At 56.4% G+C, this 115,343-nt stretch carries 94 protein-coding genes (1 of these 94 cut by a window edge); 71 read left to right on the top strand and 23 right to left on the bottom strand.

The genetic code is table 11. The features are described 5' to 3' along the window. The 9 genes from L6439_RS17370 to L6439_RS17330 all read left to right on the top strand — a co-directional run. Positions 1 to 543: the 3' portion of an SDR family NAD(P)-dependent oxidoreductase gene (locus tag L6439_RS17370; protein ID WP_168179467.1), read on the top strand. The gene continues 252 nt to the left of window position 1, outside the view; the window shows 543 of its 795 coding nt (coding positions 253-795); its start codon lies beyond the left edge, outside the window; the stop codon is at positions 541 to 543. Between the two features lie 9 nt (positions 544 to 552). After that, complete coding sequence (locus L6439_RS17365; RefSeq protein ID WP_213468144.1) at positions 553 to 1,224, top strand: cyclase family protein; 672 nt, start codon at positions 553 to 555, stop codon at positions 1,222 to 1,224. Then, entirely contained in the window at positions 1,221 to 1,445 is a 225-nt protein-coding gene (locus L6439_RS17360) for a hypothetical protein (protein ID WP_168179465.1), read from the top strand. Before L6439_RS17365 ends, L6439_RS17360 begins: the two co-directional genes overlap by 4 nt. Continuing rightward, positions 1,442 to 1,828: a D-ribose pyranase gene (gene rbsD / locus L6439_RS17355; RefSeq protein WP_213468145.1), complete on the top strand. Its 387-nt coding sequence runs from the start codon at positions 1,442 to 1,444 to the stop codon at positions 1,826 to 1,828. The genes L6439_RS17360 and rbsD overlap by 4 nt, the downstream gene beginning before the upstream one ends. 214 nt (positions 1,829 to 2,042) lie before the next feature. Next, complete coding sequence (locus tag L6439_RS17350) at positions 2,043 to 2,816, top strand: SDR family NAD(P)-dependent oxidoreductase (protein ID WP_213468146.1); 774 nt, start codon at positions 2,043 to 2,045, stop codon at positions 2,814 to 2,816. Positions 2,817 to 2,896: 80 nt separating this feature from the next. Further along, positions 2,897 to 3,748, top strand: a complete 852-nt coding sequence (locus L6439_RS17345) for a fumarylacetoacetate hydrolase family protein (RefSeq protein WP_213468147.1) — start codon at positions 2,897 to 2,899, stop codon at positions 3,746 to 3,748. A 101-nt stretch (positions 3,749 to 3,849) separates the two neighbouring features. Continuing rightward, positions 3,850 to 4,581: a (Fe-S)-binding protein gene (locus tag L6439_RS17340; protein ID WP_168179461.1), complete on the top strand. Its 732-nt coding sequence runs from the start codon at positions 3,850 to 3,852 to the stop codon at positions 4,579 to 4,581. Beyond that, on the top strand, positions 4,578 to 6,050 hold the full coding sequence (locus L6439_RS17335) for a LutB/LldF family L-lactate oxidation iron-sulfur protein (protein ID WP_237096515.1): 1,473 nt from the start codon (positions 4,578 to 4,580) through the stop codon (positions 6,048 to 6,050). Before L6439_RS17340 ends, L6439_RS17335 begins: the two co-directional genes overlap by 4 nt. Next, positions 6,050 to 6,847: a LutC/YkgG family protein gene (locus L6439_RS17330; RefSeq protein WP_168179460.1), complete on the top strand. Its 798-nt coding sequence runs from the start codon at positions 6,050 to 6,052 to the stop codon at positions 6,845 to 6,847. Before L6439_RS17335 ends, L6439_RS17330 begins: the two co-directional genes overlap by 1 nt. A gap of 24 nt (positions 6,848 to 6,871) precedes the next feature. Here the strand turns inward: L6439_RS17330 and L6439_RS17325 are convergent, their stop codons facing one another. Together L6439_RS17325 and L6439_RS17320 are read right to left on the bottom strand one after the other, a co-directional pair. Next, positions 6,872 to 8,008 carry a GNAT family N-acetyltransferase gene (locus L6439_RS17325; protein ID WP_237096514.1) on the bottom strand — a complete coding sequence of 379 codons (1,137 nt, stop codon included), beginning with the start codon at positions 8,006 to 8,008 and terminating at the stop codon, positions 6,872 to 6,874. A 364-nt stretch (positions 8,009 to 8,372) separates the two neighbouring features. Continuing rightward, positions 8,373 to 9,656, bottom strand: a complete 1,284-nt coding sequence (locus L6439_RS17320) for a CapA family protein (RefSeq protein WP_213468148.1) — start codon at positions 9,654 to 9,656, stop codon at positions 8,373 to 8,375. 196 nt (positions 9,657 to 9,852) lie between these two features. Between L6439_RS17320 and L6439_RS17315 the strand changes: the two genes are divergently transcribed. The 4 genes from L6439_RS17315 (at position 9,853) to ric (ending at position 12,776) form a co-directional block, all read left to right on the top strand. Next, the gene (locus L6439_RS17315) at positions 9,853 to 10,227 is read left to right on the top strand and encodes a winged helix-turn-helix transcriptional regulator (protein WP_168179458.1); all 375 of its coding nucleotides are present in this window, start codon (positions 9,853 to 9,855) and stop codon (positions 10,225 to 10,227) included. A gap of 142 nt (positions 10,228 to 10,369) precedes the next feature. Further along, a complete protein-coding gene (locus L6439_RS17310; protein ID WP_168179457.1) occupies positions 10,370 to 10,885 on the top strand; it encodes a cob(I)yrinic acid a,c-diamide adenosyltransferase in 516 nt (171 codons plus the stop codon). A 214-nt stretch (positions 10,886 to 11,099) separates the two neighbouring features. Further along, positions 11,100 to 11,960: a DegV family protein gene (locus L6439_RS17305; RefSeq protein ID WP_213468149.1), complete on the top strand. Its 861-nt coding sequence runs from the start codon at positions 11,100 to 11,102 to the stop codon at positions 11,958 to 11,960. Positions 11,961 to 12,089: 129 nt separating this feature from the next. Continuing rightward, positions 12,090 to 12,776, top strand: coding sequence for an iron-sulfur cluster repair di-iron protein (ric, locus tag L6439_RS17300; protein ID WP_168179455.1), 687 nt, complete (start codon positions 12,090 to 12,092; stop codon positions 12,774 to 12,776). A 93-nt stretch (positions 12,777 to 12,869) separates the two neighbouring features. Here the strand turns inward: ric and L6439_RS17295 are convergent, their stop codons facing one another. Next, entirely contained in the window at positions 12,870 to 14,402 is a 1,533-nt protein-coding gene (locus L6439_RS17295; protein WP_213468150.1) for a solute symporter family protein, read from the bottom strand. Beyond that, positions 14,399 to 14,713, bottom strand: a complete 315-nt coding sequence (locus tag L6439_RS17290; protein ID WP_168179453.1) for a DUF485 domain-containing protein — start codon at positions 14,711 to 14,713, stop codon at positions 14,399 to 14,401. Before L6439_RS17290 ends, L6439_RS17295 begins: the two co-directional genes overlap by 4 nt. A gap of 279 nt (positions 14,714 to 14,992) precedes the next feature. Between L6439_RS17290 and L6439_RS17285 the strand changes: the two genes are divergently transcribed. The 5 genes from L6439_RS17285 to L6439_RS17265 all read left to right on the top strand — a co-directional run bounded on the left by L6439_RS17285 (position 14,993) and on the right by L6439_RS17265 (position 20,592). Next, positions 14,993 to 15,703: a response regulator transcription factor gene (locus tag L6439_RS17285; protein WP_168179474.1), complete on the top strand. Its 711-nt coding sequence runs from the start codon at positions 14,993 to 14,995 to the stop codon at positions 15,701 to 15,703. Beyond that, a complete protein-coding gene (locus tag L6439_RS17280) occupies positions 15,700 to 16,755 on the top strand; it encodes a sensor histidine kinase (protein ID WP_168179452.1) in 1,056 nt (351 codons plus the stop codon). Before L6439_RS17285 ends, L6439_RS17280 begins: the two co-directional genes overlap by 4 nt. A gap of 249 nt (positions 16,756 to 17,004) precedes the next feature. After that, positions 17,005 to 17,784: an ABC transporter ATP-binding protein gene (locus L6439_RS17275; protein WP_168179451.1), complete on the top strand. Its 780-nt coding sequence runs from the start codon at positions 17,005 to 17,007 to the stop codon at positions 17,782 to 17,784. Continuing rightward, positions 17,756 to 19,696: an ABC transporter permease gene (locus tag L6439_RS17270; RefSeq protein ID WP_213468151.1), complete on the top strand. Its 1,941-nt coding sequence runs from the start codon at positions 17,756 to 17,758 to the stop codon at positions 19,694 to 19,696. The genes L6439_RS17275 and L6439_RS17270 overlap by 29 nt, the downstream gene beginning before the upstream one ends. A gap of 155 nt (positions 19,697 to 19,851) precedes the next feature. Next, positions 19,852 to 20,592: a hypothetical protein gene (locus tag L6439_RS17265; protein ID WP_168179449.1), complete on the top strand. Its 741-nt coding sequence runs from the start codon at positions 19,852 to 19,854 to the stop codon at positions 20,590 to 20,592. A gap of 107 nt (positions 20,593 to 20,699) precedes the next feature. Here the strand turns inward: L6439_RS17265 and L6439_RS17260 are convergent, their stop codons facing one another. Next, positions 20,700 to 23,855, bottom strand: a complete 3,156-nt coding sequence (locus L6439_RS17260) for an alpha-amylase family protein (protein ID WP_213468152.1) — start codon at positions 23,853 to 23,855, stop codon at positions 20,700 to 20,702. A gap of 367 nt (positions 23,856 to 24,222) precedes the next feature. Here L6439_RS17260 and nirB point away from each other — a divergent pair, with 367 nt between their 5' ends. The 3 genes from nirB to L6439_RS17245 are packed head-to-tail and all read left to right on the top strand — an operon-like array spanning position 24,223 to position 27,851. Next, entirely contained in the window at positions 24,223 to 26,646 is a 2,424-nt protein-coding gene (nirB, locus tag L6439_RS17255; RefSeq protein ID WP_213468153.1) for a nitrite reductase large subunit NirB, read from the top strand. 19 nt (positions 26,647 to 26,665) lie between these two features. Continuing rightward, a complete protein-coding gene (gene nirD / locus L6439_RS17250) occupies positions 26,666 to 27,016 on the top strand; it encodes a nitrite reductase small subunit NirD (protein ID WP_213468154.1) in 351 nt (116 codons plus the stop codon). Between the two features lie 52 nt (positions 27,017 to 27,068). Continuing rightward, positions 27,069 to 27,851, top strand: a complete 783-nt coding sequence (locus L6439_RS17245; protein WP_213468155.1) for a formate/nitrite transporter family protein — start codon at positions 27,069 to 27,071, stop codon at positions 27,849 to 27,851. Between the two features lie 609 nt (positions 27,852 to 28,460). Here L6439_RS17245 and L6439_RS17240 read toward each other — a convergent pair. Further along, on the bottom strand, positions 28,461 to 29,171 hold the full coding sequence (locus L6439_RS17240; protein ID WP_040730586.1) for a Crp/Fnr family transcriptional regulator: 711 nt from the start codon (positions 29,169 to 29,171) through the stop codon (positions 28,461 to 28,463). A gap of 434 nt (positions 29,172 to 29,605) precedes the next feature. On the opposite strand from L6439_RS17240, the gene adhE reads away from it, so the two are divergent. The 17 genes from adhE to L6439_RS17155 all read left to right on the top strand — a co-directional run bounded on the left by adhE (position 29,606) and on the right by L6439_RS17155 (position 55,747). After that, positions 29,606 to 32,200 (top strand): bifunctional acetaldehyde-CoA/alcohol dehydrogenase, encoded by a 2,595-nt coding sequence (gene adhE / locus L6439_RS17235; protein WP_374043212.1) that lies wholly within the window; start codon positions 29,606 to 29,608, stop codon positions 32,198 to 32,200. 446 nt (positions 32,201 to 32,646) lie between these two features. Beyond that, positions 32,647 to 34,905 carry a formate C-acetyltransferase gene (gene pflB, locus L6439_RS17230; protein WP_168179443.1) on the top strand — a complete coding sequence of 753 codons (2,259 nt, stop codon included), beginning with the start codon at positions 32,647 to 32,649 and terminating at the stop codon, positions 34,903 to 34,905. 39 nt (positions 34,906 to 34,944) lie between these two features. Beyond that, positions 34,945 to 35,682, top strand: a complete 738-nt coding sequence (gene pflA, locus L6439_RS17225; RefSeq protein WP_213468416.1) for a pyruvate formate-lyase-activating protein — start codon at positions 34,945 to 34,947, stop codon at positions 35,680 to 35,682. Positions 35,683 to 35,918: 236 nt separating this feature from the next. Then, on the top strand, positions 35,919 to 36,836 hold the full coding sequence (locus L6439_RS17220; protein ID WP_213468157.1) for an alpha/beta hydrolase: 918 nt from the start codon (positions 35,919 to 35,921) through the stop codon (positions 36,834 to 36,836). A 251-nt stretch (positions 36,837 to 37,087) separates the two neighbouring features. Then, on the top strand, positions 37,088 to 39,511 hold the full coding sequence (locus L6439_RS17215) for an AraC family transcriptional regulator (RefSeq protein WP_213468158.1): 2,424 nt from the start codon (positions 37,088 to 37,090) through the stop codon (positions 39,509 to 39,511). 178 nt (positions 39,512 to 39,689) lie between these two features. Further along, positions 39,690 to 40,667 (top strand): ABC transporter permease, encoded by a 978-nt coding sequence (locus L6439_RS17210; protein ID WP_237096513.1) that lies wholly within the window; start codon positions 39,690 to 39,692, stop codon positions 40,665 to 40,667. Between the two features lie 17 nt (positions 40,668 to 40,684). Next, positions 40,685 to 41,575 (top strand): carbohydrate ABC transporter permease, encoded by an 891-nt coding sequence (locus L6439_RS17205; RefSeq protein ID WP_168179433.1) that lies wholly within the window; start codon positions 40,685 to 40,687, stop codon positions 41,573 to 41,575. Between the two features lie 115 nt (positions 41,576 to 41,690). Then, on the top strand, positions 41,691 to 43,373 hold the full coding sequence (locus L6439_RS17200; protein WP_168179432.1) for an ABC transporter substrate-binding protein: 1,683 nt from the start codon (positions 41,691 to 41,693) through the stop codon (positions 43,371 to 43,373). A 1,390-nt stretch (positions 43,374 to 44,763) separates the two neighbouring features. Beyond that, positions 44,764 to 46,107, top strand: a complete 1,344-nt coding sequence (locus L6439_RS17195) for an ABC transporter substrate-binding protein (protein ID WP_168179431.1) — start codon at positions 44,764 to 44,766, stop codon at positions 46,105 to 46,107. Positions 46,108 to 46,158: 51 nt separating this feature from the next. Continuing rightward, on the top strand, positions 46,159 to 47,994 hold the full coding sequence (locus tag L6439_RS17190; RefSeq protein ID WP_168179471.1) for a cache domain-containing sensor histidine kinase: 1,836 nt from the start codon (positions 46,159 to 46,161) through the stop codon (positions 47,992 to 47,994). Continuing rightward, complete coding sequence (locus tag L6439_RS17185; RefSeq protein WP_213468159.1) at positions 47,991 to 49,589, top strand: response regulator transcription factor; 1,599 nt, start codon at positions 47,991 to 47,993, stop codon at positions 49,587 to 49,589. Before L6439_RS17190 ends, L6439_RS17185 begins: the two co-directional genes overlap by 4 nt. A 55-nt stretch (positions 49,590 to 49,644) precedes the next feature. After that, the gene (gene nagZ, locus L6439_RS17180; protein ID WP_213468160.1) at positions 49,645 to 51,267 is read left to right on the top strand and encodes a beta-N-acetylhexosaminidase; all 1,623 of its coding nucleotides are present in this window, start codon (positions 49,645 to 49,647) and stop codon (positions 51,265 to 51,267) included. Between the two features lie 197 nt (positions 51,268 to 51,464). Then, a complete protein-coding gene (locus L6439_RS17175; RefSeq protein WP_213468161.1) occupies positions 51,465 to 51,965 on the top strand; it encodes a hypothetical protein in 501 nt (166 codons plus the stop codon). 80 nt (positions 51,966 to 52,045) lie between these two features. Further along, positions 52,046 to 52,870: an EcsC family protein gene (locus L6439_RS17170; RefSeq protein WP_213468162.1), complete on the top strand. Its 825-nt coding sequence runs from the start codon at positions 52,046 to 52,048 to the stop codon at positions 52,868 to 52,870. 324 nt (positions 52,871 to 53,194) lie between these two features. After that, the gene (locus tag L6439_RS17165; protein WP_168179426.1) at positions 53,195 to 53,452 is read left to right on the top strand and encodes an SgrR family transcriptional regulator; all 258 of its coding nucleotides are present in this window, start codon (positions 53,195 to 53,197) and stop codon (positions 53,450 to 53,452) included. After that, a complete protein-coding gene (locus L6439_RS29895; protein ID WP_237096512.1) occupies positions 53,445 to 54,308 on the top strand; it encodes a hypothetical protein in 864 nt (287 codons plus the stop codon). The genes L6439_RS17165 and L6439_RS29895 overlap by 8 nt, the downstream gene beginning before the upstream one ends. 44 nt (positions 54,309 to 54,352) lie before the next feature. Then, complete coding sequence (locus tag L6439_RS17155) at positions 54,353 to 55,747, top strand: tryptophanase (protein ID WP_168179424.1); 1,395 nt, start codon at positions 54,353 to 54,355, stop codon at positions 55,745 to 55,747. A 172-nt stretch (positions 55,748 to 55,919) separates the two neighbouring features. On the opposite strand, the gene L6439_RS17150 is transcribed toward L6439_RS17155, so the two are convergent. From L6439_RS17150 to L6439_RS17140, 3 genes are read right to left on the bottom strand one after another with little or no spacing between them, the layout of a single operon-like run. Beyond that, positions 55,920 to 57,659, bottom strand: coding sequence for a hypothetical protein (locus tag L6439_RS17150; RefSeq protein ID WP_213468163.1), 1,740 nt, complete (start codon positions 57,657 to 57,659; stop codon positions 55,920 to 55,922). After that, complete coding sequence (locus tag L6439_RS17145; RefSeq protein WP_213468164.1) at positions 57,659 to 58,600, bottom strand: hypothetical protein; 942 nt, start codon at positions 58,598 to 58,600, stop codon at positions 57,659 to 57,661. The genes L6439_RS17150 and L6439_RS17145 overlap by 1 nt, the downstream gene beginning before the upstream one ends. Beyond that, complete coding sequence (locus L6439_RS17140) at positions 58,597 to 58,749, bottom strand: hypothetical protein (protein ID WP_213468165.1); 153 nt, start codon at positions 58,747 to 58,749, stop codon at positions 58,597 to 58,599. The genes L6439_RS17145 and L6439_RS17140 overlap by 4 nt, the downstream gene beginning before the upstream one ends. 398 nt (positions 58,750 to 59,147) lie before the next feature. On the opposite strand from L6439_RS17140, the gene L6439_RS17135 reads away from it, so the two are divergent. From L6439_RS17135 to L6439_RS17060, 16 genes are all read left to right on the top strand, one after another. Further along, complete coding sequence (locus tag L6439_RS17135; RefSeq protein ID WP_168179421.1) at positions 59,148 to 60,929, top strand: VWA domain-containing protein; 1,782 nt, start codon at positions 59,148 to 59,150, stop codon at positions 60,927 to 60,929. Between the two features lie 55 nt (positions 60,930 to 60,984). Next, positions 60,985 to 64,374, top strand: coding sequence for a tubulin-like doman-containing protein (locus tag L6439_RS17130; protein WP_213468166.1), 3,390 nt, complete (start codon positions 60,985 to 60,987; stop codon positions 64,372 to 64,374). 1 nt (position 64,375) lies between these two features. Further along, a complete protein-coding gene (locus tag L6439_RS17125) occupies positions 64,376 to 66,820 on the top strand; it encodes a transcription initiation factor TFIID (protein ID WP_213468167.1) in 2,445 nt (814 codons plus the stop codon). A 310-nt stretch (positions 66,821 to 67,130) separates the two neighbouring features. After that, positions 67,131 to 68,411, top strand: a complete 1,281-nt coding sequence (locus L6439_RS17120) for a vWA domain-containing protein (RefSeq protein ID WP_213468168.1) — start codon at positions 67,131 to 67,133, stop codon at positions 68,409 to 68,411. 19 nt (positions 68,412 to 68,430) lie between these two features. Then, positions 68,431 to 69,069, top strand: coding sequence for a beta-mannanase (locus L6439_RS17115; RefSeq protein WP_213468169.1), 639 nt, complete (start codon positions 68,431 to 68,433; stop codon positions 69,067 to 69,069). A gap of 13 nt (positions 69,070 to 69,082) precedes the next feature. Continuing rightward, complete coding sequence (locus L6439_RS17110) at positions 69,083 to 70,345, top strand: TRAFAC clade GTPase domain-containing protein (protein WP_168179416.1); 1,263 nt, start codon at positions 69,083 to 69,085, stop codon at positions 70,343 to 70,345. Beyond that, positions 70,342 to 73,413, top strand: coding sequence for a GAP1-N2 domain-containing protein (locus L6439_RS17105; RefSeq protein WP_237096511.1), 3,072 nt, complete (start codon positions 70,342 to 70,344; stop codon positions 73,411 to 73,413). The genes L6439_RS17110 and L6439_RS17105 overlap by 4 nt, the downstream gene beginning before the upstream one ends. 63 nt (positions 73,414 to 73,476) lie before the next feature. Continuing rightward, positions 73,477 to 73,881, top strand: coding sequence for a hypothetical protein (locus tag L6439_RS17100; RefSeq protein ID WP_213468170.1), 405 nt, complete (start codon positions 73,477 to 73,479; stop codon positions 73,879 to 73,881). Positions 73,882 to 74,030: 149 nt separating this feature from the next. Further along, entirely contained in the window at positions 74,031 to 74,879 is an 849-nt protein-coding gene (locus L6439_RS17095) for a decaprenyl-phosphate phosphoribosyltransferase (protein ID WP_237096933.1), read from the top strand. Positions 74,880 to 74,903: 24 nt separating this feature from the next. Continuing rightward, positions 74,904 to 75,542 carry an HAD family hydrolase gene (locus L6439_RS17090; protein WP_213468171.1) on the top strand — a complete coding sequence of 213 codons (639 nt, stop codon included), beginning with the start codon at positions 74,904 to 74,906 and terminating at the stop codon, positions 75,540 to 75,542. After that, positions 75,530 to 75,859, top strand: coding sequence for an EamA family transporter (locus L6439_RS17085; protein ID WP_168179411.1), 330 nt, complete (start codon positions 75,530 to 75,532; stop codon positions 75,857 to 75,859). Before L6439_RS17090 ends, L6439_RS17085 begins: the two co-directional genes overlap by 13 nt. Beyond that, positions 75,849 to 76,166 carry an EamA family transporter gene (locus L6439_RS17080; RefSeq protein WP_237096510.1) on the top strand — a complete coding sequence of 106 codons (318 nt, stop codon included), beginning with the start codon at positions 75,849 to 75,851 and terminating at the stop codon, positions 76,164 to 76,166. Before L6439_RS17085 ends, L6439_RS17080 begins: the two co-directional genes overlap by 11 nt. A 40-nt stretch (positions 76,167 to 76,206) precedes the next feature. Then, positions 76,207 to 77,499 (top strand): DUF6080 domain-containing protein, encoded by a 1,293-nt coding sequence (locus L6439_RS17075; RefSeq protein WP_213468173.1) that lies wholly within the window; start codon positions 76,207 to 76,209, stop codon positions 77,497 to 77,499. Between the two features lie 60 nt (positions 77,500 to 77,559). Continuing rightward, positions 77,560 to 79,485, top strand: a complete 1,926-nt coding sequence (locus L6439_RS17070; RefSeq protein WP_237096509.1) for an LTA synthase family protein — start codon at positions 77,560 to 77,562, stop codon at positions 79,483 to 79,485. Between the two features lie 297 nt (positions 79,486 to 79,782). Continuing rightward, on the top strand, positions 79,783 to 80,037 hold the full coding sequence (locus tag L6439_RS17065) for a YciI family protein (protein WP_168179408.1): 255 nt from the start codon (positions 79,783 to 79,785) through the stop codon (positions 80,035 to 80,037). 52 nt (positions 80,038 to 80,089) lie between these two features. Further along, the gene (locus tag L6439_RS17060; RefSeq protein ID WP_213468174.1) at positions 80,090 to 80,995 is read left to right on the top strand and encodes a lipoate--protein ligase family protein; all 906 of its coding nucleotides are present in this window, start codon (positions 80,090 to 80,092) and stop codon (positions 80,993 to 80,995) included. A gap of 242 nt (positions 80,996 to 81,237) precedes the next feature. Here L6439_RS17060 and L6439_RS17055 read toward each other — a convergent pair whose 3' ends face one another. The 3 genes from L6439_RS17055 to L6439_RS17045 all read right to left on the bottom strand — a co-directional run bounded on the left by L6439_RS17055 (position 81,238) and on the right by L6439_RS17045 (position 83,360). Beyond that, a complete protein-coding gene (locus L6439_RS17055; RefSeq protein ID WP_213468175.1) occupies positions 81,238 to 81,969 on the bottom strand; it encodes a polymer-forming cytoskeletal protein in 732 nt (243 codons plus the stop codon). A 77-nt stretch (positions 81,970 to 82,046) separates the two neighbouring features. Then, positions 82,047 to 82,721: a polymer-forming cytoskeletal protein gene (locus L6439_RS17050; protein WP_213468176.1), complete on the bottom strand. Its 675-nt coding sequence runs from the start codon at positions 82,719 to 82,721 to the stop codon at positions 82,047 to 82,049. Positions 82,722 to 82,736: 15 nt separating this feature from the next. Continuing rightward, complete coding sequence (locus tag L6439_RS17045; RefSeq protein WP_168179405.1) at positions 82,737 to 83,360, bottom strand: YhbD family protein; 624 nt, start codon at positions 83,358 to 83,360, stop codon at positions 82,737 to 82,739. A 318-nt stretch (positions 83,361 to 83,678) separates the two neighbouring features. Between L6439_RS17045 and L6439_RS17040 the strand changes: the two genes are divergently transcribed. Then, positions 83,679 to 85,817, top strand: coding sequence for a stalk domain-containing protein (locus L6439_RS17040; RefSeq protein WP_213468177.1), 2,139 nt, complete (start codon positions 83,679 to 83,681; stop codon positions 85,815 to 85,817). Positions 85,818 to 86,933: 1,116 nt separating this feature from the next. Here L6439_RS17040 and L6439_RS17035 read toward each other — a convergent pair. Then, positions 86,934 to 87,986, bottom strand: coding sequence for a FecCD family ABC transporter permease (locus tag L6439_RS17035; RefSeq protein ID WP_213468178.1), 1,053 nt, complete (start codon positions 87,984 to 87,986; stop codon positions 86,934 to 86,936). Next, a complete protein-coding gene (locus L6439_RS17030) occupies positions 87,983 to 89,002 on the bottom strand; it encodes a FecCD family ABC transporter permease (RefSeq protein WP_213468179.1) in 1,020 nt (339 codons plus the stop codon). Before L6439_RS17030 ends, L6439_RS17035 begins: the two co-directional genes overlap by 4 nt. Positions 89,003 to 89,231: 229 nt before the next feature. Here L6439_RS17030 and L6439_RS17025 point away from each other — a divergent pair, with 229 nt between their 5' ends. Beyond that, positions 89,232 to 90,212, top strand: coding sequence for an ABC transporter substrate-binding protein (locus L6439_RS17025; protein ID WP_213468180.1), 981 nt, complete (start codon positions 89,232 to 89,234; stop codon positions 90,210 to 90,212). A gap of 187 nt (positions 90,213 to 90,399) precedes the next feature. On the opposite strand, the gene L6439_RS17020 is transcribed toward L6439_RS17025, so the two are convergent. Beyond that, positions 90,400 to 90,813, bottom strand: coding sequence for a GNAT family N-acetyltransferase (locus L6439_RS17020; RefSeq protein ID WP_237096508.1), 414 nt, complete (start codon positions 90,811 to 90,813; stop codon positions 90,400 to 90,402). A gap of 258 nt (positions 90,814 to 91,071) precedes the next feature. Between L6439_RS17020 and L6439_RS17015 the strand changes: the two genes are divergently transcribed. From L6439_RS17015 to L6439_RS17000, 4 genes are all read left to right on the top strand, one after another. Next, positions 91,072 to 91,536, top strand: a complete 465-nt coding sequence (locus L6439_RS17015; RefSeq protein ID WP_168181723.1) for a Fur family transcriptional regulator — start codon at positions 91,072 to 91,074, stop codon at positions 91,534 to 91,536. Further along, positions 91,533 to 91,805 carry a membrane protein insertion efficiency factor YidD gene (yidD, locus tag L6439_RS17010; protein WP_213468181.1) on the top strand — a complete coding sequence of 91 codons (273 nt, stop codon included), beginning with the start codon at positions 91,533 to 91,535 and terminating at the stop codon, positions 91,803 to 91,805. Before L6439_RS17015 ends, yidD begins: the two co-directional genes overlap by 4 nt. 419 nt (positions 91,806 to 92,224) lie before the next feature. Next, complete coding sequence (gene metG, locus L6439_RS17005; RefSeq protein WP_213468420.1) at positions 92,225 to 94,225, top strand: methionine--tRNA ligase; 2,001 nt, start codon at positions 92,225 to 92,227, stop codon at positions 94,223 to 94,225. A gap of 134 nt (positions 94,226 to 94,359) precedes the next feature. Further along, positions 94,360 to 94,851, top strand: coding sequence for an 8-oxo-dGTP diphosphatase (locus tag L6439_RS17000; protein WP_213468182.1), 492 nt, complete (start codon positions 94,360 to 94,362; stop codon positions 94,849 to 94,851). A 76-nt stretch (positions 94,852 to 94,927) separates the two neighbouring features. Here the strand turns inward: L6439_RS17000 and L6439_RS16995 are convergent, their stop codons facing one another. Further along, positions 94,928 to 95,740 carry an undecaprenyl-diphosphate phosphatase gene (locus L6439_RS16995; protein ID WP_210429577.1) on the bottom strand — a complete coding sequence of 271 codons (813 nt, stop codon included), beginning with the start codon at positions 95,738 to 95,740 and terminating at the stop codon, positions 94,928 to 94,930. A 209-nt stretch (positions 95,741 to 95,949) separates the two neighbouring features. Here L6439_RS16995 and L6439_RS16990 point away from each other — a divergent pair, with 209 nt between their 5' ends. The 11 genes from L6439_RS16990 to L6439_RS16940 all read left to right on the top strand — a co-directional run bounded on the left by L6439_RS16990 (position 95,950) and on the right by L6439_RS16940 (position 106,988). Beyond that, the gene (locus L6439_RS16990) at positions 95,950 to 96,951 is read left to right on the top strand and encodes a metal ABC transporter substrate-binding protein (protein ID WP_213468183.1); all 1,002 of its coding nucleotides are present in this window, start codon (positions 95,950 to 95,952) and stop codon (positions 96,949 to 96,951) included. A gap of 54 nt (positions 96,952 to 97,005) precedes the next feature. After that, positions 97,006 to 97,764 (top strand): metal ABC transporter ATP-binding protein, encoded by a 759-nt coding sequence (locus L6439_RS16985; protein WP_237096507.1) that lies wholly within the window; start codon positions 97,006 to 97,008, stop codon positions 97,762 to 97,764. Positions 97,765 to 97,814: 50 nt separating this feature from the next. Beyond that, a complete protein-coding gene (locus L6439_RS16980) occupies positions 97,815 to 98,618 on the top strand; it encodes a metal ABC transporter permease (protein WP_168181727.1) in 804 nt (267 codons plus the stop codon). 76 nt (positions 98,619 to 98,694) lie between these two features. Next, entirely contained in the window at positions 98,695 to 99,411 is a 717-nt protein-coding gene (locus L6439_RS16975; protein WP_213468184.1) for a cytochrome c biogenesis CcdA family protein, read from the top strand. Between the two features lie 502 nt (positions 99,412 to 99,913). Beyond that, entirely contained in the window at positions 99,914 to 100,474 is a 561-nt protein-coding gene (locus L6439_RS16970; RefSeq protein ID WP_168181729.1) for a hypothetical protein, read from the top strand. A 21-nt stretch (positions 100,475 to 100,495) separates the two neighbouring features. Next, positions 100,496 to 102,280, top strand: coding sequence for an ABC transporter ATP-binding protein (locus L6439_RS16965; protein ID WP_210429578.1), 1,785 nt, complete (start codon positions 100,496 to 100,498; stop codon positions 102,278 to 102,280). Further along, the gene (locus tag L6439_RS16960; RefSeq protein WP_237096506.1) at positions 102,252 to 102,878 is read left to right on the top strand and encodes a MauE/DoxX family redox-associated membrane protein; all 627 of its coding nucleotides are present in this window, start codon (positions 102,252 to 102,254) and stop codon (positions 102,876 to 102,878) included. Before L6439_RS16965 ends, L6439_RS16960 begins: the two co-directional genes overlap by 29 nt. A 25-nt stretch (positions 102,879 to 102,903) precedes the next feature. Continuing rightward, positions 102,904 to 103,500 carry a TlpA family protein disulfide reductase gene (locus L6439_RS16955; protein ID WP_168181731.1) on the top strand — a complete coding sequence of 199 codons (597 nt, stop codon included), beginning with the start codon at positions 102,904 to 102,906 and terminating at the stop codon, positions 103,498 to 103,500. Positions 103,501 to 103,743: 243 nt separating this feature from the next. Then, a complete protein-coding gene (mntR, locus tag L6439_RS16950) occupies positions 103,744 to 104,172 on the top strand; it encodes a transcriptional regulator MntR (RefSeq protein ID WP_168181732.1) in 429 nt (142 codons plus the stop codon). 109 nt (positions 104,173 to 104,281) lie between these two features. Beyond that, the gene (locus tag L6439_RS16945; RefSeq protein WP_213468185.1) at positions 104,282 to 105,913 is read left to right on the top strand and encodes a family 10 glycosylhydrolase; all 1,632 of its coding nucleotides are present in this window, start codon (positions 104,282 to 104,284) and stop codon (positions 105,911 to 105,913) included. A gap of 97 nt (positions 105,914 to 106,010) precedes the next feature. Next, entirely contained in the window at positions 106,011 to 106,988 is a 978-nt protein-coding gene (locus L6439_RS16940) for a patatin-like phospholipase family protein (protein WP_168181734.1), read from the top strand. Between the two features lie 106 nt (positions 106,989 to 107,094). Here L6439_RS16940 and L6439_RS16935 read toward each other — a convergent pair whose 3' ends face one another. The 7 genes from L6439_RS16935 to L6439_RS16905 all read right to left on the bottom strand — a co-directional run bounded on the left by L6439_RS16935 (position 107,095) and on the right by L6439_RS16905 (position 115,332). Continuing rightward, a complete protein-coding gene (locus tag L6439_RS16935) occupies positions 107,095 to 108,348 on the bottom strand; it encodes a polysaccharide deacetylase family protein (protein ID WP_213468186.1) in 1,254 nt (417 codons plus the stop codon). Between the two features lie 172 nt (positions 108,349 to 108,520). After that, the gene (locus L6439_RS16930; RefSeq protein ID WP_213468187.1) at positions 108,521 to 109,681 is read right to left on the bottom strand and encodes an acyltransferase; all 1,161 of its coding nucleotides are present in this window, start codon (positions 109,679 to 109,681) and stop codon (positions 108,521 to 108,523) included. A 159-nt stretch (positions 109,682 to 109,840) separates the two neighbouring features. Beyond that, positions 109,841 to 111,070, bottom strand: coding sequence for a sensor histidine kinase (locus tag L6439_RS16925; RefSeq protein WP_168181737.1), 1,230 nt, complete (start codon positions 111,068 to 111,070; stop codon positions 109,841 to 109,843). A gap of 26 nt (positions 111,071 to 111,096) precedes the next feature. After that, complete coding sequence (locus L6439_RS16920; protein WP_168181738.1) at positions 111,097 to 111,795, bottom strand: response regulator transcription factor; 699 nt, start codon at positions 111,793 to 111,795, stop codon at positions 111,097 to 111,099. 183 nt (positions 111,796 to 111,978) lie between these two features. After that, positions 111,979 to 113,727: a copper amine oxidase N-terminal domain-containing protein gene (locus tag L6439_RS16915; protein WP_168181739.1), complete on the bottom strand. Its 1,749-nt coding sequence runs from the start codon at positions 113,725 to 113,727 to the stop codon at positions 111,979 to 111,981. A gap of 286 nt (positions 113,728 to 114,013) precedes the next feature. Then, positions 114,014 to 114,331 carry a hypothetical protein gene (locus tag L6439_RS16910; RefSeq protein ID WP_168181740.1) on the bottom strand — a complete coding sequence of 106 codons (318 nt, stop codon included), beginning with the start codon at positions 114,329 to 114,331 and terminating at the stop codon, positions 114,014 to 114,016. 50 nt (positions 114,332 to 114,381) lie between these two features. Further along, positions 114,382 to 115,332, bottom strand: a complete 951-nt coding sequence (locus L6439_RS16905; RefSeq protein WP_168181741.1) for a DUF1385 domain-containing protein — start codon at positions 115,330 to 115,332, stop codon at positions 114,382 to 114,384. Positions 115,333 to 115,343 lie beyond the last annotated feature (11 nt).

The raw sequence follows: 115,343 nt of genomic DNA, 5'->3' as shown, positions 1-115,343 counted from the left end.
GGCTATGTCGATGTGCTGGTGAACAATGCGGGCATCGCCCCGTTCGAGCCGTTCATGAAGGTGACGGAAGAGACATGGGATCGCACTTATAATACGAACGTGAAATCCATCTTTATGTGTTCGCAGCGGGCGGCGAAGCATATGATCGACAATCGTTTCGGCAAAATCGTCAACGTGCTCTCGACAGCCAGCCTTGTGGTGACCAGTCCGGTCATCCCGCATTACCAGTCCTCCAAGGCGGCAGCGCATATGCTGACGAAGGGGATGGCGATCGAGCTCGGCAAATTCAATATCAACGTAAATGCGGTCGGCCCGAGCACGGTCGATACCGATATGTGCACGGAATTCCTGGCTGCGCCCGGCATGCGGGAGAAGGAAGAGCAGGCCAACCCGATGAAGCGGCTCGGCACCGCGCGCCAGATTGGCGATGCGGTCGTCTTCCTCGCTTCCGAGGAAGCGATGCAGGTCAACGGGCACTTGCTGATGGTGGACGGCGGCCTGACGGTGAAGGCGGCGCAGCCGGACGATCATATGGAACGGTAGGTGAGCGGGATGCTGAACATTACCCGGATGGTGGATCTCTCGCAGGAGCTTTACCATTTGTGCCCGGTGCTGCCGGATTTCGAACCGCCCAAAATGGATTATATCTGCGTCGGGCCGCGGGACGGCTGGAAGCTGGAGCAGGTGACGATGAACCTGCATACCGGCACTCATATGGATGCGCCGGCGCATTTGGGCGATTATAGCAAGACCCTGGATCAATTTCCGGTCGACGCTTTTCAGGGGCGGATGGTCTTCGTTCCGCTTCAGAATCGGGGCAACGGTTATCCGATTGGGCGATCGGATCTGGAGCCGTACGCCGAACAGATGAGCAGCGACGCGGTCGTGCTGCTATATACCGGCTGGGGCGAGAAGCGCGGCTGGACGAAGGAATGGATATATGAATCTCCGTATCTGTCCAATGAGGGCGCCCGTTACTTGGCCGAGTGCGGCGTGAAGGCGGTCGGCATCGATCATTTCAGCATCGGCGGAACGGGCGAAGAGAATGAGGAGACGCACCGTATCGTGCTCGGCGCGGATATGTGGGTCGCCGAAGGACTGCAGCTCGATGATCCCGCGCTTCGGGAGGGTGACTGGCATGTGATGGCGATGCCGCTGAAGATACGGGATTCGAGCGGAGCGCCTGCGCGGATTGTCGCCATCCAGTGGGAGGCTCGCTTATGAGTCTCGTCACGTGGGAGTATCGAATCGAGCATGATGCGGCCGCATTGAATGAACTGGGCCAATCCGGCTGGGAGCTCGTGGCGGTGACGGTGGTCGACGGCATCGAGCAGATGTACCTGAAGCGGCCGGGCCCGACGTTCCGGGAGCTGATTACGCTTGATCAACGCGAAGAAGTGGCCAGGATGGCGGAAGCCCGCGGCCGGGAGGGGGAGGAGTCATGAAAAAAGGCGGAGTGCTTCATCCCCAACTGAACCGGATCCTGGCCGAGATGGGTCATACCGATATGCTGACGATCTGCGATCGCGGCTTCCCGGTACCTGTCGGGGTGGAGCGGGTCGATCTGGCCTTGACCGACGACCTGCCGGCCGTCACGGACGCGCTGAAGGCCATCGCCGGCGAATTCGTAATCGATTGCATTATCATTACCGAGGAAATGCAAGCCTTCAGTCCGGAGCGGGTCGGCCTGCTGAAGGAATTGATCCCGGATGTGCGGTGGAAGGTGCTGCCGCACGTACAGTTCAAGCAGCTGTGCACGGAGTCGAGAGCGGTCATCCGGACAGGGGACACGACCCCGTATGCGAATCTGATTATCGTATCCGGATGATGGCGCGGCGAGGAGGCCGGTCCTGCACCGGCCTTAGCAGCTGCAGCGCGGGATGAGGGAGCGGGCCGTCACAAGCCTGTTCCCCTGTAAGTAAGCTTATCGCCGGCATTCGTTGTGAAGGCTTCCATCAGGAACGCTTCGTTGATGAACTTTTATGTACTTTTATGAAAAATGAAATATGTGAAAGCGGATATCGAGGGAAGGGGTCATCGGCATGCGTTTACAGGGAAAAGTATGCATCATTACAGGCGCGGGCTCCGGCATCGGCCGCAGCTCGGCGCTGCGCTTCGCGAGCGAGGGAGCGGTGGTCGTCGTAGCCGACATCCAGCCGGATGCGGGGCGGGAGACCGTTAAGCTAATCACGGAACAGGGCGGAGCCGCCTCGTTCGTGCAGGTGGACGTCACCGTTCCGGAGCAAGCTCAAGCCATGGCCGATACGGTGATGCGGCAGTATGGGCGCATTGACGTTCTGTTCAACAATGCGGGGGTCAGCGGCATCGGAAGACTGCATGAGATTGAACCCGAGGCATGGGATCGGGTGATTGCCATTAATATTCGCGGCGTCTTCCTGCCAAGCAAGTATGTCATTCCTTATATGATCGAGCAGCAGAGCGGCGCGATTATCAACATGTCCTCCTGCATCGCGGAGATGGGGCTGGCGAACCGCGCGTCCTACGCGGCAACGAAGGGCGCGGTGCTGTCCTTGACCAAATCGATGCAGGTGGACTACGCCCCGTACAATATTCGGGTGAATGCGCTGTTGCCGGGAACGATCTACACCCCGTTCGTCGAGCAGTATCTGCGCAATTCTTATGATGATCCGGAGCAGGCGATTGCTTCCATCAAGTCCCGGCAGCTGAGCGGCGAACTCGGCCTGCCTGAGGATGTGGCGGAAGCGGCGCTGTTCCTGGCTTCGGACGAAGCCAAATTCATTATGGGCTCCCCGTTGTACGTAGACGGCGGCGTCGTCTTCGGCAAAAATGCTTAAATCCGCGGCTGACGCGGACCCGGTACCGCCGGCCTCTGCCTGTCTAGTGCCCATTATATCCAGCAAGGGAGGAATTTACGGTGAAATTTATCACGTTCTATGATCACGATCAACAGCTGCGCGCGGGCGTCAAGACGGATCGAGGCATCGTCGACATCAGCGGCAAATATACAATTCATGAGGTGATCTCGGGAGGCCGGGATGTCCTGCGGGAGGTCGAAGCTTACGCCGCCGGCGCGGACGATGTGCTCGACGAGAAGGATTTGACCTACGGGCCATGCGTCACGGATCCGCAGAAGATCATTTGTGTCGGACTGAACTACCGGAAGCATGCGGAGGAGACGAATGCTCCAATTCCGGAAGTTCCGATTCTATTCAACAAATTCAACAATACGCTGACCGGCCACGGCCATGATATCGCGCTCCCGCGCGTCAGCCAAGCCGTAGACTACGAGGCCGAGCTGGTCATCGTCATCGGCAAGTCTGCCAAGGATGTAACGGAGGAGGAAGCGCTGGACTATGTGTTCGGCTACTGCAACGTGAACGACCTGTCGGCCCGCGATCTGCAGATGCGCACGCCTCAATGGATGCTCGGCAAAATCTGCGACGGCTTCAGTCCGCTCGGGCCGTATCTCGTGACGGCGGATGAGGTGGGCGATCCGAACCAGCTCGATATCCGTTGCATCGTCAATGGAGAGACGCGCCAGCATTCGAATACGGCGGACATGATCTTTACCTGCAAGGAGATTATCAGCTATATATCGCGTCATTTGACGCTGCTTCCGGGCGATCTCATTTTGACGGGCACGCCGGAAGGGGTCGTGTTGGGGTTGCCGGAAGCCGAACGCATCTACTTGAAGGACGGCGACCTGGTCACGATTGAAATCGAGAAGCTCGGCGCTTTGACGAACCGGATGGTGGCCGAACGGTAGATTCGACGGCGCTTGAAGGGGGCAGCTCCTTCAAGCGCTTTTTGGGCAGGCAAGAAGCGGCTATTTGTGTGATTCGATCCGAGAAGAAAGAAGGGACTTCGATGCGCGTATCTTTATTTGTCACTTGTCTGGCGGATACTTGCTTTCCCGGCGTGGCGGAGAGCGCGGTCCGGCTGCTCCACCGTCTCGGCTGCGACGTTGATTTCCCCCGGCTCCAGACGTGCTGCGGGCAGCCGGCGTTCAACAGCGGATATCATGACGACGCGCGGGAGGTCGCGCGGCAGTGGCTCCGGGCGTTCGAGCACAGCGACTGCATTGTGACGCCGTCCGGCTCCTGTGCCGGCATGGCTTGCCATTATTACGGGGATTTGTTCCGGGAGGAGCCGGAATGGCAGGCCCGGGCCGAGCGCGCGGCGGAGCGCACCTATGAGCTGTCCCAATTCATCGTGAAGGTGTTGGGACGCGCCGATCTCGGGGCCGTCTACGAAGGGACGGCCACCTACCATCCGTCCTGCCACGGCATGCGGCTGCTCGGCATCGGCGACGAACCGATGACGCTGCTGCGCCATGTGAAGGGGCTGAAGCTCGTCGATCTGCCGCATCGGGAGGACTGCTGCGGCTTCGGCGGAACATTCGCCGTGAAGATGCCGGAGATGTCCGGCGCGATGGTTACGGAGAAGGCAGAGCATGTCGTCTCGACGCAAGCGGACATTCTGATCGGGACGGATATGGGCTGCCTGATGAATATTGGCGGGCGGCTCAACCAGGCCGGCAAGCCGATCCGCGTCATGCATCTCGCCCAACTGCTGGAGGAAGGAGTGAAGGGGGCATGAGCACGGAGATATCCTCTGCTCAAGGCGGCATCGGCAGCGGCCTGAAGGAGCGCACGAAGGCGGTTCTTCAGGACGCCTTCCTGCGCCAAGCCGTGGCGTTCACGACGAACAAGCTCCGCACCGGCCGCTTGAGCGCTGCCGAAGAATTCGGCGATTGGGAGACGTGGCGCAGCCGCGGCCAGGCGATTCGGCAGCATACGATCGAGCATTTGGACTATTATTTGGGCCAATTCGCCGAGCAGGCGGAAGGGCGCGGCGCGCGGGTTCATTTCTGCGCGACGGGAGACGAAGCGGTGCAGGCCTTCCTGGCGATCGCGAAGGAAAAGCAGGCGACGCTGGTGGCCAAGGGCAAGTCGATGGTGTCGGAAGAGATGCATCTGAACGAGCGGCTGCGCGAACAGGGCATCGACGCGATCGAGACCGACTTGGGCGAATATATTTTGCAGTTGGCGAAGGAGACGCCGTCCCATCTGATCATCCCGGCCATCCATAAGAACAAGTCCCAGATTGCCGAGCTCTTCACGAAGGAGGCCGGCAAGCCGCTTCCGCCGGAGACGAGGGAGCTGGCCGCGTTCGCCAAGCGGAAGCTGCGCCAATTTTTCCTCGAAGCGGATATCGGACTGTCGGGCTGCAACTTCGGCATCGCCGAGTCCGGCACGGTGACGATCGTCTCGAACGAAGGCAATGGGCGCATGGTGACGACTTTGCCCAAGACGCATGTCGTCGTCATGGGGATGGAGCGGCTCGTCCCGACCTTCGACGATGTCGAGGTGATGCTGAACCTGCTGGCCCGGAGCGCGACCGGGCAGAAGCTGACGACCTATACGTCGTTCATCACCGGTCCCCGCCAGCCAGGCGATCTGGACGGCCCGGAGGAGCTGCACATTATTATTCTTGACAACGGGCGATCGGCGCAGCTTGGCGATCCGCAGTTCCAGCAGGTGCTGCACTGCATCCGGTGCGCCGCTTGCCTCAATGTATGCCCGGTCTACCGGCATGTGGGCGGCCATACGTACGGCTCGGTCTACAGCGGGCCGATCGGAGCGGTGCTGACACCGCTGCTGCAGCAGGATATGAAGGAGGCGGGAACGCTCGCCTACGCGTCATCGCTATGCGGGGCATGCTATGAAGCTTGCCCGGTCAAAATTCCGCTCCACGACATGCTCGTGCATCTGCGTGCCCGCAAAGTAAAAGAAGGTTATACGCCGCAGGCCGAGCGGCTCGGGTTCCGGCTGTTCGGCAAAGTGTTCAGCCATGTGAAATGGTACCGGATGGCGGGCAAAGCCGCTTATTACGGCCAGAAGCCGCTCTTGCGGGGCGGGGTAATCCGCAAAGGACCGGGCCCGCTCGGCGGCTGGACGGCCTCGCGGACGTTCCCGGCGATACCGAAGCAGTCGTTCCGCGACCGCTGGGAGGAGCTGAAGGCGGAGTTGGCCCGGGCGGACCGCGAGCAAGGGAGGGATTCGTAATGGAGCGTCATGCGTTTCTCGCCGCGATTGCGTCCCGGCTCGGCCGTTCCGGACCGTTGACGGAAGCGCCGGCCCATCTGTACCGGGGCGTGCCGGGGGAATATCGGGAACGGATGGGAAGACTGAACGCCGATGAGCGCCTGAAGCTGTTCGTCAGCAACTGGACGGCGCTCACCGGCGAAGCGGTCATCGTGCCGAGGGAGGAAGCGGCGGCGGGCATCGGGGAGATGCTGGCCCGCTTCCGGCAGCGGGGCCCGCTGGAGCGCGTGCTCTATGCGGACACGGAGGAGCTGCGCGGGTACGGCGTGCCGCGGGTGCTGCAGGAGCAGGGCTTGAGCGGGGTTCCTTGGACGGAAGATCAAGACAATGAAGCCGAGCTGGAGCAATTGGGCCTGCCCGGGCCCGGCGAAGCGGGAGCGCTCGCCGGCGCGAAGTGGCAGGCGCGAAGCCCGCTGCTGCGCGCCGCCGAGCGGTGCCAGCTCGGCATCGTCGCGCCCGCGGCCGCAATCGCCAACACCGGCACGCTGGCGGTATGGTCCGCCGGGCGGCAAGGCCGCTCGGTCAGCCTGCTGCCGGGCATGCTGCTCGCCATACTGCCGGCCGGGCGGATCGTGGCCCGGATGGGCGAGGCCTTCGAGCGGGTGAACGGGAAGGCGGCCCGGGAAGGCGGCCTGCCGGCCTCGCTGAATCTGATCACGGGGCCGAGCCGCAGCGCCGATATCGAGAATGATCTCACGATCGGCGTTCACGGCCCGGGTGTGGTGGGTGTCGTCATTGTGACATCGTCGGGCACGTAGCGGCGGCCGGCGGGGAGTGCGGATTCAGATATAATATAAGCCGGTCAGCGGCGGCAGCGGAACCGTTATGCGGAGATCGCGCGGCCATGATTCCGGCAGCGGAACGTCCGCCTTCGGCTCGAACAGCAGCCGTATTGTCTCTTCCTCGGACAATACGGCTGCTTCCGCATCCGGGTAGCGAAGGCGGACCTGGCCGTCTCCGAGATCATCCGCTTCGATGCGGGCGGCAGGCGATCCGGCCGACTGCCACCAGTCCCGAAGCTGACGGATGAGCCGCTCCATGGACGGAACATATACCGTGCCGTCATTGGGGCGGATCTGGGCCGGGCAGGGGGACAGCTCGCGGCGCATGGCATCGTCCTGCCATGGAACGATGACCTCCAGCCGCTCGAAGGCCGGCATAGCCTGCAGCAAACGCACGATCTGCGGAGCGTCGGATCCGCCGTATTCGAGCACGATCGGCAGCCGATCGGTCTGAGAAGGCTTGGGCTTCAGCACGTAAGCATACGCCGTAAGCGCCCCGCCGCGTTCCAGCCCGTAGAGCTTCGGCTTCATCTCCCGGCACGACGCGTAGGCGGCGGCATCCTTCAGGCCGGCCAGATCCCACACGCTCATATCGAAGGCCGCCGTATGCCGCAGCGTCAAGTCATGGAAGGCGAAGCAGTCGAAGCTGGAGATCTCGCGAAGGCAAGCATCGCCCGCCGCTTCTTTCGACTTCCGCATGGCGGCGTCCCGGTTCGCCCCGGCATTCAATGTATACGCAGTCAAGCGGCCGAACGAATAACAGCGGTTCCGGCGGTACAGGGAACGGCCGCCCGAGATGAAGAGCATCGCCGCCCCCATATCGTCGACATGGCGCATGACGCGATGCAGCAGCTCGGTCGCGACTCCGCTGCCCCGGGCTTCCGGCTCGGTGCAGACGGAACCGAGCGAGAAGACGGGCAGGCGGGCCGTGCCGATGCGCAGCTTGGCAGGCAGGAGCCCCATATGGGCGATAAGCTTATCGTCCCGGAATACGCCGTAGGAATGGGCATACACGGGCGAGAACAAGTATGGGAAGCCGTGTTCCATTGAGATTTGCCGGCTGTTGCGGAACACCTTGTCCGACAATTGCACCGCCTGCTCGTAATCGAGCGGCTGCAGCATTCGTATTTGTTCCATGGTACTCCTCCTTATCGGGTTGCGGGTTAGTCAATTCCGGAGGCGGGAATGGCATACGGGATGGATCCGTTTTTTGCCTCTGGCTCTTACTTTATTTCGATGGGGGAGGCAAGATACCTACTTGATGGCAAATTGGACATAAAAAAGACATAATTCCCCTCCGCTGCGCATGGCTGTGGAAGCTGTAAGCCTGGGCGCGGCCGGGAATGCCGGAGGATCTTGGCGAGGACGAGCGGACGGCCGCCCGGCTGGCGGGAGACCTCCGCCGGACTTCGCATGGGATGGCGCCGGCCTCGACGGCAAAAAGCGGAGCATGCCCCCGCGCCGCATGCTCCGCTCTTTTTTCCGAATACGGTATGACTGCTTAACGCTTGCCGGGAGCCGGAGGCTTCGCCTGTATCGCCTCGATCGCCCGGTCGCCGCCAATGGCCACGCCATAGGAGATAGACTCCAAATACTTCAACTGCCGCTTCACGTAGGCGTCATCCTTCTTGATGATCTGATCCTTATAGATTTGATACGGACTGAAGGACATTCGAATCTCGCCATTCTCAATCGTCAGCGTGAGCAGGCCCGTATCCGCATTTTTCCCCTTCACGTAGTCCGGGAAAAGAAAGTTGCCTATCGAGTAGGCAATCGGCTTGCCGTTGTACCATTCAAAGCCTTGCAGCACGTGCACATGGCTGCCGACGATGCCGTCGGCTCCGGCGTCTATCATCTCGCGGGCATACGTGCGCTGCCAAGGCTCGGGCTTGTTATTCTTCTCGACGCCCCAATGCATGTAGACGAATAAATAATCGCAATCCCGGCTCTCCCGGCGAATGACGGGCAGCACGCTCGATTTGTTGTACGCCTCCGCGATGCCCGGCCGTTCATCCGCGGCGAACCAGTACGTCTGGGGAATGAAGCGGGAGAAGGCGAGGAATTTGATGCGCTTCCCTTTGATCGTCACTTCATGGGCGCGATAGGCCTCCTCGCGGTTTTTGCCGCCGCCCATATAGGGCAGCTCGTAATGCTCCAGATTGGCGAGCGTATCGAGAAAGCCTTTCTGCTTGAAGTCGAGCGTATGATTGTTGGCGATCGAGACGAGATCGAAGCCGGCATTTTTCAATCCTTCCAGGGAGATCGGGTCCGATTTGAAATTGAACAGCTGGTTCGCATCTTTTTGGTCATGGAAGGTGACCGCGGTCTCCAGGTTGACGATGGCGAAGTCGGCTTCTTGAATCTCCTCGGCTACATGCACGAACGGATAGTCCGGGCCTTTCTTGCGAATCGTCTCCTTGACCGACCAGTCCATAAGCGCGTCGCCCGCGAACACGAGACGAATCGGCCCGTCTGACGCGTCAATGGGCGTCTCGCCGGGTCCGGAGACGTTAACCGGGGGCAGGGGCGCACCTTTACCGTACTCCCCCGTCTCCCCCGTCTTCCCGGTCTCGCCGGTCTTGCCTGTCGCGGGCGGGGGCCCGTACGGAGCGGCTGACGCCTGCTCTCCGCGATCCAGCCGCGCTCCATCCATCGCGTGGAGGAGGATGCCGGCGGAGACCAGCAGGGCGGCGGCGGCGCTCGCGAGCGCCGCTGTCCATTTTCGCCTGCGGCGCTGCTTCAGCCGCCGATGGCGCTCGCGGCGTGATTCCCGAAATGTGCTCAATGGGCACCTCCTATGTATAAAAAGTCATTTCACCGCTTTCATTATATTCGTTAACATCCGGAAATAAGTTTCAAAATATTTGCAATATACTATAAATTTTGTTATTTGACTTGAGTCTTCCCCATTTTCTTTTTGAAAACGCTATGGTAAAATAAACTTGCTTACATTTTGTAAGCTATGAAGGAGGGATGATGATATGGAATCCCATCATTTGGGGATGTGTCCCCGTTTTGAATCCGCATTCTGTGTATTAGGCAAGCGCTGGAACGGGCTTCTTATTCAGGTTCTGCTCAGCGGGCCGAAGCGGTTCAAAGATATTTCCGCGCTCATTCCTGCGATGAGCGACAAGATGCTAAGCGAGCGAATGAAGGATTTGGAGGCAGCCGGCATTGTCGTGCGCAATGTGTATCCGGAGACGCCGGTGCGCATTGAGTACGAGCTGACCGACAAGGGGCTGGCGCTGCAGCCGGTCATGGAAGCCATCCAACATTGGGCCGAGACATGGGTGAGCGAACCGTCAGACTGCGGGGCGCCGGATGAATCCGCGGAGTCCGATTCGGGCGATTCTTGACATGAATGAAGCGGCGCTTGCCGCTATGCCGGGAAGAGCGGGCCCTGACGGAGGCGCGTCAATCGCCATCATGCCCAAGGCATCGTATTACTAAGGAATGTAGCCACGACTAACGGTTTTATCACGCAAAGGAGAATGATGATTGGGTATTTACACAAGGACGGGAGACGGCGGCAAGACGAGTGTCATTCGCGGGCGGGTGGACAAGGATCATGCACGGGTGGAAGCTTACGGCACGGTCGACGAATTGAACACCTTCATAAGCTCGGCCATCCGCCAGGCGGAGAGCGTTGGAGAACCCGGGCTAGCGGCCGAATTGACGGGCATCCAGCAATATCTGTTCGATTGCAGCCATGATCTGGCCGTCGTCTCTCCCGAATTCCGGCCCTACCGGCTTGCGACGGAGGCGGTCGAACAATTGGAACGGCGCATGGAGGAGCATCCCCCGGCGCAGCCGCTTCAATCCGGCTACCCGGATAGCCCCCTGTCTGCCAAGCTGATGGTGTGCCGCGGCGTATGCCGGCGGGCAGAACGGCGAATCGTCACCTTGATGCGTGATGAGATCGCCTCGAAGGTCGTATTGCAATATATCAATCGGTTATCAACGTACTTATGGTGGCTTGCGGACCGCGTGAGCGGGAAGCAGGGCAAGCGGTAGGCGGCTTGCGGGCGAATGCCCTCGCCGGGCGGCACGGCGGGCGCGGCTCCGAAGGAGTTCTACCCGCTTTTTTTATGGAGGAGGGGCGCTGCGGGAAGGCGCCCCTTTTTACCGTTGTCAACCTTTCCTTGAGCCCTTATAATTAAGCGGAATGACAAGGGGTAAATTTAAGAGGCAATAACAACCACATTTCACTATGAGACAGGAGACTGACATGACCATTCACATCATCACGGACGGAAGCTCAGACCTGACGCCGGAGCTGGTGGAGCAGTACGGCATCCACGTCGTTCCGCTGTACGTTCGATTCGGGCAAGACGTATTGACATCCGATATGAATACGGATTCTTTCTATGAACGGATGCGGGAGGAGCACGAGCTGCCGAGTACAGCGAGTCCTTCGCCTGCCGACTTTTATCATATGTATCGGTCTCTTGGAACCGACAAGGACATTCTCGTGTTGTCGCTGACCTCTCAACTGAGCAGCACCTACCATCACGCGCTGATGGCCAAGACGATGTATGAAGAAGAAGGGCATCCGAACCGGATCGAGGTGCTGGATACGAAGACGGCGTCGATGGGGCTTGGACTGCTGGCCGTGCGGGCGGCCCAATTGGCCCGGGCGGGGGAAGAGCTGCAGGACCTGATGGCGAAGATGGTTCATTTTATTAAGCATACACGGACTTATTTTACATTGGATACGCTGGAAAATGTCATCCGCGGCGGCCGGTTGAGCCGGATTAAGGGGACGGTCGCTTCAATGCTGAATATTAAGCTGCTGATGGAGGCAAGCGAAGAAGGCTCGATTGAAGTGCTGGAAAAAATCCGCGGCACCCAGAAGACGCTGCGGCGGCTGATCGACAAGGTGGGCGACGCATGGCATCAGGTCGACAAAAACTGGATTGCGCTCGCTCATTCCAACTGCGAGGAGCGCGCCAAAGCGTTTCTCCGCGATTTAATGGACAAGTATCCGTTCGATCAGGTGCTGTTCGTCAATATGGGGCCGGTAATCGGAACCTATGCCGGTGAGGGCGGCGTCCTCATTTCTTATCAGGAGGCGCCTGCACTGTCGTAGATTTGTCTATTTTCCGGTGATCGCAATCACTCTCCTGTCCCGTGGCCGGGCGTATGATCGGGTTACGGCGCAAGCTTGGCGGCGATGAAGCCGTACCGAAGCGCTGGACGAGGAAGGGAGAGGTGTCACATGTTTACGGAGGAGATGACGGTACGCGATGCCGTGCTGCGTTATCCGGCGGCGAGCGATTTATTTAAACGGTTGAAAATCGATTTCTGCTGCGGGGGCAACCGGCCGATACGCGAAGCCGCCGCGGAACGGGGATATGCGGCAGAAGAGGTTATCAGCGAGTTGAACCGGATGCGCGAAGCGGCTCCTGCGACGGGAACGGGCGTCGACTGGCAGTTCATGTCTTCCCGTTCGCTGATTGAATATATCGTGAATAAGCATCATCGTTACTTGCGCGATCAGCTCCCGGCCATCACGGCGAATGTGGCGCGGGTGTATCATGTGCATGGGGGAGATCAACCCCATCTTGCCAAGGTGCATGAGACGTTCATGCAGTTGAAGATGGAGCTGGAGGCGCATATCGCGAAGGAAGAAGAGTCTCATTTCCCGCTTATCCTCCGGTATGAGGACGATGCGGAAGGAACTGCGGCGGAAGCGCGGGCCGTCGTAGCGGAGCTGGCCGGGGAGCATGACGGGGCCGGGGCCCTGCTCAAGCGGCTGCGGGAGGCGACCTCGGATTTCACGCCGCCGGAAGGCGCCTGCACGACCTACCGCGTCGCCTATGCGCGGCTGGAGGAGCTGGAGTCGATGACCTTCGAGCATGTTCATTTGGAAAATAATGTGCTGTTCCCGCGCATTGCCGGGTAACGGATATCGAGCAATCGACACAGGACGGAGGACAGCCCCCGCGTCAATCAAAGACGCCGGGGGCTGCTTCGCGTGGAAGGGCTGCGCGGCCGGTTACATATGAATGCCGGTATTGGCTTTGACCAGCACCTCATCGAACTTCGCGTCCGCATCCTTGCTGCGGGACGACACGATCGTACCGATCCAGGCGCCGATGAAGCCGAGCGGGATCGAGATGATGCCCGGGTTCGTGAGCGTGATAAGCGGCTCGCCGATGAAGATTGCTTTGCCGGACGGATCCCAGATGCTTGGGGAGACGGCGACCAGCGCAATCGCCGACAGCAATCCGGTGAGCATGCCGCTGATCGCCCCCGTCGTATTGAAGCGGCGCCAGAAGATCGTGAACAGAATGACCGGAAGGTTCGCGCTGGCCGCGACAGCGAAGGCAAGGCCGACCAGGAAGGCGACATTCAGCTTCGAGGCGAGGAGCGCCAGCGCGATTGACAGCGCCGATACGCCGATGGAGGCGAAGCGGGCGGCCTTCATCTGCTCGCGTTCATTGGCCTTGCCCTTGCGCAGGATATGGTTGTAGAAATCATGCGCGAACGCGGAGGCGGCCGAGAGGACGAGGCCGGTGACGACAGCGAGAATGGTCGCGAACGCGACAGCCGAGATCAGCGCGAAGAAGAAATCGCCGCCGAGCGCCTGGGCCAGAAGCGGCGCGGCCATGTTGCCGCCCTTGTCCGCCGCGAGTATCGCTTCGTTCCCGACGAAGGCGGCGGCGCCGAAGCCGAGGAAGATGGTCAGGATGTAGAACAGGCCGATCACCCAGGTGGCATAGACGACCGAGGAACGGGCCGTCGGCGCGTCCTTCACGGTGAAGAAGCGGATCAGAATATGCGGCAGCCCGGCGGTTCCGAGCACCAGTCCGAGATTGAGCGATAGCGTATCCAGCGGATTGGTATACTTGTTGCCCGGATTGAGAAAGGCTTCCCCTAGCGGCGTCGCCGTCTTCATCTGCTCGAACATGCCGGTCAGACTGAAGTTGAACTTGGAGAAGACGAGGATGGAGAGCAGGAAGGTCCCGCCCATGAGCAGGATCGCCTTGATGATCTGCACCCACGAGGTGGCATGCATTCCGCCGAAGACGACGTACAGCGTCATCAGGCAGCCGACGATGAGGACGGCCCATACATAATCGATGCCGAGGAGCAGCTTGATAAGCGCGCCGGCCCCGACGAGCTGGGCGATCATGTAGAAGGTGGAGATGGTGACTGTGTTCAGGGCGGCTACGCCCCGGATTTTCATATTATTGAAGCGGGCGGCAATCATGTCGGCCAAGGTGAACTTGCCGAGATTGCGCAGAGGCTCCGCGACAAGATACAGGACGACGAGATAGGCGACGAGGAAGCCGATCGAATAGAAGAAGCCGTCGAAGCCGACGAGAGCGATCGAACCGGCGATGCCGAGGAACGAGGCCGCGGACATATAATCTCCCGCGATGGCCAACCCGTTCTGCCAGCCCTTCAGGCCGCCGCCAGCCGTATAGAAATCCGATGCGCTGCGCGTCTTCTTCGCCGCGATATATGTAATGACCATGGTCAGCATCACGATGGCCAAGAACAAAATGAACGCCGTTGTGCTCATTCGCGTTCCCCACTCCATTCCTGATTGATTTCGGCCACCAGTTTATCGAATTTGGCCGCTCTGCGGGCGTAGAGGACACATAGGACCCATGTCATGATGAATTGGGCGAAGGCGAATAGCCAGGCCCAGGAGATCGCGCCAACCGCGGGCCGGTTCAAGATCGTGGTGTAGGAAGTCAGGATCGGCAGGGCGAAATAGAAGAGGAAAAAGAAGACGGTCAACGGGATAATAAATCGCTTCTTGCTCTGGATTAACGTGTGAAACCGGGACGACTTGGCCATCTGGCCGTAATTTACGCGTTCATGCTTCATAGGAAGCGTTACACCTCCGAACAAGGGTTCAGACTTGCATTGCCATTTCAGGATAACGAGTCTATAACAGGAAAAGTAAACGCTTACACCCCTTTCGAAATAACGGTTCGTTCGTATGGCCGCGATGACTGTTTTCTATTATATAATCCGTTCACCAAATCGTCAAACATTTCCCGGAATCAAGTAAAAAATCCGGCTGTTTGTCCGGCGGGCGGTTTGTGATATGATGAAAAATATGCTGCTTATCGGAATAGAGACAGAGTGGGGGGGATGAGAACCATGTATCGGATTATGATCGTTGAAGATGATGACAAGATTGCTTCCATTCTGCAATCGTCACTGGAGAAGTATGATTACAAAGTGACGCGGGCGACCGATTTCAAGGCGCTGAAGGAAGAACTGCTTGCGATAAATCCGGATTTGATTTTGCTCGATATTCATTTGCCGGCCTATGACGGATTCTATTGGTGCCGGCAGTTCCGGATGGTCACCAATGCCCCGATTATTTTCGTATCCGCGCGCACCGGAGAGATGGATCAGGTGATGGCCATCGAGAACGGGGGCGACGATTTCATTACGAAGCCGTTCCATCTTGATGTGCTGCTGGCGAAGGTGAAGGGCGTCCTGCGCCGGACCTACGGAGAGTACGCTTCCAACAGCGGCGGGGAGGAACTGGTCGTGCATGGCCTGAGCCTCCACCGTTCCCGGAATACGCTGGAATGGAAGGGGAACCGCGTCGATCTGACGAAGAACGAGGCGCTGCTGCTCGCCGTGCTCATGGAACGCGCCGGCCATATCGTATCCCGGGAGACGCTGCTGGAGACGCTGTGGGATGATGTCGACTTCGTGGACGATAACACGCTGACCGTGAATGTGACCCGCGTGCGCAAGAAGCTGGAGGAGATCGGCATTCATAAAGCGATCGAGACGATGCGCGGACAGGGATACCGCTTGCAAGCCTCGTGGACGGAAGACGGGGATTGGGCATGACCTTTTGGCGTTTCATGAAGGATCGGCTGCTCCTGGTGCTCGCCTGCTTCGCCGCTCTGTTCGTCGCCCTGCTTGTCGTATGGTTGGACCTCGGGATCGGGCAGCGATATGTCTACGGCGGGAGCCTGACCTATATATTCGTGCTGGGCGGAGCCGTTATCCTCCTTGGGTTAATCTACGACTATTCGCGGCAGCGGCGCTGGTTCCGCGAGATGAAGAACGCGGAGGAGAATGCGAGCAGCAATGATTTCACGCTCTGCCTGCAGCATCCGCAGACGCAGGAGCAGGAGCGGGTTCACGGCTTGATCAGCCGCCAGTACAGCGCCTATATGGACGAGCTGCTGACGATGCAGAAGAACCGCGAGCAGCATCTTCATTTTACGAATCAGTGGGTTCATCACATGAAGACGCCGGTATCGGTTCTTCATCTGATCTCGCAGCAGACGCCTCAGCCGCTGTCGCTGGAAGAGACGGAGCAGCTGCTTCGAAGCATCGCGGAAGAGACGGATCGGCTCGCGCGCGGGCTCGACATGATGCTGCATACGGCCCGCATGGAGAAGTTCGACCTCGATCTGCATGTGACGGGACTCTCGCTGCAGCATGTCATCCGGCAGGTCATCAACCAGAATAAGAAAGCACTCATTCGGCATCAGATCTATCCGAAGGTCACGCCCGGCGACACGATGGTCGAGAGCGATGAGAAGTGGCTGGCGTTCATTCTGACCCAACTGGTCACGAACGCGATCAAATATATGAAGGATAAGGAAGGGGCCAAGTCGCTTCAGTTCACGGTGCAGCAGACGGACGGCGCCGTGCAGCTCCGGGTGCAGGATGAGGGTGTCGGCATCGAGCCGCATGATATCCCGCGCATCTTCGATGCCTTCTTCACCGGGGAGAATGGACGAAGGGAAGGAGATGCCACCGGAATGGGGCTCTATCTGGTCAAGCAGGTGTGCGGCAGGCTCGGTCATACGATCAGCGTCGAGTCGGAGCCGCAGGCGGGCACGACCTTCACGTTGGGCTTCCATTCCGACGGCATCCACCGCATATGAGCCTGGAGGGACATGCACCCGCCTCGTTCCAATCAACGCTTGCAACGCGTGCATGGCAGCCGGCTGCCATGCATGCGTTGTTTGTGTTTGGCTGCGCTGCGGGCGCGGGCAGCGGTTCGGCTGCTTTAGATGACAAGTTTGTAAGCTGGCGAAAGGCTTTTCCATGTCGGGCCCGCCCGAAAACGGTTATACTGAAGAAAAGAAACGAACGGGATGATTCGCCGGCATGACGGGAAAGGGGATAGAAGTATGGAGGTTCTAAGAGCGGAGCAGCTGTCCAAAGTATACGGCACCAAAGGAAAAATGACGTACACGGCGCTGAAGGACATTCATCTGCATGTGGATGAGGGAGAATTCGTCGGCATTATGGGTCCGTCGGGGAGCGGGAAGACGACGCTGCTCAATATTCTCGCGACTATAGACAAACCGACTTCCGGCAAGCTCTGGATTAACGGAACGGATCCGACGAAGCTGAGCAACAAGAAGCTGGCCCATTTCCGCCGCCGGGAGCTCGGATTCGTGTTCCAGGATTTCAATCTGCTGGATACGCTCAGCATTAAGGAGAATATCATCCTGCCGCTGGCGCTGGATCAAATCTCGGCGCGCGATATCGAGCAGCGGCTGGCCGATACGATTCGCTGGCTTGGCATCGAACCGATTCTGGACAAACGGACGTACGAGGTATCGGGGGGACAGAAGCAGCGGACGGCCATTGCGCGTGCGGTGATTCATCAGCCGTCCCTGCTGCTGGCGGACGAACTGACCGGGAATCTCGATTCGAAGGCGGCGAAGGAAGTGATGAACGCGCTTCAAGATCTGAATGAGAACCAGAACCGCACCATTCTTATGGTGACGCATGATCCGTTCGCAGCCAGCTACTGCAAGCGGATTTTATTCATCAAGGACGGACAAATCTTTTCCGAGCTGCGCCGCGGCTCGAACCGGCAGACGTTCTTCCAGCACATTTTAGACTCGCTCAGTCTGTTAGGGGGCCAATTCGATGACGTACCGACAGCTCGCTATCAATAATATTAAAGGCAGTTGGCACCGGTACGGCGCGTATTTTCTGAGCTGCGTCTTCGCCGTCATGATCTTTTTCGTATACGCGTCGATGATTTACCATCCGGAGGTGGCGGACGGCAAGATCCAGGAAAGCGACTATGTGCGCCAGCTGATGATTGTATGCGAAGTTCTCATCATGATGTTCTCGTTTTTTTTCATTCTGTACTCAAGCTCAGCTTTTCTGAAATCCCGGCAAAAAGAGCTTGGCCTGCTGTCGCTGTTCGGCTCGACCAAAGGGCAGCTTCGGATGCTCGTATTTTATGAAAATATGGTGATCTCCATTATGGCGATCGTCGTAGGCATCGGAAGCGGCATGGTGCTGCTGAAGCTGTTCCTGATGGCGATGTCCCGGCTGCTGCGGGTGGACGAGCCGCTGAGCTTCTATATAAGTCCGTCCGCGATCGGGCTGACATCCATCGGCTATCTGCTGCTGTTCGCCTTCATTACGCTCTTCTCGTTGCGCCATGTAAGCCGGGTCGAGATTATCCATCTGATACGGGCGGACAAGGAGCCGAAGTCGCCTCCCAAGTTTTCCTGGTTCCTCGTGTTCCTGTCGGTGCTTACGCTCGGAAGCGGCTATGGACTCGCTTTTGTGACCGATCTGAGATTGTTCATTTTGTCGGCAATGCCGATTATCGGGCTGACTGTGCTGGGCACGTATTTTTTGTTCACGCAGCTCAGCGTGGCGATTATTCGAGGGCTTCAGAAGAATAAGCGGTTCTATTACCGGGGCACCCATCTCCTGAATGTCTCGCAAGCGGCCTTCAAAATGAAGGATAATGCCCGCGTGCTGTTCAACGTGTCGATCCTCTGCGCCGTCGTGCTTACCGCCACCGCCACCGTATATGCCTTCGATCAAGGGATGAGAATCTCGGTCAGACTCAATAATCCGTTCGTCTTGACGATGTCCGCCGGCAAGGCGGATCAACCGCCGGTCGCGCCGGAGCGCATTGAGCGTCTGGCGGAGCAAATGAAGCATCATGTCACCTTCTCCGGCAAGGCCCGCGTCGTCGATTCGAAGGTGAAGGATGCCCGGCTGGAGCGTTATAGCGCATTGGTCGGAGAATCGGACTTCAACCGGCTTGCCGGGGAGCTGGGGTATGATCCTGTCCGGATTCAGGAAGGCAAAGGGGTTCTGGTCGATCAGCGCGATATGCTGTTTAATGAGTATTTATCCTTGGACATGCAGGAAGGAGATCGCCTTTCCGTCCGGGTCGAAGGTCAAGCAAAGCCGTTTCAGCTTGAGATTCAGGAGGTGCGTTCGAGCCAGATCGTATTGACGAGGAGCGTCAGTTACACTTTGTTCGTCGTTCCCGATGCCCTGTTGGACCGGCTGTATCGGCAGGCGCCGGCGGATCAGGCGCAGACGCTGTATGCCATGAACTGGACCGACTGGGAGGATGCGATGCCGCTGATGGAACGGATACGGGAAATGCGGGATCCGGCTTCGGAATTCGGCATATACAGCCGGACCGAGGACTGGAACGAGACCCGGCAGTCTTCCTCGCTCGTCCTGTTCATCGGCTTGTTCATCAGTCTGCTGTTCTTCATCGCCAGCGGAAGCGTCATCTACTTCAAGCTGTTCACGGAGCTGCAGGATGATCAGGCGCATTTCCGGGCGCTGACCCGCATCGGTCTGTCGGTCGCGGAGATTCGCCGCGTCGTGACCTTCCAGGTGGGGCTCATCTTCTACGCCCCATGCATCGTCGGCAGCATCCATACGCTGTTCGCGATGAAGACCTTGACCAATCTGATGAGCATCAATGTGATGGGCTACGGCATCACCGTGGTCGGCCTGTTCCTTCTCATGCAGACGCTCTATTTTTTGATGGCGCGGCGCGCTTATATGGGCAAGATTTTGGAGGAGGCCGTCGTCTAGCTTGACGCGATCTTCCATCCGTGTCGAATCATGGATAACCCCGTTGTTATTGTTACTGGATTGATACTTTTTCTCGCCATCTTTCATGCATAATAGAGGCAGAGTGTCTCAGTGAATGCGGTTAACCTTGAAGGCGGGAAAGTGAGTGGACGGCAATGGGGAAACATCATGTCAGCTTCAGGAGGGGCAGCTGGCTCGGCTTGGAACTGCTTCTGCTGGGCGTTCTCTTTTTGGTGTCTTCAGCATGCGCATCAAGCGTCTCCCATCGGGGAGAGCAAGACGATCCGCAGCCTCCCGGGAAGGAAGTCACCGTCTCGATTGACGGAGGCACATTCGTTCCAACCTTGTCGGAGCGCATCGTTGTCAGCTATCAGCCATCGATGAAGCTCGTCGACGCGCTGAAGCAATCCGGAACCGTCAAAGTATCGGATGACAAGTCCACCATCGTCTCGGTCGGCGACGTGGCCCTCGATCCGAAGATGGAATGGGGCCTGCTGCTGAACGGGAAGGAATATGTGCTGCCATTCGCGATGGAGAAGCAGCTGAAGCCTGACGATGTGGTCGGGGTCTTCATCAAGAAGCTGGAGGTCCGCACGAACCATGTGGCGGCTCCCGGCGTTACGCTTCGCATCGATGGCGGTACGGTTGCGCCGAACATTACGAATTCCTATCTTGTCCGTTGGACGGAGGAATTGACGCTCCAGGAGCTGGTTCAGGACTTCGCCCAGATCCGTCTGGACGAGGATCAGAAGCATGTCCTTCGCATCGGCGAGAAGGAACCGGAGGCCACCGCGGTTCTCACCTTGAAGCTGAATGACAAGAAGCTGAACTACAGTCAGGATGCCAAGCGGAAGCTGAAGCCTGATGACGAGATCGAACTCAAGATTACACCATAAATAAATGGGGTACAGACGGGACAAGCCCTTGCGACGCAATGAACGATTGCGGCGCAAGGGCTTGTTGACGTTATTCGGACGTATGCGGTCTTGACTAGCCTAGCCGTTTACTTGATGACCTCGATCTCGACTTCCCGCGGCCGGTACACGGCGATCAGTTCGCCTTGGCGATCGGCAGCGAACATGACGGTGCGCTCGCTGGCCAGCTTGAACGCGTATGTGGTTCCGTTATCCGGCTGGACGATGCGTACGGTCTCGTCCTGCCCCGATTCGGACACGAACAGATAGAGCCGGCCTTCCGCGAAGGCGAGGCATCGTCCGTACACTCCCGGGCGGCTGCCGCCTTCCTCCCAGCGAAGATCAGGCTCGATGGAAGCGGTCTGGATGGCATGCGCGTACAGCTCGGCGACGGCGGAATGCCGATCGTTCCATTCGATCGGGAGGCCGATCCAGAGCAGCTTGCCGCGTCCGATCGGCCGCTCCACGAGCGCGGGCGGGCTGCCGTCGGCATTCGCTTCTTTGAACACCTGCTTGATCTTGCGGCCGCCGAATGAGAGCGGAATCTCCCGCCCTGCGAGGAGGAAGCGCTCTTCGCGCACGACGCTGACGAGGCGCCGCGGGCCGAGCAGGCCATCCATTCGCGCGGTCGCCTGCCAATATTCATTGCGTCCGAGCGGGCCGGTAATGAGCAAGGTCGCGCCGGAGCGCTCCGTGAAGGAGAGCAGGCGCCCGAGAGCCGCATCGGTCAAATGATGCGGAGACGGCACGATAATGAGCCGGGGCGGCATATCATCCAGCGCTTCAAGCTGGTATTCACCCATCGCCCGGAATGGAGCCTTCAAATGATAGGCGAGCACTCGCGCCGCCGTTGACGTCGCTTCGGCCGCCATCCGCCGGTTCGACAGATCGTTTGCTTCCGGGTAGACGACGACGATTGGCTCCAACTCGCGATCCCGGAAGAGCGGGGCTGCCGCCTGCATGAATGCGCCGAAGTCATAGGAGACATCGGCTTCCGGCTTCTCCGTGCCGTCCGCCCGCAGCGCGCCGATATTGGATTCATTCACATTGTTCATGTAGACATTCGTGTTCCAGATCCACTGCACCGCTCCGGCGCAGCCGGTCGCGAACGCATAGGCGTATTTCCGTTCCAAAATGTTGCGCAGCTGCTCCTCCGTCCGCAGGGCGAAGCCGTCGGGCGTCATGCCGTACATGATGCCCGTCTCCTGGATGAGATTCGGCTTGTACGGCGTTTTCGTGAACACGCCGTCCCAAATAAGCTGATCATACAGCCACCACGAATGGTTGGACGTATAGTCGACGGACGCTTCATAGAAGAACGGGCTTGGCCGCTGCGCCGCCAGCGCCTCATCCTGGCCGACGCATACGAGCTGCTCCGGCTGATGGAACGAAATCGTGCCGCGCATCGCCTCCACCCACCGGTTGAGCATCTCCATCGTGAATAGCGAATAATCGAGCCAGCGCGTGCCCTTTTTCTCCTTAATCATATCCTGGGCATCGAAGTTAATCTCCTGCGGCTCCGGCGGCATAATCGCATGGAACCCCGGCACCTCCTCCGGCGTCATGCCCCAGCGCTCCTGAAGCAGGCGGATATCGCCGGCGCAGCGTTCCTGCAGCCATTCCCGGAAGGCCGCGATCTCATACTTGTCCTTCGCGCTGCGCGGTCCGGCGAATACCCGCTTCGGGTCGAACAGGGACGGCTCGTTAATGAGATCCCAATGGACGAACGACGAGTGGCGGTGCCGCTCGACGACCGCCCCGATAAAGCGCTTCTGCGCCTCGATGCTGCGCGGATCGAGATAAGGATTCGATCCTTCCCACAGCTCCGGAGCGAAGGAGAAGAAGTTGAAGCATACTTCGATGCCGTGCTTCTTCGCGGTCAGGAAGAAGGCGTCCAGGGCGCACAGCACATCCTCCGACGGATGCCCGTCCACATACATGATGTGGCGGTAGGCGGTCCAGATGCCGGTGCGGATCAGATTGATTCCGGCCTTCTTCATCTGGGCCATGTCGCGATCCCATACCGCCGCGTTCGGCAGGAAGACGAACTTGCGCGCCACATCGCTCGACATATACGTCATGCCGACGATAGGAACGGGAACGCCGTCGCGCTCGAAGTAATCCCGGCCCGCCTTCAGGAAGGAGCCGCTGCGCAGCAGATCTTCGTCGCGGCACCAGAAGCCCTGCCGCAGCAGGCGGACCTCGCCAGTGCCGCTCACGAGCCGGGCATTCACCCGGTACATCCCCGGAGCGAGCACGGTGTCCGGCTTCAAGGTCAGCCGCTCCAGCTCCCGCCCGCAGCGCACGGCGAGTTCGCTGCGCCACAGCACCTCGCCGTCGTCCGCTGTCAGCTCGACGCTTGCCTGCCAGACGACTTCCGCGGCGTCGGCCGCGCTGCGCCGCGAAGCGGCCAGCGGTCCGCCGGCGCCGTAGCTGGCCCGGGCCGCGGGCAGGAGCTGCGTCTGCAGGGTCAGCTTCGGACGATCGCCCGGCTCATAGCAGGCCAGACCCGGCTTCAGCCACCAATCGCTGACGCCGTACGAGCAATAGCGGGCCCAGGACAGGAGCGCCTCCGCTCCCGCCTGCTCGAGGAACTCCGCCGTCAGCGGCTGGTTCACGAACAGCCAGCGGGTGCCGGCGAACTCGCCCTTCGTGTTCTCGAGGAGCACGACGGGCGCCCCGACTTCCCGGCCATCGCGATCCAGCGCGATCACGAGCGGAATGATATGCGCATCCATCGGGCCGGCGGAACCATGCTCCCCGGGACAGTCGTCGTGCCGGGTCACCCAGAGCACGAAGCTGCAGGTCGGCGAGGCCGGCCACAGCGGCGCCGCCTGCTCGAACAGTGGGCGCTCCGCGTTGGCGGCGAAGCGCTCGAACCGGCCCGCCTGCACCGGCATGCACTCGTGGATGCGAAGGCGCTGGTGATAGGCCGTCTGCTCCGGCTCCGGTGTCCAGCCGCTGCCGTCGCGGTAGACGGGAATGCGGAAGGGGGAGCCGCCGGCGCTGAGCAGATGTCCGCCCCGTTCGAGGAACGCGGCGATGGACGTCCACGCGCTCTTCGGGAAGTACGGGGCGTGCAGGTTGATAAATACGCCGCCTTGCTGGGCGTCAAGCGCCTCGGCAAGCTGATCCGCTTGCACGATATTCCATTCGGCGGCGAGGCGTTCTCTCATGCCGGAAGAGAGTGCGCCGCCGGCGGAGGGGAAGGTTGGATCATATAAGCATACATAAGAAGTAGTCATTGAAGCAGCTCCTTTAAGTGCGTGTTCAAAAGGCCGCAACAGGCTTTTCGAAGCAACTGTTCATTTGAAATTATTGAGTTGACGCTGTTCTCATTATAGGGGAAGTCGAAAGGACTGTCTTTATAAGAAATTCCCGTCTCGCGGTTGAGGCTGAGGTTCGATGGCCAGTGCAGCGGCAAAAACCCCGGAGCGCGAACGGAGCGGTTTGAGCCAAATGTGAACAAATCCGAGAGAAAATTGACACATTTGATGTGCGTAGAATCACTCGTCTTGCTTCCAGTTAGAGGTAAAATACAAATATAAATGTATGTGAAAAAAGTAACAATACATGAATGAGGATTTTGGATTGTGAGAAGGAGGGACCACCATGGAACGAAAATGGCGGCTGGTCGTCGTCGGCAACGGCATGGCAGGCATCAATACGGTGGAGCAGCTGTTGAAGCTGACCGACCGTTACGACATTACGGTGATTGGGGAGGAACCGCATCCGAACTATAACCGGATTCTGCTGTCTTACGTGCTGGAGGGCAGCAAGAGGCTGGATGATATCGTCTTGAACCCGTATTCGTGGTACGAAGCGGCCGGCATTACGCTGCTGGCGGGCGAAAAGGGAGAGCGGATCGACACCGAACGCCGCGTCGTCCTGACCGATAAGGGCCGCGAGGTGCCGTATGATCGGGTCATCATCGCGACCGGCTCGACGCCATTCCGGCTGCCTGTGCCCGGCGCGGACAAGGAAGGCGTCATCGGCTTCCGCAGCATCGAGGATTGCGATCGCATGATTGCCGCAGCGGGAACGCATAAGACGGCAGCCGTCATCGGCGGAGGTCTGCTCGGGCTCGAGGCGGCCAAGGGGCTGGTTCAGCTGGGCATGGACGTGACAGTGGTCCATCTGCCCGACTATGTGATGGAGCGCCAGCTCGATATGACCGCGGCGCGCCTGCTAGAACAGGAACTGGAGCGGCAAGGCATCCGGTTCGCGCTCGGCAAGCAGACGGTGGAGATTACGGGCGGCGAATGCGTGGAAGGCCTTCGCTTCAGCGACGGGACGGGATTGAAGGCGGAGTTCGTCGTCATGGCGGTCGGCATTCGTCCGAATGTCGGCATCGGCCAGGCGAGCGGCCTCAGCGTGAACCGGGGCATCGTGGTGGACGACTGGATGCGGACCTCCGCCGAAGACGTCTATGCCGTCGGGGAGTGCACGGAGCATCGCGGCGTCTGCTACGGGCTCGTCGCTCCGCTGTTCGAGCAGGGCGCGGTGCTTGCCAAGGCGCTCGCCGGCGTGGAGACGAAGCCGTATGAAGGCTCAGTCTGCTCGACCAAGCTCAAAGTGTCCGGCGTCGACGTCTTCTCGACAGGGATCTTCCTGGAGACGCCGGAATGCACCACCCTGACCTTCCATGACGGGTGGAAGCGCACGTACCGGAAAATCGTGCTCCGGGACAATATCATCGTCGGCGCCGTGCTGTTCGGCGACACGGATGATGCCGCCAAGCTGGAACGCCTCGTGAAGCAGGGGGCGGCCATGACCGACGAGCTGTACCAGGAGTTGACGGGTACGGGAGGCTGCTGCGGCTCGAAGACGAATGCGGCTGCCGATCTGGCGGATGACGATATCGTCTGCGGCTGCAATGGCGTAACCAAAAAGATGATTTTGGACGCCATCGCGGATAACGGCCTGACGACGCTGGACGAGGTCAAAGCTTGCACCGGCGCTTCGCGCTCCTGCGGCGGCTGCAAGCCGCTGGTGGAGCAACTGCTCCAGCATGCTCTCGGCGACGGCTTCGAGGCGGGCTCCGGCAAGCAAGGCATCTGCGGCTGCACCGAGCACCCGCGCGAGGAGATTGTCGCCGCGATTCGGGAGCAGGGGCTTCACACGGTTCTCGAAGTGATGGCTGCGCTGGAATGGAAGCAGCCGGAGGGCTGCTCGAAATGCCGTCCCGCGCTGAACTACTATCTCGGCATGATCTGGCCGGAGAGCTACCGGGACGACAAAGCGTCGCGCTTCGTGAACGAGCGGATGAACGCCAACATTCAAAAGGACGGCACCTACACGGTCGTGCCGCGCATGTACGGGGGCATGACATCGCCGGAGGAACTGAAAAAGATCGCGGACGTCTCGCTCCAATATAACGTCCAGCTCGTCAAAATGACAGGGGGACAACGGATTGATCTGATCGGCGTCAAAAAAGAAGATGTGCCGAAAGTGTGGGAGGCGCTCGATATGCCGTCTGGCTATGCATACGCCAAATCGCTGCGCACGGTCAAGACCTGCGTCGGCTCCCGATACTGCCGCTTCGGCACCCAGGATTCGCTGGCCATGGGCGCGCTGCTGGAGCGCAAGTTCGAGCGGATCGATTACCCGGCCAAGTTCAAAATGGCGGTGAACGGATGCCCGCGCAACTGCGCCGAATCCTGCACGAAGGATATCGGCATCGTCGGCAATGACGGCGGCTGGGAGATCTATATCGGCGGCAACGGCGGCATCAAGCCGCGGCTGGCGGATCTGCTGTGCAAGGTCAAGACGGATGAAGAGCTTGTCGAGATGACGGCGGCCGCCATTCAATATTACCGCGAGACGGCCAACTATTTGGAGCGGACGTCGGAATGGGTAGAACGAATTGGATTGGATGCGATCCGGCGTACCGTGGTGGAAGAGAGCGAAGAGCGCCAACGGCTCGTCGAACGGATCGACATTGCCCTGGCCCAGGCGGAAGACCCTTGGAAGCAAGTCTTGGATCAGCCGGATTTGCGGAGCAAGCTGTTCGAGGCCGTGACGTTGGAGCAATAGCGGAGAGGAGGAGACGAGGATGGCCAAATCAGTGGACGGAGCGTTTGTGCCCGTGGGGGAGATGGAGCAGTTTTTGCCCCGAGTGGGCCGCGTCGTGCGAATAAATGGCGAAGCGGTCGCGGTCTTCCGCACGGAAGACGGATGGTATGCGCTGGAGGATCGGAGCCCGCACCCGAAGGGCGGCCCGCTCAGCGAAGGAATCGTATCGGGACATTATTTGTACGATCCGTTGTATGACTGGAAGATCGATCTTCGCGACGGCCGCGTCCAGGCGCCTGACAGCGGGCAGGTACAGACCTATCCGATCAAGGCGGAGGGCGGCATCGTGAAGATTGCGCCAGGCGGGGCAGGCCGGGACGGCAGCATGTAGAGAAAAGATCCGGTTGGCGGGATAGAGAAGAGAAGAGAGGAGAGGAGACGCGATGTTCAAGGGATCCCTGGAAGCCGTCAATGAAGCGGTAGAGGCGAAGAAGAGGCTGATGCAATCGGGGCTGTCGCGGTATATCGTGTCGGCGATGCTGGCAGGCGCCTATGTCGGCTTCGGCATTATGCTTATTTTTACGGTCGGCGGAAGCTTCAAGGCGGCAGGCTCTCCTGCCGTGCCGCTGGTGATGGGCATGTCTTTCGGCATTGCCCTCACCCTGGTCATATTCGCCGGCTCCGAGCTGTTCACGGGGAATAATATGCTGTTCACCGTCAGCTCCCTGTCGGGAAGAACGCCTTGGCGGACGACATGGGCGAACTGGTGCATCGTCTTCCTCGGCAATCTGCTCGGGGCGGTTCTGTTCAGTCTGCTCATTCGAGGATCGGGCGTATTCGCCGCCGCGCCGGCCGATCATCTGTTGTTCACGGCAGCGGCCGCGAAGATGAAGCTGCCGATCGATCAGCTTTTCTTCCGCGGCATCCTGTGCAACTGGCTCGTCTGCCTCGCGATCTGGACGGCGATGCGGGCCAAGGAAGATATCGCCAAGCTGGTCTTGATCTGGTGGATGCTGTACGCGTTCATCGCCACCGGGTTCGAGCACAGCGTGGCCAATATGTCGCTGCTGACGACGGCTTTGCTGCTGCCTCAGCATCCGGAGACCGTGACGATCGCGGGATGGCTGCATAACATGATCCCCGTGACGGCGGGCAATATGGTCGGCGGCGCCATTTTCGTCGGCATGGCCTATTGGTTCATCAGCCCGGTCGGGAGGCGGCAATAACCGGGCACTCCGTCGTGCGGCACATTTTTGATGATCGCCAGTCCAGCAACATTACATTTACACACAAGCGCGTCATGCGATATGCAGGAACCAAGGAGAGCCTGAAGCGGGAGCAAGCATCCCGTTTTGGGCTTTTTCTATAACGGAATTTGATGCCCTGCTGTGCTTCTTTTAACGGCTTCATGCTCTTTTTTCGGCTCGACTTCCTCCAAAATGCTGCAAAAGTGCAGCGTTCGGAGAGCTGCTTCTTACCCGAATTGGAATTCCTGCAGAATTACATCAATTTAATGAGATCGCGAGAAATATGAGGTAAAATCAGCCAAAATAATGCTCTAGCGCAGGAATTTTTACAAAGTTAAGCTGAAGTGGCGAAAAATAATGTATTATTGCAGTATTGTGGTGAGACAGAGCACCTGCGGATGGAAACCGAGCACCTGTAGATGGAACAGAGCACCTGCGGATGGAACAGAGCACCTGTGAAGGCAACCGGGCAGAGGCGGAGGATTGCGACTGCGCATGCCAGAGCATGCAAAAAAAGCCAGCGGCATCAAGCGGCTGGCTTCGCTATGCGATTGGATGGGGAACGAAGGGGCCATCATAGTCGGATATTTAGATCCGGCAGATCTCCTTCGGACACATCTCGCACCGGCAGACGTCCCGCAGATGATCCAACTCGCGGATGACAATCATGCCGCTCTCGTATTCGAGCACGCCCTTCTTGCGGAGATCGCTCAGCATCCGGTTCACGCTCTCGCGGGTAGCGCCAATCATGTTGGACAGATCGGTGTGCGTAATCTTTTTGTTGATGAGCACGCCGCCGTCATCCAGTTCCTCTCCATACGTGTTGGACAGGCGGATCAACGTCGAGCACAGCGCGCCCGGCTTGCCGTACATCATCAGATCGCGGAATTTCGTCTGCGTCAGACGATGGTGGATTCCCATCCATTTCATGAAATCGATTGAAAAATCGCAGTATTGACAGATTAAAATCTCAATATCTTTCTGATCGATCAGGCCGAGCTCGGCTTCCTCGATCACTTCCGCCGTGAAGCTGTGCTTCGTGCTGTTGAACGGGTCGACCTGCCCGATCATGTCTCCGGCTTGATACATATAGAGAATCAATTCCTTGCCTTCATCCGTCGATTTCGTGATTTTGACGCGGCCGCTCTTCAGAATGAAGAGCTTGTCGGACACGTCGCCTTCCCAGAATAGATGCGAGTTCTCGGGGTAGGTCCGATCCTTCGCAATCTCCAACAGCCGCTGTCGGTTCTGCTCCGAAAAACACGATAAGTTGCAGTGTTCGCCGAGTTGTTCCATCATGTTGGCCACTCCATTCGCCTCCAATTGTCTATTTCCAAATGTTATTTATTGGGTTTTATGATATATCATGTGACATGTTTCACTAAATCCTTCGATACTACTATCATGGACGTTCCAGCGAGTCTTGTCAATTTAGAAATGTTTAAATTTTTTACAAATTAGCGACAGATTGTGACGAGTGTCACAAAGTCTGGACGGGCTGTAAAAGATAGACGAAAAAAAGAATCATCGCGTGACATAAATCACATACAGCTTAGCCGCAATAAGCTACACTAGGATTGTGAAAAGATTCACAAATAAAAAACCGAGGAACATCGGATGAAGTCCGCAGCATGATAAATAGAAAGCAAACCGACAGAGAAGCGGAACCCCGGGTTGACTTGGTCTACGGAGCGGAGGCGGAGAAGATGGCAGCACAACCGAAAGCAACGGCAATGGAAAAGAAAAATGTCCCGAATGCAGCAGAGCATATTGATCAATTGGTGGCGCGCGCCAAGAAGGCTCAAGCGGCTTTTATGGACATGACGCAGGAACAGATTGACACGATTGTGCAACAAATGGCGTTGGCCGGTCTCGACAAGCATATGCATTTGGCGAAAATGGCAGTGGAAGAAACGGGCCGCGGCGTGTATGAAGACAAGATCACGAAAAATATTTTTGCCACGGAATACATCTTCAACTCGATTAAATACGAGAAGACCGTCGGCGTCATCGAGGACAATCCGAATGGCGCGTATATGAAAATTGCGGAGCCGGTCGGCATCGTGATGGGGATTACCCCGGTGACGAACCCGACATCCACGACGATGTTCAAGGCGCTTATTTCCATTAAGACGCGCAACCCTATTATTTTCGGGTTCCATCCGTCGGCCCAGAAATGCAGCGCGGAAGCAGCTCGCATTTTGCACGACGCAGCGGTCAAATACGGCGCTCCCGAGCACTGCATCCAATGGATTGAATATCCGTCCATGGACGCGACCAATGCGTTGATGAATCATCCAGACGTGGCGCTCATCCTCGCGACAGGCGGGGCGGGCATGGTCCGGGCGGCGTACAGCTGCGGCAAGCCGGCGCTCGGCGTAGGCCCGGGCAACGTGCCGTGCTTCATTGACAAGACGGCGGATCTGGAGCAGGCGGTCACTGACCTGATTCTGTCCAAAACGTTCGACAACGGCATGATCTGCGCTTCCGAGCAGGCGGTCATTATCGAAGAACCGGTCTTCGCCGAAGTGAAAAAGCTGATGCAGGCCAAAGGCTGCCGCTTCCTGACGAAGGAAGAGACCGGCAAGCTGCAGGGCATGGCGATGAAGGCCGAATCCTGCGCCGTCAATCCGGCCATCGTCGGTCAATCGGCGAAGCAGATTGCGGAAATGGCCGGCATCTCGGTGCCGGACGATACCAAGATTCTGGTGGCCGAGCTGGACGGCGTCGGACCGAAATACCCGCTGTCCGCCGAGAAGCTGAGTCCGGTGCTCGCCTGCTACAAGGTGAAGAGTGCGCAGGAAGGCATCGATCGGGCGGCCGAGGTCGTCGCCTTCGGCGGCATGGGTCACTCCTCTGTCATTCATTCCCATGACGACGACGTGATTCGCCGCTTCGCGGACCGCCTGCAGACCGGACGGATTCTCGTCAACTCGCCGTCGACGCACGGCGCAATCGGGGATATATACAACACCAATCTCCCTTCGTTGACCTTGGGCTGCGGCTCGTACGGACGCAACTCGACATCTTCGAACGTAACGGCCGTCAATCTGCTCAATATTAAACGGGTGGCGAAGCGAACTGTGAATATGCAATGGTTTAAAGTGCCGAACAAGATTTATTTTGAAAAGGGCGCAACGCAATATTTGGCCAAAATGCCGGACATCCACCGGGTGATGATCGTTACCGACGCCATGATGGTGAAGCTAGGCTACGTCGAGAAGCTGGAATACTATCTGCGCCAGCGCCGGACGCCGGTCGCGATCGAAGTCTTCTCCGATGTCGAGCCGGATCCGTCCACGAAGACGGTAGAGCGCGGGGCGGAAATGATGCGGAGCTTCGAGCCCGACTGCATCATCGCCTTGGGCGGCGGCTCGCCGATGGACGCGGCGAAGGGCATGTGGCTGTTCTACGAATATCCGGACACCGACTTCGACAATCTGAAGCAGAAGTTCCTGGATATCCGCAAGCGCACATTTAAATATCCGCGCCTTGGCCAGAAGGCGAAATTCGTGGCCATTCCGACAACGTCCGGTACCGGATCCGAGGTCACCTCGTTCGCGGTCATCACGGACAAAGAGAAGGGCAACACGAAATACCCGCTGGCAGACTATGAGCTGACGCCGGACGTCGCTATCATCGACCCTGAGTTCGTCTACAGCTTGCCGAAGACGGCCGTGGCCGACACCGGCATGGACGTGCTGACGCATGCGATTGAAGCTTACGTCTCCGTCATGGCGAGCGATTATACGGACGGACTGGCGATTAAAGCTATCCAGCTCGTCTTCGAGAACCTGGTGAAGTCTTACCGGGAAGCATGCCCGAAAGCGCGTGAAAAAATGCATAACGCCTCGACCCTGGCGGGAATGGCGTTCGCCAATGCGTTCCTTGGCATCAATCACAGCTTGGCGCATAAGTGGGGAGCGCAGTATCATACGGCGCACGGACGCACGAATGCGATTTTGATGCCGCATGTCATCCGCTATAACGCGAAGAAGCCGACGAAGTTCGCTTCCTTCCCGAAATATGACCATTTCGTCGCCGATGTGCGCTATGCCGAGATCGCCCGTATTCTCGGGTTGCCGGCTCGCACGACGGAAGAAGGCGTGAAGAGCCTTATCGAAGCCATCCGCGGCCTGAACCGCGAGCTGGGCATTCCGGAGTCGTTCCAGGAGCTGGGCTTCGATGCGAAGGATTTCGAATCCCGCGTCGACTATCTGGCGGATCGCGCCTTCGAAGACCAATGCACGACCGCAAATCCGAAGCTGCCGCTCGTGACCGAACTGGCGGAAGTATACCGCGACGCTTTCTATGGCCGCTTCGAATAAGATATTGCATCAACTAGCACATCAATAAGCACTTCATTAGCACATCAACGAGCACATGAACAGGCAGCGGAGAGCAGCGGCTCTTCGCTGCTTTTCTATTTACGGGGAAGAGGCGGTGAAATAAACGGACTTTTATCTATTTAATGTGATTATTTTCACAAAAACTTGTCTCTTTGTGATGTAAATCACAACGAAACTACGTGAAAGGAGGTACAATTAAGGTGCAGCAAGGATAAAGGCTGCAGGGCGGCGGCGACGTTGCATTAGCCACTCAGGCAGGAAAAAAGCGGGCGGTTATCGAAGTAGAAGGCGGAACATAACGGCCGCATACCCTTAAACGTGAAATTCATCACAACTTGGTAAGGTTAGGGCTAGAGAGAACCATGTCGGGTGGCGCCTTCTGTTGCAAGCACATACGAAAAGTAAAACGGTATGGAGGGATTACGATGTCGGTGATGGAACGTAATAACACAGAAGCAAAAGGATGGCGTGGATTCAAAACGGGAAAATGGCAAAATCACGTGGATGTGCCGAACTTCCTGGAGAACAACATCCGGCCTTATCATGGTGATGAATCTTTCTTGGTCGGACCGACCCAGAACACGAAAGATCTATGGGATATCGTAAGCCAATTGTCGAAGGAAGAGCGCGAACGCGGCGGCGTATGGGATGTCGATGTCAATACGCCATCGACGATTACATCGCATAAGCCGGGCTATTTGGACAAAGATAAGGAGAAAGTGGTCGGCGTGCAAACCGACGCTCCATTCCGCCGTTCCATCCAGCCGTTCGGCGGCATCCGGATGATGATTGACGCCTGCAAAGCGTATGGCTTCGAAATGCCTGATGAAATCATCAAGATGTTCACGGATATTCGCAAGACGCATAACCAAGGCGTATTTGACGCATATACTTCCGAAATGCGCATGGCCCGCAAAGCCGGCATCATTACAGGCTTGCCGGACGCGTACGGGCGCGGGCGCATTATCGGCGACTACCGCCGCGTTGCATTGTACGGCGTTGATTTCCTCATTAAGATGAAGCAGAAAGATCTGAAGGACCTGGAAGTTGACGTGATGACCGATGACGTTATCCGCGACCGCGAGGAGCTGTCCGAGCAGATCCGGGCGCTGACGGAATTGAAGCAACTGGCCGAAATGCACGGCTTCGATATTTCCAAGCCGGCGCAAAACGCGAAGGAAGCTTTCCAATGGGTATACTTCGGTTATTTGGCGGCAATCAAGGAACAGAATGGTGCGGCGATGTCGCTCGGACGCGTGTCGTCCTTCCTCGATATTTATATCGAACGGGATCTGGAAGAGGGAGCGCTGACCGAAGAAGAAGCCCAGGAACTGGTCGACCACTTCGTCATGAAGCTGCGGATCGTCAAATTCCTGCGTACGCCGGACTACAATGAATTGTTCAGCGGCGACCCTACATGGGTAACCGAATCGATCGGCGGCATGGCCGTCGACGGCACGACCCGCGTCACGAAAAACAGCTTCCGCTTCCTCCACACCCTGTACAACCTCGGACCGGCTCCAGAGCCGAACCTGACGGTGCTGTGGTCGACGAAGCTTCCGGAAGCCTTCAAAAAATATTGCTCCAAAGTTTCGATCGAGACGAGCTCGATTCAGTACGAGAACGATGATCTGATGCGTCCGATCTATGGCGATGATTACGGTATCGCCTGCTGCGTATCCGCGATGCGCATCGGCAAGCAGATGCAGTTCTTTGGCGCCCGCGCCAACCTGGCGAAATGTCTGCTGTACGCTATCAATGGCGGCAAGGACGAAAAACTGGGCGTGCAGGTCGGACCGGAGCTGCCTCCGATTACGAGCGAAGTGCTTGATTACGATGAAGTCGTCAAGCGGTTCAAGCAGATGATGGAGTGGCTGGCGAAGCTGTACATGAACGCGCTGAATGTCATCCACTATATGCATGATAAATACAGCTACGAGCGGATTGAAATGGCGCTGCATGACCGTGAAATTTTGCGGACGATGGCATGCGGCATCGCGGGCCTGTCGGTCGCAGCCGACTCGCTCAGCGCCATCAAGTACGCGAAGGTCAGACCGATTCGCAACGAGCAAGGCATCGCGGTGGACTTCGAGACGGAAGGCGAATATCCTTGCTACGGCAACAATGATGACCGCGTAGACAGCATCGCGATCGACCTGGTTGAATCGTTCATGAATATGATTCGGAAGCATCATGCATACCGCAATGCGCTCCCAACTCAATCCGTATTGACGATTACGTCGAACGTCGTCTATGGTAAGAAGACCGGTACGACGCCGGATGGACGCAAAGCGGGCGAACCGTTCGCTCCCGGAGCGAACCCAATGCACGGCCGCGACCGCAAAGGAGCGCTCGCTTCGCTGAGCTCCGTCGCGAAGCTGCCTTATGAGCACAGCCTTGACGGCATCTCGAACACGTTCTCCATCGTGCCGAAGGCGCTCGGCAAGGAGCTCGAGTCGCGCAAGTCGAACTTGACGTCGATGCTGGACGGCTACTTCAGCAGCAAAGGGCATCACCTGAACGTCAACGTATTCGACCGCGAGCAGTTGCTTGACGCGATGGAACATCCGGAAAACTATCCGCAATTGACGATTCGCGTATCCGGATATGCGGTCAACTTCATCAAGCTGACGCGCGAGCAGCAGCTCGATGTTATCAACCGCACATTCCACGGCAGCATGTAATCAGACATGTTCGCCGGAAGAGAAGGGACCGTGAGCGACATGATTGGACGCATACACTCCGTAGAAACATTCGGCACGGTAGATGGGCCGGGTATCCGATTCATATTATTCATGCAGGGCTGCGCCCTGAAGTGCAAATATTGCCACAACCGGGATACCTGGGATCTGCACGGCGGCACCGAGATGTCCGTAGAAGAAGCGCTCTCGGAAATCGAGTCCTACCTTCCGTATTATCGCAGCTCCGGCGGCGGCTTGACCGTATCGGGCGGGGAGCCTACCCTGCAGGCTCCCTTCGTGAAGGAACTGTTCAAGCAGGTGAAGGAGCGCTGGAACTTGCCGACGGCGCTCGATACGAACGGCGTCAACGATGTCACGAAGCTGACCGAGCTGTATGACCTGACCGATTTGGTGCTGCTCGATATCAAGCATATCGACAATGAGAAGCATCTGGCCTTGACCGGGGTGCCGAATACGCGCACCCTGGAGACGGCCCGTTGGCTGTCAGACCACGGCAAGAAGATGTGGATCCGGCACGTGCTGGTCCCGACGATTAACGATGACGAGCAGGATTTGCTGAATCTAGGCCGCTTTCTGGGCACGCTACAGGGCGTCGAGAAGGTGGATGTGCTTCCATACCACCAGATGGGAGTCTATAAATGGGAGCAGCTCGGCGAGAAATACCCGCTGGAAGGCATTCCGTCGCCGACGGCGGAAGAAACGGAACGGGCGCAGCGGCTGATTGAACAGGGCCGGGCCGAAGCCGCGGCTCAAAAATAACCGCATATCGCTAATGAACGTGCAGTGTCGCCCGGCGAACGGGGATGCTGCACGTTTTGCGTTTGCCCACGGTTCTGTGAGCGCGGCTCCTGTATGCTCTGAATCAACCGTATTTTGTCACGGCTCTCCCGCAATACAAAGACAAAGTATGATAAAATGTTTTGCAGTAATAAAAACCTGAAAGCTGCGGTTATGCTGGATCATACTATTGTGAAATTTTGGAGAGTGAATGAAAAATGGCAGATATCAGCGGTCTTGAACCGGGTATTCGCAAATTGGCGTCCCAATTTATCGAGAGCGGGCGTCCGTCGGCAAGAAAGCAAAGTATCCGGGAGCGCAGGCAAGGATACCTGGATACGGTCCACTTGGCCGGAGAAGCGGTCCCGGTCCGTCATATATTTGAACAAACGATTGACGGCATCCGGCTTCGCATCTATAAGCCATCGGAACAGAGCAATCTTCCGGTGATGATTTATTATCATGGCGGCTGTTTTGTCAGCGGGGATTTCGACACCCACGATCGGCAAATGCGCCTGTTAGCGAATCTGGGCAACGCATTGGTGATCGCCGTCGAGTACCGCTTGGCTCCGGAGCATGTGTATCCGGCCGCGCATGATGATGCGTTGGCAGCCTCTCATCTCATTCGCCGGCATGCCTTCGCTTGGGGCGGCGACCCCGCAAACATCACGATTGCCGGGGATAGCGCAGGCGGACATCTCGCGCTGGTGACCTGTCTTCGTTTGAAAGAACAAGGGCAGTGGATGCCACGGCGGCAAGTTCTCATTTATCCGATGCTGGATGCCACGGGCGCAAGCGACAGCTATCAAAAATTCGGCGACGATTATGTCGTTACGCGGGACGCTTTGCTGAGCGGGTTTGAGGCTTATTTGTCCGAACTGCCTCCCCATCACCCGGAAGCGAGCCCGCTCCACCGCAATGATTTGGAAGGCCTCCCGCCAACTCATATCATAACTGCGGAATTCGACCCGCTAGTAGACGAGGGCGAGGCGTTCTACCGCCGTCTGTTGGAAGCCGGCGTTGAGGCGCAATGCAAGAGGTATCTTGGGGTGAATCACGGCTTCTTTCAGCTTGCCGGCATCAGCATGGCCGGCAGACAGGCGCTGCAGGATGTCGCCGCCATCCTGGCCAATTGAACAGATGAAATAGGATGAAAAGCTCCTGCACCGGAACGTGCCCGTTCTGACTGCAGGAGCTTTTTGCCGTCCCAGGGGATAATTTATCCATGGCCGCCCCCCGTGCCGCAAGCCATAATGCGGCTGTCCCCGAAGGCCGCAATCCCCCCCTGTGCCATTCCAACCGACAAAATCCGACAAACAGGATGTTCGAGCGCCTTATTTTCTGGTATGTTTAATATCACAAATTAGACAAAAAAGGGGGGGCTCGAATGAACAGTCCGGCGCCGAAGCCGAATCATTATGTAAGCGAATTCATAAAAGGGCGAATGGTTACCTTCTGGACCCGCAAATGGATGGGGAAGCTCTGGTTCCGGTTTCTGCTTCCTTATTTGTTGTTTCTGATCCTAACCTTAACGGCCGGCTGGATCGCGTATCAGGAGACGATCGCCGTGCTGGAGCGGGAAGTGCTGGAACGGAACGACAAGGCGCTGCATCAAGCCCAGACGCTGCTGGAGACCCGGATTGCGGAAGTGGAGTCCATCGTGCAGCAGGTAGCCGATCACCCGAAGGTCAGAGGCTTTCAGGTCGTGCAGAAGCCTTTTGCCGGCACGAACACGTACAAGGTCATGAACACGCAAAAGGCGCTTGATGATTACAGCATCAGCAACCGGTTTTTGAAGGATTATTTTGTCGTCTTCCGCAGCAGCTCGCTCGTCATCTCCCCGCATCGGGTAGAGGCGCTGAATGAATTCTACGGCGACGTTCTCCGCTATCGGGACTGGGATATGGCCGAATGGCGCGAGCAGACGCTGGAGACGTATCACTCCAAAGATTTCATCGGACTCCATCCCGTGAAATACGGATCAACCGAGGAGGAGATGATCACGTACATTCGCTCGCTCGGGTATCCCGGTTACTACCAGGGTGCGGTCGTGGCGCTCATCCCGCATACGGAAGTGGGCAAGCTGCTCAGCGGCATCAATGTGCAGACCGGGGGATGGGTTCGCGTGCTGGACAAGAACGGCCAGCTCCTTGGCCGGGCCGGGGATGAAGCCGGGAGCGGACAGCCGGGTGGAGGGGATGATCTCGCGGCCATCCTGGAACGGCCGAATACTCATTACCGGACCGAGCTGAACGGGAGGGACATGCTCGTCTCGAAGACGACGTCCCCGAAGACGGGCTGGACCTATGTCGCCGCGCAGCCGGCCGACGAAGTGCTGGAGAGCGTCCATGCGATGAAGCGGACGACCTTCACGCTGACAGGGCTGTCGCTCGTCGTCATCATCCTGCTGGCGCTCTGGCTCTCCCGCCGGAACAGCAGGCCCTTGGAAGGGCTGTACTCCTACGTGCATACGAACGCGAAGCCGGGAATGGGGCAGCGGAGCCGCAAATCCGACATCTTCGCCTATTTGCGCGATGCATTCACGGAACTGCTCGAGACGGCGAAGACGCTGGATCAAAAGCTGAGCGAGCGGCAGGAATATGCCCGCATAGCGGTGTTCGATCGCTGGCTGCGCGGGGGGTACGCCACCGAACAGCAGCTCGAGTCCTCGTTGGCGCATGCGGGATTGCAGCGGAGCGCCACCATGTATGCGGTCGCGGTGCTGCATCTCGGGTGGCATGGCGACGACTGGAGCGCCCCGGTCCTCGATGAGATGGGGCTGAAGATGCTGGTCGTGAAGGAGGAGGCGTCCGGCTTGGAACCGGTTCCCTTCGATCTTCACGAGGTAGGCCAGGATCAGGTCGCCTTGCTGTTCTACGGCACCGAGGCGGGGACGGAAGCGGGCGGCGATGCGGCCATACGCTTCGCGGCCTTGATTGAACAGACATTGATGGAGTTGAACGAGCGCCTGAAGAGCGTGCATATTTTGCCGATGTATACGATCGGCGGCATTGTCGCTGATCGGATGGATGTGCCGCGGTCGCTGGAACAGGCGCAGCAGCTCTACGGAATGTCCGACGGCAACCGGGATTTGATCTGGTGGAGCGAGGAGGACCATGCGGATGCGGGAATGTATCGGTTCAACGCCGAGATGGAGAACCGCCTTACGCATGCGGTCCGCGGCGGGGACGAGGAAGAGGTGGCGAGATTATGCCTGACCGTCTGGCAGGATAATTGGGAGAAGCGGCCGCTGACCTGTCCGATGGAGCGATGGCTGCTGATGGAAATGTATGCCGCGGCGATGAAGCTGGCGCAGTCGCTCGATCTGCCGCTGCAGACCGACAGCGCGGCCTTTCAGCAAAAGGTATTAAAGAAAGGATCGGAGCTGCACAAGCTGTTCCCGCTTGTCCGGAACGAATTCGTACAATTGAGCCGGACGGTGAATGAACGCAAGCGCAGCCGCAACGCGGCGCTGCTGGAGGATATGATGGCCTGCATTCGCGAGGGCTATGTAGATTCATCGCTGTCTCTTACCGTCATCTCCGATCGCCTGCAGGTGTCGGAAGCCTATGTGTCCGCGTTTTTCAAGGAGCAGACCGGCCGCAATTTCTCGGAGTATGTGGAGGAGCTAAGGCTGGAGCATGCCAAGCAGTTAATGCTGGAAGGGGACGCCTTGACCTCGATTGCCGAGCGGGTCGGCTACAATTCCTTGAACTCGTTCAGCCGCGCATTCAAGCGTGCGCACGGGATGAGCGCCACCGAATATCGAAAATGGTTAAACGAACAAAAAAGGAATAATGGCTCTTCATAAAAATCGCACAACCGTTAAAAACGGCTTCTTTTCCCGTTCCGGGATCCCGTTATACACTGTGAGCACACAGCGAACGGCTGGCAGGGCAAGCCCGCCAGCCATCGGCGAAGCGAGAGATGTAAGCGTCATCATCGCTGCGCCAATATAACGGTCACGACCGGGAACAGGAGGTGTGCTTTTGTCGGAACAATGGCAGCCAGAGGCAAGAACATCGATTCCGGCAGCGGCGGCGATACCGGGGCGCAAGCCCGCGTTCGGATCCTATTTGAAGCGATCATGGCAGCTGTACGCGCTGTTCGCCCTTCCGCTGCTCTATGTCATCTTATTTAAGTACGGTCCGATGGTCGGCGCTCAGATCGCCTTCAAGGACTACAACGTCATCAAGGGCATATGGGGGAGCGACTGGGCCGGATTCAAGCATTTTGCGCGCTTTTTCAATTCCTATGATTTCTGGCGCATTATGCAGAACACGCTCATTATCAGCCTGTATTCCCTTGCGGTCAGCACGCCGTTGCCTGTGCTGCTTGCATTGAGCTTGAATGCGGTGCGGATACGGTGGTTCAAAAATACGGTGCAAATGGTCAGCTACGCGCCCCATTTCATCTCTACCGTCGTCATGGTCGGCCTGCTTCTGCAGTTCCTCGATCCCCGCTCCGGCATGATTAACCAGTTTTTGGGGATTTTCGGAGTAGAGCCGATACATTTTATGGGGGAAATGCAGTTTTTCAAATCGATCTTCGTCTGGTCCGGCATCTGGCAGCATATCGGGTTCTCCTGCATTATCTATCTCGCGGCGCTCTCTGCCGTCGATCCCGCCCTGCATGAAGCCGCCGTCCTGGACGGAGCCGGGCGGATGAAGCGAATCTGGCATATCGATATGCCGGCCGTGCTCCCGATTGCCATGATTCTGCTCATCTTGAATACGGGCCAGCTGCTGGAGACCGGGTTCGAGAAAATTTATTTGATGCAGAATCCGCTGAACCTAAAGACATCGGAAGTGATTGACACCTACGTGTACAAAATCGGATTGCTGTCCCAAGCGATGAATTTCTCGTACGCGACGGCGATCGGCCTGTTCAAGTCGGTAATCTCGCTTTTGCTAATCGCGATGGTCAATTCTGCCGCCCGCAAGACCGGGCAGGAGAGCTTATGGTGACGGAGGGGAGGACATAGATGGATTCACTGGCTCATGATAAAAGCGATCGTATCTTCCATATCGTGAACAATGCGGCGCTTGGCGTATTTCTCCTTATCGTGCTGTATCCGCTGTTGTATGTCGTAAGCGCTTCCTTCAGCTCCGCGAGCGCCGTCATTTCCGGCAAAGTATGGCTGTGGCCGGTCGAGTTCTCGCTCGACGGCTACGAAGCCGTCTTCCGGCACCGGATGGTATGGACCGGCCTGCAGAACACGCTCCTCTATACGTTCGCCGGCACCTTGATCAGCGTGGCGGTCACCGTGCTGGCGGCGTATCCGTTGTCCCGGAACGATTTCAAGGGAAGACGAGGCTTCACGCTGCTGTTCGTCTTCACGATGATGTTCAACGGCGGGCTTATTCCGACTTATCTGCTCGTGAAGGAGCTCGGCATGCTGGATACCGCCTGGGCTATGATTGTTCCGGCGGCCCTGTCCGTCTGGAATGTCATGATCATGATGACGTATTTCCGCACCAGCATTCCGCTGGAGCTCCTGGAATCGGCGCAGATGGACGGCTGCAACGACTTCACCTTCCTGCTGCGAATCGTGCTTCCATTATCGGGGCCGATTATCGCCGTTGTCACCTTGTTCTACGCAGTGGATCAGTGGAATCAGTATTTCAATGCTTTGATTTTCCTCAAATCAGAGAAATTGTTCCCGCTTCAACTCGTTCTCCGGGATATCCTCGTCCAGAACCAGGTCAGCCAGGAGACGCTCGGGGACGCGAAGACGGCCGCTGCGCGGCAAGGATTGCGGGAGCTGTTGAAATACTCGCTCATCGTCGTCTCTTCCGTGCCGCTGCTGGCTATCTATCCGTTCGTGCAGAAATATTTCGTGAAGGGCATGATGATTGGCTCGATCAAAGGATAAGTCATAAAAAAGGTGCAAGGTTTTGCAAGGTTCGGGATCGGCTTTTTGGAGCGACTGCTTCATTAGGCATAGAAGGCAAGATGGCTGTGAACAGGACAAAAAGGGGGAATTCGTAATGAGATGGAAGCGTTGGAGTTCGGCATGTCTGGCGGCGGTGATGACGCTCTCGCTCCTTCTGACCGCCTGCTCGGGCAGCGGCGGCAATGCGAGCGGAACGAATGACGGCGGTCAGGCCAGCGAATCAATCGTGACGGCCAAGGGCACGTACCCGATCGTAGAAGAGAAGGTGACGCTGAAGGTCATGGTTCCATCGGAGGCGCTGGTCGAAAATTTCGAGACGAACGAGTTCACGAAATGGTATGAAGAGAAGACCAACGTGCATGTCGAATGGATCGTCGTCCCGCAGCAGAGCGCCAGCGAGAAGCTGAATCTGATGCTCGCTTCGGGCGATTATCCGGACGTCATCATGCGATTCGGCGTCACGCCGGCGCAGCAGATGATCTATGGCAAGCAGGGCGTGTTCCTGCCGCTCAATGACCTGATCGAGCAGTATGGCGACAACTTCAAGAAGGTATTGGACAGCAATGAGGGGCTCGCCACCGCGATTACGGCGCCGGACGGCAACATCTATGCGCTGCCGAGCATCAACGACTGCTACCATTGCTCGATGGCGCAGAAGATGTGGATTTACAAGCCGTGGCTCGACAAGCTGGGCCTGGATGTGCCGAAGACGACGGATGAGCTGTACACCGTCTTGAAGGCGTTCAAGGAAAAGGACCCGAACGGCAACGGCAAGGCCGATGAGGTGCCGCTGACGGGAGCTCCGCGCGGGAGCGGGTGGTATTCGTCTATCGACGCGTTCCTGATGAACTCCTTCGTGTTGAACCCGGTATTCAGCGAATCGCGCAGTCATATGTACGTGGAAGACGGGCGCATCCAAGTCGCCTTCGACAAGCCGGGCTGGCGCGACGGTCTCGCCTATATGAACAAGCTGTACAAGGAAGGCTTAATCGATCCGCAAATCTTCACGCAGGACAGCGATCAACTGCTGAAGCTGGGTGAGTCGTCCGGCGATCCGATCGTCGGAGCGGCCTTCGGCGGACACCAGGGCGTCTTCACCCAGATCGCAGGGGAGAGCGGCCGCTGGCTCGACTATGTGACCGTGCCGCCATTGAAGGGACCGAACGGCGTCCAGTATGCCGCCTATGACCCATTCGGGTACTCGGTCGGATCGTACCTCATTACGAAAAACGCGAAGCACCCGGATGTCGCCTTCCGTTGGGCGGACGGCTTCTATGATGAAGAAGTATCGCTGCGCACAACGATTGGACGTCCGGGCGAGGAGTGGCGCGAAGCGAAGGAAGGCGAAATCGGCATCAACGGCAAGCCGGCTAAGTGGGCGAAGCTGAAGGAATACGGGCAAATCCAGAATGTCCACTGGGAGCAGACGGCCCCGACGAACCGCTCGAACGAGCTTCGCTTGAGCTCGGCCGTTCCTAATAACGGCGAGCCGAGCCTCGAAGTGATTCTCTATAATGAAACGAAAAATAACTACGATCCATATAAGCCAAGCGCGGATATGGCCGTGCCGCAGCTGTTCTTCACCGATGAACAGGCCGCCGAGCTGTCCGACCTGTCGAAGACAATCAACGACTATGTCGACGAGATGATGGCCCGCTTCGTCATCGGCGATGCGGATCTGGATAAAGATTGGGATACCTATCTCCAGACCCTCGAAGGGATGAACCTGCCGCGCTTCCTGGAGATTTACCAGACCGCCTACGACAGCAAAAAATAAACCGCATGCATGGTCACGCCTTCATTTTCCTATCGCCAAAGCTTAGAAAAGAAACTATCCGGGTGCTATCCCGGATAGTTTTTTTGAACTGTCCTGGGCTTTCGTGGTTTGCGTCACTCAGAAAGGCCACTATGTATGTACGGTCTCTTAAGAGCAATCTCCCCGTCACTCAGGAAGGCCAATATGTATGCCTGGTCTCTTAAGAGCAACTCCCCGCCAATCAGGACGGCTATTATGTATGCCTGTCTCTTAAGAGCAACTCCCCGCCAATCAGGTAGGCCACAATATATGTGCGGTCTCTTATGAACAATCTCCCCGTCACTCAGGTAGGCCAATATGTGTCCGATCCTCTTTCGTTCAAACACCAAACCACCAACTATGTACTTTTGAAAATTGACTCATGCAGGAGCTGCCTATACTTTGATGCCATGTGAAGAATTTGTTCAGGAGTCTTTGATATGTTTGGATATGACAGGGGCTGATTGAGCGGCATGACCGCCAAATGAACTCGTGAGAGGTGCACCTGGCTCTACCTGTGTTATTGGGAGAATGGTGCAATGGGCAGAAAGTTGAGAGTGGAATGCCTGACGGAATGGGATATTGGTCAAAAGGGCACGCAAGGGTGCCCCTGGCTCTGCCTGACCCAATGGGAGAATGGTGCAATGGGCAGCAGGTTGGGAGAGGGAGTGCCTGACGGAATGGGATGTTGGTCAAAAGGGCACGCAAGGGGTGCGCCTGGCTCTGCCTGACTCAATGGGAGAACGGTGCAATGGGCAGCAGGTTGGGAGTGGAATGCCTGACGGAATGGGATGTTGGTCAAAAGGGCACGCAAGGTGCGCCTGGCTCTGCCTGTCTTATTGGGAGAATGGTGCAATGGGCAGAAAGTTGAGAGTGGAATGCCTGACGGAATGGGATGTTGGTCAAAAGGGCACGCAAGGGGTGCTCCTGGCTCTGCCTGACTCAATGGGAGAACGGTGCAATGGGCAGCAGGTTGGGAGTGGAATGCCTGACGGAATGGGATGTTGGTCAAAAGGGCACGCAAGGTGCGCCTGGCTCTGCCTGACCCAATGGGAGAATGGTGCATTGGGCAGCAGGTTGGGAGAGGGAGCGCCTGACGGAATGGGATATTGGCCTGAAGGACTTGCGACGGGGCGTATCCGAATTATGTACCGCAAAAGGCTGAGGTGCGACGGAGAGGTGGGACGATCGGATGTACCTTCTGAGGTTAGGCTTGTCCCCAAATTGTAAGGGATATAATCGTATAATCGGGAGTAGAGGATTTTATCCCCCGATCGTAGATTTTCGTCCTTAACGGATACGGACGATAGACCTATAATTGATTATGTATGGGAATGCATTACACTATTATTTTCCTTGGGGAGGTCTTGCCATGAGAAGAAAGGTTGTTGTTCTTCTCACGCTGATCGTGGCGGCGGCGACGGTGATTGGCGCCTGCGGCATGATTGGCGGCGCAGACGGTTCCAAGTCCGGTCAATCACAAAATAGTGAGCCGTTCGATCTGAAGCTGCGGCATATACAGCTCGGAGACGCGAATAAGAACCGCCTCGCTCGTCTCGAAGCGGTCGTGAAGAAGACGCAGGATCAGCATCCCGGTCTTACGATCCGGCTGGATGGGGTAGACAGCGAGGTGAACCGCAAGGACAAGCTGAGAAGCGAGATGGCGGCCGGCAATCCGCCGGATATTTTCGATACATTCGGCAGCCCGGACGTCGGTCTGTATGCCAAAGAAGGCCTTGTGCTGGATATCGCGCCGATTCTGGAGGAGCTCGGTTTGAAGGACAAGTTCCTCAACCTGGAGCCGTGGACGCATGACGGGAAAATTTATGGCTTGCCGAACGGCGGATCCATCGAAGGCTATTTTTATAATAAGCAGTATTTTACGGAAAAGGGGCTGGAGCTGCCGAAGACACTGGCCGATCTGGAAGCGATTGCGGACCAGATCAAAGCCGACGGCAAAATCCCGTTCGCCCGGGCCTCCAAGGATGCCTGGGTTCCGCTCATGACGATTAACAATCTGTGGTCTTACTATACCGGTCCTCATTTCACCGCAGGCTTCAAAACCGGGGAATCGAAGTGGACCGATCCGCGAATGGCGGAAGCGATATCGAAGCATCAGGAATGGGTGAATAAAGGTTACTTCAAGCGCGGCGAGCTCGGGTTGGAGTATGCGAACCAGCGCACACAGCTTCTGACTGGAGAAGCGATTATGATGTTCGACGGAACTTGGGGATCTTCCGGACTGACAGACGAGAAGACGGCTGACGGCAAGAGCAAATTCGGCTTCTTCCTGATGCCTCCGCTCAAGGAGGGGGACGGAATAAGCGCGATGGTGGACACGAACAACGGGTATGCGTTCTCCGCCAAGGTAGCGGAAGATCCGCGCAAGCTGGAGGCGGTCAAGTCGTTCATCCGCAATTTTTATAATGAAGAGATACAATTGCGGGGCCTGATGGAAGACGGCGTGCTGCCATCGCTCAAGATGGAGCAGTCGAAGATGGAGCAGGTGGTCGACAGCGGCCTTATTCTAGAGATTATTAAGCGCACCAATGAAGTGCGTTACCGATGGCCGGCGTTCGATGCGCTAATCCAGGCCGAGGTCGATACCGAGCTGCGCATCGGCATTCAGCGCGTCATGGAAGGCGATGTCAAGCCGGCCGAAATGCTGGCCGCCGTGCAGAAGGTCCAGGACGAAGCGAACATGGCCATGAGATAAGGGATGTTCCTTGCGTTGGCGCAATATATACGGACGGAGCTGGGAACGGGCATGAATTTGCGGTTTAAAATGTTGGCTGGATTCGTAACGTTAATCATCATCCCCCTCCTGTTGCTGGGGTCGCTGGTGTTCTATATTACCTTTCAATTGTTCGCCCAAAAGTACAGCGAGCAGGCGGAATTCTCGCTCAAAGCGATCGGGCAGAGCGTCAGTTATTTTTTCTCGGAAATGAACCGAGTGACGGACACCGGCATTAGCAGCTCCGTTTTCCAGAACGCGCTGACGGCCGGATCGAGCGAAAATTTGGCGAATGCGAATTATTTGCAGCTGAACGAGAATCAGCGTAACTTCCGCTTGCTGTTATACAGCCATCCGTCTATCGGATACGCATTTCTTTATAATTACCGGAGCACATTGCCGCAAAATCAAGTCATCTCGATTTTTAATAAAGAAGGCTTTATGGCGCTTCCGTTCGATCAGTTCAAAAAGCACCCGCTCTACGAGCAAGTCCTGAAGCTGAACGGCGCCCCGAAATGGGTCGGCCCGTATGAATACCCGGAGGTTACCGGCCAGGAACCGGTTTTTACCCAGATTCGGATGGTCAAGGAATTAAGCAGCCTGCGCAATATCGGGATTCTCGTCGTGCAGATCAAGAACTGGGAGATCGAATCGATATTTAATGATTTCCGCCGCAACCAAGGGGAGGAGGAGGATGACACCCGCTTCCTCCTCGTCAATGATGCGGGCATGATTCTGTATGACAGCGACAAGCTGGCGAACGGGGCTTCGCTGACCGGGATGATCGATTCCGCCAAGCTGTCGGATACCTCGCGGTATCAGAGCTTCAAGACATCGTTCAACGGGCAAGAGAGCATCGTCTCGATGTATAAACTGAAGGATTATGATTGGCATATCGTCTCGGTGACTTCCTGGAAAATGCTGACCAAAGAGATGATCAGCTTCGGCATGTGGGTCGCCGTTATTTTGCTTATTTGCGTGGCCGCCGCCGTGCTGTTCAATCTGCTGTTCGTGAACCGGATCACACATTCCATCAACCGAATCGTCCGTTTCATGCGCCGGGTGGAATCCGGCGAGATGAACGCGCGGGTCGACGAGAAGGATCGGGATGAACTGGGGGCGCTCGCTGTCGGCTTCAACCGCCTTATCGATCAGGTATGCGTGCTCCTGCAGCAGGTCAAGCGGGAACAGCAGCAGAAGAACAAGGCGGAGATGCGGGTGCTCGAAGCGCAGATCAAGCCGCATTTCCTGTTCAATACGCTGGAATCGATCAATGTGCTTGCCGTGCAGAACGAGGGGCGCAAAGTAAGCCAAATGGTGATCAGGCTAGGCAATATACTTCGCACGAGCATCCAGGACAAGGAAGAGATTACGATCCGCGAGGAACTGGAGTATACGCGAAGTTATTTGGAAATTCAGAAGTTCCGCTTCGAGGATGTGTTCAATTTCGAGATCAGCGTTCCGGATGACATCATGAACGCGAAAATATTGAAGCTCACCCTGCAGCCGCTTGTCGAGAACTGCATTCAGCACGGCTTCGACGGCATTATGCATCCCGGGGTTATCCGGATTACCGCCTCCGAGGATGCCGATTGCATTTATTTGCGGGTGAAGGATAACGGAGTCGGGATGTCGAACGAGCAGCTCGGCCGCTTCCAGTATATGCAGTCTGATGAGCGGCAGCCGCCGAACCCGGAGCTCCCCGACAGCTATAATACCGAGCGCCGGGGTCTCGGCGTGCGCAGCGTAGCCGACCGGGTCCGCATCCGCTACGGCCCGCGCTACGGCTTGTTCATCTGCTCCGCGCCGCAGGCGGGAACGGTGATCCAGATAACGATACCCAAATATGAACAGGGGGAAGCGAAATGAACGTGAAGGTGTTGCTCATCGATGATGAAGCGCCGATTGTGAATAATCTGAAGATCGTCATCCCCTGGAATGAGATGCAGATCGATATCGTCGGGACCGCGCGCAACGGGGCCGAAGGGCTCGATATGGTGCGCGCGCATGAACCCGATATTATTTTGTGCGATATCCGCATGCCTGTGATGGACGGTATGGAATTTTTGCGGGAAATCCGTAAAATGGGCGTCGAAGCGGAGGTGCTGATGCTGACGGGCTACCAGGAATTCGAATATGCCCGCATCGCCCTGCAGCACGGGGTGCGGGATTATATCGTGAAGCCGATTAATTATGAAGAGCTGCAGCGGACCGTAAGCAAGCTGGCGGACGAGGTCCGCACCCGCAAGCAGAAGAAAAAACAGGAGGAGCGGCGCTGGGGGAAGGTTATCCGACTTGCCTTCGAGAAAATGCTCTTCGATGTGCTGATGGGCTTCTCATCCGGTCCTTCCCCGCTGGTGATGCAGGAAGGGGACGTTCCGGCCGAGCGGTTGACCTATGCGGTCCTGCTCGTCGATCTGGACGGATATGCTCAGCGTACCGTATCATGGGAAGATAGCGAGCGCAAGCTGTGGAACTTCGCCGTTCGCAATGTGCTCCAGGATGCCATCCAGGAGGAGGGACTGACCTATGCCGTCCTGCAAATGCGGGAGGGGGAATGGGCGGTGCTCATTCAGTTCGGCCCGGATCGGGCGGAGGCGACGACTTCGGAGATGGTGTGCTGGGCACAAGATATTCAGCAGGCGGTGCGGGACCATGTCAAAATGACCGTTAGCCTCGCCTGGGATGAGGGACCGGTGCCGATGGCCGCGCTCTCCCACACTTACAAACGGCTGCAGCGCGTGCTCATATGGGCATCGGAAGACGAGCAGCTGCTCTCGGTCGATGAAGGCTCGATGGCCCGCCAAGTCGCGTCGGTCTCGGAATGGCATCTCGTCGAAGAGATCGTGTCCGGGATGAAGCAGAACGACAAGCGCTACGTCGAGCAGGGGCTTCATTCCTTGCAGACGAGCCTGTCCTGCATGTCGGAGCAGTCGATCATGCGGGTCGAGAAGTTCCTGCATTATGTCGTGATCCATCTGCTGCGTGAAATGCGGGAACTGGAATTCATTCAGGCGCAGCAGGAGGAGGAAGTGTGGAACAAGCTGCAGCACAGCTTGACCGTGAAGGACCTGATGAACGTCATCACGGACCTGGTCGGCAATACGAAGGAACACGCCATGAACAAGAAATCGGGCGAATTGCTCATGATTTCGGCGAAAGATTACATTCATCGGCATCTGGGCTCCGATATCGGCATCGAAGAGCTCGCCGATTACCTCGGCATCAGCTGCAGCTACTTCAGCATGCTGTTCAAAAATTATTTCGGGGAGACGTTCGTTGAATACGTCACAAGACAGCGCATGGAGCTCGCGATGTCGATGCTGCGCATGACGGACAAGAGCATCGCGCAGATCGGCATGCTCGTCGGCTATACCGAGCGCCGGTACTTCTCGAGAGTATTCCAGAAGTATACGGGCATGACTCCTTCCGAATACCGGGAGTCCCGGGTCACGGCCGAATAGAGAGCGCGGCGGTATCCGCGCTCAATTTTTACGACAGAGAGGATGGACGAGAGGCATGGGTAAACAGCAACTGACATTGGAACAGAAAATCGGCCAAATGGTCATGTGCGGCTTCCACGGCCCGGTTGTCAACGACAATATCCGCACGCTGATTGAGAAGCATCATGTCGGCGGCATTATTTATTTCCGCCGCAACGTGCAGAGCAAGGAGCAGGTATGCGGGCTGTCCCGGGAGCTGCAGCTCATTTCGCGCAAGCACACCGATATTCCGCTCTTTATCTGTATCGACCAGGAAGGGGGCATGGTCGCCCGCATCGATTGGGACGATATTACGCTCATTCCCGGCAATATGGCGATCGGGGCGGCGCGCAGCGCCGAAGACGCGTATGAGGCGGCCCGAATCTGCGGCGAAGAGCTGCTCCATATGGGCATCAACATGAATTTCGCGCCAAGCGTGGACGTGAACAACAATGCCATGAATCCGGTCATCGGGGTGCGTTCGTACGGCGAGCGCCCGGATCTCGTGGCCGAGCTTGGAGCGGCCCAGATCCGCGGGCTGCAGGAAGCGAACGTCGCGGCGACGGCGAAGCATTTCCCGGGTCATGGCGACACGGCGGTCGATTCCCACCACGGGCTCGCAGCGGTCAACCATGACGAGGAGCGGCTGCTCGCGATCGAGCTGGCGCCGTTCATTCGCGCCATTCGCGAAGGTGTGGATCTGATCATGACCGCACATGTCATGTTCCCGGCCTTCGAGCCGAATCCGATTCCGGCGACGCTGTCGCGCAACGTGCTGACGAATCTGCTGCGCAAGCGGCTCGGCTATAACGGCGTCATCGTCACCGATTGCCTGGAGATGCATGCGATTTCCAAAGAATTCGGCATCCCTGAAGGAGCCGTGCGCTCGGTGGAAGCCGGCGCCGATCTGGTGCTCGTGAGCCATACGTACGAAGAGCAGGTCGCGGCGATCGAGGCGCTGGTCGAGGCGGTGCGCAGCGGCCGGATTCCGGAGTCGCAGATCGACGAATCTGTCGATCGGCTGCTGGCGCTCAAGACGAAGCGCAGCATGGACGCCCTGCCGGAAGTGTCGCCTCAATTCGCGGCGCAGTTCGGTTCCGGCGCTTCCAAGGCCGTCGTCGACCGCATTTGCGAGAACAGCATTACGCTGGTCAAAAATGAAGGCGGGTCCATTCCGCTGCGCAAGGAGGAGCCGACGCTCGTCATCTGGCCGGAAGTGCGCCAGCGCACCGAGGTCGATGAGCCGATCGAACAGTCCTACACATTGGCGACCGCGCTGTCCCCTTACGTAGACCATGTGGAGGAATGGCGGATCGGCACGTATCCGGAAGGGGACGAAGTGAAGGCGACCTTGGAGAAGGCCGCATCCTTCAAGCAGATTGTCGTCCTGACCTATAATGCGGTATCCACGCTCCATCCCGGCCAGGTCGAGGTTGTACGGGGCCTGATTGGCCGCCCGGATGCGCAGGTTATCGTGGCCTCGTCGCGCAATCCGTATGATCTGAACCAGTTCCCGGATGCGCCGGTCTATCTGTGCTGCTACGAGAATCGTCCGGCGACGATGAAGGCGCTCGCGGCCGTGCTGGCAGGCAAGCAGGAAGCGCGCGGCAAGCTGCCGGTCACGATATCGCCGGAATATCCGTTCGGGCATCAGGCGTAGAATTCTATCGCATCGGCGGGGTATTCGGGCCGATGCTTGCATATGAAGGCTGTTCCCCGGCCGTCTATCATGACGAGGGGAACGGCCTTTTTACTTGATGCGCGCGGTTCCGCCGCAGTGAAAATATCCGATGGATTTATGAGGCGGATCCGGCTATATTGGAATAAGAATCGTTCCGATTAGGAGAGAGGCTGCTTATGAGAGAGAATGTGCCTTCGGCCCGTTACGGCAAGGTTATTACGGAAACGCTGTTCATGGCGGCCGGAATCGTCGCCGGCTTGTTCGGCTTGGTGATGATGGCTGGCTATCTGGCGTCAGAGAAGCAACAGTCCTCGGGAGAGAACGATTTTGCTCTGTTGGCGCTGCTCTCCCTTCTGCCGATTGCGGCGGGATGCTGGCTGTGCTATTTGTCCTGGAAAAGAAAGAGAAAGCGCAAGCTGGCGGAGCTGGAAAATGCGGCGTTGTCGATCGCTGCCCGGAAGGGCGGGCGCTTGACGGCAGCCGAACTGGCGATGGATGCCCGCATCGACGTGCAGAAGGCGCGCGCTTTACTGGAGCATTTCGTGAAAGAGAAGGCGGCTATTCTGAAAATCGCCGATAACGGCTCTTACGTCTATGAATTCGACGGTCTGCTCGACGAACGGGAGAAGGCGGACGCGCAGTCGTTGAAGGAACTGATCTACGGCAAGCCGCTATAGCTCCCGCGATGGCATGGCTGCCTTCGCATTCGGGGCAAGGACAGCATCACGGCGATACGGCAAATAAGGGAGGCGGGTGGATGAGGAATCAGGAACACGATGCCGAGCTGGAGCAGGCGCTGCAGGAAATCGAGAAGTGGGAGCGGGAGCAGAAGGATCTATCCCTCTTCGACAAAATCGGCCGCCTGCCCTTCACCCTGCTCGAGCGCTTCACGCCTGCGGGGCTCCAGCGCAAAATATCCGAGCTGCTGGATGAACTGGGAGCATATCTGCAAACAGGCGGCAAATATTTGGTTCAGAAAAAGCATGTGCTGAGCAAGCTCCAGGCGAAGCGGGCCGGACCGGATCCTGCGCTGGCCCAATCGCTGCCGCTTGCCGTCTGCGACGCTGTCGCGGCCGATGTTATGGAAGCGAACAAGAAGATGGCGTTCGCCCAAGGCGCGACGACGGGATTCGGCGGATTGTTCACGCTGGCGGCCGATATCCCGGCCGTGCTCGGCTTGGCCTTGAAGGTGTTGCAGGAGACCGCCATCTGCTACGGCTTCGATCCGGATGATCCGCGCGAGCGGGTCTTCATCGTCAAATGCATGCAGTTCACGACCTCGGATGTCGTGGGGAAGCAGGCGATCCTGAAGGATGTGTCCGATTATGACAATCCGGAGCGCGAACGGGCGGGACTGTCGGAGATGCAGGGCTGGCGGGAGACGATGGCTTCCCTCGCCGACAGCTTCGGCTGGAAGAAGCTGTTCCAGACGATTCCGGTCGTCGGCATGGTGTTCGGCTCCATCAGCAACCGCTCTTTGATCCAGGATATGGCGGAGACCGGACAATATTTGTACCGCAAACGGGCTATCCTCGCGCGCCTGCAGGCGGTGAAGGTGAAGAATCAGGCTGCCCCTGAGTAGCCCGTATTTTTTTCCGGAATGCTGCGATGCGGTAAATGAATATAGAATGTGTGCGGCTGGAGCTAAGCGGACGGAAGAGGCGGCGCTGGCGAGGCAGGCAGGCCAGGTCAGGAGCCGATGCTTCATCGGCTCTTGGCGGCGAAATTCCCTTAGTTTTTCCATAACATACCATTCGTGAATCGTCATCTGGCAACGCCCCTTGTATCTTCAACGTTTCTGGTAATACGAACGTATCATGTGTGAAAAAAGGGAAAAAGGGTACGGTTTTGGCGCCGGTTTCCTCTTTTATGGCCCTATGGGTATGGGTTCAACCGAGAAGGTTGCTTGGTTTTTGAGGTCCCGTCATATCAATATTTGCAGCAGCTCATTTACTATCATACGTTGTGCATGATGCTCCCGCAGGGCGGACAGCGGGACGGCATACCGGTAACGCTCGAGGAGTTGGCAGAACTGCTGCATTGCTCGGTTCGCAACGTACGGTTCATCATCAAGAAGATGGAGCAAGCGGGTTGGATCGCGTGGACGTCGGGGCAGACGCTCCAGCATTGCGCTGTTAGCCTCGGCAGACGAGCTGTTGATTAGCGGGCTGAAGGCAGCGCTCGGACGCGGCAACTGGAAGGGGGCGATGGAGCTGCTGCAGCTGCCGGGCGTGAGCGGCGGGACGAAGGCGTTCGTTGCCGAGTGGATGTCCGGCATGTTCGGCTATGAGGAGGTGCGCGATAACGGGACGAAGTGGGATGCGCTGAGATTCCCGGTTTTCCGCACGATTACGACGCTAGATCCGCTTGAGGCGCTGTACGCCATTGATGAACACCTTGTACGGCAAATTTTCGATACCCTCGTTCGCTATGACGCAAAGCAGGGATGTATCGTGCCGCATATCGCCCACCACTGGGTCGAGAATGATGATTATACCGAGCAGCCATGGTGCCGGAGAATCATTATGGCGGCGAGCACGGAGCGGGACTCTCGGTTCCGGTCGGAACCGGTCCGTACCGGGTGCGGCATGCCGATGAATATCACTGCCGTTTGGAAGCGTTCGACGATTATTTTCTCGGCCGGGCCCACCTGGACCGCATCGATATCCGGGTGCTGCATGAGGATATGTCCGCCATGCAGGAATACGGCGGGAGCGGCGGACATGTGCTCATCAGTCATCAGCAGCCAATCGAGGCGCCGTCCGCGGAGTGGCGGAAGGAATACCGCCTGGCTTAACTCGCTGGGCTGGATTGATTTTAATCAAGTATGGTCCAGCCGGCGCGGGAGCTTGACTGATCGGACGAAGCCGAATTTCCTGACCGGAGGTTCGGCTTTCTTTGCGGCAGGATTTTCCGCCGCGATTGCCCGCATCGTGCCGAACCCTTTATTGAAACCGTTATATTTTTCCAGTATAATGAAGTCGCCTTCAAAATATTGGATCTCCAAGGAATTACTTTAAAGGTTGGGGGTTGCAAACTTTTAACAAATAACGGGGGTGTTGGAATGGCGCGATTCGCAGAGCCTTTTAAAATCAAAATGGTGGAGCCGCTGCGCATAATCTCGCGGGAAGAACGGGAGAAGGCGCTTGAACGGGCGGGATATAATCCATTTCTGCTGCGCGGTGATGAAGTCTATATCGATCTGTTGACAGACAGCGGCACAAGCGCGATGAGCGACAACCAATGGGCGGGCATGATGCTGGGCGACGAGTCGTATGCGGGCAGCCTCAATTATTATCATCTGTGCGACACGGTGCAGCACATTACAGGTTATAAGCATGTCATTCCGATGCATCAGGGGCGGGGCGCCGAGAAGGTGCTGTTTCCGCTGCTTATTCAAAAAGGGCAGTATGTCCTGAGCAATTGGCATTTCGATACAACGCGCGCCCATGTCGATCTGGCGGAAGGGACAGCGGTTGATCTCGTGACCGAACAAGCCTATGACACGACGACGCCTTATCCGTTCAAAGGGAACTTCGATACGGATAAGCTGCGCCATGCGATCGCGGAAAAAGGAACGGAAAACATCGCATTTATCCTCATTACCGTGACGAACAACAGCGCCGGCGGCCAGCCCGTCTCCATGGAAAATATTCGCGAGGTGTCTTCCATTGCGAAGCGGCACGGGATTCGCGTTTTTTTCGATGCCGCGCGTTATGCCGAGAATGCGTACTTTATCAAGAAGCGCGAACCAGGCTATGAGAATAAAGAAATCATCGATATCGTCCGTGAGATGTTCTCTTATGGCGAAGGGTTCACGATGAGCGCCAAAAAGGACGGGCTAGTCAATATCGGCGGCTTGCTGGCCTTTAAAGAGGATGAAGCGTTATTTACGCAAGCGCGTTCGATGACGGTGCCGATGGAGGGCTTTCCGACTTACGGAGGCTTGACCGGCCGCGATATGGAAGCGCTTGCCCGCGGGCTGTTCGAGGGCATCGACGAGCAGTATCTTGCCTATCGCATCGGCCAGATCGAATATCTCGGCAGACGGCTCGAGGAGGGAGGAATCCCATTCCAGACGCCGACGGGCGGCCATGCCGTATTCGTCGACGCGAAGAAGATGCTGCCGCATATTCCCGCGGCCCAGTTCCCGGCTCAAGTGTTGGCCAATGAGTTGTATCTTGAAGCGGGGATACGAGGGGTTGAGATCGGTTCCTTTCTGCTGGGACGCGACGCTGCGACGGGCGAGCAGTTGGAGAGCAAGCTTGAATTGCTGCGCTTGACGATTCCGCGACGCGTCTATACGAACAACCATATGGATGTCATTGCGGATGCCCTGATTGCAATCAAGGACCGGGCAAGCACGTTGAAGGGATTGGAATTCACGTATGAACCGCCGATATTGCGGCATTTCACGGCGCGCCTTCGGCCAATCAAGGCAGAAGTCCCGTCCGGCTGACATATGCTGTCCAGCCTGAACAGGGACGAATTTGGTACCGTGTAATCGAACGGCATCGAACGGTAAGGAATGGCATGTACGTTGATGGGAGCGGGAAGGGGCGAGGAGCCCCCTCCTGCCCGGTTCCCAAGCAGGCGTAGGGAAGCGGGGAAAGGCCCCGGTCATGACCCCGCTATTCGACAGCTTCGACCATGAAGACCGGAGCGGTCTCGTCCTCGCTGCCGATATCTAAGTTCGTATAGTAATAATAGGCGCCAATGACCGTAACCGGGCCTTCCTCGAAGGAGAAATCGCCCTTCAGCAGAATATAGCGGTCTTCCATACGGGCGTAAGCTCCTATTTCGCTGACAGCGGTGATCTCGCAGGTGAAGCGGACCTTCTCGCGCGGATGCTCCGGCAGCTGCTCCACGCGGATATCGATATAATCCGAACCTGGAATAACTCCCGCAAATTGGTAGCTGTCGCCTTGACGCTCGTAGGTGGCCGCTCTGCCCTCGGCTCCCGCTACGGTCGGGTTACGTACGATCAAGGTCGCTCCGCCTCCGGCCTCGTAGCCGTCCGCCTCGAACGCGAACAACGGCTGGAGCTGGTTATTCGCGGCGGTATAGGCGATGTACAAGGCTGCGCGGGAATGTGAATCGGCTTCGACGAGCAGGACAGGCTGATCGCTGCTGCTCAACCGTTCCTCGACGGTCAGGCTCCGCACGGCGTTTCCGGTCGGAAGCGGCTGGCTGCGCAGCACCGTCGGTCGCGCATGGCCGTCCCAAGCCGCATAGTAGACGCGCCGCTTCGAATCGAGCGCGAGCGCGTACACTTTGGCGCCGAACCGGTCCCGGCCGCCGCTTACGAGCGGATAGTCCCCATCCGGCAGCAGGAGGGACGGATCCGCCGCAGCCCAGGCGAGGCGGACGGCCTCGACGTTCGCGGACGTGTCGCGGAAGCCGGACAGCGCCTCATAGAGGCCGATCGCCGCTTCGTACTCCCCGGCCGCCACATGGCGGTCCGCCTTCCGCACCCAGTTCTCCATCTCGCGCTCCAGGTAGCCGCTTAGCCGCGAAGGGATGCCGGAAGCGTCCACATAGGCCGCAATGGCGGAAGCGTGAAGGGCGAACGCCTTCGCATTGTTCTGCTCGACATCCTTCCGCAGCATCGCCTCGGCAAGCTCCTCCGACTTGCTCTGCAGCCATGCGGCCTCGATGCCAAGCTTCCGGTACGCTTCACGCATGGCCAGAACCTCGTCCAGCATTAGCCGGAACTCTCCCTGGCCGGCCAGGCGGGCCAGCTTGGCTTCGTCATAGGAGCGGAACAGGCGCGTCAAGTGCCCGGCTTTCTCGTCAGCCCCGCCGAAGAGCGAGGCCGGAATGGCGAGCAGATTCGCCTTGAACGATTCGTCTCCTCCGCCTTCCCGCTTGCCGTCCTCCAGCTCTGCCTCGAAACGAGCCTTGAACCGGCCGAAATGCTCCTTCATCCGGTCTGCGGCCCGCATGGCGGCCAGCATCTCCTTGAACTCAGCGGCATATGAGCCGCCCGCCTTCAAATAAGCCGAACGCAATTGCTGGTATCGGCTATGTATTTTCAGGAACGCCTCAAAGCGAAACGATGCCGCCGCGGCGTCCGCCTCCGACATCACCTCGTTCAGCTGGCGCTTCATCCCGGTAATCGGCGCCAACTCGCGCAGCCGCTCGGCAAGCTTGTCTTCTTCATACCGAATCGAGCGATTGTCTTGGGCTTGACGGTACGCTTCTTCCGCGGCGACGAGATCATGAGCGGCATACAGCCGGTCCGCTTCCTTGACGGCATCGATTTTTTCAATAATATGAATCCCCTTGAATCCAATCATTACCACCGCGACGGCGCATAACAAGATCATCAAATTCCGCGGGTTCAGGACGTCTCGGATCGTCATATCCATCAGCCTCTCCCGGCCGAGTCCTGAAAGTCAGGATCCCATTCGTAGGTCTCGCGCACAATCCGGTTCACCTCGTCGGCGACGCGGTCCCAATTCTCATGCGGGTGCTGCCGGATCATCCGGTGCAGCCGGAGCAAGCGCTCCTTCGGCAGACGGCGGGCATAGCGCCGGACCAATCCGGGATAGGCGAGCACGTACCGCTTCATGCGCACGGCCGCGCCGGCCACGCCGGCCAGTATGTCCTGGCCGTTCTCCAGGCCGAGTATTTCCGGCTCGTAATGAATGACGTACCGGAACGTGCGGTCCTTAATCAGATCGCGCTTGATTTTGGCGATCTCGCCGATGTAATCGGCCAGCAGCGGATCATATTGCTGCAGCAGAAGCGGCTCCAGCTCCAGCTCCATATCTTTGCGCAGCGCGAAGTAATGAAGGAGCGCCAACTGCTGCAGCCGAATCGTATCGTTGCGGATCAGCGGCCTCAGCTCGCGCAGCAGCTCGTAGGTGAGCTGCTTGTCTTCATCCCAATGGGAGAAGGCATGCTCCCAGTCGCGGTAGATGTCCTGGGCAAGCCGCTCCTCCTCGCGCTGCAGCAGCTGGCCCAGCTCGCGGCTGGCTTCGGCGGGCATCGCCTTCCGCTGAACGAACCAGAGGAGGCCGATCAAGAGGATGGACGCCGCGGCGCAGAGCGCCATCTGTCCGAAGGTGTCGCTGAGCAGGATGCCGACGAGCCCGAGCAGCAGGGCGAACAGCCGCTTCGTCTGCATCGATCGTCTCACCCGCGAGGCCGCGTGCCGTTCGATTGGGCGCAGCGAGGTCTTGCCGCAGACAGGGCAGACTTGTTCCTCCAGCACGGTGAAGGCCTGGCACGAAGCGCATCGATGCACGAGATGATACAGCTGCTTCGGCTTGCGGTACGGTCTGAAATAGACAGGTATTTTTTTCATGGCGTTCTCACGCTCTCGCCGTTCACTATCGAGACAAGCCGGGCGTCTAGATCCGCCGCCGAAGGCGTCGACTTCCGCCGAACCCAATAGAGGACGGCCTGGCTGGCGACAAACAGAAACAAAACTGCGATGCAACCGTATGCTAACATAGAGAGTCCCTTCCTTTAATTGCAAACTAAGTTACTAGAGCAACGGGATATGCTCCGCAACCCGGAGCAAGCAAGCTGCCAAGGCGGCATGAGCTTGTATCGCCTAGAGATTAGACAAGATTCGACAACGATATCCTTCATTCCGATGACTTTGTCCCTATTGCATTGTGTCGAATGAGGTTGAACTTTACAGTCACTGATTATATCATAATGACAGATTGGTGGTAGAATCAGTAAATAGATTGTCATTTTAGACAATATCGCGGCGGGGAGCAAAGGAAATTCAGAAAATTTTCATCTAATCTTAAGAACTATAAGGTATAACAATATAGTGCCGTCTTCTGTGGCGCTTGTGTGCCTGCCATTAACCTATCATTTTATGATAAAGGAGTACAACTATGCTTCGGAGAAAACTAGCTGCTTACATGATGTTGTTCACTCTGGCATTCGGCTTGCTGCCCTGGATCGGGGAGATGCCCGCGGCGCAGGCTGCCCAGGCGGCTTCGAAGATCGATGCCATGCTTGTCATCGATGTGAGCAATTCGATGGATACGAGCGATAAAGACAAGATCGGCAACGAAGCGATGAAGATGTTCGTCGATATGCTGTCTTCCTCGGGAGACAAAGTCGGCATTGTCGCTTATACCGATAGAATCGAACGCGAGAAAGCGCTGCTGGAGATCCGGTCCCAAACGGACAAGGAGGATCTGAAGCAGTTCATCGACCAATTGAACCGCGGGGCCTATACCGACATTGCGGTCGGGGTGAAGGAAGCCGTCAAGGTGCTGCAGCAGGGAGCCGACCCGGCGCATGAACCGATGATCGTGCTGCTGGCCGACGGCAACAACTATTTGAACAAGAACGGCGGCCGCACGCAGGAGGAGTCGGATCAAGAGCTGAACGCGGCGGTCGAAGAAGCGAAGCAAAAGGGCATCCCGATCTATACGATCGGGCTGAACGCCGACGGCCAGCTCAATAAAGAAGCCTTGGCGGAATTGTCGAAACAGACGAACGGCAAATCGTTCGTCACCTCATCCGCGGACGATCTGCCGCAAATATTGAGCGAAATTTTCGCCAGCCACCAAAAGCTCAAAATCGTTCCGATCCAGTCGATCACCGGGAACGGGAGCTATCAGGACGTGACGGTGAACGTGCCGAACGCGAACGTCATGGAGGCCAATATTTCCATCATGTCCTCGAAGCCGGTCGAATTAAAGCTGTATGACCCGTCCGGCAAGGAGGTCGCGATTCCTTCGGATGATATCCAGCTGTCCCGTTCGAAGAGCTATTCGCTCCTGAAGCTGCTTCAACCGGGCCAGGGGGACTGGAAGCTGCAGGTCAAGGGGGCGGACAAGGACAAGATCGATATTAACCTCGTCTTCAACTACGATCTGGAGCTGACGATGGACCCGATTCCGGCGAAAACATATAAAAAAGGCGACATAATCAAAATCGGCGCCTATTTGACCAGCAATGGCCAGCCGCTGCAGAACGATGCGCTGTACCGGAACATGAGCGCCGTGCTGAATGTCAAGGACCTCGACACCGGCGATACGGCCGAACTGCCCCTCCTTCAGGCGGGCGACCGCTTCGAAGGGGATTTCGAGGTGAAGGACAAGCATGATTACGAGATCAAAGTAAGAGCCGAGGAGAAGAGCTTCTACCGGGAGACGGAGCCGGTCAAGATAAGCGCCAAGCCGGCGGGTGCCGGAGCGTCCGCTCAGGCGGGGGCAGGCGAAGGCGATGCGGACAAGCCGTTCCCGATGTGGATCGTCTACGCGGCCATTGGGCTGATTGCCGCCGCTCTGGCCGCCGGATTCCTGCTCGCGGCATGGAAGAAGGCGAACCGCGGCTTCGTCGGGCAGATGGTTATCGAGATTCGCGACGAGAATACGGGAGAGAAGACCTACCCGCAATATAAAAAGCTGACTGCCTTCAGGGGCAAATTTACGCTCCATCAGCTGCTGCAGCTGGCGCCCGAGTTCAAGGAAACCGAGAAGATGGTCTTTATGCCGGGCAAGAACGACCGCATCCTGCTCAAGAACGGCTCGGCCGGAACGGTGGAGAAATCGGGCCGCGCCGTCGATGCGAGCCGAGGGCTGGAGCTGAAGAGCGGCGATCGGATTACGGTGCCGCTGCAGCAGGTTGATAAAACGGTCTGGATTGAATACATTGTATAGACCCGTTCCGCACGCCCGTTTTTGAACTCGAATTGATAGGGAGGAACATCCATTTATGAAACCAATCGTCAGAGAACATATTCAGCAATTGGACGTATCGCTGGGCGGAGGCATCGTCAGCGATAAGATCCGCGTCGACACAATCGACAATCCGATCCTGATTATCGGCTTGGGAGGGACCGGCATCGACGCGCTGCTGCGCTTGAAGTACCAGATCAACCGCCGCTTCAAGCTGCCGGAGGATCCGATCTCGAAGAAGAAGCGCGAGAAGCCGGACAATGTGGAGTTCCTGGCCTTCGAGACGAATGAACAGGATCGCAACAAAAAATACCGCGGCATCGGGCTCGATCCGCTCAATGAATTCGTGCTGCTGTCGAACGCCGAGATCGGCGGACTGCTGCAGAACCGCAGCATCCTGGAGCCATACATTACGGAGTGGCTGTCTCCCGAGCTGAGCATCACCGACGGGATGAACGGCGCCGCCGGCGTGCGCCAGGCGGGACGCCTGCTGCTGTTCACCAAGATCAATCAGGTCGTGCAGGCGATTGACAAGAAGATGAAGACGCTGTCCGTCGGCACGAACAAGAAGCTGATGGTATTTCTGCTGTCCGGCTTGTCCGGCGGAACCGGAAGCGGCTGCTTCCTGGACATCGCCTACATCGTGCGGGGCATTATCGAGCGGGATTACGGCTCGGCGGGCATCGACCGCGTCAATACGCTCGGCTATCTGTTCACGCCGGACGTGAACCTGTCGAACAAGAGCCTGAGCGAGCATACGCGCGAATATATCAAGAAGAACGGATACGCCGCGCTCAAGGAGCTCGATTACTGGATGAACGTCGACAGCCGCGGCGAGCGCTTCCGGCAGAAGTACGGCAATATTTTGGCGGTCAATTCACCCCTGCCGCCGTTCAATCTGTGTCATCTGATCTCGGCGACGAACACGGAAGGGAAGCTGCTGGAGAATGCCTACGACTACTGCATGAACGTGACGGCGGAGAACATCACGAACTTCATGGCGAGCGAGGAAAAGCAGTCGGGCGAGGAATTCGCGATTCACGATTACATCAGCAACATCCGCACGAATATCGCCCAGATGAACCGGGCCTATCCGGCCAATTACGAATACAACATCATCGGCGCTTCTTCGGCCGTCCTGCCGATCGAAGAGATGACGACCTATCTCGGATACCGCCTGTTCCAGAAGATGGAGAAGATGTTCCAGAAGGCGCCGAGCCAGGAGGAGGTCGAGAAGTTCGCCCGCAAGCTGGGGGTCGATCTCGACACGATGGTGAAGACGTTCGAATCGCGCGTGCCCGAGCCGCTGCCGGGCTACGAGAACAGTGAGCGACTGAGTTATAACAATGTCATCAAAATGCAAGTCGTCAATATGGATACGGAGCTGGAGCAGACGTTCCTGGCGCGGGCGCGCGAGGAATACATCAAGGCGAAGAAGCAGCTTCCCGGCGAGATCGTCGGCAGCTTCACCGATCAGATCCGGCGGATGTTCCTTCATCCGGAGCAGGGGCCGTTCTACGTGTCCCGTCTGATCTACACGGAGAAGGGCTTCTGCCTGCTGAAAATGCTGCTCTCCTACATCGAGACGCTGCGCGAGAACCTGCATCATATTCCGCGCGACATCGAAGCGGCGCAGGAGCAGGCGAACGAGCGTCTCGGCGATGCGAAGAGCGCCTTTATTTCCAAGGACAAAAAGAAAAATATGTACATCGAAGCCAAAATCCAGGAATATTGGCTGCATGCCGATGTGGAGCGCACCGAGCAGATGATCGAGTTCTACGAGGATCTGTATCAGCTGCTGAACCAGGAGAACAACCGAATTTATAGCGTATTTACGGAAATATTGAACGCGCTCAACTCGATCTTCGAGAAGAACGGCGACATTCTAATCAACGGCGAGGAGCAGGCCGACCATAAAGGGAACCGGACCTATTACTGGAATATTGTCAGCGTCCCGGACATCTCGAAAGTCATCAGCAACATCATGGATCAGAAGGAGGTCGACGACCTGATCCGCGACTTCTCGCTGGAGCTGCTGAATCACTCGAACCAGTGGATCAAGGAGCAGGAGCTCGATATCGTCAGCTCGATCTCGGATTTCCTGTCGGACAAGTTCGGCGATCTGATTACGCAATCGATGGAGGAATTCCTCGTCATGAAGTTCGGCAACGACGAGTCGATCGACAAGTTCGTCGAGCGCCAGATCGCGAGCAAGCTGGACGACGAGGCGGTTCCGGTGTTCCATCTGAGCAACAGCTCGGGCAATTTGCATTTTCCGCGCTGGGGCTTCGTCTCGGTGCCCGTCAAGGCGCCGAGCATTCTCAAAGGGATCCGCAATTATCAGAACAACGCCGTCGGCAAGTCGAACTTCACCGTCAAGGAGAGCGAGGTGAAGAACCGCATCTTCTGGCTGAATACGCATAACGGGGTGCCTCTGTTCGTCTATACGCCGCTCAAGGTCTACGAGGAGAGCTACGAGCGCACGATTCTCGACAAGGAGGGCATCGGCCGCCATCTCGTGCAGACCGACAAGGCGAACTGGACTTATCTTCCTTCCCCGATTCCGGAGCAAGCGTGGGGAGATACGTACCGGAACGAACGGGTGCGGAACTACAACGCCCGCGTCCGGGCCGAATTCGAGCGGGGCGCGCGTTACAAGACCGTCATCGAGAAGGGGATGGACGAGAATACGAGCAACCGCTATGCGGTGGTCTTCACGAAGCCGTTCAACCTCGACGACATGCTCAAAGGCTACGATCTGCAGCTGCAGGCCGCGAAGCCGAATCTGGGGGAAGTGAAGCGCGCTTACCTGGATCTGAAGCGGCTGCTGGAAGAAGGGCTCGAGCCGGTGGAGACCAAAGATATTTTCGGCAGCATCAACGAGGGTCTGGCGAAGGAGAATCTGATCCGTTCGCCTGAGCTGATCGCGCGTCTGCGCGAGGAGTTGGCCAAGTATGAAGCGATCGAGGCGAAGGTGGCGGAATTCGAGCAGATCCTCAATCAGCATCAGGATGAGGAGAAGTGGCAGGATCAATTCATTGAAGCGCTGTACACCGGAACGATCTGCAAAAAAGGCGCGCTTTACGTCTATGACCGCGATGAGGAAGAGGAAGCCTGGGAGCCGTTCGCCAATCTGATGAAGAGCCGGGATTATGTCGAATACGAGGTATATGAGCATTTCCGCGGCCTGGATGAGAAGCACCGCGGCACGCTGCTGCGCAAATCGGCCCGCCGCGCCGCCGAGATGACGGCGACAGAGGATGTCGCTCCGCTCCTGGCGAAGCTGGATGAGCTGTACGCCGCGTTCCTGGATGCGCGCGAGCGGCTGGAATACGAAAAAATCGAGCTGGCGAACGGCGAGGATGCGTACCAGTTCTACAAGCAGTTGACAACCAAGCTGAACGCCATTCGGAGAAAGTTGAAATAAGATGATGACGCACACCATGGTGGAAAGGTTCGCAACCGAGTATGCGCGCGGCGAGGATCGGCTCACCGGCCGGGACGACAACCAGAGCAGCATTCATTATCCGACGGTGTTTCTCTTTATCGGCGACAAGGCGGGGGAGGCCATCGGGCCGATGATCCGCATCAACGAGCGGAAATGGGATAACAGCGCCGGCGTCATGTACGTGCACGCGACGGCCCGGGGCGAAGGAGAAGGAGCGGAAGCTTCCGGCGCTGACGCGGGCGGTTCTGCCGGGGGCGGCGCCGCTTCCGCACGGAATGGCGGGGAACCCGGCGGCAGAGTCGCCCGGCTCGTGCTTCCTATCGGCGGCGTCGGCGGCAGCGACAGCCGCAAGACGATTCGCCGCGATGCGCACCGACGGTTCTACGAGGAGAAGCGCGGCCTGCTGGAGCTTAACCGCATCTTGCGGAAGGTGAGCAGCGATATCGCGGAGTACGGCCGCCTCTATGCCTCCTTCGACCGGATTCATCTGGCGGTCATTACGCGGGCCGATGATCCGCTCAACGTGCTGGTGCCGGAAATAACGCTGCTGGCGGAAGCGATTTTCCAGCAGTCGTTCAAGTCGGTGCAGACGGACTTGTATGCGCTAATCAGCGAGCGGGAGCAGGCCGAAGCGTTCGGCTATGCCAGCTCGGCGGGAGTCGCGTTCCTGCGCGAGCTTGATTATATGCAGAGTGCGGACTATTCGTTCTCGGCCCCGCTGCATGTGACGGAAGACGGGATTGCGATCGAGGTGACGCATCCCGCTTCGCCGTTATTCGATCTCGTCTATGTGCTGACGGACAAAAATGAACGCGGCATGTCGTCCTTCGATGAAGAAGATAATTACGAAATCATTTGCCATATGAATCTGTTGAAAAACCGGAAGCGGACCGACTCGGCCGGGGCGCATGGAATGGACAACTACAACAACACCTCCCTGCGCAACAATCTGATGACCGAATCCGGCCGGATCGGGTTCGTCTCGGCGGGATTCTCGAAGGTGAAGCGCCCGAATCATTCGATAGCGCTCGCCGTGCTGTACCATTTCTGCCGGGAGCTGACGGAGCGGATGAGGGGCGGACCCGAACGGACGGCGGCGGAGAAGCTGGCCTGGTTCGGGCTGAACCCGGAAGCGATCGAGGCCCGGGTCGATCAAGCGGTGCCGGACGAGGAGCGTCTCGGCGACATGAACGGCATTATGACGCATGGCGTCAGCTTCGGCCAATTGAAGCGCATGACGCTGCGCGAGGCCGAGGAAGCGCTGTTCGGCAGCGGCTGCATCGCTTTTTTCCGTGATAATTACGAGCGTGCCGCGGAGAGCGCGATCCGGCAGCTGCCGGACGACGAGCTGCAATATACGGTCCGGCAGCGTCTGGCCGCCCAGGCGGACGCCGGTTTCTATCAGGTGTACGCCTGGACGAACGAGGCGGAGGAAGCGGACAGTGTCTGGCCGCTTCTGCACGGCCGCATCCGCGAGGCGGGAAGAGCGCTCGAAGCGGCGCGGGCGGAGCTGGAGCGGAAGTACGGCGAGACGGTGGAGGAGCAATCGTTCCAGCGGCTGCCGCTGATGGACAAGCACAATGTGCGCAGCTTCATCCGCGCCTTCTTCGACACCGTCTACCGTCAGAAGCTGGAGGTGCTGCGGCTGGAGACGGAGCTGCGGCTGTACCGGAAATACGAAGCGGAGCTGGAGCGGCTGCATGCGATCTACAAGCAGTACGTGCAGCAGATGGAGTCCTTGGAGCGGACGCTCCGGGAAGCGGCGCTCGCCAGCATCCGCCAGGCCGATGACTATATCGGCCAAAATATTATGGAATATTACGAACGGGTGACGGCGGATGTCATGCGGGATATCGAGGCGAAGCGGGGGCCGGGCGCCTTCGGCGAAGAGCGGTATATGGGCAGCGTCTCCCGCCTGCTGGAGCAGGGCACGGAAGCGCTGGCCGCACGGCTGTGCGAGGTGTGCCGGGCTCATATTTTGACCGCGGCTCCGTTCAAGCAGACGTTCGAGGAAGAGCTGCTGCAGCGGGCGAACGTGACGATCGACTACAGCAACCGGGAGGTGCTGTCGCGGGACGAGCTGTTCAAGAAGCTGTACCGCACGCTGGAGGAGCATGCCGGCATTCATATCCGCCTGCTCGATTATACGCACAAGCACCGTTACGAGGAGAAATATTTCTTCGGCGACGCGACGAGCGAATTTATGCGGTATGCGCTGAACGAAGAGGAGACGTCCCGCATCTACAAGCTCGGCTGCGTGCACGAGAAGCGAAGCAGCGGGGTCGAGAAGCTGAACATTATGGGAGGCTTCCGCGTCGAGGATCTTATGTATTACCGGAACGGCAAAATGTACTATGAGAGCTATGTGGAGAACGGTTATTCATTCCATGGGATCGATCCCGAACGGCTTCCGCCTGTCCGTTAGACCGGCAAGACCGTTACGGTTGAATACGCGCCGGGAGAAAGACGGGATCGCGGCCGAATGCTACAGGGCTCTGTACGGATTACGGCCGTTCCCGGGCCTCCGTCGAGGAAGCGCACGGCGGCCGGCGGGCATTCCCGCGGCTTGGAAGCCCACGGCGCATGGCGGACATTCCGTAGGGGGCTGCTTTTCGAACGGCTTGCGGGAAGCGGCGGGCTTGCCTGCCGGCAGGACAACGGGTGGCCCGCCGCGTCGTTGGCGTCCGGCCGGATGATGCCGGGCCGCGTATATTATGTGAGAGGATGCTATATCTATGCAGCGAAAAGTGAATTGGCTCATGGTGCTGTTCAGCCTGATCGGAGGCGCCGTCGGGTGGGCCGCCGGGGAGTGGCTGTTGGGCAGCCTGTTCGGAGACTGGCCGGATGTCGTGGTGAGCGGGCTTTATTTCGGGGTTATCGCCCTTTTCATCGGCCTGGGCTGCCTGACGGCCGAAATGATCTCGCCCCGGCTGAATGGCCCGTCATGGCGGCAGCGGTATGCGGGCACATCCTGGCTGGTGCTCGTGCCGGCGACGCTCGTCATGCTGTTCATCGCGGGCCTGGCGCTTGAAGCGGTCTACCAGATCGAGGCGGGCGGCGCGAAGACGGTCAAAAATATCGTGCTCGTCATCGATAATTCGGGCAGCATGGAGCAGACGGATCCGAACCAGGATCGGTATGAAGCGGCCAAGCGGATGATCGAAGAGATGGATCGGGACAAGCGGGTAGCTGTGTTCGTATTCAACGACAGCGTGGACCTGCTTCAGCCTTTCGTGCAAGTGAAGGATCAGGCAGTCAAGGACGAGCTGTTCGCCAAGATCGATGCGCTCCAGCCGACAGAGGGCGGTACGGATATCGGCCTGTCTCTATCCGAAGCGATGAAGCATATCAAGGACAACCGGGATGACTCGCGCGGCACGATGGTCGTCCTGCTGTCGGACGGCTTCAGCGAGGTGAATACGAACGAAGCGCTTGCCGATTATAAAGCGCGGCATATCGCCGTTCACACGATTGGCCTTAGTCTGGTCGACGCGGAAGGCTCGGGCCTGCTGCGCCGGATCGCGGACGAGACCGGCGGCCAGTATTACGATGTGTCCAAGGCGAACGAGCTGTCGTTCGTCTTCGAAAAAATATACAGCAGCATCGGCGATCGGACATTGGTGACGGAGCGTTCCGGGCCGCTTCAAGACAGCGGCTACTATATGGCGCTGCATGTCATCGCCTTGGCGCTGATCGGTACGGCGCTCGGCTTGTCGCTCGGCCTCGTGTTCGACAATCGCTATCTCGCCAAGAGCTTCGCTATAGGCGGCGCGGCCGCGGGGCTGCTTGCCGGTCTTCTGCTGGAGGCCGGCTTGTCCGGACGTCCGCTGACGGACGGAGCCGTGCGCCTGGGCGCCGATCTGGTGTTGGCGGGCGTCATCGCGCTGTTCTCGCTGGTCGTCCCCGTGCAGGAGAACCAGCGGCCGCGGGAAGGCCGCCGGCGGAGAGGATCGGCGGAGAGCGAAGGCAGCAGCCTGTCCGGACGGCAGCCCGATCGGAGCAGCCGCGGATTCTAGTGTGGGGAGGCCATGACAGATGCATTATACGGAAGCGGGTCCGGAGACGCCGGTCATCCGCGGACTGACACATAGTATTGACGAGGAGCGGTGTACGCTGCGCTGGCTGTGGCCCGATACGATTCAGGCCGTCTATGTGCACAAGGCGGCTGCGGATCGGCCGGCGGCCGAGCGTCCGCCGGCCGCGGAGCTGAAGCTGTACACAAGAGACGAATACAAAGCCAACAACGGCTACCATGACTGGATTCAAGGGATCGGGCGGTTCGTCTATACCATCTACGCCTGTCTGCCGCGGGAGGACGGACAGCGGCAGCTCGTCATCCAGCCGGATGGCGGGAACCGGATCGCGCTGAGCACCGGCCGGGCGAGAATCTACTATTCGATCCGCTACAAAGGCGGCTGGTTCAAGAAATTCAAAACGGCGCAAATCCAGGTGACGGCAGAGGTGCCGCTGCCTGCGGAGGCGCTGTGCTATGTGAAGAAGCATGGCGGCTATCCCGCCAGCAAAGACGACGGCACGGTCTACCCGTTCGTCGAGCCGTTCGCCCCGGGCCGGAACATGCTGCCGGAGATCGAGATCGGGAAGGACGATTACATTCGGCTCTTCTTCACCGACGGCCGCCAATACGGCCAGCTGTACGAGCTGATACCGGAATGAGGAGGGGAAGACATTGGGGATTTTTGATTTTCTGAAGCGCAAGCCGCAGCCGGCGCAACGGCCGCTGTTCTATGATATCGTATGCCCTTACTGCTTCAGCAAATTCTCGCCCGAGGAGGTCGTGTTCCGCGCGGCGCATCACCGCGAGGATGACGAGAATTATGCGCTGCAGGAGGATGAGAAGCTGAATAAATACCGGGATCGCTTCGGCCTCGATACCGTCTATGATATGGAGGCGGTCATCGATCCGCGCGATATTCCCGAAGAGCATCATCTCTATTCGGATAACGTGCTTATCGGTCTCAATGACCGTTATGGCGTCGTCACGCGCAGAAGGCTGTGTCCGCACTGCCATAACGAGCTGCCCGTGACGGCGGGGAAGGTGCCGAGCAATATTATTTCCATTATCGGGGCTTCCCAGGTCGGCAAATCGGTCTACATGACCTCGCTGATCCATACGCTTCAGCATACGACGGCCGATCATTTCGACGCTGCCTGCATGCCGCTCAATGCGGAGATCAGCCGCAAGTTCCGCACGATGTACGAGGAGCCGCTGTTCGAACGCGGCGATCTGCTCGCGTCGACGCAGAAGGAGAAGATGCAGGAGCCGTTCATCTTTCAATTCGTCTTCAAGGATGAGACGAAGCCGCCGCTTACGCTGGTGTTTTTTGATGTCGCGGGAGAAGGAATGGTCGATCAGGATTATCTCGGCCTCCACGGACAGCATATCAAAAATTCGGCGGGCATTCTGTTCATGATCGATCCCCTGCAAATTCGCTCGATTCGTGAAAAAATCCGCATGCAATACGGAGGCGCTTCCGACGAGTGGGTGCCGCAATATGACGAGCCGCGCGATGTCGTGCTGACGCTGTTCGGGGACTTCATCGCTTACCAGGATAAGAACAAAACCGACATTCCGACGGCGGTCGTGCTGACGAAGAGCGACATGCTGCATGCGCTGAAGGATGAGGATGGCGACTATATCAAGCCGAACAGCAACATTTTTCATAATATGGTTCACCGTAAGTATCTGGATCTGACGGAGTTCCATAATATCGACGGCGAGATACGGCGCTTTATCGAGAAGGTGGACCGACCGTTCAAAGGAACGATGGATGTTTATTTCTCTAACACGGCCTACTTCGCCGTATCGGCATTGGGCAGCAACCCGGTGAATCAGAAGCTGCAGGGGGTTGTCAGTCCGATCCGGGTGGATGAGCCGTTCATCTGGCTGTTGTATCAATTGAATTATATCGAGGGGAGAGAGCAGCATTGACATCGAACAGTTCCTCTCGCATCCAGCAGCAAATGTATACGCGGGAGCGGCGCGGCATATTCCGCCCCAACGAAGGCTTCGACACGGTCGCGGCATCTGCCGGGCTGGATCACGGATTTATCAAAAAAGTGCTGCATCCGTTCTGCGTTTATGATTCCCCGGCAGAGCTGGCCTCGCGCGGGGAGAAGGACGAGGCCCGCTATCCGCAAGCGCTGCACCTGTTCCACGCCGATATGGGACAGCTCGTCCTCGGGCGCAGCATCTATCAGGCGGCGGATTTCACGGGCTTGCGCAGCGCCTTCTTCACCCACAACTATGTCGTGCCCGCCGACCGGGCGGCCGAAGCGGTGAAGGACTATCCGTCGCTGCTGAACGCGGACTTCGCCGTCAGCTATGATATCGAGCAGGGAACGGAACTGCCCGAGCTGGAGCGGATTCCGGCCGCGGCGGAAGCGCGCCGTCCGGCTTCGCCGATAGCCCTCCTCGACAGTCTCGGCATCGACGAGAAGATGTTCAAGCAGCTGCTGTTCGCCGTCATGTCGTCCATTGTCACGAGACGCAAAGTGTTCGTGGCGCTCGATGTCGCGGTGGAGGAGTTGTCGAAGAACGCCTTGCAGCTGGTCGGCGTGCTGTACGGATGCCTGCCGCATGCGTACCGCCGCGCGCTCGGCTTCCTGACCTTCTCGAAGGAGCCGTTGAACCGGAAGGGCATTCATCTGACGTTCGTCGAGCGAGGAAGCTTGCGCCCGAATGATCGGAACATCGACAAAGACTATACCTTCGATCTTGCGTCCAAGCGGGTGACGAATGTCGATATTGACCTGGGGAAGCAGCCCTACTTGAGCTTCGCCTGGAGCAATCTGGAGCAGCCGGAGCGAGCGGAAGCCTTCTTTGCTTTCGCGGAGCAGATGCTGGAAGGCATGGACACGCAGCGGCATACCGCGATCGCGAGCTGCCATGAGCTGGCTGTCTTGTTCCAGATCGAGGAAGGCAGGGAATCCCTCTATATGCAGAACCGGGTCGGGGCGCTGCGATCGATGCTCGATTACTTGGCTCCGGAAGGGGCTGTTCAGTCGAAGCGGCGGCTGGGAGAGCTGTTCCGCGGCTGCTTCCAGCGCGAGTATGAGCGGGTCCAGCAGGGTGAACTCCCCGATCCGGCTATCGTAAAATGTTTTATGGAATATGAAGCTCTTGCCGGAACGGCACTAGGCACTGATCTGATCGGGTATTTGATCCGGAGCTTGTACGAAGCCAATCTGGCGAAGGGCAGCGAGCGAATGGAAGCCTATTATGCGCTCATCGAGGGCAGCGACAGCGTCAGCCGGCCCTTCTTCGAGGCATTGCTGCGGGGCGGCAAGACGGTAGACCTCTTCTTCCCGTACATGCGGCGGAAATTCCAAGAGACTGTCCGGGCCGAGGAGTTGGTGAAGCTGGCTCATCATTGGTCCAGCCGGCATCCGGTACTGCTGCGGAAGGCCGAGTTCACCGAAATGGCCGCCGGGCAGCTCGCCGAGAAGCTGCGGCATGATGCGGAGCCGGTGTCCGCCGTGAACGCGGTGCTGGGCACGGTCGAACGCTTGCTCGCGGAGGAAGGGCGGCCCGCCGAAGACATGCTTCTTTTTATGGAGCAGTTGTCGTATGCGGCGAATGAATTCCTGCTGACGGATCTGAATCTGGAGCAGACCCGCCAGGAAGCGTTTCTGCAGATCGGATTCCTCGCGCATCCGGACGAGGTGAGGGAATGGGCCGCCCGCTATCCGCCTCAAGTGCGGTCCACGGCAAATGTCATGCTGGCTGCTTACCGCTGGTTCCAGGACGACGATCCGGATGAATCGATTTTCGCCGGTTTATCGCCTGCCGAACTGGATCGGCTGCAGCAGCTTGGGCGCCGCTGGCTGCAGAAGGATCTGGGGCCGGCGCGGTTCGGCCAGCTGGTGCTGGCGTTCTGCCGGGATGCCGACAAAGGCGTGATCGAATACGGAGCGCTGCTCCATTATTTGCATCAGCATGCACCGGACAGGGAGACCGTATACCAGTTCATGAACTGGTCCGAGAAGCAGCGCTTTTTCGCGCGGGGGAGGAAGCTCGAGCCGGGGTACGCCGCGGCGGTGGTCGCGTATTTCAAAAAATACGACCAGGACGCGTTCAAAAACCGGATGAACCGCAGGCTCTATTTCGAGCAGGCGGGCGCTCCGCTTCAAGCCGTATACGACAAGGCCCGCAGCGAGCTGTCGCCGCCCATCCTCAGATGGCTGCGGCGCAACCGGCAAGCGATGGTGTGGCTCTTGGCCATTATCGTGGTCATCGGCGGCATTGCCGGGGGATTGGCGGCCTCCGGCATCTTCGACAGCGGCAAGCCCGCGGCGGCGGAGAACACCGGGTCCGATCCGGAGCCGCCTCGGCAGGTGGAGCCGGCCGCTAAGCCCGAACCGCAAGTCTTCGCGAGACAAGTCGAGGATTTCGTGGACGGCGAATTGAAGCCGGCGACCGAGCTTGTGTTCGAATTCGGGACGGAGGCGGAATGCGCCGCATTTCAGGCGGGTACGATTACATTGAAGCTGGAAGGCGGCGCCGAGCAGACGTATAAGGATCGTCCCGTGCAGCATCTCTGTTCTTCGGGGGCCGGTTCACAAGGAACGCCGCCGAACGGCTCTGACGGAGCAGGAAGCGGCTCCGCCGGATCCGCGGGCTCGGCAGGAACAGACGGTGCGGATACTTCCTCCACAAGCGCCGGGCAGCCGGATCAGAATCGCGGCGGGAGCGAAGAAGCAGCAGACTCTTCGGAGAGCAAGGCAGGATCGGCGGGAGAAGGGGAGAGCGCGCCGCCGGACATGGCGGGGGAAGGCATCTCTCCGGGAGACACGCCGCCGGGAGACACGCCTTCGGGTGGCGCTTCTCCAGAAGATACGCCCCCTGGAGAAGCCGAGCCGCCGGCCGGCGGGGGGGCGGCCACGCCGGGTCAACAGCGAACCTTTCAAGCGATTGTGTCTTTAGGCGAAGAGGTCGAGCTTGGAAAAATAAGTGAAGTACTTGTGGATCAGAAGAGAGTCGAATATATTGAGAAATAGAGGCTGAGCGTCAGCCTCTATTTTTTGTCATCCTGATTCGGATGATAGAGGAGGCTGTAAGCCGTGCGCTGGATACCGGAACGTTGGAGCCGCAAATGGATTCGATGGGAGCTGTGTCATGCGCTCGTGCTGACGCTCGGATTGTGGGGCGTCCGCTATGTGGCGGCGGGAGCGGAGCCCGCATGGGATACCGCGATGCGAATGGCGGCGGCCGCCGTGGCGCTCGCGACGATTCTCACCCTGTCCGGCTGGCTGGGCGGGCGCTGGATCTGGCTGTTGGGCAGCATCGGCGCGGCGGTCGGCCTGGCGGCGCTGTTCATCGTTACTTTTGGTCGGGGGCATGGCGGATGGGAGGATCTGATTGGCGTCCTCGTTTTTTTGTATGTATTCGCTCTCGGTTATGGCTGCGGAGTACTTGCCGAGACGGCCTTGGCGATCTATCATTGGATTCGGCGCCGAAGAAGCTAAATAATAGAAATGGAACGATAGAAAGATAGATTTTGAATACACATTTTATTTCCAGGTTACTAGGGGGATTTTCAATCGTGAATCTGAAACTTAAGCACACGCCGCAGCCTGCCGCGGCCGCAGCAAGCACCGGTCATGTGGTCGCGCTGATGTGGAGACAGCTTCGCCCGAAGCAGTGGACCAAAAATCTGCTCGTGTTCGCCGCGCTTCTCTTCTCGTTGAAGCGGGTGGATCTGTCGGCGGTATATCATTCGTTGACCGTTTTTTTTCTTTTTTGTTTCGTATCCGGCTGCGTATACATCATTAATGATTATTCGGACCGGGAAGCGGATCGCGTCCATCCGGTGAAGCGGCATCGGCCGATGGCATCCGGGGCGTTGAATCCGGCTGTCGCTCTCGGAACCGGCGCGGTGCTGCTGGCCGGCTCGCTGGCGGCTTCTTACTTCATCCATCCGCTGTTAACGGCGGTGCTGGCGGTTTATTTTGTCTTGAATGTGGCTTACTCGTTCAGATTGAAGCATGTCGTCATTCTTGATATCATGACGATTGCCGCCGGGTTCGTGCTGCGGGCCATCGCGGGCGGATTAGCCATTCATGTTCAGTTGACGCCATGGTTTCTGCTCTGCACGATGCTGCTCTCTCTTTTTCTGGCGATAGGCAAGCGGAGGCATGAACTGTTTTTGCTGGCTGATCAGAAAGGGACGCACCGCAAGGTGCTCGAGAACTATTCATTCGCGCTGCTGGATCAATTGATCAGCATCGTGGCTACGGCGACCATCATCAGCTATTCGCTGTTTACTTTTACCGCCGGGCGGACGACGCATTTGATGTGGACGATTCCTTTTGTCATATACGGCATTTTCCGTTATTTATACTTGATCCATGTGGAGAAGAAGGGCGGAGCGCCCGACAGGCTGCTTTTTGAAGACAAGCATATTTTCGTTACCGTCATTTTGTACGTGATTAGCGTGCTGGCGATATTCATCCTGTTTGAATAGGGAAAAAGGAGGACGTCAGACATCATGTTGGCCAAAGTAGCGCTTTTCGATATCGACAAAACGATTATTCGTCGCGATTCCATGTTCTTGTTCTTGAAGTACGGTCTTGCGGCGAAGCCGCGGTCTTGCATCCATTTGCCCGCTCTGGCCTGGAACCTCCTGCTGTATAAGCTTGGGATCGTGCCGGCCGAAAAGGCCAAGCAGTACTTTTTTCGATCCATTGCTTATATGGACGAGACCGACCTGGAGGCTTTTTACGACCGGGTCCTGGCGCCGGAGATGTACCAGGATGCGCTCGCCGAGATGCGCAGCCGCAAGAAGCTGGGCTATCGCGTCCTTCTCGTGACGGCTTCTCCCGTCGCCTATATGAAATATTTCAAGAAGCTGGCGTGCGTGGACGAGGTGCTGGGAACGGAGCTGCAGCGGCGGAACGGCCGCTATACGCACCGGATCGAGGGCAAGAATTGCAAAGCGGAAGAGAAGGTAGCGCGCATCCGCGACTATCTGGAGCGGCATCAGCTTGAGATCGATTTCGAGGCCTCCTGCGCGTATTCCGATTGCATGAGCGATCTGCCGATGCTGGAGCTAGCGGGGCAGCGGTATTTGATCCGGAACGCCCCGATCAAGCAGGAGGGTCTGGAGGTCATGAGATGGAGCTCTTGAAGTCGAGGCACGCCGGCAAGGCGCTCATGATTTTGTCGGCCTGGTGCACCGCGACGGGTCAGTTGTTCTGGAAATGGGGCATCGCGAATCTGCTCTACTTGGGGATTGGCTTTGTGTTCTATGGCATCGGGGCCGTGCTAATGATCAAGTCGCTGTCGCTGGAGAAGCTGTCCGTCGCTTACCCGCTCATGGCATGCAGCTATATTTTTGCCCTGCTGTACGGCGGTCTTCTCTTGGGCGAGACGGTCACTCTGCAGAAAGGAATCGCCGTCCTGCTGCTCATTATCGGCGTCGCGTGCATTAGCTATGAGAAATGAATGGTTGTGGCTCCTCCTCGTAGTAATGACGTGGTTCGGGTCGCTCGGGAGCGCCTGCTTCAAGTTGTCGTCCGCGCGCCAGCAGCGGAGCATGCTTTTTCTCGGCTTCCTGTGCTATGGAGCGGGGGCCTTGCTCAATATTTATTTGCTGCGGTTCTTGCCTTATACCGTCGTTCTTCCGGCGAATGCGCTGACCTTCATCTGGACGATGGTGCTGGCGAGATGGATATTCAAGGAATCGATTGGCTTGCCGAAGGCGGCAGGCATTGCTTTTATTTTTGCGGGTATGCTGCTTCTCGCAGGATGATGGATGAGATATAGAAATTATCGTATGGAGGCATGGGGTCATGCAGTTTTGGAAATCGGTTTTTGGCGTGAAACAGGATAACCGCAAAGCGCTGCTGCTGTTTTTGGGCTTCTTACTATTCTATTTTTGGCTGAATCTTCCGTTTATTGCGTATATGGAGCGGAATCAGGCAGTGCTGATTGAGCACAGCCCGTTTTATGGGGCGCCGTTCACACTGAATCTGTTCAATTTCGATCCGTCGCTTTATTATGCGCCGCAATCTTCCGTGATTCATCCGTTTATTAATTTCTTGTCGGCGCCGTTGAAGCAGGCGGCCGCCATGACCTGGGGCAACGGCCTGTTTCTGGGCATACAGAGCGCCATGAATGCGTGCGGCGTCGTCCTCATGTATTATTATTTGCGCCGCAATTCCTTCGGCAACGCCTTGTCGATCGGAACTGCCGTATTTTTCGGGGCAAGCTCCTATCAGATTTTTTCGGCGTTAATCCCGGATTCTTATCCGTACGCGGTGCTGCTCATTTTGCTCACGGTGCTGTACGCGCAGTACTGCCGCGACCATCGGAAGCTTGGAGTATGGCCGGCCTCGATCCTGCTGACGCTGAACTTCGGTGTGACCGTGACCAACGTCGCGACAGCCGTCGGCACGCTCTTCATCAGCACGGTGCGCAAGAGCCGAACATACGTGATCGCCTGCCTCAAAATCGCGGGCGTCTCCTTGCTGCTCGTCGCTCTGCTTACGGGTGTGCAGTTCGTTCTATTTCCCGGCAACTCCTGGATTGCGACGTGGCAGCACAATATCGAAGCCGGCGGATTCAGCTATGTAGCGCCATTTTCTTTTGCCCATCACTGGAAAGCCTTGTATTCGATGATCGAGAGCCCGATTGTAACGCCGCGCTTGGCCATGATCGACGACTCGGTGATGGCGTTCGTCACGAACCTGTCGAACCCGTTCCCGCTGTATGGGCATCTTATCGGCATCGTTGTCATCGCTCTGGCCTTGCTGGCTCTCGTCAGGGGGTTCCGGTCGACCGAGGTGCTGTCTCTCGCCGTCTATCCGCTGTTCGCGCTGCTGCTGCATATTGTCGTCGGCTTCGGCTTGGCGGCATTTCAATATGATATGTATCTGTATGCCGGTCATTATTTATTTGCCTTGTTCCTGTTAAGCGCGTGGGGGGTCCACCGCTGCGGCGGGCGCGCTCGCGGGCTATTGACCGGAGTTATCGTCGCCTGCGCGGCGGCCACTCTGGTCCACAACATCATTGCCCATGCGGCCGCGCTGGATACGATCCAGCAGGTCTATATCCAGATCGGCTCGGCTTCCATTCCGTCGTAGGGGCCCAGCTTTGAAGGGAAGACTCATGGAACAGATTGAAGAGAAAGAAAGTGATTTTTCATGAAAATAGGAATGCGGAAGCAACATGTTCGACTGTCGCCTCTCGCGGGCATCTGTCTCCTGCTGCTGGCGAAGCTGGCCTTGCTTCGTGTTTTCTTGTTCGGCGAGATTACGGGTCTGGGGCTGCTCAGCGACGCCTTGTCCTTGCTTGCCATGATGAGCTTGTTGGAGCTGGCCCTGCCGCGCCGCGGGAAGCGCGGCGTCTATTGGGCGATCAACGCCGTTTTTTCGTTGATGCTCTTCGCCGCCGTCTTGTACCGGATTCATTTCAATACGGTGCCGACGTATACGGCGCTTGGCGGGTTGGGGCAAGTGCCGCAAATCCGGGGGAGCATTACGGTTTTGATTCAGCCCTATCATTTTCTCTTTTTTGCGGATATGGCGATCGCCCTCGCGATCGGAGCGGTGCGCTTGTTCAACCGCGCTTCCGCGCGTGAACTCGCGGCGACGCTCGGAGAGCGGCAGCGGCCGCTGCGAACCGGCACGCTGCGGGGCAAAATCGCGGCCGCTCTCGTCCTCGTCGCCAGCGCGGCGGTCTCCCTGCAGTTCATTGCCGAAGGCAGCCGCATTGACAATGAACTGGTGCAGGCGGAGCGCCTCGGCTTCCTGAACTATCAGGTCGCGTCGGCCATCAAGAACAAGCGGGAGAATGATCTGATTGCCCGCGGCAACCTGCAGGACACGATCCGGCGGGTGAACGAGCTGCAAGCGACATATCCTTATCGTAAGGAAGACAAGAAGGACGCCAAGCCGGCTCATTTCGGCGAAGCGAAGGGCATGAACGTCATCGTCGTGCAGATGGAAGCATTTCAGAACTTTCCGATTCACTTGAAGCTCGGCGGTCAAGAGGTGACTCCGGTCCTGAACCGGCTAGCGAAAGAAGGCTATTATTTTCCTCATGTCTATCAGCAGATCGGCCAAGGCAATACTTCGGACGCGGAATTTATGTCCAACACGTCGATTTACCCGACCGGCACGGTAGCGATGTCGACGGGCTTCGGGGACCGGGAGCTGCCCAGCCTGCCGCGCCTGTTGAACAAGCTTCACTACCAATCGGCGACGTTCCATGTGAATGAAGTCCAATTCTGGAGCCGCCATCTGTTATATCCCGGCGTCGGATTCGATCGGTATTTCGACCAGCCTTATTACGAGAACGATCATTTCAATGATTTCGGGGCTTCGGACGAGGAATTATACCGCGTCGGGGGCGAGAAGCTGACGGAGATGGCCGCAGCCGGCCAACCGTTCTATGCCCAGTTCGTGACCGCGTCCAGCCACGCACCGTTCGTGATTCCGCCGGATCGGCGCAGGCTGAAGCTGCCTCCAGAGATGGAAAATACGCAGCTTGGGCATTATTTGACGGCCATCCACTACACCGATTATGCGTTGGGCCGCTTCATCGATCAGCTCAAAGCCGACGGCATCTGGGATAACACGGTGCTTGTCGCCTATGGGGATCATTCGGGCGTCAACCCGGCGGAGACCGACGGGAAGGAGATTGCCGCCCAATTGGGCATCCCCTATGATAATAAGGTAAGCCGCTTCAATATTCCGCTCATTATTCACGTGCCAGGGCAGAAGAGCGGCAAGACGGTGGAGCTTACCGGGGGCCAAGTCGACATTATGCCGACGCTGGCCAACTTGCTTGGCATCTCGTTGAAGGAGCAGCAGTTCACCGCGTTCGGCCGCGACCTGCTGAATACGGATCGCAATGTCATCGGCATGCGCTATTATTTGCCGACCGGGTCGTTTTTTACGAATGAGATTTTGTTCGTGCCGGGAACGGGCTTCGAAGACGGCGAGGCGATCTCGCTCCGGACGCTGGAGCCGGTGCTTGATCTTGAGCCTTACCGCCGCGATTATGAGTATATTTTATCGTTAATGAAGCTGTCGGATGAGTATGTCCAGCTGCTGCCCAAGCGGTAGCGATTGGGCGCCCGCTTGCTTCGCGGGTTATCCCGGCAGGGCTCTCACGGCCCCTGCAGCCCTTGCGAACAGAGAGCCGCTCGCCGGTTGCGGCTTTTCAGATGAAGCCTTCTGTTGTACGCTAGAAAGGAAGAGCTTGGCATATGCCCCGCGGAAGCTTGCCTCCGGCGCCTGGCCAAGACGGCATCGGATCGCAGGGGGTGCGATCCGCCGGTAGGCTGTCTAACGGCGCCAGGAGCCGTTTTGCCCGGGGATTGCCGTATTTACTACCCGTTCAGGGAAAAGGAGATAATCGACATGGCTCATTTTGCGGCTTTATTGGAAATGAAGGATGCCTCTAAAAATCAAACGTATCGTCAGGCGCACCTGAATTATTTGGACAAGTTGAAAGAGCAGGGCAAGGTGTTCGCCAAAGGCCCCTTCGGCGACGGATCGGGCGGCATGGTCATTTATGTGGCGGATTCCATGGAAGAAGCGCGCCAGCTGGCGGAGAACGATCCGTATGTCGTGGAAGGGGTTCGGCATCTGAACCTTCGCGAGTGGAAAATATAGAAAAAAAGGAAAGGGGGCGCTCTCGCCCCCTTTCCGTGCAGGAGGCAGCGAAATGACTCACCGAACAGAGACGGAACGCCGCGGGCGGCAGCCGGAGGACGAGGTCCTTGATGAGCTTGTACTCGGCCAGTTGAATGACGTGCTGCTGCTGGATCGCACGAACGATTGGACGGAGCCGGATCCGCTCTATCCGTTCGCGCTGGATGAACTGCTGTGCAGAGAGACCGGCCGCGGGGGCCCGCCGCTCTGCCATCTGTGGCGCCATCCGCGGGCCTTCATCCTCGGGCAGCGCGACAGCAGGCTGCCCCAAGCCGCCGAGGCGCTGCGGTGGCTGGAGTCGCTGGGCTATGCGACGGCGGTTCGCAATACCGGCGGCGCGGCGGTGCCGCTCGATTCCGGCGTCGTCAACCTGTCGCTCATCCTGCCGAAGCAGGAGGGGGGCGACAAGCATTTTCACGGCGATTTCGAGCGGATGTACCGCTTGATTCGGCGCGCGCTGCAGCATACCGGCTGCCGCGTCGACAAAGGCGAGGTCGAAGGGGCCTACTGCCCCGGCGACTTCGACCTGAGCATTGGCGGCCGCAAATTTTGCGGCATCGCCCAGCGCCGGCAGGCGAACGCCTTCATCGTGCAGGCGTTCGTCATCGCCGGCGGCTCCGGCCGCGACAGCGCCGGGCTCGTGCGGGAATTCTACGCTCGCGCGGCCGCCGGCGGCACGGAGCGGGATTATCCGCGCGTGACGGAAGAGAGCACGGCCAGCCTCGAGGAAGCGGCTGGGCTTGGCCGGGAAGGCGATGCGGCCGAGGCCTTCACCGCCGCCGTGAAGCGGGTTGTCCGCGAGCGGCAGACGGAGCAGGGAATCGCGGCCGGGGCGGCGAGACTGCGGCTTCCGGATCCGGACGAGGTTCGTATGGCCGCAGCCGAACTGCGCCGCCGCTATGGGGTGCGGGGCCAGTAAAAAAAGGACATCCGTCAGCGGCGCAGGGACGGCAAGCCGTTCATTATCGTTGGCACAGGCGGTACGATATTGCCGGGCAGCCAGATGGGATCATCCGCACAATAGAACATCGAACAACGGTAAGAGAGCATCCTCATCCAAAGGATGCTCTTACCGCTGTTCCGCGTACTGTCTAAGGCGACAATCATTGCTGTGAAGAATTAGACACAACCGAATCCGGTCCCCGGGGCTGTAAGCCGCAGTTATATTTGGGCAATATGATGAACGTTGGAATCCGGGTGACAGTGCAGCTGCCGGCGGTACTCAACCTGCCCGATCTCGCAGCCGGGGCCGATGATGACATCGTTCCCGCGGACGATGCGTGCCGTCGTATGCTCCAATTCAATATGATCGCCTTCGATGAGCTCGGCGCTCATACGCGCATCCGGCGCCAAATGGAACAGGCCGGGAAGGATGGCGAGCAGATTGCCAAGTCCGCTGCCGCGGCGGATCTTGATCGTGTCTCCGCCGATCTCGCGGGCATGACAGGGCCATTGAAGACGTAGGTCCAGGCTGCCCGCATTGAGCAGGCCTTCGACCTGGAGCGAACCGCTGGCAGTGATGGATTCGAATTCGCAATCGCCCTGAACCGTCGCGGAGCCTCTCAGGCTCAGCCGCTCGCCCTGCAGATTGCGGCTGATGGTTGCCATCCCGCCGATATTGGCCTCCCCGGCGCGCAGGCTGCCGTGAATCTCGCCGTTCCCCTGGATAGAGAGCTTGTTCACATTCACGTTTCCGTTGACTTGAGAGGTTCCCCGAATTTTCATTTCCCCGGCCTTCACGCTGCCCTCGATATGGGCGGAGCCCGCGCAGCTGAACTGGCGGCAGTCCACATCGCCGTGCACAGAGCCGTCTCCCATGATGCTTACTTTGTCGTATACTCCCCCGCCCGCGCGTGAGGAGCCCATAATTTTCAGATCGCGCCGCTGTTCCATATTGTATCCGATTCCTCCTTATTCAGGCTTGCCGGTGCCGCAAGGGATAAATCCCAGACAGACCGCATCCTGTTTCATTACAGCTTCCGGCGGCTATTCACTTGAGCCTCTTCATGCAGTTGTACGGACTGCCGGTATTCAACCTGATCGATCTGGCAGCCGGGACCGATGGTGACATGATTGCCGCGCACGACGCGGGCACGCGTATACTCCAGATCGACGATATCCCCCTCGATCGTGTCCGCCTCCAATTTAGGACGGTTGGTGAAGGAGGAGAACAGCTTGTTGAAGATCGATAACGCGGCGCCTTGTCGAACCAGAATCCGCTCACAGCCAATTTCTCGCGCCCGGCAGCCGCCAGCCATTTTGACATTGATCGTGCCTGCGTTGAGCAATCCGCCAATATGGAAGGCGCCGCGGGAGACGAAACGTTCGGCCTGGCAGTCGTAAGCGACTGTGGCGGTGCCGTTGAGCTCGATCTCGTCGCCCGACCAATGACCATCCAGCCGGGCCGTCCCATCGATGCGGCTATGATCCGATTGAAGGTTTCCTTGGAGAGTAAGCATCCCGCGAACCTCCATCGTATCCGCCTCCAGATTGCCTGTTACTTTGCCTTTCCCGTTGGAGGCAAAGGATGAGCAGACGAGATCTCCATCGATACTGCCCATTCCATCTATCCGAACACGCTGATAGGTGCCGCCGGACGAGCTTCCGAGACCTGAAATCATAAGATCTCCCGTTGCTTGAGACATAAGAGGTTCCTCCCATTACGTAAGTTTGAGTTTCAATTCTTGCAAGCAGCTGGAGAGAGATAGGCGGGTCACGAGCTTTGCTCCGCCATCCACGCAGATATCATCCGGGCTGGAGACGAGGAGCAGTGTGCTAATGCCCATTTTGCGGATCAGTACTAGATCGCAATCCTTCCCTTCGAACTTGCCATAATGCTCCTGCAGCAGCTGAAGCAGCAGCATGCCTTCCTCCAGACTCATATCGCCAGATTGGAGCATCCGATCGAGCACGTAGATGTGCAGCAGCTTTTCAAATGAAAAAGCTTCGGCATCGCCCAATTGCTCGGTGTACACCTGAAGCGCCATCGGCGTCACGAGACCGCGGCCGATAATTTCGGCCTTGCTGAGTGCAGTGCTGGCGACATGCGGCGAGAACATGTCTGCCAATTCATCTAGCGACAAATCCTCTTTCATATTGATGATTTTATCGATGCGCTCCAATATTTTGTCTTTTGGAAAAAAAGTCTCTTGGCCGGTGTGGGTAGACTTCCGGATGAACCACGCTTCCGGTATCAGATTTTTGCGCTTCCACCGGTACAGCTGCCCATAAGAGATCCCGGTCAGATCGAGCAATTCTTTTTTTGAAATCAATTGTTCGTCCATGCCAAGCGGAAGCCTCCTTGGTTATTGTGTAACAGTGTTACGTTGATATCGTAACATTGTTTTGTTAAGAGTGCAATCCTGGGGTTCGCCTGCTGCCCGTTCGGGAGATCAAATGATGGATCATCGTTTACTTGGTTTCTATTTCGCCTTTTTTCTTCGTTAATCACCGGAATTCTTTTCTATGCTGGCTTTCTGTGAAGATGGTTACGAAAAATGAAACTTTTTGTAATCTTTTGCGTCTAAGATTATGTTCACATGAAGGAGCCAGGATTCGATATGAGCACGAATGATTACGATGGGTGAGGAGAAAGCATAGAAATGAAATCTTGGAAAAAGCTATTTGTTACTTGCTTGGCAGCAATACAACTTATCACGATGGTTCCCGTCTTGGCTGCGGCAGAAGGAGACGGCAGCGCAGTAGGAGGAACGGAAGCGGCCGTCGAATCCCAACAGCAAGGCGACATTACAGCTGAAGAGCCGGACGGAGATGGAAGCGGGGAGAACCCGGATACAGCGGACCCGGAGATGACGGAGCAGGACACGGTTACCCCGGATCCCGCAGCCGGCATTGCCGGCATGGATGAGCTCATCCTGATGGCGAACAGCAATGTGATGTATCATAACGGCGTTAAATATACCTCTCCACAGCCGATTACCGTCAAAAAGGGCGTTTCTTATATAGCTCTCCGGTCCTTGGTGGATCGGTTCGGATTGCAGACCCGATTCGACAATAAGACCAAGGAAACGATTATTACGAACGGAGACAAGGAATTGCGCTATAAAGCGGGCAGCGATCAATACCGGGTGAACGGTTCCCCGACCAAGATGAGCGGGGAATCTTATATTGTCAAAAACACGTTCATGGTGCCGGTAACGTCCGCAATGCAGGCCTTTGGCTATCCATATACATGGGACAGCAAGAACAAGCGGATCGTGATTCAGTTGAACACGCAACCGATTGCCAAATTCAGCGTAAATGAAGAGGAGATTTTCGCGACGCAGACCCGCGTGACGGTCAAGAACGAATCCACGAGCCCAACCGGGTTGAAGATAGTCGATGAACAGTGGGAAGGGCTTCAGGAGTATTATGATGAGCCTGGCGTTTATACGATTACCCTTCGGGTCGTCGACGAGCGCGGCAACATAAGCGAACCGTACTCTGTCAATATTACAGTCCAGCCGGCGAAGGAACCGCCGAAGGCGCACTTCCAGACGCCTAAGACCACCTATAAAATGGGGGAGTACATCCGTTACGAAGATTTGAGCACGGACAAAGAGGATTCCATCACGGAACGGGTATGGACGAACAATGAGCCGGCGTTTTTCCAACCGGGGCCGCAGACGATTACGCTCAAGGTGACAAATAAGTTCGGGCTGACGGATGAGTATTCCCAGACCATCATGATCTCGGATGAAACACTGTACACCTTCGACGAGTTCAACCTGCTCTACACTCCGTACGGGGAAGTGTTCCCGCTTGGCGCTCGTTCCGTATTGGATATGAAGCTGCTTCAGCCGGAAGTGAAGGAAGAGCGACGGACACTGTACCGCACGAATTCTCCGGAGACCGTGCTTGAGGAAGGAATCGTGTACAAAGATCGCGTTGCTGGCGGCGCCCGCATTTTCCTCCATCACAAAAATGGAACCGACAAGAAGATGCAGCTCTATGTGGTTGCGAAAAACATATCCGATGATCCGGCTACCGTCTATGTGGAGCATTACGGCCAAGCTGGACCGAATCCGTATCCGCAGCAGACCGGGAAGCTCGCATCGGTTCGCTACATGGAATCGTTCGAGAAGACAGGAGAAATCAATGAGTTGGTGCTTCAGCCGAACGAGACCCGGGTACTGACACCGCAATTGAACGAGCGTGCGATGAGACCAGGGGATATCTATACGATGTACGCCGATTTCTTCGGCGACAATACGTTAGAATATTCGGTCATAGCCCTGGAAGATTCGAAGGATGTTATGAAGGAACTCAACAAGCTGAAAGAGCTTAAGCCAGATGGCAAGCATATCCGAGGCACGTTCAACAATGCGGATCGCGTCTTCACGATCGGCGAGCGGGTAGGAGAAACCGCCTCCCGTCTCGTCTTTGCCGACAAGACAAATGACACGTACATTGAAGGTTCGGATATGATGACCTATGAGAAACAGGTGAACGCCGGCAACTATGGCGTATTGTACCGTGTCAAGCTCGAAAATGTGGCGCCGCACACGTTGATCGCCTTCAACTCTCGCGGCGGCTCCTACTCGGGCGGTTTGTATGTGAATGGACAGACCGTGACCACCCCGAATAACGGAAGATTGAGCAGTACGGGCGAAGCCAGCGTCGTCTACCGGACCGGAGCTTACGAGGAGACGGTAGAGATTCTGTTCACCCCGGCCGCGGGCAGCAATATGCCGGTCAATCTGCTGTTCATCCCATTGCCAAAAGAAAAACCAGCAGAATAAGCCATCATTCTATACTCATTACAACACTAGACAGAGAGGGTTCCCACAAAGGGCCCTCTCTTTTTTTGGAGCGACTGGATTGCCCATTGACTCCTTACGACCAATATCCCCACGCCTCAGATGTTACGGCTGATATCCTTGTACTGACTCCTTATGCTCAATATCCCCACGGGTCAGGTTTTCACGGCTGATATCCTTATACTGACTCCTTATGCTCAATATCCCGCCGCCTAGGTGTGTTACGGTTGATGTTCCGCACTGACTCCTTATAACCAATATCCCCACTGGTCAGGTTTTCACGGCTGATATCCTTGTACTGATTCCTTATGCTCAATATCCCGCCGCCTCAGGTGTGTTACGGATGATTTCCCGCGCTGACTCCTTATAACCACTATCCCCGCGGGTCAGGTTTCACGAATCATGTTTTGGCTACTTTCACAGAGTCCCCACCTGGTCAGGGGGACTTTCACCAAAGAGTTGGACAATAACAAATCCAACCTGCGTGAAGGGGATAGCGGGCATAAGAGTCAGTACGTGACTTGTCCAACCTGCGTAAAAGGGATAGCGAACGTAAGAAGCTAGAAGGTGACTTATCCAACCTGCGTGAAGGGGATAGCGAACGTAAGAAGCCAGAAGGAGACTTGCCCAACCTGCGTGAAGGGGATACCGAACGTAAGAGTCAGAAGGTGACTTGTCCAACCTGCGTGAAGGGGATAGCGAACGTAAGAAGCCAGAAGGAGACTTGCCCAACCTGCGTGAAGGGGATACCGAACGTAAGAGTCAGAAGGTGACTTGTCCAACCTGCGTGAAGGGGATAGCGAACGTAAGAAGCCAGAAGGTGACTTGTCCAACCTGCGTGAAGGGGATAGCGAACGTAAGAAGCCAGAAGGTGTCTTGTCCAACCTGCGTGAAGGGGATAGCGAACGTAAGAGTCAGAAGGTGACTTGTCCAACCTGCGTGAAGGGGATAGCGAGCGTAAGAGTCAGAAGGTGACTTGTCCAACCTTCGTGAAGGGGATAGCGAGCGTAAGAGGAAGTAAGTGATTTGTCCAATGTCCGACCTGTGCCCCGGCTTCGGTGGCCCGCGCAGGGCGGGCCATCCGTTACAGTTGGGGGGCTAGCCGTCGCTCCGCTTCTTCCGGAGCAGCAAGATGATGAAGAAGGGAGCTCCGATGGCGGCGGTGAAGACGCCGACCGGGATATCGAGCGGACTCATCACGGTGCGGGCGGCCGTATCGGCGATGACGATAAGGATGGCGCCCACAAGCGCGCTCATTGGTATGAGCAGGCCATAGGTTGAGCCGGCGAAGCGGCGGGCGATATGCGGCGCCATCAGGGCGATGAAGCCGATAGGACCGCCGATGGCCACTCCGGCCCCGGCAAGGACGGCCGCGGTGCCCAGCAGCAGGAAGCGGTCGCGCTGCACGCTGCTTCCGGCGGCTTGGGCGACATCGTCCCCGAGCTGGAGCAGGTTGATGCGCCGCGACAGGATGAAGGCGATCAGGCCGGTGATGGCGAACCAGACCACTATTTGTTTGGCTTGGGGCCAGCCGGCGCCGTAGATACTGCCGAGCAGCCAATTGTATGCCTTGGCGGTGACGTACATCGGACTCATGACGACCAGCATCGTGTTGACCGCCTGGGCGGCGGCGCCGACGCCGACCCCGATGAGTACGAGCGTCGCCGGCTTCACGCCTTGCTTCCAGGCAAGCCCGTAGACAATGAAGGTCATGAGCGCTGCGCCAGCGAATGCTGTCGGAGGCAGCCAGGCGATGCTTGCAGACGGAGCCAGTGTCAGCAGTGCCGTGGCGGCGACTGAGGCTCCGCCCGTAATGCCGATGATATCCGGCGATGCGAGCGGATTGCGGATTAGCCCTTGCATGATGGCGCCGGAGGCGGCCAATGATGCGCCGACGAAGGCGCCTGTCACGATGCGCGGCATGCGCAGCTTCTGCACGGTCATTACCTCTATGGGCTCGCCGTAGCCGAATGAGGCCAGAAGCGCGTCGAGCGGAGCGATGCGCAGCGTGCCGATTCCGGCGCTGAGGATCATGCATATCAGGAGCAGCAGGAAGAGCAGGGCCACCGCAATCCATCCTTTTCGTTCGATCAGGAAGGAGACGCGGCCCGAGCGGGAGCGAAATTGCCGGTGTCTGTTATTCTGTCTCATCCTCTAACCCCCTTGCGTGCGGCGTATACGAAGAACGGCACCCCGATGATCGCGGTCATGACACCGATCGGAATCTCTTTCGGCTCGGCGATGAAGCGGGCGCCGATATCTGCAAGCAGGAGCACGATCGCGCCGATCAAGCCGCTGTATACGACGAGCCAGCGCATGCCGATGCCGACCAGGCTGCGGGCGATATGCGGGACGACGAGACCGAGGAATCCGATCGGTCCCGCCACGGCGACCGAAGATCCGGCAAGCATGACGATGAGCAGTCCCATGCCCCATTTGATATAGGCGACCTTCAGTCCGAGGCTGACGGCGACATCATCCCCGAGGTTCAGCGTATCCATCGGCTTGGCCAGCACCCAGGCCCCAATCCAGGCGATGGCCATGTATGGGAGTACGTCAACCAGAACCTCCAGCTTCCTTCCTTCGACCGAGCCGGCAATCCAGAACAGCACTTCCTCCATGGCCCGATGGTTGGAGATAAGAAGTCCGTTGGTCAGCGAGCTGCTGAGCGCGGCGATGGCCGAGCCGGCCAGCGTCATGCGAATCGGATGAATCTGTCTTCCGCCCGATGAACCGAGAAGGAAGACGAGCAGGCAGCCGGCGCAAGCGCCGGCGAGCGCGAGCCAAGTGAAGGATTGCAGCGAGTTCAACTGGAAAAAGATGAATCCGAACACGACAAACAGGGAACTGCTCGCGTTGATTCCAAAAATCCCGGCATCGGCCAGCGGGTTCTTCGTCAGCGATTGCAAAATGACGCCGGAGATGCCGAGGCTGGCTCCGACCGCTGCGGCAATGAGCGCGCGCGGAATCCGGACTTCGCGGATGACGATATGCTCATTGCTTCCCGCATACTGCTGATAATCGGTTAGCGCTTCCCATACGTGATGAAGCTTCGTATCGAATACGCCGTAGACGATGCTAGCCCAAATGCATCCGAGCAGGACGAAGATGCCGACGATGCAGCCAATCCATTTGGCGGACGAGGATGACAGCCAAGAAGTTCTCATGCGGCGTATTCCTTTCTTTAACGTAAATGATATAAAAATCAATTGTTGACAAATCGCAGCACATTCTATACGATTAGCTTGTTCGGCGACTGATAATCATTATCAGGACTGGCCGATTCAATTGCAACAATTATTTTTTATCTAATTTTGAACGTTTTTTGAATGTTTGGAATGATTCTAAGGAAGAGCCGATTGATGGCTCTGGCGATGTGAAAGGGGCAAATACTCGATGAAGAAGTGGACATCATTGCTGTCTCTCGTGCTGGTGATTGGTCTGGTGCTGTCGGCCTGCGGCGGTAATTCGAATGGCGGGGCAGGCGGTACGACGGAAGGCGCCGGGAAAGCGGAAGGAGATGGCGAGGCTCAGACTCGGGCCGTCAAGCACGCGATGGGGACATCGAACGTTCCGGCGCATCCGAAGCGCGTTGTCGTGCTGACGAACGAAGGGACGGAAGCGCTGCTCGAGCTTGGCATCAAGCCGGTGGGAGCCGTGAAGTCCTGGACCGGGGAGCCTTGGTATGAGCATATTAAAGCGGACATGGAAGGCGTCGTCGATCTCGGCGAGGAAGGACAGCCGAATCTGGAGGCGATTCTGAGTCTGCAGCCGGATCTGATTCTTGGAACGAAAATGCGTCACGAAGCGCTCTATCAGCAGTTAAGCGATATTGCCCCAACGGTCTTCTCGGAGACGTTGCGCGGGGAATGGAAAGAGAATTTGCTGCTGTGGGCCGATGCCGTCAACAAGAAGGCAGAGGGCGAGCAATTGATTCAGAACTTCGACAAGCGGGTTGAAGATTTCCGGGCGAAGGCCGGCGATCAGCTCAACAAGGAAGTCTCGATTGTCCGATTCATGCCAGGCAAGGTTCGAATTTACTACAAGCAGACGTTCTCCGGCATTATTCTCGACCAGATCGGCATCAAGCGTCCGGAGGCTCAGCAAAAGGACGCTTTCGCGGATGACGTCTCCAAGGAACGGATACCGGAAATGGACGGCGACTTGATGTTCTACTTCGTCTATGAGACAGGGAATCAGGAAGCGTCGAAGCTGGAGGAAGAATGGACGAAGGACAAGCTGTGGCAAAACCTGAACGTCGTCAAGAACAATCAGGTCTTCCGCGTCGATGACGCCATCTGGAATACGGCCGGCGGCGTGCGCGCAGCGAACCTGATGCTCGATGATTTGTACAAGCAGTATCATTTGGAGAAATAATCGCTTCACTTCAAAGAGGCTGTCCCGCATGCCGGAAGGCATGGCAGGGTCAGCTTCTTCTGCTGTGAGGCAGCGGCCCGAAGCAGTGGCTGTTAGTTAGGGAGCATGAGGCAGCGGCTGTGGGGAAGCGGCTACGTGAGGAACGGATGGATGGGAGGGCGGAAGATGATTCCGGCCAGAGATCACGCTACCACAACATATTCTCGCCCAGCTCAAGATAAAGATCCGCCCGCTCGAAATCTTGCCGGCGCTTCCGCGCTGCGGCCGAATGCAGGCGGAGCATGACGGCCTGCCCCAGCGAATCACTGCGGAACGGCTTGCGTTTTGTGCCGCCGACCAGACAAGCGCCCTCGATGTATTTCCAGCCGCCCCGGGCATAGAATGACGTCAGCTCGGGCTTGCACGTGAACACGGAAATATCCGGCTCCTGCGTCTGGATATAGGCTGCCGCCTCCTGAATCAGCTTCGTGCCGAAACCAAGGCCCCGGCTGGAGGGACGGGTGAGGACTTCGCTGAGTCCGAAAGCGCGGTACGCTTGGCCCCGATGATGGAGCTTCTTGTTCTGAACGGCGACGTGGCTTATAACGCGGCTGTGGGACACGTATACAAATGATACCGGATTGGTGTCCGGGTTGTCGGGCTAGCGTATCTCCTCGTCTTCAAAGGCTTGCGGCCATTCTTGACGCATCAAGGAGATAAGCTGTTCCGCCACGGGGGGGGGCTGGTTGGAGCAGAGGGATGACTGCCTGGGTGAGCAGGGGACTGACTTGGACAGCGGGTTGCGGGGAGAAGGTTTGACTACGGAAGGACAATGGCTCATTATTATAGGAGAGGTTCGGAATCTACGGGAGGGACACCGATGCTGACCACAGATCAAATATTGGACAAAATGGCGGCGCAAGGACTGCGGATTACGGAACAGCGTCGCACGCTAGCCAAATTATTCGCGGATACGGACGGTTTCCTGACGCCGAAGGATGTCTATGATTTTATGGGGAAGCGGTATTCGGGGCTGAGCTTCGATACGGTATACCGCAATCTCCGCGTCATGCATGAATTGGGCGTGCTGGAGCAGATCGTCTTCGAGGACGGAGTCAAGTTCCGGGTTCACTGCGCGGAGGCGCATCATCATCATCATATGATCTGCCTGCAGTGCGAGAAGACGTACCCGATACACTTTTGTCCGATGCCGTTGACCGATGTGCCCGATAAGTTCCAGGTCGTGAAGCATAAATTCGAAGTGTTCGGCTATTGCGAAGCCTGTTCTCATGCAGCCGGATCCGAGGCGGGAACCGGTTCGAATAAGGACGGTGCCCGGCCATGAGCTCGCCCGAGGATGCGGGCTGGCAGACCGCTTCACGCCCGTCGCGGGCGGTGCGGACGCTGCAGGGGCCGGTGAGATTTTACCGCAAATTCATCTCCCCGTTGAAGCCCCCGACATGCCGCTTCTATCCGACCTGTTCGGCTTATGCGCTGGAAGCGCTCGAGGTTCACGGTCCGATCAAGGGAAGCTGGCTCGCAATCAAGCGGATCGGCCGCTGCCATCCGTTCCATCCGGGCGGTTACGATCCGGTTCCGCTGAAGCGCTCTTGACATGTGGCAGAGGGCTGGGATATATTTGGAGGTAAGCTGGAGAAAATAGTGCATATATAGCATCCGATGAACGGATAAGTAGGAAGCGATGAGCATCGCAGAGAGCCGGGATTGCTGCGAACCGGTATGTGACCCCTTCCGAACATGGTCCCGGAGGAACCGCTTGCGAGCTTCTGCGCGCGAATCGCGTGGGAAGGCAAGCCTGCGGCGGCTCATTCCCGTTAACGAATGTTCCAGGCCGGTTGAATCGGCCGCAATGAAGCTGTCGCCTCTGCCCTGCGGAAGAACAAGGGTAGGCGCCAGGAATTTGGGTGGTACCGCGTGAGTTCAGCTCTCGTCCCAAGAGGATGAGAGCTTTTTTGCGTGCATTCCGGGTTCACACCAGCGGCTGCAAGCGAATATGAAGGAGGATGGGCATGATGGCCAATAATAACAAAACCTTTTACATCACGACCCCGATCTATTACCCGAGCGACAAGCTCCATATCGGGCATGCGTATACGACGGTAGCCGGAGATGCGATGGCCCGCTACAAGCGGCTGCGCGGCTTCGATGTCCGCTACTTGACGGGAACGGACGAGCATGGGCAAAAGATTGAGCGCAAGGCGGCGGAATCAGGGAAGACGCCGCAGCAATTCGTGGACGATATCGTCGTCGGGATTAAAGAGCTGTGGAAGAAGCTCGATATTTCCTACGACGACTTTATCCGCACGACGGAGGAGCGCCACAAGAAGGTCGTCCAGCAAATTTTCGATCAGCTGGTTCAGCAGGGCGACATTTACAAGGGAACCTATGAAGGCTGGTACTGTACGCCGTGCGAAGCGTTCTTTACCGAGCGTCAATTGAACAACGGCAACTGTCCGGACTGCGGACGCCCGGTGGAGCTCGTGAAGGAGGAAAGCTATTTCTTCCGCATGAGCAAATATGTCGATCAACTGCTGGCTTACTATGAAGAGCATCCGGACTTCATTCAGCCTGAATCGCGCAAGAACGAGATGATCAACAACTTCATCAAGCCGGGCCTTGAGGATCTGGCGGTCTCCCGCACGTCGTTCGACTGGGGAATCAAGGTGGCCGGCGATCCGAAGCATGTCGTCTATGTCTGGATCGATGCCTTGACGAACTATATTACGGCGCTAGGCTACGGATCCGACAATTCGGAGCTGTATGAGAAGTTTTGGCCGGCCGATGTGCATCTCGTCGGGAAGGAGATCATCCGCTTCCACACGATCTATTGGCCGATTATGCTGATGGCGCTCGGACTCCCGCTCCCGAAAAAGGTGTTCGGCCACGGCTGGCTGCTGATGAAGGACGGCAAAATGTCCAAATCGAAAGGCAATGTCGTCGATCCGGTCATGCTGATCGACCGTTATGGCCTCGACGCGCTCCGCTACTATTTGCTGCGCGAGGTGCCGTTCGGTTCCGACGGCACATTTACGCCGGAGGGCTTCGTGGAGCGCATCAATTACGATTTGGCGAATGATTTGGGCAACTTGCTGAACCGGACGGTGGCGATGATCGAAAAATATTTCGACGGCGTCATTCCGGCATTCCAGGGTCAGGTCACTCCGTTCGACGGCGAATTGGCTTCGATGGCAGGCCAGACGGTGGATAAGGTGGAAGCGGCTATGGAGAAGATGGAGTTCTCCGTCGCGCTCAGCGCAATCTGGCAGTTCATCAGCCGGACGAACAAATATATCGATGAGACGCAGCCATGGGCGCTCGCGAAGGACGAAGCGCGACGCGACGAACTGGCTTCGGTGATGACGCATCTGGCGGAGAGCCTGCGTGTCGCTTCGATTCTGCTGCAGCCGTTCCTGACAAAGGCGCCTGCCCTGATCTGGGAGCAGCTCGGATTGAAGCCTGAGACATGCGCCGACTGGGATTCGGCTCGCACGTTCGGCGTCATTCCGGAAGGCACGCGCGTCGTCAAGGCCGCGCCGATCTTCCCGCGCCTGGAGGCTGCCGTAGAGACGGCATTCATCGCGGAGAGCATGAGCGGCGGGGCAGCCGCGTCCGCTCCAGCCGAGGCGCCTGCGGCAGCGTCTGCGCCGGCGGAAGCGCAGCCTGCGGCAGGGCCCCCTGCCGATGCCAAGGAAGAAATCAATATCGACGATTTCGGCAAGGTCGAGCTCCGCGTCGGTCAAGTGACGCATTGCGAGCCGGTGCCAAAAGCGGACAAATTGCTTCGTCTGGAGCTTGACCTCGGCTACGAGCAGCGCCAAGTCGTCTCCGGCATCGCGCAATATTACAAGCCGGAGGAGCTTATCGGCCGCAAAGTGATTGTGGTCGCGAACCTGAAGCCGGTCAAGCTGCGCGGCGTCTTGTCGCAAGGCATGATACTGGCCGCGTCCAAGGACGGGCAGCTGACGGTCGCTACCGTGCCGGACAGCATGCCGAATGGGGCGGTCGTGAAGTAGGATAGCATGCAAAATGGCGTTCAGATTGGAAATCAATTTGAACGCCATTTTTGGGCTTGTATCAACGAACATTTGTTTGTGGTATAGTTGAAGAAAGATGGGGAAATGATCCATGGGACAATGGGGAGGGCAATATGTCTGGATTGCAAAAGGTGGAGTGCGGGTTATATACGATGTGTCTTGTGCAGGATGAAGACCGGGTGCTGTTGGTGAATCGCCCCGATAAGCTTGGATTTCCAGGCTATCTTGGTCCTGGGGGCAAGGTTGAAATTCCCGAAAGCATTGCAGAAGGCGCGGTGCGAGAGCTGTGGGAGGAAACCGGACTGCGCGTAAAACCGGAGGATTTGATCTTTAAAGGAATTGATGAGTACGTCGTGCCTCAGACGAAATACCGGTATATGGTGTTTAATTATCTCGCGAAGCGGTATGAAGGGGAGCTGCTGCAAAACCCGCCCGAAGGAGAGCTGGTCTGGGTTAACATACAAGAAGCGCTGGAATTGCCAATGCAGCCTTGGTTCAAGCGCAGATTTCCTCTATATTTCGAAGAGGGGACATTTGAAATCTCTGTCGTCTGGGATGAAGATGCGAAAGTTAGGTTGGAAGAAAAGGTGAAGCAGCTCGGTTAAACCCGCGCTATAATACAAAAAGCTTGGCGATAAGCCAAGCTTTTTGCGTATTGCTTTTTGGGTTCGTCCGTACGGATCAATTCAGGAACAACAGCACGAAAAGGCCGGCTGCCACGCAGTACAGGGAGAACCATTTCAGATTGCCTCGCGCCATCAGCCCCATGAACCAGCGGAGCGCGAAGTAGGAGGCGATCAGGGAACAGACGAAGGCCAGCAAATACGGGCCGATGAACTGCCCGAGCGTCGGATCCTTCAACATATCCTTCCCTTCGAGAATCATGCCGCCCAAGCTGACGGGAATATACAGGAAGAAGGAGAATCGCAGCGCCGTCTCCTGCTTCCAGCCGAGCGCCATCGCGGCGACGATGGTCGCGCCGGATCGGCTGATGCCGGGAATCAAGGCGACCGATTGGGCCAGGCCGACCAGGAACGTCTCGCCGAACGACAAATCTTTGTCGCCTTTGCGGCCGCGCAGGTTGCGAATGAGCCACAGGGCCAGCGCCGTGACCAGCAGCGTCGCCCCGATGACTTTCAGTCCCTTGAAGGTGTCCGCGATCGCATCCTTGAACAGGACGCCAATGACGCCGGCCGGAATCGTCGCCAGGACCAGGTAGACGACAAACATGAAGTCGCTCTTCGCCGCCGGGTCGCGGCGGAACAGAAAGCGGCAGGTGTTGACGGCCAGCCGCGCAATATCTTGGCGGTAAATGAGCAGAATAGCCAATAGAGAGGCGAAATTGACGAATACTTCAAATCCAAGCCCTTCGATATGTAAGCCGAATAATTTTTCAACGATGACAAGATGTCCGCTCGAGGATACCGGGATGGGCTCCGTAATCCCTTGCACCAGGCCGAGGATGGCGTATTTCAGCCAGTCAATCCATTCCAAACTCTTCACTCCTTATAAAAATAGGTTCGCCGCGGGATGCAGACGTCAGATGGCCCTCTATCATCTTATGATCGGTGTCGAGGGATGTCAAAACATGAAACTGTTATTTTTCCGTAAAGAGGGGATTGACATGTGTTTTGACCCTGCTATAATCTTAATAGTAATAATTACGAAATAGAAAGAACAAGGACAGGAAAGGGAGTTGGAATATGAATCTTGGGAAACGACGTCTGCCGCTGCGGTTCATCATGCTGGCGCTGGCCGCTTGCGGCCTTCTGCTGCTGAATGCATGTGCGAATAACGATTCGGCTGTGGAAGGAGCGGCCAACGGCAAGGTGAATGTGATAACAAGCTTTTATCCGATTTATTTCATGGCAAGCGAGATTGGAGGAGAGCATGCTCAGGTAACCAATCTGATCCCGACGGGAGTCGATCCGCATGACTGGACGCCGAAGAGCCGGGATTTGCAGAATGCGTCCAACGCGCAGCTGCTGCTCGTGAACGGAGCCGGATTCGAAGGCTGGCTGCCGGATTTCCAAAAGGGGCTCGAAGCGGACTCGAAGGTGAAGACCGTCGAGGTCAGCAAGGGGATAGCGCTGATAAAGGCGAGCGAAGAGGAAGAGCACGGAGAAGAAGCGCATCACGAGGAAGAGCATGGTCATGAGGACGAACATGGGCATAACCATGGCGATATCGATCCGCATACGTGGATCAGTCCCAAGTCTGCGCTCGTTATGATTGAGAATGTGAAGAACGCGCTCGTGGATGCCGATCCGGAGCATCGCGCCGACTATGAGAAGAACTATAAGCAATTGAAAGCGAAGCTGGCTTCGATCGATGAGGAATATATGTCGAAGCTGAAGAATGCGACCAAGCGCGATATCGTCGTGTCGCACCAAGCCTTCGGTTACTTGGCCCGGGATTATGATCTGCGCCAGCATGCGATCATGGGCATTTCCCCGGATGCGGAGCCGCGTGCCCAGGATTTGCTGAATCTGGCGAAGCTGGTGCAGGAGAAGCAATTGAAATATGTATTTTTCGAGGAACTGGTATCGGATCAATTGGCCCAGACGCTGGCATCCGAAGCGAAGGTCGACACGCTCGTCTTGAATCCGCTGGAAGGCTTGACGCAGGAGCAGGAAGCGGCGGGCGATAATTATTTGACGCTGATGGAACGCAACTTGCAAAATCTCCTTCTGGCGTTACAATAAGAAGGATACATTCCGGGGCGGACGGCGAGCCGGCCGGGAGGATAAGGAAGAGAGATGACTAGAACAATGCACGTAACCGATCCCTGCCACGGGCAGGTCATCACGTTGGATCATGTCGGTTTTGACTACGAAGGACAGAAGGTCTTCGAGAATGTGAACTTCACGGTGCGAGAGCGGGACTTCGTCGGGGTCATCGGGGCGAACGGGGCAGGCAAGACGACGCTGCTACGCTTGATGGTAGGCCTGCTCCGGCCGACCGCCGGGGAAGTAAGGCTGTTCGGCACGCCGATTCAGCGGTTCAAGCAGTGGGAACGCGTAGGTTATGTTCCGCAAAAAAATTCGTTCAATCCGCTGTTCCCCGCCACGGTGATGGAGGTGGTGAAGTCCGGGATGTATAATCGGAGACGCCTGTTCCGCAGGCTGTCGAAGCCGGAAATCAGCCAGTGCATCGATGCCATGGCCGCGATGCGGATCGAGGATCTGGCTCACAAAAGAATCGGGCAGCTGTCCGGGGGACAGCAGCAGCGCGTCTTTTTGGCCCGGGCGATGGTGAACAAGCCGGAGCTGATGATTTTGGACGAACCGACCGTCGGCATCGATGCCGGCACCCAGAAGGAATTTTTCAGCCTGCTGCAGCATTTGCATGAGCATCACCGGATGACCTTCGTCATGGTCTCCCACGATCTGGACCTGGTGAATTCTTGGCTTGGCGACGAGCCGGCCGGCACCTGCGGGAAGTTCCACTTCTATGTGAAGCACTCTCATGAGGCGGAATGTCTGGAGCCGGGTTTGACGCATGGCGTCAATGTCTGAATGCCGCTGCGGGATGCGGCTAGCAAATGATGTGAAGGGGTCGGTATAGATTGGATATTATATTTTCGGAATTTTTCCAGAGAGCCCTTATCGGCGGTCTGTTTATCGGGATTACCGGACCGCTGATGGGGATGTTTCTCGTGCTGCGCCGGCTGTCCATGATCGGGGACACCTTGGCCCATGTCACGATTGCCGGGGTGGCGCTCGGCTTTTTGCTCGGCATTTATCCGCTCGCGATGGGTGTCGTCTTCGCCCTGCTGGGGGCGGTGGCGATTGAGCGGCTCCGCAAGGCGTACAAGACGTATGCGGAGCTGTCGATAGCCGTCATCATGTCAGGCGGCGTTGCGTTGGCCTCACTCTTTTTCACGCTGGGACGAAGCTTCAATGCGAACGTGACCAATTATTTATTCGGCAGCATCTACACGCTGAACGGCACCGATTTAACGGTGGTCGGAGCCGTTACGATCATCGTCGTTGTGTTTATGCTGATTTTTTTCAAGGAAATGTTCATGCTGACCTTCGATGAGGATGCGGCCGCGGTGAACGGGCTCCCGGTCCGCTGGTTGAATATTGCCGTGACCGTGCTGACGGCGCTGGTCATCAGCGTGGCGATTAAAATCGTCGGCGCCTTGCTCGTATCGGCGCTCTTGACGATTCCGGTCGCGACCAGCCTGCTCCTCGCCAAGAGCTTCAAAAGGGCGGTCATCGTCTCCGTGCTCGTCTCGGAATCCGCCGTCATCGCAGGGCTGCTCATGGCAGGGGTGTGGAATCTGGCTCCCGGTGCGACGATTGTACTACTATTGATTGCCATGTTAATATTAACCTTAGTGATACGCCGGGGGGTAAAGGTATAGGGCTGTCGGATGGCGGCTCTTCCAGGGCATGCAGCCGTTCCACCCCGGTGTGTGAACTAGGGAGGAGGCGGTCAACATGTCGGATGTAACGGTCTGGGTTGCCTTTTGGGCGGGAGTCATATCATTTATTTCCCCGTGCTGCTTGCCGTTGTATCCCACATTCCTTTCAATTATTACGGGCATGTCCGTCAATCAATTGAAAGAAGAGCGCAATAAGCGTGTCGTTCGTTGGAAGACGATGACGCATACACTGTTTTTCATTCTTGGGGTCAGCGTCGTATTTTATACGCTGGGGTTAAGCGCGACCTTTCTCGGATCATTTCTGGCGGAATATCGGGATACGGTTCGTCAAGTGTCGGCGATTATCATCATCGCGATGGGCCTGGTGATCATGGGCGTCTTCCGCCCGCAGTTGCTGATGAAGGAATGGAAGTTCGACGTGTCGCGCAAGGGAGGCTACCTCGGATCGTTTTTGTTCGGGATGGGCTTCTCGGCCGGATGGTCCCCCTGCGTGGGGCCGATTCTCGGCGCAATCTTCACCTTGTCGGCTTCTCAGCCGAGTCTTGGCATCGTGATGACGACCGCCTACTGCATCGGGTTCGGGCTGCCGTTTTTCATTTTGTCGTTCTTCATCGGATCGACGCGCTGGCTGCTCCGCTATTCGAACGCCATGATGAAGTTCGGCGGCGCGGTGATGATTATTATGGGGGTGCTGCTTTTTACGGATCATTTGAACCAGATCAATATATGGCTGCAGCAGATCACGCCGGATTGGCTCAAGCGGCTTACATAAGGATACGCATTGAATTGGGGAATCGATGGGGTGCCATACGAGAACCGGGTATGTCTTCGCTGGAGAGAGTGAAGGCAGGCCCGGTTCGTTTTTTTTCGCCAGGGAAAAAAGAAGGATAGAACCTGTGGTCCTATCCTTCTTTTTGGTGAAGCTAGGGTCTGAATCAAAAATAATATCCGGTTACAATTCATGCATGATGCTTCGAAAAAGACTAGCCTCTCGCGCTCATCATTTGCAGCATCGAACTCCAAGCGGACTCGTCGGATCTAATCTAGCTTTTGTTACTCCCTCGAGAAGACATGCTGCAAAGGTGTAGCAAAGATCGAGATCCACTCCTTGCGATGCTGCCATGCCTTCGGATGCTTTCGACTCAACGCCAATAAGTTTAGAGAATTTATCGAGCATTCTAGCCACCTCCAAATTTTGTTAAAATATATTGCAACAAGAGTATAGAATGATTTCTTAAAAATGTAAATACTTGTATCAAATGAGGTTTTGTATTATGATTATTTTGTTTAGGAAAAGGTGGGGTTATATGGTATTTATTTTTGTAGTTCTAGCACTCTCTCTATTTTTTTTGCAGCTTATGTCCTATCACACGTCTAAAAATGCGGTGGATCATTTCGCTGATCAAGTCGTTTCATTGGGCTTTCTCTCCCTGAAATCTTTTATTGGCGTGAACCTGAGTGAATATTTCCCGTTTCCGTCCGGCATCGGCAAAGCTCCTGCCATTGTGATGTTTGCTTCTCCCTCCTGCGATGTTTGTCATAAAGAATTAGAGAAGTTTCTTGTGCAGAAGCACAAAACAGGCGCCTGTCCTCCATTATTTTGTTTTGTTGAACGGGAAGATCATAAATATGAAAGATTTATTCATGAATTTGAACATCAAGTCCCATTAATTCCTGTTAGCAAAGAAAGGTTGGCAGACTTGCAAATTTCAAATTTTCCTACTTTCTTTGTTGTAGACTCGTACGGGATTATTAGATATCCGGGTCATCTTATGAAAGAAGTGGTAAGTGTGTTGCAGGACAAACGGAAAATGAAGCAATATCAGATTGCCTAAGCAAATGGAAAGGTGCAGCTGATGATGGGAAACGCATTTGGAACTCTGTTTCACTTTGTGTGGAAATATGGGAAGGTCTTGCTTGTGGTTACTTCCATCATAACGATTTTCATAGCAATCATGCCCGTGGTCATTCTTTGGCTGTCTAAGGAGACCATTAACGAAGTAGCCCGATTGATTCAGCATCAATCAGAAAATTATAACAAGATCTTGTTTCTGCTGTTGCTTCAGTTCTTGATTACGATGCTCACTTCAATTTTTATGAATATCCAGGAATATCTGAACGGGAAATTAACTAACATGTTGGAGCATGCTTCGCAATCATCCGTGATTCAAAAAGTAACCAATGTGCCTCTTTTCTATTTTGATCTCCCTGACTTTTACAATCATTTAGAACGAGTGAGCAATAGTCCAGGTGATCGTTTATTATCCCCTTTGAGTAAAATAATGGAGATATGTAGAATATTCATTACAATTTTCGGCTATTTGCTATTTTTGCTTACGGTTCATTGGAGTTTGGTCCTTCTCAGTTTGTTAGCGGCCGCTCCCATGTTTTTGGTTCAAAAGAAGTATGGGAAAAAGAATTTCGCGCTAAAGTTTGCATTAACCCCTTTAGTTCGTGACATGGAGTATACTCGTTTTTTATTGAAGGACCGGCAATCTGCCAAAGAAATCCGTTTGTTTGGCTTAAGTTCTTTATTGTATAACAGGTGGTCGAGTGCTTTCTTGCATCAACTCAAGGAGACCTTGAGGATGCTGCGGAAACGACAACGGGCGGAAATCGGGATGGACGGGCTTACTGCCTTGTTTTATTCCGGGGCTGCGGCAATCATTATTTGGCTGATTCGTACTACGCCTATTCAGATTGGACAATTTGTCGCGATTGGACAAGCGGTTCAGGGTACCCAAGGGCTGACCAATCAACTATCGACCTTGCTGGCAAAAGTATTTGAGGAAATGCTTTATGTAAACGATTTTTTCCGTTTTTTGAACTATAGTCACCCAGAGGCAGAGAAACAAGGGAGAGGAAATGTTGCATTTTCGGCACCCCTACAGAAAGGGATAACGATAGATAATGTCTCTTTTTCTTATGTGGACACGACAACCTCCGTATTGAAAAACATTCAACTGCATATTGAACCTGGGGAAAAAGTCGCTATTGTCGGAGAAAACGGATCGGGCAAATCCACATTGGTTAAATGCTTGATGGGGTTGTATCCCGTGACAAAAGGAGAAATTCGATTCGATGACGTGAGCATCGACCAACTGGATCCGGACCAGCTCCACAAAAATATAACGGCTATTTTTCAAGATTTTTTAAAATACTCGTACACCCTGCGCGATAATATTGGATTCGGTGATGTTACCCGGTTGGAAGATATGGAGTGGATGAGAGAAGTTGCGGCAACAACAGGAGTAGACGCTATAGCACGGGGGTTAAAGGAGGAATATGCCACCTATTTGGGTCGCTATTTGCAGGAAGGAGAGGATCTCTCCGGAGGACAATGGCAAAAAATTGCCCTTGCTCGCGCACTGTTTCGGCAGAGTGACATCATAATTTTGGACGAACCGACGGCAGCGCTTGACCCGTTGACCGAATTGGAGGTATACAAGCTGGTGCGAGATTTAACGGAAAATAAAACGGCGATATTTATTTCGCATCGCATGGCTGCTGCCAGAATGGCAGACCGAATAATCGTGATGGAGAAGGGGACAATCACAGAGTCAGGAACACACAAGGAACTTATGGCATTGAATGGAAAGTATGCCCAGATGTATGAATCGCAAGCACAATGGTATGTGTGAGCAGCAGAAAGAAGGTGCAGAGGTGGAAGCGCTATCCGTTTTTTGTCGACTACTCTTGGCGTTAATATTTATCAGTTCTTGTGTCTCGACACTTCGTCAATGGCATGCCCATATCGGGATTATAAAAGACTACGACCTTTTGCCTGAGGCGTTGGTCAAATGGTTCGCCGTTCTTGAACACTCCGTAAAATGGCTGGTTGGTATGCTTCTCTTCTGGGGAAGCTACAGTTCTTCAGCTGCAATAACCGGAAGCGGATTACTTCTCATTTATAGTATCGCCATTATGATTAACTTGCTGCGTGGCACTAGAGAAATTTCTTGTGGATGTGGGGGGATTGTAGGGAACCATTCATTGTCATGGACGCTCGTCTTGCGAAATCTACTTTTGATGGCAATGTGTCTATGGGTCAATCAAGTGGAGTCCCAATATGGAAGCCTCATTTTAGTCATCAAAGGGGAAGATGTTGGCAGCATCTTTGGCAAGGAGTATTGGGTCATACTAGGAAGTGCCTTGTTATCCGCACTGCTGTATTCTATCTTTCAACATTTAATCGCTGTACATAAGAGAATTCGGGAATTGCTGGGCAGAATGCCTTGAGATAAGATGTGAAGGGGTTGGAGAAATGGAGTCTTTTATGCATTGGTCAATCATTGCCCTGTGGGTATTCGTTCTCCTGCAGTTCATTGTTATTTTCATGTTGACCAAATTGATAGCCCGGTTCCTGAATAAATTACAGATTAAAGAAGCACACGAAAAAAATAGAGGGTTTCAGGTGGGGGACAAGGCTCCGCCAATCCATTACAATAGTTTGAACGGAGAACCCGAGGAGTTTCCAGGTGGAGTGGGCTTACCTGTTTTGGCCTTATTTATTGCGAATGGATGTCCTTTCTGTGAATCCGTATTAGCGAATCTATCAAAAATGACTGCCCGATACCCCTTTATGAGAGTCATAGTTTTTACTGCGGTTGAGGAGAAGATGCAAGAAAAACAAAATGGCGGGACACTAGAATTTATTCATTCCATTGAAGCATTTACCATATATAACATTAAAGGAATTCCTGCTGCGATGCTGATCGACAACCAAGGAATCATTGCAATCAAGGCAGAAATTGCCAACTACAAGCATTTGCAAAAGCTGGTAGATGAGTACTTTACGGGGGAGAAGGACAGGTATAGCGGCTCGACACAAGAGGTTTTGCTTGACCTGGGGAACATGTAGGTTAGCCTTAAGATAAAAGAAATGCGGCTGCTGCCGCACCTCTCAAACGAAAGAAGCGATTCCCTTGCTGTATCCGGAATGGGGATCGGGGCATGAAGCGCGCAGGCGAAGTATGCGTCATTTTCAGGCAGAACCGCTTGGAAAAAGCCGTATTTCCCTGCTATGGTTGAACTTGCTTACATGAACATGGTACACTATCTTATGGATATTGTTAGCGATCGTGGATGAAATGAGGGACGCTTGATGCCTACGCCAAGCATGGAAGATTATTTGGAACGCATTTATAAGCTGATTGATGAGAAAGGGTACGCCCGTGTATCGGATATTGCGGAAGGGCTGGAGGTACATCCATCTTCCGTCACGAAGATGATTCAGAAGCTGGATAAGGATCAATATCTGATTTATGAGAAATACCGCGGGCTCGTGCTGACGAGCAAGGGCAAAAAAATCGGCAAACGGCTTATGGACCGCCATCATCTGCTCGAGGAATTCCTGGAGATGATCGGCGTGCAGCATGAGAACATCTACACGGATGTGGAAGGAATCGAGCATCACTTGAGCTGGGATTCCATTACGTGCATCGAAGCGCTTGTCGAATATTTCAAGCGTGACCCCGAGCGCATTAAGGATCTCGCCGGCGTACGCGGCGAATTGGAGAACGAATCTTCGTAAAAACATCTGTTTCGAGAGAAACAGATGTTTTGTTTTGTGCGTCTAATAGAGTAGGACTTGAATAATTGATCAAGTCTGAAATAACAGATGCAAGGGAGAGAGAGGATTGATGAGAATCTGGAGACGCCTCCTGTCGGGGACGATGGCGGCGCTGCTGTTCGGGGCCGGATTGGCGGCGCCTGCACAGGCAGCGGCGAATGACATTTCCATTTATCTCGATCAGGAGAGGCTCGTCACGGACGTGGCGCCTTACCTGGTGCCGGGGAAGAACGTAACGATGCTTCCGTTCCGGGCCGTCGGGGAAGCGGTCGGTGCGACGGTAGGCTGGAACAAGAGCAAGCAGGAGGTGGAGTTCCGCAAGGATGACACGGTCATCCAGCTCAAGATTGGCAGCGACACGGCGCTCGTGAACGGGGAGAAGGTGGCGCTGGACGCGGGAGCGCAGATGCGGGACAGCCGTACGATGGTGCCGCTGCGGTTCATCGGGGAGAACACGGGCCTCACTGTAAAGTGGGATCAGCAGGACCGCAGGGTGAACCTGCTCACGAGCGAGGCAGGCTCGCAGGGCAACACCGGATCAAATGGCCATACAGGCTCGCAAGGCAATGCAGGAGCGGAAGCAGAAGTACATACCGAGGGCCTGAGAGGCACTTGGATTTCCACCGTATACAACATTGACTGGCCGGCCGATCCCCGCAAAGGGGCCAACCCGGAGCAGCAGAAGAAACAGTATTCGGGTATGCTGGACAAGCTGCAAGGCATGGGGCTCAATGCGGTCTTCGTTCAGGTGAGACCGACATCCGACGCCTTCTTCCCTTCGAAGCTTCTTCCGTGGTCGGAATGGCTGACAGGCAAGCAGGGGCAGGACCCGGGGTATGATCCGCTCGCGTATATGATCGAGGAGACGCACCGGCGGGGAATGGAGTTCCATGCCTGGTTCAATCCGTTCCGGATCAGCGTCCAGGGAGACATCGCCAAGCTGGCCGCCGATCATCCGGCGAAGCAGCATCCGGATTGGGTCGTCAAGCACGGCGGCAAGCTGATGTATGATCCGGGCGTGCCGGAAGCGCGCCAGTTCATTATCGATACGATTATGGAAGTGGTGAACGGATACGATATCGACGGGGTCCACCTGGATGACTACTTCTATCCGTACGGACAAGCTGCCGAGCCATTCCGTGACGACGCTTCCTATAAAGCGTATAACAAAGTATTCAGCAACAAAGGCGATTGGCGGCGCAACAACGTCAATCAGTTCATTCAGCAATTGAATGGAGAGATTAAGGCGAGCAAGGCGGATATCCGCTTCGGGGTCAGCCCGTTCGGGGTATGGCGCAATTCGACGCTCGATCCGACGGGCTCGTTGACCCAGGCGGGTTACAACAGCTACGACGATCTGTACGCCGATGTGCGCACCTGGATCAAGAACGGCTGGATCGACTACATCGCTCCGCAAGTCTATTGGCATATCGGCCACAAAGCGGCTTCTTATGATACGCTGGTCGACTGGTGGGTGAAGGAGACGGCAGGCACCGGCGTCGACCTCTACATCGGGCATGCCGCCTACAAGCTGGCGGACGCGAAGGAGAAGGATTGGTCCAGCGCCGATGTGCTTATCCGCCAACTGGACTACAACAAGCAATATGACAGCTTGGCCGGCAGCATCTTCTTCAGCGCCAAGGATTTGCTGAACAATACGAAGGACGTGGCTGCGCGGCTGAAGCAATATTATGAACAATAACCGCAGTGGACTTATGTAACCCATCATAACCGCCCTCTTCCGCGCATACATAACAGTAATACGATCCGCGTATGCGCCGGAAGGGGGTATTCCCTCTATGAAAATCAATGCTGTTTTTGAAGGCGGCGGCGTCAAAGGCATTTCGTTGGCCGGAGCGGTACAGGCCGCCGAAAACTACGGATTTTCCTTCCATCGCGTGGCTGGAACTTCTTCGGGTTCCGTCGTGGCCGCGCTCATCGCTGCAGGCTATTCGGCGGAAGAGATGCGCCAGCTTATGATGGATATGCCATTTTCCTCCTTTTTGCAGCGGGCTCCCATTTTTCAAGTCAAATGGATTGGACCGGCCATGCGGCTGTTGCTGAAAAAAGGCTTGTATTCCGGGGAACGGCTCGAATACTGGATCCATCAGCGGCTGCTGGAAAAAGGGGTTCGCACCTTCGGAGACGTCAAGCCCGGTCGGCTGCGCATCATCGCCTCGGATATTTCCAATGGCCGGCTGCTCGTGCTTCCCGACGATATTAAGCAGTACGGGGTCGATCCGAACCGGTTTCCCGTAAGCCGGGCCGTGCGGATGAGCACCAGCATTCCGTATTTTTTTGATCCGGTCATCATCCGTCAATCCTTCCAGTCTGCCGTCCGCAAAAGCAAGCCGTTCAACCAGCAGTTCTCCTACATCGTCGATGGAGGCTTATTGAGCAACTTTCCGCTATGGCTGTTCGATGAGGATGCGGCGGGCGGGGGCAATAACTGCATTCCGACGATCGGATTTCAGATGGTAGGGAAGAAGGAGAGCCACCCTCACCGGATTTGCGGCCTGCTATCGATGCTGCAAGCGATTTTCGGCACGATGATGTCCGCGCATGATCAGCGGTATATCGAGAAGCATAACCAGTACCGGACCATCAAAATCCCAACGCTTGGCATCGGCACGACCGATTTCGATCTCACGCTGGAGCAGAGCATGGCGTTGTTCGCCTCCGGTCTGGAAGCGGGCACCGAGTACTTTAAGAACTGGGATTTCGGAAAATATAAAGAGATGTTTCAAGCTTTTCACAGCCTGGTTCATAAAATATAGACAAATAGCGCCCCGCGGGATAGGCGGCAGCGCTATTTGTGGATCGGTCTTGAATTCAGGCAAGCGGGGTACTGGCGAAAAAGAAGGTTGCCGATAAATGGTTACGTCATGGGGAAGAGACGTCATCGTTGCCGGGATCGGCAGAAGTTTCAACCAGCCCGGGATTGGTTTTCAATGAAACGGTATTTTGCGAGCCGTTCCAGATGAGCTCAATGTTATACATTTGGCACAGCTCCCGGAGAGGAATCAAGATGTCCCCCTCCTCTAACAGGGGCTGTTTTTTTTTAAAATTGACATTTTTGCCGTTGATCTGGACATAAACCTCATTTTTCTTCTTCTTCTGGGCATACCCGCCCTCGCTAAGTAGCTTGATCAACTCCTCGGGCGTCTGCTTGATCGTTCCCGCATTGAAGCGGAAGGCGTTGCGGTCTTCCCGGCCGGTCATTCCCGGCTTAATGGTGAAGGAGAGCTCAATATTCAGCTTCTTGAGAACACCAAGCACATCCTGGTTATAAGCTCCGTAAGGGAACGCGACGATGCTGCGCGTGTTGCCCAGCTCTTCCCGGAGCCGTTTCTCGGCGGTGGCCAGGTCGCCGGTAATGCGGCCGATATATTCCTCGTCGGTCTCGACTCGATCCCGGTCCTTCAAGTACAGATGGCGGCTCAGCATCGGCTTCTCCTTGCCTGTGGCATTAATCGGGCCATGGCGATGGGAGTTGTATGTATGACTATAGAAGCTCATGCCGGCTTTCTTCATTTCGCGCATCTGATCCCACGACAGCTTCGGCTTGCCGGTCTGGTTGTCGATACTGGAGACAATGACGAAGTTCGTGGCGGTGTAACCGAATTTCTGCAAGATCGGAAAGGCGTGAGTATAGAACGTCTCATAGCCGTCATCGAAGGTAAGCAGCACGGCATTATCCGGAATCGCGGATCCCGCCGTCATAAAATCAACGTATTCATCCATGCTGATGACATGGAATCCCCGTTCCTTAAGCAGCTTCATCTGCTCCTCGAATTGATCGACCGGCAGCAAGTGAGGCTTTTTCTTATCCGGTTGATCGACGAGCTGATGGTACATCAACACGGCAACCTGGTTCGAATAGTAGACGGAAGATGAGGACGGCGGGGAATATTCCTCGATTGTCATCCCCAATTCATTCCAGATTTGATCTGAGGAAGCCCGAACCATCAGCGTTCCGTCGTCCACGACAACGGAGACGGGTTTCTCCAGCTTTTGTTCATTTATAATGAACGCAACCTCCTTCACGGTTCGGTTCAGGCCGCAGCCTTGCAGCACCATGAACAAAGACAGAAGCGCAAGTGCGATTTTGGCAGGGTATAATAAGCGGTCTTTCATCAAAAAATCCTCCTTCGTTCATCTCATATCGAGATTGTAGATGGAGGATCTTAATGATCTTGTTCGTTAAAGCTTAACGAATGCTTATCAATCGCAAAGTAATTGCGATCTTCCTTAAGGATTCCTTAAGCAAAAACTCCGTTCCGCATAAGATCGGGACGGAGTATCAAGGTCAGCCGCTCGCAGCCACTCCCTGCGCAGGCTTGCTCTTTTTCCGCGGAGGCGTGCTCCCGAAGATAACCCAGGATTGGGGCACGAAGCGCACCGTCAGGGAGACCGTAATCCAGGACAAGATAAGCGCCGACAAGAACCCGCCGGCATACCACATATGAAATAGCGGCGATTTCGATGTATGCGGCGGGAAGTTGCGATAGATGAATAAAAAGAACGGATGAATCAAATAAATGCCGAATGAGATTTCCCCAAGCCGATGCATTCCGTTAACGAGCCACGGCCAAGCATGGCGCCGAAGCAGAAACGCAATCTGAAATGCCATAATCGCGAACGTATAGGTGTGAACGTTCCACATCAATTCATACAAGAGCGAATTGTAACTTGCGCCATACAGCCGTGTCGTATGCCAGATGTACACATGTCCGAGTCCGGCGCATAGCCCGACCGTCCACAGGGCAATCCAGGATACGATACGCGGCGCGGTCGCGTTTTCCCGGCTGATGATGAGCCAGTTCTTCAGCTTTGGATAGTAGATGCCCAGAAAGGCTCCCAGCATGAAGTAGGACATATACGCGAGCGACCAGCTCCCTTTGTTAGGAACTTGAAGCGCGTATTTATTAAGCAGGATAAAGCCCCATTGAATGGCTAACCCGAGTGGAATGCTCCACTTGACGATGGATGGCTTCCGCTTGAACAGCCACAGGCAAATCGGGAACAGCAGATAGAATTGGATGCTGATGAAGACGAAGTATAGATGCGTATACGCCTTGCCCGTAGCCAACTGGGTGAAAAATTTGATTAGCGTTTCATCCAGGGCACGGTCCCGGTAATGAGTAAAATGCAGGATGACAAAGTAAAATACCGAAAATAAACAATACGGAATGATAATGTACTTCAGCCTTTTTTTGTAGAAGTTGCCGATGAGCTGCGAGTCCAATGGCCTCGAAAAGTAATTGTAGAAAAGTACGAAGCTGCTCAGAAATAAAAATGTCGGTGTGCCAATCTTCATAAATATATTCATGAAGCTGTACATCCAGTAAAAGTTGGAATCCTTCATCTGCAGCGTCGCAAATGACGTCGAGTGAACGGACAGGACTCCGATAATCGCCATCGCGCGTACCAACTGCACTTCGGACAGCTTTTCACGTCCGGTTGCCATGATGTCATACCTCCCATGCGAAATATCTATAAGAAGATGTTCAAGCAGTCCCATGTAGCAGATGCTGTGGAACATTCCCTATTACCGACTATAAAATATGTATCTTATGAAAAGGGATCGGAAACCCTTATTATTTTCTTAAGAGAAAGCGCCGGCGGGTCAGGCGCTTGGGAAGCGAGTCATGAATGTCGTCTTGTTGCGATCGCTTGCGGCCGAGATCTTCCCGCCGTGAACTTCAATAATGCTCTTCGTAATCGCCAGCCCCAAGCCGGTTCCGCCGGTCTCCTTGGAACGGGACTGCTCCGCCCGATAGAAGCGGTCGAAAATATACGGCAGATCTCTCTCGGAGATCGGCTCGCCGTAATTCGTTACTTTGACATAAATCTGATCCTCTTCTTTGCCGAGCTCGATATCGACATACTTGCCGGACTTCCCGTACTGGATCGCATTCGAGATCAGATTCTCATACGATCGGACGAGCCGGTCTCCATCCGCCATAATGTACAGCGGCTCGGAAGGGGCGTTGATGCGGCACATCATGCCGGCTTTCTCCAGACTCGGCACGAATTCCTCCGCCAGCTGCCGGATGAAGTTGGTCATGTCCAGCTCGGTCAATTCGAGAGGAAGTCCATTGTTGATGCGCGTAAATTCGAACAGATCGTCGATCAAATACTTTAAGCTTAACGCTTTCTCATAGGCGATATTGACATAGTACCGCAGCTCCACTTCATCGTGATACCGGTCGTTCTCGATCAGCTCAAGGAAGCCGAGAATCGACGTCAGCGGGGTGCGCAGGTCATGCGAGACGCCCGTAATGAGGTCATTTTTCGTCTTCTCGGCATTGCGCTCTTCCTGGATCGAGTGGTACAGCTGGGCGCTCATATGATTGATGCTCTCGGCTACCAGACCGAGATCGTTCGCAGGCTTGACCGGAATCACGTGCTCGAATTGCCCCTTGGCAATCTCCTGCAGTCCGAACGTAATCTCTTGCAAGTAGCTGTTCAATTCTTCAGACAACGCGTTGATCCGATAGGCGATCGATCCGATTTCATCCGACGACTTGACCGGTATGACATAATCGAATTGTCCCTTGGCAATCTCTTGAAGTCCATCTGTTATCTCATTCAGATAGCGGATGATGGGGCGGCTGAACAGAAAATAAAACAAAATGAACGACACGATTCCGGTAACGACCATAATCGGCTTGGAGCCGATATTGTTCACCGTCCAGATGAGCAGTCCGTTATAGGGCGGCTCCGACAGCAAATAGCCGGCCAGCAAGCGGCCAAGCAGCATGATGAATGCGGTCAGGCTCACGCTCCCCAGGAACACGAGGAGGAACTTCCAGCGGACGGTACGGATGAGGTTGGCGCTTTTCGGTTTTCCCATTCAAGACACTCCTATCGGAACCAGTTTTATAGGGACTCCATCTTGTAGCCAATGCCCCATACGGTCTTGATGAATCTCGGATTTTGACTGTCTTTTTCGATTTTCTCGCGAATTTTACGAATATGGACCATGACGGTGTTTTTGGATTCCATGAACGGCTCGTTCCATACTTCCTGATATATTTTTTCCATGCTCAGCACAATTCCCCGATTCACCGCCAGCAGCTTCAGGATCGCGAACTCCCGCGGAGTCAGCTTCACGGGAACATCATCCACGGTCACCGAGTGAGTGGCAAAGTTAATCACGAGATCGTCAATCTGGATCTCATTCTCGTCCGCCGGCCGCACCGTATTGAATTGCTTGTAGCGGCGGAGCTGGGATTTGACCCGCGCAATGAGGACGAGCGGATTGAATGGCTTCGTGACATAATCGTCGGCGCCGATGCTGAGGCCGGCGATTTTATCGATATCCTGGCTCTTGGCCGACAGCATAATAATCGGGGTGTTGTTCTGCTCCCTGATCTTCATGCAGGCCTGAATCCCGTCCATCTTCGGCATCATGACATCCAATATAATCAGATCGACCTTATGGTTTTGCAGCAATTCGAGCGCGACCAGACCGTTTGGCGCTTTTAGCAGCTCATATCCTTCATTTTTTAAATAGATCTCCATAAGCTCAATAATTTCTTTTTCATCGTCTACCAATAGAATGGTCTCTTTCGGCATCAGACTGACTCCTTTGCAGTGTAGGTACGATTGTGCGAGATGTGGCATGTCCGCTGGAAGAGAAGCGGCGGGACATGATTCAAGACGCCCCGGGCATGCCGCCCGGCAGCGTCTTGATCGCGCCAATCAACCGAATTTTTTTCTCTCTATATAGGATGCGCGTAACTGCGCAAGAACGCAACCCTATTCTTTGGCTTCCGGCATCGGCAGGAAGAGCATGTGAATCGGAAGATTGCTTCCGGAGGCCAGGACGAAGGTCAGATGAACCTTCTCCTCCTGATCGCCTGTCCGATGCAGAACGCCGACTTCTTCCGGATTGATAAGTATGCTTCCGTCCACCATATTGACGACTTTGCCGTTCACCAGGAAGGCGCCAGCATAATGTCCGCCGCGGGCGTTCAGCCCGATGACGGTGTGCGGGGCGACCTGCAATTCCATATCATAGAGTACCCCGGTGTTCCCGATATTGATCTCTTCCAGGCCAGTGACCTGATCGGCCCCTGTAACGAACGTGTCGAGATCGTTATCCCCGATAATCATCCGCTGCGGCTTGGCGCCAAGCACCTGATTGACATGGAACGTGCGGTTCCCTTCGGGGAATGTTCCGCGCACATGCTTGCCGTCCCGATCCAGCTTTGGAAGCTCAGGCAGCGCTTCGATCGGATCCTTGTCCGGATCCAGGATGACAACCGAGAATTCAAGCTCCTGGTCCGTGTGAATTTCGGAATAGGAGGTCATCGTCAGTCCGCCCTTCATCGGAGATTTGCTAATCTCGGGCAGCACTACGACCGTCTCGCCGGCCGGCACCTTCATCGTCCGGATAGGTTCGGACTTGGCGAGAGAGTCCAGGAACCGCGACACAGCGGTTTTTCCGCTGGTCGATACATACTTGGTCGGACCGCCCATCCCGAAGGCGTTGAGCGTGACATTGGCATCGGAGGTGCCATGATTCGTCGCCAGCAAATATACGGATATATCTTGCTGCGAACGGTTCTGATTGTGGATATTGATCCGGAAGCTTCCCGAGAGCGTATCCTGATAACCGATGCCTTCCTCCCCATACAGATGCTCGGGGCTATTGCTGCGGACGAAGGTCATTGGACTGGTCGTGGTCGTATAAGCGACCGGTTCATAGACAAGCACGTCATTGCGGTCAACCGGGAATTTGCTTCCCGGATCAGCGTAGAGAAGCCCGTGCTCCGTCGGGGTATACAGAGACTCATCGGTTACGGTAATCTTCTGAGTTATCGTATCGCTCTTGCCGTGCTCGTTCTCGACCCGAAGCGTCACTTCATGCTCCCCGGGTTCGAAGAAAGCGGACGCTTTGCCTGTCCAGGTCCGCTTCACGATCTCGCTGTGCTCGTCCTCGCTCAGATCCTCGTACCGGATATTTTCGCCCATTCGATAGACGGACTTGTCCGTTTTGAAGTTGGCGACCGGAGGGGAGGGCTCGGCGATGACTTCTTTCCATGCCAGCGTATACTTCGAGCCGTTAACGTTCAATTGGCTCTCCGTGATGTCGGCCCAGGTGCGCAGCGGCACCATCAGACTGCCTTTTTGGCTAAAAATCTCACCTGCCGCTTCCACTTCTGTTCCGTTTACGCTAATCGTTTTTGCCCCGGCTTTGAAGCGAAGCGTCATCTCTTCTTTGCTGGCTACCGTTTCTTTGGTATCGGCATCATAGGTTACCGAGAATCCATAGAGGATCGCCACGCTTTTCAGCGGAATATAAGCCACGTTGTCCTTGTCGACCACGGGCTGATCGGCGATGAGCTCTTGCCCATTATGAGACATCTTGGCTTTATCGGCTGTTAAAGCAAGCACATGGCTTGCTTCGGCAGCTTGTGCCGCAGCGAATGGAAATAAGAGCTGCCAAGCCAGAACCGTACTGACTACGATAAGTTTTACACTACCTGATTTGTTGCGTTTCATCAAGAACACTCCTTCTCTCTTAGGGGGTAAAATGCGTGTTGGATAATTGTTAAATAATTAGTCCAGAGCCTTTTACGTACATTTAAGGAAAAAAGTTGCGCATCCAATTGAGCGCTTATGCAGCGAAGGAGGGGAGCCGCGCGGAATGAAGAAAAAAAGAAGTGTTATGGTCTGATTGTACAGGGAGACGAACGGCAATGCATCAATTCGACACTTAATTTAATGGAATATTAATGAAATGTTAAGAAATAAAAAAGGAAGCGCCATGGCGAGCGCTTCCGTTCCGCTACTTCGTATTCTTCTTGTTATCCTTCGGTTTGCTTCCTTCAATGACTCGCAGGTTGGCCTGCGAGCGGGGCCGGATCCGCTTAGGCTGCCGGTTCGCGTTGCCCTTGGCCTTGGCCTTGGCTTCCGTTTGGGCCGACTTCTTGATTTTGGGGGCGGCCGTTTTTTTCGGTCCCAGTTTATACAGAAGGAATACCGCTGCAATCAGCACGGCGGGAATGAGCAACGATTCGATGCCTCTTTGCAGGGCGGAGTACAATACGCCGATCCCGGCCAACGCCAGGATGACAGCCAGAGCCCATCTTGGAAATACGCCCATATTTATCATTCCTTTCGCCTGGTGTCTTCTACCGCAGAAGCCGATGCTGCTCAGGAGGCCGCTTTCTTCGCAGACAGCTCCTGATCCAGTTCGCGCATGCGGTTGAACGAAGCGATGGATACTTCCACTTGATCGTCGGTCGGCTGCTTCGTCGTCAGCAGCTGAAGCCACAGGCCAGGGTAGCCGAGCCAGCGCAGCACGGGAACATCTCTCAGCGCATTGGTCAGGCGGAGGAATTCATAAGCGACGCCCATGACGACAGGGATAAGCAGGAGCCGGGGATATATCCGTTCCCATAAATTATCATATGGGATGAAGGAGTAAATGACGACACCCACGATGACCGATAAAATGATAAAGCTGCTTCCGCAGCGGTAATGAAGCGTGCTGAATTTCTGCACGTTCTGCACCGTCAGCTCCAGCCCGGCTTCATAGGCGCTGATCACCTTGTGTTCCGCGCCATGATATTGGAAAAGTCTTCGGATAATCGGCGTCTTGGCGATCAGCCACAAGTAGGCAAGCAGGAAAATGATTTTAATAATGCCTTCAATCAGCGTATGAATGACCCGATTATCGAATGCTTTTCCGAATAAAAATTGCTCGATGACGACGGGAACGGCGGTAAAGATGACTTTGCTGAAAATAAGCGACAGAACGCCGACGGCTGCGACCCCGATAATCATGACGAGATTCCATTTGCCATCGTCTTTGCCTTGTTCGGCCGCATCCTCGCCTTCCTCGTCCTCGGCATACTTCTCCGCCGCGTAAGTCAAATGCTGGTATCCCTTGCCGCTCGCATCCAACAGACTGACGAACCCGCGGATAAAGGGTATCTTCTTCAAAGCGGTAAGCCACGGCTTGTCTTCGCGCGGAATTTCATAAAACGTAATTTCCTTATTTTTACGGCGGACCGCTGTCACATTGACATGCTTGCCAGCGAACATGACGCCTTCGATCACGGCCTGTCCGCCGTAAATTGACCGGTTTTGCTGTTCAGACAAATTTTTTCACC

This window comes from Paenibacillus dendritiformis (genome assembly GCF_021654795.1).
Taxonomy (GTDB): domain Bacteria; phylum Bacillota; class Bacilli; order Paenibacillales; family Paenibacillaceae; genus Paenibacillus_B.
The sequence above is the reverse complement of the archived record's forward strand: the minus strand, read 5'-3'. Positions and strand labels throughout refer to the sequence as shown.

What these genes read in the sequence shown, in the direction of transcription:
- L6439_RS17365 (WP_213468144.1), top strand. Translation starts at nt 553, where the DNA reads ATGCTGAACATTACCCGGATGGTGGATCTCTCGCAGGAGCTTTACCAT.
- L6439_RS17360 (WP_168179465.1), top strand. Translation starts at nt 1,221, where the DNA reads ATGAGTCTCGTCACGTGGGAGTATCGAATCGAGCATGATGCGGCCGCA.
- rbsD (WP_213468145.1), top strand. Translation starts at nt 1,442, where the DNA reads ATGAAAAAAGGCGGAGTGCTTCATCCCCAACTGAACCGGATCCTGGCC.
- L6439_RS17350 (WP_213468146.1), top strand. Translation starts at nt 2,043, where the DNA reads ATGCGTTTACAGGGAAAAGTATGCATCATTACAGGCGCGGGCTCCGGC.
- L6439_RS17340 (WP_168179461.1), top strand. Translation starts at nt 3,850, where the DNA reads ATGCGCGTATCTTTATTTGTCACTTGTCTGGCGGATACTTGCTTTCCC.
- L6439_RS17335 (WP_237096515.1), top strand. Translation starts at nt 4,578, where the DNA reads ATGAGCACGGAGATATCCTCTGCTCAAGGCGGCATCGGCAGCGGCCTG.
- L6439_RS17330 (WP_168179460.1), top strand. Translation starts at nt 6,050, where the DNA reads ATGGAGCGTCATGCGTTTCTCGCCGCGATTGCGTCCCGGCTCGGCCGT.
- L6439_RS17325 (WP_237096514.1), bottom strand. Translation starts at nt 8,008, where the DNA reads ATGGAACAAATACGAATGCTGCAGCCGCTCGATTACGAGCAGGCGGTG.
- L6439_RS17315 (WP_168179458.1), top strand. Translation starts at nt 9,853, where the DNA reads ATGGAATCCCATCATTTGGGGATGTGTCCCCGTTTTGAATCCGCATTC.
- L6439_RS17305 (WP_213468149.1), top strand. Translation starts at nt 11,100, where the DNA reads ATGACCATTCACATCATCACGGACGGAAGCTCAGACCTGACGCCGGAG.
- ric (WP_168179455.1), top strand. Translation starts at nt 12,090, where the DNA reads ATGTTTACGGAGGAGATGACGGTACGCGATGCCGTGCTGCGTTATCCG.
- L6439_RS17295 (WP_213468150.1), bottom strand. Translation starts at nt 14,402, where the DNA reads ATGAGCACAACGGCGTTCATTTTGTTCTTGGCCATCGTGATGCTGACC.
- L6439_RS17290 (WP_168179453.1), bottom strand. Translation starts at nt 14,713, where the DNA reads ATGAAGCATGAACGCGTAAATTACGGCCAGATGGCCAAGTCGTCCCGG.
- L6439_RS17285 (WP_168179474.1), top strand. Translation starts at nt 14,993, where the DNA reads ATGTATCGGATTATGATCGTTGAAGATGATGACAAGATTGCTTCCATT.
- L6439_RS17280 (WP_168179452.1), top strand. Translation starts at nt 15,700, where the DNA reads ATGACCTTTTGGCGTTTCATGAAGGATCGGCTGCTCCTGGTGCTCGCC.
- L6439_RS17275 (WP_168179451.1), top strand. Translation starts at nt 17,005, where the DNA reads ATGGAGGTTCTAAGAGCGGAGCAGCTGTCCAAAGTATACGGCACCAAA.
- L6439_RS17270 (WP_213468151.1), top strand. Translation starts at nt 17,756, where the DNA reads ATGACGTACCGACAGCTCGCTATCAATAATATTAAAGGCAGTTGGCAC.
- L6439_RS17265 (WP_168179449.1), top strand. Translation starts at nt 19,852, where the DNA reads ATGGGGAAACATCATGTCAGCTTCAGGAGGGGCAGCTGGCTCGGCTTG.
- L6439_RS17260 (WP_213468152.1), bottom strand. Translation starts at nt 23,855, where the DNA reads ATGACTACTTCTTATGTATGCTTATATGATCCAACCTTCCCCTCCGCC.
- nirB (WP_213468153.1), top strand. Translation starts at nt 24,223, where the DNA reads ATGGAACGAAAATGGCGGCTGGTCGTCGTCGGCAACGGCATGGCAGGC.
- nirD (WP_213468154.1), top strand. Translation starts at nt 26,666, where the DNA reads ATGGCCAAATCAGTGGACGGAGCGTTTGTGCCCGTGGGGGAGATGGAG.
- L6439_RS17245 (WP_213468155.1), top strand. Translation starts at nt 27,069, where the DNA reads ATGTTCAAGGGATCCCTGGAAGCCGTCAATGAAGCGGTAGAGGCGAAG.
- L6439_RS17240 (WP_040730586.1), bottom strand. Translation starts at nt 29,171, where the DNA reads ATGATGGAACAACTCGGCGAACACTGCAACTTATCGTGTTTTTCGGAG.
- adhE (WP_374043212.1), top strand. Translation starts at nt 29,606, where the DNA reads ATGGAAAAGAAAAATGTCCCGAATGCAGCAGAGCATATTGATCAATTG.
- pflB (WP_168179443.1), top strand. Translation starts at nt 32,647, where the DNA reads ATGTCGGTGATGGAACGTAATAACACAGAAGCAAAAGGATGGCGTGGA.
- pflA (WP_213468416.1), top strand. Translation starts at nt 34,945, where the DNA reads ATGATTGGACGCATACACTCCGTAGAAACATTCGGCACGGTAGATGGG.
- L6439_RS17220 (WP_213468157.1), top strand. Translation starts at nt 35,919, where the DNA reads ATGGCAGATATCAGCGGTCTTGAACCGGGTATTCGCAAATTGGCGTCC.
- L6439_RS17215 (WP_213468158.1), top strand. Translation starts at nt 37,088, where the DNA reads ATGAACAGTCCGGCGCCGAAGCCGAATCATTATGTAAGCGAATTCATA.
- L6439_RS17205 (WP_168179433.1), top strand. Translation starts at nt 40,685, where the DNA reads ATGGATTCACTGGCTCATGATAAAAGCGATCGTATCTTCCATATCGTG.
- L6439_RS17200 (WP_168179432.1), top strand. Translation starts at nt 41,691, where the DNA reads ATGAGATGGAAGCGTTGGAGTTCGGCATGTCTGGCGGCGGTGATGACG.
- L6439_RS17195 (WP_168179431.1), top strand. Translation starts at nt 44,764, where the DNA reads ATGAGAAGAAAGGTTGTTGTTCTTCTCACGCTGATCGTGGCGGCGGCG.
- L6439_RS17190 (WP_168179471.1), top strand. Translation starts at nt 46,159, where the DNA reads ATGAATTTGCGGTTTAAAATGTTGGCTGGATTCGTAACGTTAATCATC.
- L6439_RS17185 (WP_213468159.1), top strand. Translation starts at nt 47,991, where the DNA reads ATGAACGTGAAGGTGTTGCTCATCGATGATGAAGCGCCGATTGTGAAT.
- nagZ (WP_213468160.1), top strand. Translation starts at nt 49,645, where the DNA reads ATGGGTAAACAGCAACTGACATTGGAACAGAAAATCGGCCAAATGGTC.
- L6439_RS17175 (WP_213468161.1), top strand. Translation starts at nt 51,465, where the DNA reads ATGAGAGAGAATGTGCCTTCGGCCCGTTACGGCAAGGTTATTACGGAA.
- L6439_RS17170 (WP_213468162.1), top strand. Translation starts at nt 52,046, where the DNA reads ATGAGGAATCAGGAACACGATGCCGAGCTGGAGCAGGCGCTGCAGGAA.
- L6439_RS17155 (WP_168179424.1), top strand. Translation starts at nt 54,353, where the DNA reads ATGGCGCGATTCGCAGAGCCTTTTAAAATCAAAATGGTGGAGCCGCTG.
- L6439_RS17150 (WP_213468163.1), bottom strand. Translation starts at nt 57,659, where the DNA reads ATGGATATGACGATCCGAGACGTCCTGAACCCGCGGAATTTGATGATC.
- L6439_RS17145 (WP_213468164.1), bottom strand. Translation starts at nt 58,600, where the DNA reads ATGAAAAAAATACCTGTCTATTTCAGACCGTACCGCAAGCCGAAGCAG.
- L6439_RS17140 (WP_213468165.1), bottom strand. Translation starts at nt 58,749, where the DNA reads ATGTTAGCATACGGTTGCATCGCAGTTTTGTTTCTGTTTGTCGCCAGC.
- L6439_RS17135 (WP_168179421.1), top strand. Translation starts at nt 59,148, where the DNA reads ATGCTTCGGAGAAAACTAGCTGCTTACATGATGTTGTTCACTCTGGCA.
- L6439_RS17130 (WP_213468166.1), top strand. Translation starts at nt 60,985, where the DNA reads ATGAAACCAATCGTCAGAGAACATATTCAGCAATTGGACGTATCGCTG.
- L6439_RS17125 (WP_213468167.1), top strand. Translation starts at nt 64,376, where the DNA reads ATGATGACGCACACCATGGTGGAAAGGTTCGCAACCGAGTATGCGCGC.
- L6439_RS17120 (WP_213468168.1), top strand. Translation starts at nt 67,131, where the DNA reads ATGCAGCGAAAAGTGAATTGGCTCATGGTGCTGTTCAGCCTGATCGGA.
- L6439_RS17115 (WP_213468169.1), top strand. Translation starts at nt 68,431, where the DNA reads ATGCATTATACGGAAGCGGGTCCGGAGACGCCGGTCATCCGCGGACTG.
- L6439_RS17095 (WP_237096933.1), top strand. Translation starts at nt 74,031, where the DNA reads ATGTGGAGACAGCTTCGCCCGAAGCAGTGGACCAAAAATCTGCTCGTG.
- L6439_RS17090 (WP_213468171.1), top strand. Translation starts at nt 74,904, where the DNA reads ATGTTGGCCAAAGTAGCGCTTTTCGATATCGACAAAACGATTATTCGT.
- L6439_RS17085 (WP_168179411.1), top strand. Translation starts at nt 75,530, where the DNA reads ATGGAGCTCTTGAAGTCGAGGCACGCCGGCAAGGCGCTCATGATTTTG.
- L6439_RS17080 (WP_237096510.1), top strand. Translation starts at nt 75,849, where the DNA reads ATGAGAAATGAATGGTTGTGGCTCCTCCTCGTAGTAATGACGTGGTTC.
- L6439_RS17075 (WP_213468173.1), top strand. Translation starts at nt 76,207, where the DNA reads ATGCAGTTTTGGAAATCGGTTTTTGGCGTGAAACAGGATAACCGCAAA.
- L6439_RS17070 (WP_237096509.1), top strand. Translation starts at nt 77,560, where the DNA reads ATGAAAATAGGAATGCGGAAGCAACATGTTCGACTGTCGCCTCTCGCG.
- L6439_RS17065 (WP_168179408.1), top strand. Translation starts at nt 79,783, where the DNA reads ATGGCTCATTTTGCGGCTTTATTGGAAATGAAGGATGCCTCTAAAAAT.
- L6439_RS17060 (WP_213468174.1), top strand. Translation starts at nt 80,090, where the DNA reads ATGACTCACCGAACAGAGACGGAACGCCGCGGGCGGCAGCCGGAGGAC.
- L6439_RS17055 (WP_213468175.1), bottom strand. Translation starts at nt 81,969, where the DNA reads ATGGAACAGCGGCGCGATCTGAAAATTATGGGCTCCTCACGCGCGGGC.
- L6439_RS17050 (WP_213468176.1), bottom strand. Translation starts at nt 82,721, where the DNA reads ATGTCTCAAGCAACGGGAGATCTTATGATTTCAGGTCTCGGAAGCTCG.
- L6439_RS17045 (WP_168179405.1), bottom strand. Translation starts at nt 83,360, where the DNA reads ATGGACGAACAATTGATTTCAAAAAAAGAATTGCTCGATCTGACCGGG.
- L6439_RS17040 (WP_213468177.1), top strand. Translation starts at nt 83,679, where the DNA reads ATGAAATCTTGGAAAAAGCTATTTGTTACTTGCTTGGCAGCAATACAA.
- L6439_RS17035 (WP_213468178.1), bottom strand. Translation starts at nt 87,986, where the DNA reads ATGAGACAGAATAACAGACACCGGCAATTTCGCTCCCGCTCGGGCCGC.
- L6439_RS17030 (WP_213468179.1), bottom strand. Translation starts at nt 89,002, where the DNA reads ATGAGAACTTCTTGGCTGTCATCCTCGTCCGCCAAATGGATTGGCTGC.
- L6439_RS17025 (WP_213468180.1), top strand. Translation starts at nt 89,232, where the DNA reads ATGAAGAAGTGGACATCATTGCTGTCTCTCGTGCTGGTGATTGGTCTG.
- L6439_RS17015 (WP_168181723.1), top strand. Translation starts at nt 91,072, where the DNA reads ATGCTGACCACAGATCAAATATTGGACAAAATGGCGGCGCAAGGACTG.
- yidD (WP_213468181.1), top strand. Translation starts at nt 91,533, where the DNA reads ATGAGCTCGCCCGAGGATGCGGGCTGGCAGACCGCTTCACGCCCGTCG.
- metG (WP_213468420.1), top strand. Translation starts at nt 92,225, where the DNA reads ATGGCCAATAATAACAAAACCTTTTACATCACGACCCCGATCTATTAC.
- L6439_RS17000 (WP_213468182.1), top strand. Translation starts at nt 94,360, where the DNA reads ATGTCTGGATTGCAAAAGGTGGAGTGCGGGTTATATACGATGTGTCTT.
- L6439_RS16990 (WP_213468183.1), top strand. Translation starts at nt 95,950, where the DNA reads ATGAATCTTGGGAAACGACGTCTGCCGCTGCGGTTCATCATGCTGGCG.
- L6439_RS16985 (WP_237096507.1), top strand. Translation starts at nt 97,006, where the DNA reads ATGACTAGAACAATGCACGTAACCGATCCCTGCCACGGGCAGGTCATC.
- L6439_RS16975 (WP_213468184.1), top strand. Translation starts at nt 98,695, where the DNA reads ATGTCGGATGTAACGGTCTGGGTTGCCTTTTGGGCGGGAGTCATATCA.
- L6439_RS16970 (WP_168181729.1), top strand. Translation starts at nt 99,914, where the DNA reads ATGATTATTTTGTTTAGGAAAAGGTGGGGTTATATGGTATTTATTTTT.
- L6439_RS16965 (WP_210429578.1), top strand. Translation starts at nt 100,496, where the DNA reads ATGATGGGAAACGCATTTGGAACTCTGTTTCACTTTGTGTGGAAATAT.
- L6439_RS16960 (WP_237096506.1), top strand. Translation starts at nt 102,252, where the DNA reads ATGAATCGCAAGCACAATGGTATGTGTGAGCAGCAGAAAGAAGGTGCA.
- L6439_RS16955 (WP_168181731.1), top strand. Translation starts at nt 102,904, where the DNA reads ATGGAGTCTTTTATGCATTGGTCAATCATTGCCCTGTGGGTATTCGTT.
- mntR (WP_168181732.1), top strand. Translation starts at nt 103,744, where the DNA reads ATGCCTACGCCAAGCATGGAAGATTATTTGGAACGCATTTATAAGCTG.
- L6439_RS16945 (WP_213468185.1), top strand. Translation starts at nt 104,282, where the DNA reads ATGAGAATCTGGAGACGCCTCCTGTCGGGGACGATGGCGGCGCTGCTG.
- L6439_RS16940 (WP_168181734.1), top strand. Translation starts at nt 106,011, where the DNA reads ATGAAAATCAATGCTGTTTTTGAAGGCGGCGGCGTCAAAGGCATTTCG.
- L6439_RS16935 (WP_213468186.1), bottom strand. Translation starts at nt 108,348, where the DNA reads ATGAAAGACCGCTTATTATACCCTGCCAAAATCGCACTTGCGCTTCTG.
- L6439_RS16930 (WP_213468187.1), bottom strand. Translation starts at nt 109,681, where the DNA reads ATGGCAACCGGACGTGAAAAGCTGTCCGAAGTGCAGTTGGTACGCGCG.
- L6439_RS16925 (WP_168181737.1), bottom strand. Translation starts at nt 111,070, where the DNA reads ATGGGAAAACCGAAAAGCGCCAACCTCATCCGTACCGTCCGCTGGAAG.
- L6439_RS16920 (WP_168181738.1), bottom strand. Translation starts at nt 111,795, where the DNA reads ATGCCGAAAGAGACCATTCTATTGGTAGACGATGAAAAAGAAATTATT.
- L6439_RS16915 (WP_168181739.1), bottom strand. Translation starts at nt 113,727, where the DNA reads ATGAAACGCAACAAATCAGGTAGTGTAAAACTTATCGTAGTCAGTACG.
- L6439_RS16910 (WP_168181740.1), bottom strand. Translation starts at nt 114,331, where the DNA reads ATGGGCGTATTTCCAAGATGGGCTCTGGCTGTCATCCTGGCGTTGGCC.